Genomic DNA, 84,547 nt, shown 5'->3' with positions numbered 1-84,547 from the left:
ACTTCTGATCGCGCTCTTTTTGTGGGGGGATTACCCACTGATCGGCGTTTTGATATCCAGTTCGTCTCAGCCGAAAAAAGGAATGTTTTAATGCAATAAAAAATAATGCGGGATGGTATGATTTCGCAAATCACCATTGGGAGGGACGAGCCAGTCGGCTCGATCACCCCATGCATAAATCATTGGGCAGATGCGATAGTGGACAGCTTTTAGGCATTACAGGAGTATGCAAGTCTCTCAACATCAGCTCTCCCAATACGTATTTGTCGTGTTTGCAGACGATTGGGGCCGGCACCCATCAAGCTGCCAGCATTTGTTCAGCAGGATTATTCCTCAAGCCCAGGTCATCTGGGTGAACACGATCGGGGTGCGCACGCCTCGTTTCAGTCTGCACGATTTCAAACGGGCGATGCAGGTCATTCGGGCCTGGATTCGTCCCAAGACGGGGCTCAAGGCAAGAGCAGGGCTTGGATCCGTCGATGGTGCGGTAGCCACGGCTTCTGCACCGTCGTGGCAGGAAACAGTCTGCCCCCATATTATCAACCCGGTCATGTGGCCTTCTTTCAGAGGGACGACGTCCACCGCGCTCAATCAGCGGCTCCTCTCGCGGGCCGTGCATGAGGCGCTGCGACATGTGGCCCCTGACAAGCATCCGATCCTGGTGAGTACTTCGCCCATTGTCCCTGGTCTCTTTCGCGATCAGAAGTTCACGCGCAAGGTCTATTACTGTGTGGACGACTTTACGCATTGGCACGGCATCGACGGCCGGGCCATGCAGCGCCTGGAGCAGGAGACGCTGGATGCCTGCGATCTGATGATCGCCACGTCCACCTCGATTCTCGATTCACACGCCTCATTGGTGAACGCCTCTGCCCTGCTCACCCATGGCGTGGACCTGACGCACTTCTCTCGCGCCATCACCAATCCCGCCAGTCCCCTGGCTGCCTTGCCCCATCCGCTGGTAGGCATGGTCGGCGTCTTCGATCGGCGTGTCGATGTCCACGCTCTCCGGGCCGCTGCCCTCTTGTCGCCGCAGGCGACCTTCGTCATTCTCGGGCCGGTCATCGACCGCGATATAAAGGAATTTCGCGATGTGCCCAATCTGCGTTTTTTCGGCGCCGTGCCTTATGCCGACTTGCCTGGACACGTTTGCCACTTCGATCTCTGTATCCTTCCTTATGTAGTCGATGAATCCACCCGAAACATCAACCCGCTCAAGCTCAAGGAATACCTGGCCACCGGCAAGCCCGTCATCGCATCGCCACTTCCCGAAGCGATTCGACTCGCCGAATATCTCACCGTGGCTGATACGGACGAGTTTCCACACGCTGTAGCGTCGGCCCTGGCCACGATCGCCTCAGGCTCCCCTGCTAATCCAGTTCAACCCCGTACCGGACTCGAAAGCTTTCTCCAAAGTGAGAGCTGGGAGGCAAAAGCCAAGCGCTTTCTGTCAGATATCCTGGGGGGGCCATGAACGGACGCCTGCGAATCCTCAGCATCTCGACCATGTTTCCCAATCCGCGCATGCCGGTGCATGCCCAATTCGTGAAGCAGCGACTGGATGCGCTGTCGACGAAAGTCGATCTGATCGTGGTCTCGCCGATCCCCTGGTTTCCCGGCGAGCGATACTTCGCGCGTTACGCCAACCGGAGCCGGATTTCGTCGCACACCGACGCCAACGCGTATCCAACCTATTATCCGAAATTCTTTTCCGTCCCGGCGCTGCTCAAGCCGCTCGACGGGATGTTCCTGGCCTTCGCGGTCTGGAAGTTCATCGCATCGCATGGCCTCAAGGAACGAATAGATATACTCGATTGCCATTTGGGGTTTCCTGAAGGGTTTGCAGGCGCCTTGCTGTCGCGTGTCCTGCGCAAGCCCTGCGTCGTCACCTTGCGCGGCCACGATATCAACGATCTCCCCCGGTTTCCCGTACGGATTCGCCAAGTGCTGTTTGCCCTGCGCCATTGTGCGCGTTATTTCGGTGTCGCCAGAGCGCTGGTGGACGGCGCCGTCAGCTTGGGCGCGCCCCCTGAAAAGGGTTACGCCTCCACGAATGGCGTCGACACGGAGCGCTTTCGACCTACCCCGAAAGAGACGGCCCGCAGCGCGCTCGGTTTGCAGAGCGCCAGACGCTATATGCTGTCGGTTTCCCATCTGGTCCCGCGCAAGGGGGTTGACATCCTGCTGCGAGCCCTTGCCTTGCTGCGGGCGGAAGGCCATACGGATCTGTGCTTGATCGTCGTGGGGCAAGGAGGCGAAGAAGGCAATTGCGAAGACGAACTGCGCGCCCTTGCGACTGAACTTGGGATAGCCGGCGAAGTAGTCTGGGCCGGGGCGGTGCTCAATACCGACTTGCATACCTGGTATTCTGCTGCTGACGTTTTCTGCCTTGCCAGTGAGAAGGAAGGCTGGCCGAATGTCATCCTGGAGGCCATCGCGTGCGCCACCCCGGTAGTAGCCCACCGTACCTGGGGCGTGCCTGAAATAATTACCGCACCGGACCTGGGCATCCTGGTCGACACCAGGGAGCCCGGGCCATTTGCGCAGGCCATTGGTCTGGCATTGCAGCAGACATGGAACCCGGAGCGGCTGCGCAACTACGCGCTCGGACACACCTGGGATCATGTTGCGGATGGACTTGTGAACCATTTTCAGGAGGTCATGAAGTTCGGCCAGTCTTCCTAGGACGGCGTGGACCTCAGGCGGACGTGCGCCACTCGCCATCCGGCGCGTTCTCGTCGAGCGCGTAATCGCCCCGCGCCAGCGCAGCCAGTACGGTGTACGCCTGCCGCACATGCTCGGCGTCCACCAGCAGGCGCACGCCGCCCAGGGCCGGCGCCAGCAGCAGATCGGCCTGCATCAGATGCGCGTCGGCCAGCATCGCCGGGATGCCGGACGCTTCCAGGCAGCCCTGTGCCAGGTTGGCGTCGATCGGGATCATATAGCGCGCCACCACATACAGGTCGCGTTCGGGCACCCGTTCGACCTCGGGGTGGGCAGCCAGCCAATCGTTCAGTGCAAGCGTGTGCATGGTGGTTCCATTCAGGTCAGCCCCACAGTACGGGCAGATGCGACAGCAGATACAGGATCACGCCGATCATGCCGCCCACGATGGTGCCGTTGATGCGGATGTACTGCAGATCCTTGCCGATGTTCAGTTCGATCTGGGCCGACATCTCGCGGTCGTCCCACTGCTTGACGGTGTCGGCAATGTGGCGCGTGAGGAAGCCGGCGAATTCCGGCGCCACGCCGCGCGCCGCCGCTTCCAGGTTGTCGCTGAGCGACTGGCGCAACGCCGGGTCTTCGGCCAGCACCTTGCCGACCCAGGCGCCCATCGCCACGATGCGCCGGCGCAGAGTCGAATCCTCGCTGTGCAGGTCGCGCTTGATCCAGCCTTTCAGCTCGTCCCACAGCGATTTCAGGTAGTTGTTGAGCGTTTCGTCCTCGAGCAGGTAGCGCTTGATCTCGTCGGCCTTGGCGGTAAAGGCGGCGTCGCCCTTCAGGCGCTCGATGAAGCCGGCCACGTAGTCGTCGAAGCGATGGCGCAACGGATGTTCGGGATCGTTCGCCACCTTGTTCAGCACACCGGCCGCCAGGCGCACGGCGATGTCGGCGCCCTTGCGCCCGATCATGTCGGACGGCAGCATCTTTTCGATGAAGGCGTAGTCTTCCTTCAACCACTCGACGATGCCCTGGGCGATGTAGTCCTGGGTGTCGGCGTTGTCGAGCAGGTGCGCCAGCTGGCGGATGCCTTCGTCGAGCAGTTCCTGGTGACGGCGGCCGCGCGTCAGACTTTCCAGGATGGTGCCGGTCGACTTCGACAGGTCGACGCTGTTGACCATCGAGTGCACGCCGCGCCGGATGAAGTTCTGCACCGCCGCGTCCTCGATGAAGTCGAGGGTGAAGGCGGCGGCGCGCACCAGGTGGCCGCCCATCAGCTCGGTATTCGCGGGCTTGACCAGCCACTCGGCCACCTTCTGCACCGGATCGTGGCGCCGGATCAGGCCGACGATGGAATCGGTGTCGAGGAATTTCTCGCGCACGAACAGCGCCAGGTTGTCGGCGATCTTGTCCTTGTTGTTGGGGATGATGGCGGTATGGCGCTGTACCAGCGGGATCGGCACGCGCTTGAACAGCGCCACCACGGCGAACCAGTCGGCCAGCGCGCCGACCATCGCCGCCTCGGAAAACGCGCGCAGCAGGCCGGCCCCCCAGGTCTGCGGCAGCAGCAGACTGACGACGAACAGCACGGCCGCGCCCACGAAGAAGCCAAGGGCGATCAGTTTGGCGCGGCGCAGTTCGGTCTGCTTTTCCATCATCGGTTCGAGGCGTTGAGCTCGGCAGTTGGCAATGTGCCTATGCTATCCGAGTTCGGCCGGCGGCGACGCGCATCCGGCATGGATGAAAACGATGCGCGATGACGTCAGTTGGTGGGATATCGACGCCAATAATTGCCGTTAGGCTATATTTTTCCCATGGAGGGGAGTTCGCTCGCTTATACTCGGCGTCATACCAACCTGATAAGGAGTCCCCCACCGATGCATCACGAACTCAGCCTGATCACCACGATTGCCGCCGCGCTCGGCTTCGGCTTGCTATTCGGCATGCTGGCCGTACGCGTCAAACTGCCCGCCCTGGTCGGCTACCTGGCCGCCGGCGTCTTCATCGGACCGGCCACGCCGGGCTTCGTTGCGGACGTCGCCCTGGCGTCGCAACTGGCGGAAATCGGGGTCATGCTGCTGATGTTCGGCGTCGGCCTGCACTTCTCGCTGAAGGACCTGCTCGACGTGCGCCGCATCGCCCTGCCCGGCGCGCTGCTGCAGATCGGCGTGGCCACCGTGATGGGCATGGGCCTGGCCTGGTGGTGGGACTGGAGCCTGGGCGCCGGCATCGTGTTCGGCCTGGCCCTCTCCGTGGCCAGCACCGTGGTGCTGCTGCGCGCACTGGAAGCGCGCGGCGTGCTCGACTCGATGAACGGCCGCATCGCGGTCGGCTGGCTGGTGGTCGAGGACCTGGTGATGGTGCTGGTGCTGGTGATGTTGCCGGCGCTCTCCGGCCCGCTGGGCGGCAAGGGCGACGCCGGCGCCGAGCTGTGGCCGGCGCTGGGCAAGACGCTGTTGCAGGTCGGCGCCTTCATCGCCTTCATGCTGATCGTGGGCCGCAAGATCTTCCCGTGGTTCCTGTGGCGCGTGGCCAAGACCGCCTCGCGCGAGCTGTTCACGCTGTCGGTGATCGCGGCCGCGGTGGGCATCGCCTACGCCTCGTCGGAACTGTTCGGCGTCTCGTTCGCGCTGGGCGCCTTCTTCGCCGGCATGGTATTGCGCGAATCGGAACTGAGTCACCGCGCGGCCGAAGAATCGCTGCCGCTGCGCGATGCGTTCTCGGTGCTGTTCTTCGTGTCGGTCGGCATGCTGTTCGACCCGATGGTGCTGGTGAATAATCCGCTGCACGTGCTGGGCGTGGTCCTGGTGATCGTGTTCGGCAAGTCGCTGGCGGCTTTTGTCTTGGTGCTGGTGCTGCGCTATCCACTCAATACCGCGCTGACGGTGTCGGCCAGCCTGGCGCAGATCGGCGAATTCTCGTTCATCCTGGCGGCGCTGGGCATGAGCCTGGGCCTGCTGCCGCAGCTGGGCCAGAACCTGATCCTGGCCGGCGCCATCATCTCGATCGCGGTCAATCCGCTGTTGTTCACGGCGATCGAGCCGGTGCAGCGCTGGTTGCGCGCGCAATCGAGCCTGGCACGCAAGTTCGAGCGTCCGGACGATCCGCTGGCCGCGCTGCCGATGCAGACGCCGCACGAAAAACTGAGCGGCCAGGTGGTGCTGGTCGGTTTCGGCAGCGTCGGCCGGCGCATCGCGGCCGACCTGACCGCGCGCGGCGTGCACTTCGTGCTGGCCGAGCAGAATCGCGAACTGGTGGAAGCGGCGCGCGAGCGCGGCATCCCGGCGGTGGTCGGCAATGCGGCCGAGCCGGTGGTGCTGATCCAGGCCCACATCGCGCGCGCCGCGATGCTGGTGATCGCCACCCCGGACACCTTCGACGTGCGCAAGATGATCGAGACCGCCAAGGCGCTCAATCCATCGGTGCAGTGCGCGGTAAAAACCCACAATGCCGAAGAGGCCGAACTGCTGCGCAAGGAAACGGGCGGGCGCGTGTTCGTCGGCGAAGAGGAGCTGGCGGGCAGCATGACGCGCCACGTGCTCGATACGCTGCGCGCCAAGGTCACGCACTAAAAGAAAAAACCCGCCCGGCTTGACGCGGGGCGGGTTTCGGGAGACGCATGTCGCTTACGCGGCGACCGCCTCTTCGCACAGCTTCAGGTTAGCGACGTGATGGCCCTGCAACTGCGGCGTCAATAGTTCGCTGCGCTCTTCCAGCAGCGCGAACACTTCATCCTTCGACAGCACGTACTGGTCCAGCAGCGTGTCCTTGATCGACTCCATCATCAAGCGGTAGTCGCGGATCGCGTCCAGCGTGTAGCTGTACAGCGCGTCGGCCTTTTCTTCCACCAGGCGCACGGTGTGCTCGCCGCTGGCGTCCTGGCCCAGCTGCGAATAGTCGATCTTCGAGCGCGAGTACATCGACAGGCGGCTGACCATCAGGTTGAGCATCCTGGTGATCTTCTCGATGTCGTTCTGGCTGCCGACCGAGATGCCGCGGGCGCCGTAGAACATCTCTTCGGCCGCCACGCCGCCGTACAGGCCGATCACGTCGCGCTCCAGTTCTTCCAGGGTGCGCAGCGACATGTCTTCGCCCGACTGCAGCACGTAGCCCAGCGCGCCGATCTTCGACACCGCTTCGGTGCTGATCTTGAGCAGGTGCGACTTCTCTTTCACTTCGGCAATGCTCAGGCCTTGGCGCAGGTACGGGTCGATCTGCATGAAGAAGTGACCCAGTTCGTGCAGGGCGATGCGCTCGCGCTGCTTGTGCTTTTCTGCGGTGGTGGCGCGGTCGGTCAGGCCGATGGTGGCGCGTTCATAGGCGCGGAACATCAGCTTGGTGTCGATGATGAGCTTTTCCTGGATCGACAGCATGCTGGCGCGTTCGACCACGGTTTCCAGCAGCGCCGGGCTCAGGTTCTGGGTGATCTCGGCCACCTGGTCGAGGTCGAGGTCGTCCCAGTTGACCAGACCTTCCTTCTTGCGTGCCAGGAAGCTGCGCAGCAGTTCGCGGCGCTCGACCTTGTTCGGCAGGCGGAAGTTGATCTTGACCGAGAAGCGGCGCAGCATCGCTTCGTCCATCTCGGTGTTGTTGTCGTCGAAGTTCGAGGCGACGATCCAGATCACGTTGGCGCCCTTGTCGCTTTTCACGCCGTCCAGCAGGCCGAGCATGGTGTTGGCGGTATCGTCTTCCCATTTCTTGTCGCTGCGGCCGCGCGGCATGAACAGGCTTTGCGCTTCATCCAGGAAGATGATGCACTTGCCCTTGGCGCAAGCCTTGCGGTACAGGGCGTTCAGGGCCTTGGAGCCGCCGCCGACGTAGCCCGATTCCAGCGCCGAACCCGAGGCCGAGATCATCGGCATGTCGAGACGCTTGGCCAGGTAGCCGACCAGCTTGGTCTTGCCGGTGCCGGCAGGACCGGTCAGCATCACGTTGAACGGCTTGTCGATATTGTGCGACTGGTAGACCTCGCGGTTGCGGATCATGTCTTCCAGGTGCAGCACTTCCTGCTTGATGTCGTCCATGCCGATCAGGTCGTCCATGCTGCCTTTCAGCTTGTCCGGGGTGATGATCGAGGCGCTCATGCCCATGCCCGGCACGCCGAACTTGATCAGGTACAGCACCAGCAGCACGATGGCGATGTTGAAGCCGTACTGCTTGAAGAAGGTCGTGGTGCGATCCAGCGCGCTCTGGTCTTCTTCCATCACCGCCTTGTGGCTGGCCAGGTAGTCGTCCTTGGCGATCGAGTAAGGAATCGCGTTCTTGAGCAGCACTTCGCGCTCGAGCGACAGGTGCGAGGTGCTCGGCACCTTGACCACGTTCAGGGTCGCGGCATCCTTGAACTTGTAGATGTAGCGCGGCGCTTCCGACAGCGGCTTGGCGATCAGGAGGTATTCCAGGCGCGCCTTCTGCCCGGCCAGCCCGGTGATCTCGGCGATGTTCTGCGAGTGGACCACGGGACTGGCGTCCTGCGGCACGTCGGCCTTGAAGATCGCCAGCGCCACCAGCATGCCCAGCAGGATTGCGGACAGGATGCGGACGTAAACGTTCTTGAAAGCGATCTGGAGTCGGGCGAAATTGGGCATTCTCGGTACTCTAAGTGTGTGCTGAATGAGTGGTGCTGGGGATGCGTCGGACGACAGTGCTGCGGGTGCTGCGGTGGTGCTTCGTGAGCCGGAACCAAATACAGATTGTGCTCGTTTGGTAAGGCTTTAATGCCCGAAGGCAATGGGATAAAGAGGACTATACAGTCAAAAAAAAGCGTCGGGAATACCGCAAGAACAAAAAAATCCGTTATTTATGACATGTGAAAAAGCTGATAACGGATTTGATTATTCGACTGATAGCAAATGTTATGGATGTGCCAAAGAAAACCGGAATTGTTTATGCATTGACATTATCAAGCAGCATATTTCTGGGCTTTTGCTTACTGCTGAGCGCTGCATATTTTCCACAGTCAACTTTTGTTTGATTAACCTCAACGTGCGTGCATCTTACTCAAACGGATGACTTCATTACACAACTTCCCGCTTCAATCGGGCCTGTTCAGGAGCGCCTGATTTGCTATGCTGGTAAGGCTGCGTGATTGCATATGCAGGCCGGGCATTGGCATTCACCATGCCTGAATATCGCAAGCAAAAACATTCGGGCAAGATGTGCAATGCCGTGTTTGACGAGGAGCGATGATGAAACGATATGCTTGGATGGCGATGTTCGCGCTCTGCCTCGGCACGTCGGCGCAAGCCGCCGTCATCGATCTGGATGCTGCTGATTTTGCCCAGGCGTCCCCTGCTCCGGCCTCTGCATCCATTGGCGCGCCGGTGTCCGATCTGACCGTCACAAACCGCCATGGCATCGTGTTGCCGGCGCCGCCGATGTCCGAACTGCCGGAACCGGAAGTGTTCGCGATGATGTTGGTGGGATTGATCCTGATCGGCTACCGGGCAGGTCGGGACAAGAGCGACAAATTCAAGTAGGCGCCAGGACTGCGCCGCGATTCATGGCGCCGGTTCAGTCCAGCGCCACGGGCTGGACGCCGTCGCTGCACAAGCCGTGCAGCTTGGTCATCGTCTTCCAGTTGCGCGAGGTCGCGCCGTCGCCCAGTCCCTTGCCCAGCGCCGCGGCGGCGGCGCTGTCGAGCAGGCCTTCCGGACACCAGACATAGGCCGCGCGCCGCCCCAGGGCCAGCGCCTCGGGGCCCCACGCGCGCGCGCACAGGCAGGCCGCCACCTCGCGCTGCGCTTCGCCCGCCAGCATGAAGGCGAACAGGCGCGCATGGTCGTCGGCCAGGTCGAGCAAGGGATTGTCGTCGATGATGTCGGCCAGCGCGGCGCGATCGAGCACGAACACGCGCGCCGCCACGCCAAGGCGCAGCACCAGTGCTTCCTCGATCGCGGCAGCGGCGGCCGCGGTATCGGCGCCAGGGCCGGCGTCGAACACCACATTGCCGCTGTTGAGCAGGCTGCGCACGCCGGTAAAGCCGAGGCTTTCGACCAGCTTGCGCAGGTCGGCCATGGCAATCCGTTTCGCGCGGCCCACATTGATGCCGCGCAGCAGTGCGATATAGCGTTGGCTGGTCACGCGGCCATGGTAGCACGCAGGCGCTGGCCGATGATCAACCACGGCCCCTTACGCCAGGCCTTCCTTGCGCATGGCCTCGCGCACCGCCGGCAGGCTGCCGATGCGCTGCTGGTAAGCCTGCAGCGCCGGCCAGGCGTCCAGCGCGAAGCCGGCGAAGCCGACCCAGCCGAGTGTGGTGAACAGGTAGGCGTCGGCGATCGTGAAGCCTTCGCCGCAAACATAGTCGCGACCGTCGATGTGCGCCGCCACGTGGTTCAGCGGCGCGGCCAGCGCGGCCCAAGCCGCCGCCCGCGCCTCGTCGCTCGTACCGGGCGTGAACAGCGGCTGGAAGCGCTTCTGCACTTCGCTCGACAGGTAGGCCAGCCATTCCATCAGCTGGTAGCGCTCGAAGCTGCCGGCGGCCGGCGCCAGTCCGCTGCCGGGAACCTGGTCGGCCAGGTATTGCAGGATCACCTGGGTTTCGGTCAGCAGCCGGCCATCGTCCAGCTGCAGCGCCGGCACATAGCCCTTGGGATTGATAGCGCGGTAATCGTCGCCGCTCGTGGTCAGCTTGGTGCGCAGGTCGACGCGCTCGATGCTGCACTGCTGGCCACTGGCCAGCAAGACGATGTGGGGAGCGAGCGAGCAGGCGCCGGGGCTGAAATACAGTTTCATGGAATTCCTCAATGACAGTTGCCAGCCATACAGGAATGGGGCCGGCGCGCAGAGCCTACAACATTTCGAGGCAGTGAGGAGCAGCCGGATGAGGACGGCTTTCGGATCATTCGGGCAGCATGGACCCAAATGCCTGGAAAAAATAACGGCCATCCTCGAAAAAGGCGAGGCCGCGGAACGAAACGGGGAAAAGCGAAGAGACGGGGACGAACGAGAATCAGGAGTGGCGCCGCGCGTGGATGGCGGCGCCACAGCCGCTTGATACCGAAGGCATGACAGGTGCCGCTGTCATGCCCACGGCATCAGTGCGCATAGTTACCCGAGGATGGCTCGTTGTTCTGCTGCGATGGCTGTGCCGGCTGGGCTTGCTGCTGGGCAGCGGCTGCTGCGGCGGCTTGCGCGGCCTTCTCTTCTGGCTTCGGACGGCCCTGGGCATCCGACAGGCGGTACTTGGTGCGGCGGTCGCCCATCAGGTCGCGCAGGTCGCGGATGCTCATGCCGGTGACTTCGTGCATGCGGATCAGCAGCGAGGCGCCGACCGGCAGACGGTGGTGGCGGATCTTGCTGATGACGGGAGGAGCAACTTCGAGCATGCGCGACAGCGCAGCGTCGTTTTTCAGTTGCATTTTGCCGAGCAGGATGTCCAGCAGGTGGTTCGGGTTGTAGCTTTCCTGCGAAGACAGAGCATGATGCTGTTGTGCCATGATGTTTACCTCACGAGTTTGGTTAAAATAGTTCCCTTATGAACTTTTGTTAAAGACTACTTTTCTTCAACTTAAGTTCCCGGAACCTGTTCAAGGATTAAACAGACTGAGTCTGAGAGTTCCCTTAAGAATGTTCCGGATCACGTGTGCTCCACGTTCTTTCCACATGCGCACTTGTCTTTCAAACAAATTATCTGCCCCATGCACCCCGTTGTACCAGAGGGCGCGCATGTGACTCCTTGTCGGAAATCAAGCTATCGTGCGGAAAGCTTGTCACATAGGCATTTCAGCACATGGGGCTAGATTGTGGCGCACACAAGAGATTTCTTGGATAAATTTTGTAAATCGGAATCCTTACCGAAGCCTTTGATTTACAAGAGGAAATACTTGATAACCTGAAGATCATAAATCGTTGTAAATAAAGTTCGATTCCAACCGCATATTTAACAATCTGAGCAGATCGACAATTACTTTCAGTACAGAAATACTGCCGCTTCATACACCATCCTCTCAGCCTGCAGCCCTGCCCCCGCACCGCTGTCTTGTAGGGACAGTCGCCGAAGTACGGTAAACTGCCTCGTACCCTTGTCGACCGACCGCTCGCCCTCACATCAGCACTTCATGCAGAAAAAAGTATTCATTAAAACCTTCGGTTGCCAGATGAACGAGTACGACTCGGACAAGATGGTCGACGTCCTCGGCGCCTCGGATGGACTGGTGCGCACTGACAAACCCGAAGACGCGGATGTGATCCTGCTCAATACCTGCTCGATTCGCGAAAAGGCGCAGGAAAAAGTCTTTTCCGACCTCGGTCGCCTGAAAGAACTCAAGCGCAACAAGCCCGAACTGGTGATTGGCGTCGGCGGCTGCGTCGCGTCGCAAGAAGGCGACGCCATCGTCAAGCGCGCCCCGTTCGTCGATGTGGTGTTCGGCCCGCAGACCCTGCACCGCCTGCCGCAACTGATCGAAAAGCGCCGCAGGCAGGGCACGGCCCAGGTCGACATCGCCTTCCCCGAGATCGAGAAGTTCGACTTCTTGCCACCGGCCAAGGTCGAAGGCCCGGTGGCCTACGTGTCGATCATGGAAGGCTGCAGCAAGTATTGCAGCTACTGCGTCGTGCCCTACACCCGCGGCGAGGAAGTCTCGCGCCGTTTCGAGGACGTGCTGACCGAGGTCGCCGGCCTGGCCGCCCAGGGCGTCAAGGAAATCATGCTGCTGGGCCAGAACGTGAACGCCTTCCGCGGCGCGATGGAGAACGGCGACACCGCCGATTTCGCCCTGCTGCTGGAATACATTGCCGAGATCCCCGGCATCGAGCGCCTGCGCTTCGTCACCAGCCACCCGAAGGAATTCAGCCAGCGCCTGATCGACGCCTATGCGAAGATCCCGCAGCTGGTCAGCCACCTGTACCTGCCGGTGCAGCACGGCTCGGACCGCATCCTGAGCGCGATGAAGCGCGGCTATACCGGCCTCGAATACAAATCGATCATCCGCCGCCTGCGCGCGGTGCGCCCCGGCATCACGTTCTCGTCCGACTTCATCGTCGGCTTCCCGGGCGAGACCGAGGCCGATTTCGAGGCCATGATGAAGCTGGTGCAAGACGTCGGCTTCGACAACAGTTTCAGTTTCATCTTCAGCAAACGCCCGGGCACGCCGGCAGCCAACCTCGAGGACGACACCCCGCACGAGGTCAAGCTGGCGCGCCTGCAACGGCTGCAGGCCCTGATCGACGCCAACACGCGCAAGCACAGCGCGGCGATGGTCGGGACCGTGCAGCGGGTGCTGGTCGAAGGACCGGCCAAGAAGGATCCAACGCAGCTCCAGGGCCGCGCGGAAAACAATCGTGTCGTCCTGTTCCCACTGGACGATGCCGGCATGCTGCTCGTCGGCCAGTTGACCGATGTGCGCATCAGCGCCAGCCACGATTACACCCTGCGCGGCGAACTCGTCGTTAACTCAGATACGATTGCCCAAGCCAGTTGAAAACACAGCCTACCCTGCCCTCGTACTTCATTCCCGAGCCGCTCGACAACACGCGGCTCGCCCACCTGTGCGGCCCGCTCGATGAAAACCTGCGCCAGATCTCGGCCGCGCTCGACGTGACCATCTTCCGCCGCGGCGAGAAATTCATCGTCAGCGGCGCCAACGCCGAACGCGCGGTCGAACTGCTGGAACGCTTCTATGCGGTGGCCAACAAGGTCGTGCCGATCGAGGAAGTGCAGCTGGCGCTGGTCGAGCAGCGCGCCGGCCTCAAGCCGCGCCTTGACGCCGACGCTCCGGCGAAAAATGCCGCCGCCCCGGATGCCGACCAGGAAGAAGCCGTCGACGCCGAGCCGGCGCCCGACGCCGAAAGCCCGCTGCTGAAAACCCGCCGCAGCGATCTGCGCGGCCGCACGCCGCACCAGATCCAGTACCTGCACGCGGTGCTGAACCACGACATCAGCTTCGGCATCGGCCCGGCCGGCACCGGCAAGACCTACCTGGCCGTGGCCTGCGCGGTCGATGCGCTCGAGCGCGACGCCGTCAAGCGCATCATCCTGACCCGTCCGGCGGTGGAAGCGGGCGAGCGCCTGGGCTTCCTGCCGGGCGACCTGGCGCAGAAGGTCGATCCTTACCTGCGTCCGCTGTACGACGCGCTGTACGACCTGCTCGGCTTCGACCGCACCCAGAAACTGTTCGAGAAGCAGGTGATCGAGATCGCCCCGCTGGCGTATATGCGCGGGCGTACGCTGAACCACGCCTTTGTGATCCTGGACGAAGCCCAGAACACGACGGTCGAGCAGATGAAGATGTTCCTGACCCGGATCGGCTTCGGCAGCAAGGCCGTGGTCACCGGCGACGTCACCCAGGTCGACCTGCACAAGACCCAGCGCAGCGGCCTGGTGGACGCCATGCACGTGCTGAAGGACGTGCGCGGCATCGCCTTCACCCAGTTCTCGAGCGCCGACGTGGTGCGCCACCCGCTGGTGGCGCGCATCATCGACGCCTACGACAAGGATACGTCGGTGCAGGAACTGGCCAATCTCCCCAAACCGACCCCGGTGAAACATGCAAGAAAAAAAACATCCACTTGATCTCGAGATCCAGTTCGCCGACACCCGGCTGCAGGACGTCATCAGCGAAGCCGACCTGCGCAAGTGGGTCGAGGCCGCCCTGCTCGGCCCGGCCGAGCTGACCATCCGCATCGTCGACGCCGAAGAGGGGCAAGCCCTGAACAAGGCCTATCGCGGCAAGGACTACGCCACCAACGTCCTGACCTTCGCCTACAACGAAGAGGAAGAACTGGGCGAGGACGACCCGACCCAGGCCGACATCGTGCTGTGCACCGACGTGCTGCAGCGCGAAGCCGAGGAGCAGAAGAAGACGGTCGAGGAACACGCGGCGCACCTGGTGGTGCACGGCGTGCTGCACGCCCAGGGCTGGGACCACGAGAACGACGACGACGCCGAAGAGATGGAGCAGTTCGAGCGCGACATCATGGAGGTGCTCGGGTATCCGGATCCGTACGCCGAATAAGCCACGCTCGCATTGGCGGAAGGATGGCTGAAACGCCGCGCTTGCATCGTCGAATGATGGCTGGCACGTAGGGTTGGCGGCTCTGCCGCTAACCCTACGTGGGTCGAACGCCTGCATTCATCGCGTATATTCCCTGCAAATGCATGCATCACAGCAATACGCACCACAAAAACCCCGGCGCGCACGCCTGCGTAAATATCAGGCCCATCCCCTTTTGGTGTATCCTATAACCATTGCAACAACGGCTTCCCGCCAACTATGCCCGAGTATCCCAGTGACGTCCGCCAGGACGCCAAACCCCATCGGTCGCTGTTCGAACGGCTGACCGCCCTCATCTCCCCCGAGCCCGAAAATCGTGCCGAGCTGCTCGAAGTCCTGCACGAAGCCCATGAACGCAAGCTGATCGACGCCGATGCGCTGTCGATGATCGAAGGCGTATTCCAGGTTTCCGACCTGTCGGTGCGCGACATCATGGTTCCCCGCTCGCAGATGGACGTGATCGACATCACCGATCCGATCGAGGAGTGGCTGCCGATCGTGCTGGAAACCCAGCACTCGCGCTTCCCTGCCATCGAAGGCGAACGCGACAAGGTGGTCGGCATCCTGCTCGCCAAGGACCTGCTGCGCTACTACGCCGAGGAATCGTTCGACGTGCGCGCCATGCTGCGCCCGGCGATCTTCATTCCCGAATCGAAACGCCTGAACGTGCTGCTGCGCGACTTCCGCGCCAACCACAACCACATGGCGATCGTGGTCGACGAGTATTCCGGCGTGGCCGGCCTGATCACGATCGAGGACGTGCTGGAACAGATCGTCGGCGACATCGAGGACGAATACGACTTCGACGAGGAAGAAGACAACATCCTGTCGATCCGCGAAGGCCAGCTGGGTCCGCGCTGGCGCGTCAAAGCGCTGACCGAGATCGAACAGTTCAACGAAGAAATCGGTGCCGACCTGCCCGAAGACGACGTCGACACCATCGGCGGCCTGGTGGCCAGCCACCTGGGACGCATGCCGCACAAGGGCGAAGTGGTCGACCTGCACAACCTGCGTTTCGAAATCCTGCGCGCCGACGCGCGCCAGATCCACGTGCTGCTGGTCGAGAAACTGCCGCTGGCTGAAGACGACCACGACTGATGCTGCGCCGCCGTACCGAGCCCGGGTCGACCTCCAACCCGGCTTCTGACCCTGTTTCTGCCCCGACCTTGCGCGGTACGCGGCCTTCATTGTTATTGCTGGCCGTCGCCGTCCTGGCAGGCGGCGCCTCCCTGCTCTCGTTCCAGCCGATCGGCTGGTGGCCGGTGCAATTCCTGTCGCTGGCCTGGCTGTTCTACCAGGTCGGCATGGGGACATCGGTCAAGCGCGCCACCCTGGTCGGCTGGGCCTTCGGCTTCGGCTGGTCGGTGGCCGGCATGCACTGGCTGTACATCTTCATGACCCGCTTCGCCCACCTGCCGGTGATCCTGGCGACGGTCGGCGTGATCCTGCTCGGCCTGTACATGGGCCTGTTCGGCGCGTTCGCCGCCGGCGTCGCCGCATGGATCCGCAAGCGCTGGTCGCTCCCCGTCGCCGCGTTCGTCCTGCTGGTATTACCCGTGACCTGGGGCGTATCGGAATGGATGCGCGGCTGGGTGTTCACCGGTTTCCCCTGGGCTTCGTCGGGCTACGCGCACGACACCGCGCCGCTGGCCGGTTACGCGCCGCTGATCGGCGTGTACGGCATGGGTATCCTGGTCGGCGTCATCGCCGGTTGCCTGGTGATGCTGACCCAGCGCGCGCGCTGGCAATCGGTCGGCTTGCTGGTGGCCGTGCTGGCGCTTGGCGCCGGCCTGCGCACGGTCGAATGGACGCAGCTGACCGGGCAGCCGATCACGGTGCGTCTGCTGCAAGGGAATATCCCGCAAGATCAAAAGTTCGATGAAGTGTTCCTGGCCAATATCCTGGAGCGCTATCACGGCTTGATCACCGCCGCGCCGGCCGACCTGGTGGCCACGCCGGAAACGGCGATTCCGCGCTTCCCGCAGAACCTGCCGCCAGACTACCTGGAAAGCCTGCAGCGCTTTTCGACCTCGACCGGCAGCACGCTGGCGATCGGCATGCCGCTGCTCGACGGTCCAAACCAGTATGCCAACAGCCTGGTTGCGATCAGCCCCGAGCCGAAGCCTTATCGCTACGACAAGGCGCACTTGGTGCCGTTCGGCGAATTCATTCCGCCAGGTTTCCGCTGGTTCACCGACATGATGAACATCCCGCTCAGCGACGCTACCCGTGGCGCCGCGCTGCAGGCGCCGTTCGCGGTCAAGGATCAATTGGTGCTGCCGAACATCTGCTATGAAGACGTGTTTGGCGAAGAAATCGCCTACCAGCTGCGCAATGCGCCGCGACCGGCGACCATGCTGCTGAACGTGTCGAACCTGTCGTGGTACGGGCAGACTGTGGCGATTCCGCAGCACCTGCAGATCTCGCGCCTGCGCACGCTTGAGACCGGGCGTCCGATGCTGCGTTCGACCAACGACGGCGCCACCGCCGTGATCGACCATCGCGGCAATATCACGCAGGTGCTGCCGTTCTATACCGACGGCGTCTTGACCGCGACCGTGCGCGGCGCCACCGGGATGACCCCGTTCATCCGCCTCGGCAGCGCCGCGTTCCTGCTGCTGGGCGCCCTCATGCTGCTCGGCGCCTGGCTCACCGGGCGCCGCTACCGCAATAACAAGGCCAAATCGAATAGCTGAGTCAAATCGCCCCCCAGCGGGGCGGGAAATTTCAGTAGAATTGGTCATTTGGCAAACATACCGTGTTCGCGGCAACATGTCCGCGTCCCATCAGAGATGCTCACATTCCAACAAATCATCCTCACCCTGCAAACCTACTGGGACAAGCAGGGCTGCGCACTGCTCCAGCCCTATGACATGGAAGTCGGCGCCGGCACCTTCCACACCGGCACCTTCCTGCGCGCGATCGGCCCGGAGCCATGGCGCGCCGCCTACGTGCAGCCGTCGCGCCGCCCGAAGGATGGCCGCTATGGCGAGAACCCGAACCGCCTGCAGCACTACTACCAGTACCAGGTGGTCCTCAAGCCCGCTCCCGAAAACATCCTCGACCTGTACCTCGGTTCGCTCGAAGCCCTTGGACTGGACCTGAAGAAGAACGACGTGCGCTTTGTCGAGGACGACTGGGAAAGCCCGACCCTGGGCGCCTGGGGCCTGGGCTGGGAAGTCTGGCTGAACGGCATGGAAGTCACCCAGTTCACCTATTTCCAGCAAGTCGGCGGCCTGGATTGCAAGCCGGTACTGGGCGAGATCACCTACGGCATCGAGCGCCTGGCGATGTACCTGCAGGGCGTCGAGAACGTGTACGACCTGGTGTGGACCGAGTGGGAAGAGAACGGCGTTCGCAAGTCGCTCAGCTACGGCGACGTCTTCCACCAGAACGAAGTCGAACAGTCGACCTACAACTTCGAGCACTCGAACACCGAGCTGCTGTTCCAGGCCTTCAACAACCACGAATCCGAAGCCAAGCGCCTGATCGAGCTGGAACTGACCCTGCCGGCCTACGAGCAGATCATGAAGGCCTCGCACAGCTTCAACCTGCTGGACGCGCGCGGAGCGATCTCGGTGACCGAGCGCGCCGCCTACATCGGCCGCGTGCGCACGCTGTCGCGCCTGGTGGCGCAAGCCTATTACGACTCGCGCGAGAAGCTCGGCTTCCCGATGGCGCCTAAAGCGGAACAAGCCGCAGCTTGATAAGAACAGAACAGACCATGAATCAAACACTCCTCGTCGAACTGCAGACCGAAGAACTGCCGCCGAAGGCGCTCGTCAAGCTGGGCGCGGCCTTTGCCGCCGGCATCACGAATGGCCTGAAGGCGCGCGACTTCCTGGAAGCCGACAGCGTCGCCACCACCTACGCCACCCCGCGCCGCCTGGCGGTGTCGATCACCAACGTCCGTGCCACCTCGCCCGACAAGTCGATCCGCGAAAAAGTGCTGCCGGTGTCGGTCGCCCTGGACAAGGACGGCAACCCGAGCGCACCGCTGGCCAAAAAGCTGGCCGCGCTGGGCTTCCCCGGCCTGAAAATTGAAGACCTGGAGCGCACCCAGGACGGCAAGGCCGAAAGCTTCTTCTACACCTACACCGCGGCCGGCAGCGCATTGGCCGGCGCCCTGCAGGACGTGCTGGCGGACACCGTCACCAAGCTGCCGATCCCGAAGGTCATGAGCTACCAGCGCCCCGACGGCGCCACCGTGCAGTTCGTGCGCCCGGTGCACCGCCTGCTGGCGCTGCACGGCGACGCCGTGCTGCCGCTGTCGCTGCTGGGTCTCGCTGCCGGCCGCCAGACCATCGGCCACCGCTTCCTGTCGCACGGTGAGGCATTCGACATCGACCACGCCGACAACTACGCGCGCGTGCTGGAAAGCGAAGGCAAGGTCATGTCGTCGGCCGAAGCGCGCAAGGACAGCATCCGCAAGCAGCTGCTCGAGAGAGCCGGCGCCGACCAGGTCCTGATGCCCGAATCGCTGCTGGACGAAGTGGCCGCGCTGGTCGAATGGCCGGTGGTCTACGAATGCCGCTTCGAGGACGAATTCCTGGCCGTGCCGCAGGAATGCCTGATCCTGACCATGCAAACGAACCAGAAATACTTCGCGCTGACCGACAGCGAAGGCAAGCTGCGTTCGCGCTTCCTGATCGTGTCGAACATCGCGACCGATGATCCGTCCGCGATCGTCGGCGGCAACGAGCGCGTGGTGCGCCCGCGCCTGTCGGACGCCAAGTTCTTCTTCGAGCAGGACAAGAAGAAGACGCTGGAGTCGCGCCTGCCGCAACTGTCCAGCGTGGTGTACCACAACAAGCTCGGCTCGCAGGCCGAACGCAGCGACCGCGTGACCAAGCTGGCCACCTGCATCGCCACCCGCCTCGGCTTCGATGCATCGCTGGCGCAACGCGGCGCGCGCCTGTCCAAGGCCGACCTGCTGACCGACATGGTCGGCGAGTTCCCCGAGCTGCAAGGCATCATGGGCACCTACTACGCCCGTCACGACGGCGAGCACGACGAAGTCGCGCGCGCGGCCTCGGAGCACTACCAGCCGCGCTTCGCCGGCGACGCCCTGCCGTCGACCGACACCGGCTTGGCCGTGGCGCTGGCCGACAAGCTGGAAACCCTGGTCGGCATCTGGGCCATCGGCCTGCAGCCGACCGGCGAAAAGGATCCGTTCGCGCTGCGCCGCCACGCGCTGGGCGTGATGCGCATGCTGGTCGAGAAGCGCCTGCCGCTGGCGCTGTCGGAACTGCTGGGCGACGCCGTCACCACGTTCGAAGGCCAGGCCGCCTTCAAGGACCCACGCGAGGAAGTCACCGCCTTCATGCTGGATCGCCTGCGCGGCATGCTGCGCGAACGCGGCTTCTCGCCGAACGAAGTCGAAGCCGTGCTGGCCCAGAACCCGGACCGGGTCGACGACGTGGTGCAGCGCCTGGAAGCGGTGCAGGCGTTTGCCGCACTGCCGGAAGCCGCGTCGCTGGCCGCCGCCAACAAGCGCATCACCAACATCCTCAAGAAGAACGAGGAAGCGTTGGCGCAAGCCGGCGAGGTCAATCCAGCCCTGCTGCAGGACGAGGCCGAGAAGAAGCTGGCCGCCGCCGTCACCCGCGTGCAGCCGGAAGTCGATGCGGCCTTCGCCGCTGGCGACTTCACCGGCACGCTCAAGACCCTGGCCCAGCTGCGCGACGACGTCGACGCCTTCTTCAACGACGTGATGGTGATGGCCGAGGATGTCGCCCTGCGCAACAACCGCCTGGCCCTGCTGCGCTCGCTGCACGGCATGATGAACCGCGTGGCCGACATCTCCAAGCTGGCGGCCTAAGAGCACACCATGAAACTCATCATCCTCGACCGGGACGGCGTCATCAACCACGACTCGCCCGACTTCATCAAGTCGCCGGCGGAGTGGACGCCGATCCCCGGTTCGCTGGAAGCGATCGCCCGCCTGAATCAGGCGGGCTACCGCGTGGTGGTCGCGACCAACCAGTCGGGCATCGCGCGCGAACTGTTCGACATCGCGACCCTCAACGCCATCCACGCCAAGATGCACGCGGCCGCCCAATTGGTGGGCGCGGACATCGACGCCATCTTCTTCTGCCCGCACGCGGCCATCGACGGCTGCGACTGCCGCAAGCCCAAGAACGGCATGTTCGAAGAGATCGGCAAGCGCTTCAAGATGAACCTGAAGGGCGTGCCGACGGTGGGCGATTCGCTGCGCGACCTGCAGGCCGGCTACAACAGCGGCTGCGTGCCGTTCCTGGTCCTGACCGGGAAAGGCGAGAAGACCCAGCTCACCGGCGGCCTGCCGCCCGGCACCCAGGTCTTCCCCGACCTGGCGGCGATGGTGAGCGCCTTCCTGAAACCCTCCGTGCAAGCCACGCAGGTGGCGCAAGCCATACCCGCCGTACAGACCAACAATTAAAAGTCGTACCTGTCCTGAACCAGATCGTTTTGTCCGGAGCCCCTTTGCGTAACCCTGTCCTGTTCCTGCGTTCCCTGCTCTTCACGATCGTGATGGTCGTGGCCACCGTGATCTGGGCCTGCCTGTGCTTCCTGGCGGCGCCGCTGCCCTACAACCAGCGCTTCTGGTTCACCTCGCGCTGGAACGTCTTCATCATCTGGTGCGCGCGCGTCATCTGCGGCATCCGCTACCAGTTCAAGGGCTACGAGAACCTGCCGGACGCGCCGGCGATCGTGCTCTCCAAGCACCAGTCGGCGTGGGAGACCATCTTCCTGCTGCCGAACCTGACCCGCCCCCTGGTCTTCGTCTTCAAGAAGGAAATCCTGTACATCCCCTTCTTCGGCTGGGCGATGGGATTGCTGCGCATGATCCCGATCGACCGCAAGCAGGGCAAGAACGCGTTCGCGCAGGTGGTCAAGCGCGGAAGGCATCGCCTGGCGGACGGCCAATGGATTATCATGTTCCCGGAAGGGACGCGAATCCCCGTCGGCCAGAAGGGCAAGTACAAGAGCGGCGGCACGCGCCTGGCTGTGGAAACACAGTCCGTGGTGGTGCCGATCGCGCACAATTCGGGCGAATGCTGGCCGAAGAACTCCTTCATCAAGCGCCCGGGCCTGATCACCGTCTCGATCGGCAAACCGATATCGCCGCAAGGCCATACCCCTGACAGTCTGATGCAAGAGGTAGAAAATTGGATAGAGTCGGAAATGCGCGTCATTTCGCCCCACGCCTACAAAGGTGGTTGAGCGAAGTAGAAACCCGGATCAGGAATTCGAAACCCCAGCACGCCATGGCATCTTCCAAGATGGACAGCCACCAGCTGGAACTGTTTGCACAAGAGTTTTTCGCGGCGCTCAAGCCTTCCACCAGGCCGGCGCCGCCCGCGCAGCCGCTGTTCAAGGCGCCCCCGGCGCCGCCCCGCATCAACCTTCCCGCGCCGCCGGTCGGCGCCAACGATCCCCCTTTGAAACGCATCGTGCTCGGCCACCACGTGGTCGACTACGCGCTGCGCCGCTCGTCGCGCCGTTCGATCGGTTTCACCATCGACGACGAGGGCCTGCGCGTGACGGCGCCGCGCCGTGTGACCCAGATCGACATCGACAACGCGCTGCGCGCCAAGGGCCGCTGGATCGTCACCAAGCTGCTCGAACGCGGCGAGCGGCGCGAACAGCGCCAGCAGCGCGCGCCGGTGGAATGGAAGGATGGCGCGCGCCTGCCCTACCTGGGCGGCGAGATCGTGCTGCGGCTGGAAGAAGCGGAGCGCAGCCACTGCCAGTTCGACGCGGCCAACGGAGAGCTGTGGATCGGCGTGGTGCCGGGGCTGTCGGAGTGGCAGCTCAAGGAGCGCGTCAAGCTGTGGTTCCAGGCCGAGGCCAAGCGGCTGTTCAGGGAGCGCCTGGATCACTTCGCGCCGCTGTTGAACGTCACGTACCGCGCATTCGCGCTGTCGTCGGCCGGCTCGCGCTGGGGCTCGTGCACGGTCGGCGGCAGCATCCGCCTCAACTGGCGGCTGATTCATTATCCGCCGGCGCTGATCGACTACGTGGTGGCGCACGAACTGGCGCACCTGCGCGAGATGAACCATAGTCCTGCGTTCTGGGCCACGGTGGGCGAAGTGTATCCGGATTACGATGGCGCGCGGCTGGCGTTGCGCAAGCGCTCGCACGAGATGCCGGTGCTGTTCGAGGAGTGACCGCTACCCGACAGCGCGGTCATTCAGGCGGTGACGATCAGCGCACACTCAACTCGTGACGCGCCGCCACCAGATCGCGCATCGCCGTCATCTGCCCCTCCGACAAGCAGCGGAACGGAATCGGCAAGGTGCCGCGCTTGAGCACCATCATGAACCCGCGCGAATAGGTGCGCACCGCGCTCACGTCTTCCCAGTCGATCAGCGTCACGCCGCCGCTGGTGCGCACGATGCCGTGTTCGTCGATCGTGAATTCATAGGTGCGCCGTCCGCGCCCCAGCAGCACGAAATTGAGCGCGGCGCTGAAAGTGCTTTTCAGGCGCAGGAAGAAGCTGGCGGGCCAGCGCACGCGGCGGCGGCGAATCAGGAAGCCGCCGTGCTGCCACATGAAGCTGGTATACTCGCGCAGCGTATAACGCACGAAGAAGTGCAGCGCGTCGAGCGGGAGCACGCCGCTGCCGGCGTCAAGGCGGGGCGGGGTCGAAACCTTGTCGGGCGATCCAACAGTCATCATCGTCTCCAGCGCCTGAGCCGCTTGCTCCTGCACCAGAACAGCGACTGGCTTTCCACTACCGACCGGCCTCGGGTGATTGAACGACAACATGTGCATCCCCTTATAGTTTTGTACCGTGCAGATCGGAATGGTATCAAAACCTAGCGAATAACTCGTTGCAGGAGTTCAACAGTGCGCAGGGTCGCGCCGCGATGACGGCGGGCGAACGCGAGGGCCCTGGCGCCCATCTCCATGCGCGCCGCATGGTCGCGCAGCAGACGCGCCGCCTCGTTCGCGAGCGCATCGGCATCCTTCACGCGCAGCGCGGCGCCGTCGCCCACCGCCTCGATCGTGGCGTCGAGAAAGTTGAAGGTGTGCTCGCCCACCAGCACCGGCTTGCCCAGCGCGCAGGCTTCGATCAGGTTCTGGCCCCCCAACGGCAGCAGGCTGCCGCCGATGTAGGCGCAATCGCAGGCGGCGTAATAGGCGAACATCTCGCCCATCGAGTCGCCCAGCAGCACGTCGGCGCCGTCGATGGCATGGTCAAGATCGAGCTGCGAGCGGCGCGCCAGCCGCATGCCGCGCGCCGTGACCAGATCGGCCACTTCGTCGAAGCGCTGCGGATGGCGCGGCACCAGCAATAGCAGGCTGCCTGCGGGCTTGTCCGCCAGGCGCTGCCAGGCGTCGAGGATCAAGACTTCTTCGCCTTCGCGCGTGCTGGCGCACAGGAACACGGGACGTTCCGGGCCGCCGGCGCGGATGTGGCTGCGCAGCCAGTCGCCCTTTTCCAGCGCGCTGGCGGGTGGCGTGACGTCGAACTTGACGCTGCCGGTGACTTCCACGTTGGACGCGCCCAGCGAGCGGATACGGGCCGCATCGAGCTCGGTCTGGGCCGCCACCAGGGTAAATGCGCGCGCCGCTTCCTGCATCACGGCGCCGGCCTTCTGGCCGCGCCTGAGCGAGCGCTCGGACAGGCGCGCGTTGGCCAGCACCACCGGCACGTCCATGCGCGCGCAGGCGTGGAGCAGGTTGGGCCAGACCTCGGTTTCCATCAGGATCACCGCGCGCGGCCGGTGGCGACGCAGGAAGCGTCTGGTCATGCTGCCGGTGTCGTACGGCAGATAAGCCTGCACCACCCGCTCGCCATGGTGCGCGAACAGCTGGCGCCCGGTGGCACGCCCGGTCGGGGTCATGTGGGTGAGCAGGATGCGGCAGTCGGGATAGGCCTTCAGCAGCGCATCGACCACCGGTTCGGCGGCGCGCGTCTCGCCGACCGAGACCGCATGCAGCACGATGGTGGCCTGGCCTTCGGCCGGGCCGCCCAGCGCCAGCCGTTCGCCCCAATGCTCACGGTAGCCCGGCTCCTTGCGGCCGCGCCACCACAGTCGTCCGAGGACGGCCGGCAGCGCCAGCCACCACAGGCCGGAATACAGGGTGCGGTTCATGCGCGCGCCAACAGTTCGCGCGCCGCCGCGATCACCTCGTTGGCGGACGGCGGCGCACCCAGGTCGCCCAGGTTGACGATGCGATCGGACCAGTTGCCCTCGGTTTTCCACCTGGGCGAGTCGGCATAGATCTCGATCGTCGGCCGGACAAAAGCAGCGGCGATGTGGGTCAGGCCCGTGTCGACGCCAACCGCCAGCGCCGCGTTCTGCGCCACCTGGACCGCGTCCATCATCGACAGCCTGGGCAGCACGCGCGCGTTCGGCATGGCGGCCGCCAATGCTTCCGCATCGGCGCGTTCGCTTGGTGAGCCCCAGGGCAGCAGCACCGGCATCGGCGCCAGCGCGGCGGCCAGCGCGATCCAGTTGGCGTCGGACCACTTCTTGGCCGCGCGCGCGGTGCCGTGGAAGAACACGGCGTAATCTTCGCGCGGCAGGAAATCGGGACGCGTATCGGCAGCTTGCGGCGCCGGCAGGCCGAAGTCGGGCGCCGTGTCGACCGGGTAGCCGAGCGCATTGCCCGCCACCAGGCGTCCGCGCGCCACTGCGTGGGTACGCGGGTCGAGCGGGATGCTTTGCGTGTGGAAGATGCGCGAGATGCCTTCGTAGCCCGAGCCTTCGCTGCCGTTGGCCAGGCCGACCTTCCTGCCACCCTTCTTGATGCGCGCGGCGCCCATGATGATGCCGGTCTTGAGCAGGCCCTGGGTGTCGAACACAACGTCGTATTCTTCTTCGCGCAGGTTGGCGAAGAAGGCGCGGATCTCGGCGCGCGTCTCCTTCCTGCCCAGGCCCTTGCGCCAGCGCCGCAGCGACCACGGAATGATCTTGCGCACGTGGGGATTCAGGCGCACCAGGCTGACGTAGCCCTCTTCCACCACCCAGTCAATCGTGGCGCCGGGATGGCGCCGCAGCAGGTCGGCCACCATCGGCAGGTTGTGCAGGACGTCGCCCAGCGACGACACGCGCACCAGCAGGATCTTCAAGCGTCTACCCTCAGAACGGCAAATCGGCGTCCGGCTTGGCGGCCAGGATCACGCTCTTGAACTCGGACTGAATACGCGCGAGAGCTTCCGGGTTCTCGCCCTCGAAACGCAGCACCACCACCGGCGTCGTGTTCGACGAGCGCGCCAGGCCGAAGCCGTCCGCGTACTCGACGCGCAGGCCGTCGATGTCGTTGATCTTTTCCGAGGTCGGGAATGTGGCCTCGGTACGCAGCTTGTCGATCAGCGCGAAGTTCTCGCCTTCCTGCAGGTGCAGGTGCAGTTCCGGGGTGCTGCTGGCGATCGGCAGGCCGTTCAGCAGCGCCGACGGATCCGCTTCCTTGGTCAGGATCTCGAGCATGCGCGCGCCCGAGTACAGGCCGTCGTCGAAACCGTACCAGCGGTCCTTGAAGAAGATATGGCCGCTCATCTCGCCGCCCAGCGGGGCGCCGGTTTCCTTCAGCTTGGCCTTGACCAGCGAGTGACCGGTCTTCCACATCAGCGGCTTGCCGCCGTGCTGTTCGATGTACGGCGCCAGGTGGCGCGTGCACTTGACGTCGTACAGGATCTCGCCGCCCGGATTGCGCGACAGGACATCGGCCGCGAACAGCATCATCTGGCGGTCCGGGAAGATGATCTGGCCATCCTTGGTGACCAGGCCCAGGCGGTCGCCGTCGCCGTCGAAGGCCAGGCCGATCTCGGCGTCGGTCTCCTGCAGCGCCTTGATGACGTCCTGCAGGTTTTCCGGGTGCGCCGGGTCCGGGTGGTGGTTCGGGAAGTGGCCGTCCACCTCGCAGAACAGTTCGATGACCTCGGCGCCCATGCCGCGGAACAGGTCGCCCGCGAAGGCGCCGGCCACGCCGTTGCCGCAGTCGACCACGATCTTGATCGGGCGCGCCAGCTTGACGTCGCCAATGATGCGCTCGAGGTAGGCGGCGCGGATGTCGTGGGTGCCGTAGGCGCCGCGCTGCTCGGCGATGGCGCCGTCGTAGGCGGCGATGCTGTCATGCAGGCCGGTGATCGCGTCGCCGTAAATGGCTTCGCCCACCATCACCATCTTGAAGCCGTTGTAGTCCGGCGGATTGTGGCTGCCGGTGACCATGATGCCCGAGCGGGTGTCGAGCACATTGGTGGCGAAATAGACCATGGGCGTGGCGACCATGCCGAGGTCGATCACGTCGACGCCGGCGTCGCGCAGGCCTTCGGCCAGGGCGCCGGCCAGTTCCGGGCCCGACAGGCGTCCGTCGCGGCCGATCACGACCTTGCGCTCTCCCTTGGCCAGCGCGGCGGCGCCGAAGGCACGGCCGATGTGGCGCGCGATGCCGGCATCCAGCGTCTTGTCGATGATGCCGCGGATGTCATAGGCCTTGAAGATCGTTTTCGAGAGAGCAACCATTTTCTTCCTTGGAGTACGTGGGCAAAGCGACTGCGGCGCCATCGGTGGCGGCATCGTTGCGGGTGTTGGAGGAATGACAAAATTGCTTGCTATTGTACCGGCAAGCGCTGACGCGTGGGAGTGGCGCGGATCGGTGGTGACGCTCGGTGAAACTTCAGGGACGGATTGGTGACATCTGGAGACGATGCCGGGACAGGTCCGGTGTGCCGGCCAGGCAATGCGCAGCAGGAAAATGTGACGACGATGGCAGCAGGCTGCCGGCGCCGGCGTCGCGATGACGCCGGCGCGATTGCCGGCTTGCCGCAGCGCGTTGCTACGGCCCGGCATGCCGCTCCGGCTGGCGGAGCGGCATTGGCATCAAACGCGCAGGTCGTCGATCGACTTGCCGCCTTCGACCCATTCCTTGACCCACTTTGGCTGACGGCCGCGGCCGGTCCATTGCTGGTTGTTGTCTTCCGGGTGGCGATAACGCACGGCGACCGATGCGCCCTTCGAACCGCGGCCGCTGGCGGCGATCAGGTCTTTCAGCGGCATGCCGACGCTTTGTGCGATTGCCAGGATTTGCTCGCGCGCTTTTTGCACTTCCTGGACTTCGCGTTTTTTCATTTCCTGCTTGATTTGTTCCTGCAGGTTGCGCAAATCGCCTACGGACATATTCGACAGATCCATCATCGTTCCTCGTTCGTTAAAAATGAATACAGATTCAGCAATTGCTCGCTGTGGGAATTCTCACCAATTGTCGCAATATACTAACATCAATATTACACCATTAGTCCTTTCTGTTTAAAAAAAGCCAGCGTGGGGACTTGAATCGAACAATACGTCCGTACAACCAGAGGTAACTGATTATGAACAACAAACAGAAAAAGATCAGCACTCCCGTGTTTTTCCAGAACACCGTCGCGGGTATCACCGCAGTGAGTGAAAACAACCATAAATAAGGTGAGGTACGCGCATTGCGTTTCATCAGTGCGCGTGCTTCGCGCGGGCCCACCGTCCATTGGACAATACGCCTGAAAATCAAACTGTGCAGGTGAATCCCGTCCGGCATCGCCGGTGACTTGCCGCGTACAAACATACGGCGATAAGCCGAAAAGACGGTTTCGAATGCAGGATAAATCAGCAGCAGCGCGGCATACCAGGTCGATACACCGGGATTGCGCATTACCAGCAGCAGCGCCAGTTCTCCCAGCAGGAATCCGAGAAAATAAGCGCCGCCGTCGCCGAGGAAAATCAGGCCCACCGGATAGTTCCAGATCAGGAAGCCGGCAGTGGCGCCGGCCACGATCAGCGCCGCCACCAGCACGAACATGTCGCCCACCTGCAGCGCCACGTAGGCCAGCGACAGCAGCATGAAGATGCAGACCACGCTGGCCAGGCCATTGAAACCGTCGATGATGTTGACCGCGTTGGCGATGCCGGCCACCGCCAGCAGCGTCAACGGCAGCACCAGCCAGCCGGCCTGCAGCGCCAATACCCCCCAGGGCAGGTCGATGCGCATCACGCGCGCATCGAGCAGCCAATATCCGAACCCGGCCGCAATCAGTGTCAATAGCAGGCGCCGCCCCGGCGACACCTTTCCCGTATAGTCCTCGACAATGCCGCCGGCCAGCGCAATCGCGCCGCATCCAATCAAGGTCATCAGCCATGGCGCGATTGCCGGCTGGCGTAAAACGGAAATTCCGGAAGCGACGATCACGGCCAAAAAAATCGGAATGCCGCCGATGCGCGCCACTGCATGCGTGTGCACTTTCTGCACTCCGGCAAAATCGCCATCGAGTGCGAACCCGTTTTTGCGCGTGCTCTTAATGACCAGCAGTGTCAGCAATGCACATGCCAGGAAACTCACGAAAAAGGAGAACATTATTGTTTTCTTTCGGCGCCTTTCGCGGCGTCTCTCCATGGAGCGGCTGCTGGGAAATAGCACAGCCACAGCTCCGGTAATTCAGGCAGGGCCGTGTCTCTAATCGGCCATGCATTCACGTGCACCAATGCGCATTAATCCCAACCATGCTGCATTGATTGTACCGGAATGAAACGGCAAGTCCGGGCGCACGGTTTTATCGTGCTCGCCGTGTTGGAAATGAGTCAAACGATGGTCGTGCGCCTGTGGACGGCGCACGCGAATGGTGTAGTAAAGGTGACGCAGGCGCTATGCGCGCAGGCACAGCGCCAGCGCATCGCGCCAGTCGGGCAGGCGGCAGAAACGGTGGGTCAGCTTGGCGGTGTTCAGGCGCGAATTGTGCGGGCGGCGCGCGGCTTGCGGATAATCGACACTGGCGATCGGCGTCACGCGGCAATCGCTGCCCGTTTCTTCCATGATCGCCTGCGCGAAACCGGCCCAGCTGGTTTCGCCGCCGGCCGCCAGGTGATAGATGCCGCGCGACTCGCGCCACCAGCGCGGCCCGCCCACCTGCGCCTGGGCCAGGATGTGGGCCGTGGTCTGGGCCACGGTGCGGCTCCAGGTCGGCGCGCCGATCTGATCCATCACCACCCGCACGGCATCCTGGCTGTCGGCCAGGCGCAGCATCGTGCGCAGGAAGTTATGGCCATGCATGCCGTACACCCAGCTGGTGCGCAGGATCAGGTAGGGAATGCCGGACGAGACGATCGCCTGCTCGCCCAGCATCTTGGTTTCGCCGTACACGTTCAGCGGCGCCGTGCGGTCGCCTTCGACATACGGCGCGTCCTTGGCGCCGTCGAACACGTAGTCGGTCGAGAAGTGCACCAGCGCTGCGCCCACCTCGCGCCCCACCAGCGCCATCACGCCGGGGGCCTGGGCGTTCACGCGCAGGGCCAGTTCCGGTTCGCTCTCGGCGCGGTCGACGGCGGTGTAGGCGGCGGCATTCACGATCAGGTCGGGCGCCAGGTGGCGCACGCAGTCGCGCACCTGGTCCAGATTGGCCAGGTCGAGCCGGTCGCGCCCGCAGGCGACGATCTCGCCCAGGCCCTGCAGGCAGCGCAGCAGCTCGTAGCCGACCTGGCCGTCGACGCCGGTAAGGAGGATTTTCATGCGAACACCTCGGCTTGCGCCAGCGGTGTGCCGGCCAGGTCCCTGGCGGACAGGATCGGCGCGCACGGCAGCGGCCAGTCGATCGCCAGCGCCGGATCGTTCCACAACAGCGTGCGTTCGTGCGCAGGCGACCAGTAGCCGGCGGTCTTGTACAGGCACTCGGCGTGCTCGCTCAGGGTCACGAAGCCGTGCGCGAAGCCGGGCGGCACCCACAACTGGCGCCGGTTCTCGCCCGAGAGCTCGGCGCCGATCCACTGGCCGAACGTCGGCGAGCTGCGGCGCAGGTCGACCACCACGTCGTACACGCTGCCGGCGATCACGCGCACCAGCTTGCCCTGCGGGTCGCCTACCTGGTAATGCAGGCCGCGCACCACGCCGCGGCGCGAGCGCGAATGGTTGTCCTGCACGAAGTCCGGGGCCAGGCCGCTGGCATCGGCAAAGCGCTGCGCGTTGTAGCTCTCGTAGAAGAAGCCGCGCTCGTCCTCGAACACCTGCGGCTCGAGCAACAGCACCCCATCGAGCGCGGTGCGGCTGCACTTCATCGCGGCACCCGGTCGCCCAGCACGCGCAGCAGGTATTGGCCGTAGCTGCTGTTGCCGACCGAATGCGCGATTCGCTCGAGCGCCTCGGCGCCGATATAGCCGCGCCGGTAGGCGACTTCCTCGGGCACGCCGATCTTGAGGCCCTGGCGGTGCTCGATGGTGGAAATGAACTGCGACGCGTCCAGCAGCGAATCGCAGGTGCCGGCGTCGAGCCAGGCGAAGCCGCGCCCCATCATCTCGACGTGCAGCTTGCCGGCTTCGAGGTAGGCGCGATTGACGTCGGTGATTTCGAGCTCGCCGCGCGCGGACGGCGCGATCGAGGCCGCGATGTCGGCCACCTGGCCGTCGTAGAAATACAGGCCGGTGACGGCGTAGCTCGATTTGGGCTGGGCCGGCTTCTCGTCGATCGACAGCGCCTTGAAGCGCTCGTCGAATTCGACCACCCCGTAGCGCTGCGGATCGAGCACGTGATACGCGAATACGGTGGCGCCCTGGTCGCGCGCGCCGGCGGCCAGCATGCGCGGTTCGAGACCGTCGCCGTAATACAGGTTGTCGCCCAGGATCAGGGCCGACGGCTTGCCGTCGATGAAATGGCGGCCGATCAGGTAGGCTTGCGCCAATCCTTCGGGTTGCGGCTGCACCGCGTACTGCAGGTTCAGGCCCCACTGGCTGCCGTCGCCCAGCAATTGCTCGAAGCGTGGCTGGTCGTGCGGGGTGCAGATCACCAGGATGTCGCGGATCCCGGCCAGCATCAGCGTCGTCAGCGGGTAATAGATCATCGGCTTGTCGTACACCGGCAGCAGTTGCTTGGACACGGCCACCGTCATCGGATACAGGCGCGTGCCGGAACCGCCGGCCAGGATGATGCCCTTGCGGCCCTGAACTTGTGTTTGAGTCTGCCCGATCATGCCTGCCCCCGCGTTCCGTAGTTGCGTTCGACCCATTCCTGGTAGGCGCCGCTCTGGATCCGCGCCACCCAGTCCTGGCGCGCGAGGTACCAGCGCACCGTGTGCTCCAGGCCGGACGTGACGTCGTGCGCCGGCTGCCAGCCGAGTTCGCGCCGGATCTTGCCGGCGTCGATCGCGTAGCGGCGGTCGTGGCCGGGACGGTCGGCGACGAACGCGATCTGTCCGCGCCGGCTGCGCTCCGCTGGCACGAGCCGGTCGAGGATATCGCACAGCGCATGGACCACGTTGAGGTTGGTCATTTCGTTCGAGCCGCCGATGTTGTACATCTGGCCCGGCCTGCCGTCCTCCAGCACGCGCCGGATCGCGGCGCAGTGGTCACCCACGTACAGCCAGTCGCGCACCTGCCGGCCGTCTCCATACACCGGCAAGGGCTTGCCGGCCAGGGCATTGGCAATCATCAGCGGGATCAGCTTTTCGGGGAACTGGAACGGGCCGTAGTTGTTCGAACAGTTGGTGGTCAGCGTTGCCAGGCCATACGTATGGTGCCAGGCGCGCACCAGGTGGTCCGAGGCCGCCTTCGACGCCGCGTACGGGCTGTTGGGCGCGTATGGCGTGGTCTCGCTGAACGGCGGATCGTGCGGGGCCAGCGTGCCGAACACTTCGTCAGTCGACACGTGCAGGAAACGGAACGCCGCGCGTTCCGATTCGTTCAGCTCGGCCACATAAGCGCGCGCCGCTTCCAGCAAGGCGTAGGTGCCCTGCACATTGGTCTGCACGAAGTCGCCCGGCGCGTGGATCGAGCGGTCGACATGGCTTTCCGCCGCGAAGTGCAGGATCGCGCGCGGCCGGTGCTGGCGCAGCAGCGCCGCGACCAGTGCGCTGTCCCTGACGTCGCCGCGCACGAACAGGTGGCGCGGGTCATTCTCCAGGCTGGACAGGTTCTCCAGATTGCCCGCATACGTGAGCTTGTCCAGGTTCACGACCGGCTCGTTTGACGCGGCCAGCCAGTCGAGAATGAAGTTGGATCCGATAAAACCAGCACCGCCAGTGACCAAAATCATTTAGTATCATCCGCCAAAGCAATAAGTTCGCCAAGCATTCTACGTGAACTGATCTTTTCCATCGACATGGCGGCAGGGCCTCAAGGTCCTGTCACAACAAGAACATGAAAACATACGCCATTGGCGACCTCCAAGGCTGCGCGCACGAAGCGCAGCTACTGCTGGACCGCATCTTCGATGCGGGCGGCAGCGACGCGCGCATTCTTTTTGTGGGCGACCTGATCAACCGCGGCCCGGATTCGCTGGGCGCGCTGCGCCGCATGAAGGCGCTGTCCGAATCGAGCGGCGGGCGCGTCGAAGCCCTGCTCGGCAACCACGACCTGCACCTGATCGCGGTGGCGGTCGGCGCCCAGCGCATGAGCCGTTCCGACACCCTCGACGAAATCCTCGCGGCGCCCGACCGCGACGAACTGATCGCATGGCTGCGCCAGCGGCCGCTGGCGATGTTCGTCGACAATCACCTGCTGGTGCATGCCGGCGTGGCGCCGCAGTGGGATGCGGCGCAGACCATGGCGCTGGCCGGCGAAGTCGAAACCATGTTGCGCAGCGACGGCTATATCGGTTTCCTCGGTGCGATGTACGGCAACGATCCGGATCGCTGGGACGACAATCTGGAAGGCATGGCGCGCCTGCGCTGCATCGTCAACGCGCTCACGCGCATGCGGCTGTGCACTGAAGATGGCAGCATGGACTTCAAGCACAAGGAAAGCGAATCGGGGCCGGTGGGTTCCGGGCTGCTGCCGTGGTTCGACCTGCCGGGACGCCGCACGCAGGACGTGACGGTGGTGTTCGGGCACTGGTCGGCGCTGGGGCTGATCCAGCGGCCGGACCTGATCGGGCTCGATAGCGGCTGCGTGTGGGGCGGGAAGCTGACCGCGGTGTGCCTGGATGACCGGTCGTTGTTGCAGGTGGATTGTCCGGAGTATCGCGAGCACAGTGGCAAGCGGTAGCCATCACACCTGACCGGCTTATGAGATAGCGGTGCTGGTGCTTGCCGTCAGCTCCACGGCTTCCTGCACTGCCAGCTGCGCCGCCGCCGCCAGTTCGCGCCGATGCGCCCCCTTCCCCTCCAGCGGCGCCAGGCATGCCAGGCGCGCCGTCACCGGCGGTCCCTGCAAGATACGCAGCAGGCTGTCGACAAACGTCGTCTCGCCCACGTACTCGATCGATGGATGATAGCCCCCGTCCGCGCCGACGTACATCAGCGCATAAGGTTGCACCGCTACCCCGGCATCGACCGCCGCCTCGAACAGGTTGGCATGGAACGGCAGCACCTGGCCCTGCAGCGAGGTCGTCCCTTCGGGGAACAGCGCCACCCGCTCGCCCGCCTGCAGCACCTCGACCAGCCCCTTGAACACGTGCCGCAATTCGCGCCGGTTGCCGCGCGCGATGAACACGGTGCCGGCGCCCGCCGCCAGCCAGCCCATGACGGGCCACGAGCGGATCTCGGCCTTGGCCACGAAGCGGCAAGGGTTCAGGGCATTGATGACGAAGATGTCGAGCCACGACACGTGGTTGGCCACCACCAGCGCGTGCTCCAGCGCCGGCGAACCGGCGGCTTGCTCGACGCGCACCCGGCACAGGCCGAGCAACCGGCGCGACCAGCCGCGCGTCATGCGCTGGCGCAGACCGTGCGAGGCCCACGGGAACACCAGCGCGCACGTCGCCAGTCCTTCGCACAGGTGGACGATGACGCGCGCAAGGCGCCAGGCAAGGCGGATCTTCAAGATGGTAGAGGACGATGGCCCGGCGCCCCGATCGGAGCGCCGGGCGGATGGATCAACGTTGCCCGGTGCGCGAATACGCCACGCGGCCGCGCACGATGGTGGCCTGCACCTGCCCGGCCAGTTCGTAGCCGAGGAACGGCGTGTGCTTGCCCTGGCTGGCCAGCGCGCGGCTCTCGACGGTCCAGCGCGCGTCCGGGTCGAACAGCACCACGTCGGCCGCCGCGCCCACGGTCAGCGTGCCGGCCGGCAGGCCGGCGATGCGCGCCGCCTCGAACGTGACCTTGGCGATCGCCTGCGACAGCGTCTGCGGGCCGCCCTGCTGCTCCTGCGCCCACTTGAGGGTCAGGGCCAGCAGCAGTTCGAGGCCGGTGGCGCCGGGCGAGGCTTCGCCGAACGGCAGCAGCTTTTCGTCGTCGTCGACCGGGGTATGGTCCGAGCACACCGCGTCCACCGTGCCGTCGACCAGCGCGGCGCGGATCGCGTCGCGGTCGCGCGCGGAGCGCAATGGCGGCGTCAGGCGCGCATTGGAATCGAAGAAGCCGATGTCGGCGTCGGTCATGTGCAGGTGGTGCACGCCGACGTCGGCGCTCACCGGCAGGCCTTCCTTCTTGGCCGCGCGGATCAGCTCCAGGCCGGCGGCGGACGAAATGCGGCACAGGTGCACGCGCGCGCCGGTGGCGCGCATCAGTTCGAAGATGGTGTGCAGGGCGATGGTCTCGGACATCACCGGCACGCCCGACAGGCCCAGGCGCGAGGCCAGCGGACCGCTGTGGGCCACGCCGCCGCGGCCGATGTGCGGATCCTGCGGGCGCAGCCACACCGTGTAGCCGAAGGTCTTGGCGTACTGCATCGCGCGCTGCAGGACGGTGGTGTCGAGGATCGGTTCCTCGGCCTGGGCGAAGCCGATGCAGCCGGCTTCGGTCAGTTCGGCCATCTCGGTCAGCGCCTGGCCTTTCAGGCCCACGGTCAGCGCGCCCAGCGGGTGCACGTTGGCCCCGTCGACGATGCGCGCGCGGTGCTTGAGCATCTCGACCAGGCCCGGTTCGTCCAGCACCGGATCGGTGTCGGGCGGGCACACCAGCGAGGTGACGCCGCCCTGCATCGCGGCCCGCAGCTCGGATTCGAGCGTGGCCTTGTATTCGTAGCCCGGCTCGCGCAGGCGCGCCGACAGGTCGACCAGGCCCGGCGCCACCACCAGTCCGTTGGCGTCGATGACCTGGTCGGCCTGGAAGCCGGCGCCGCCGGCGGCGATCTTGCCGTCGGCGATGAAGAGGTCCTGCACGGCGTCGACGCCGTTCGCCGGGTCGATCACTCGCCCGTTCTTGATCTGAATGTTCATGCGTGGGTTCCTGCCAAAATGCTCATCACCGCCATCCGTACCGCGATCCCGAAGGTCACCTGCGGCAGGATCACCGCCTGCGCGCCGTCCGCCACCGCCGAGTCGATCTCGACGCCGCGGTTCATCGGGCCCGGGTGCATCACGATCGCGTCCGGTTTCGCCAGCGCCAGGCGCTCGGGCGTCAGGCCGTAGCTCTTGAAGTATTCCTGCGCCGACGGCAGCAGCGCGCCGCTCATGCGCTCGTTCTGCAGGCGCAGCATGATGATGACGTCGACGTCCTTCAGGCCCTCGTCCATGTTCGTGAACGTGCGCACGCCCATCTGTTCCAGGCCGCCCGGCAGCAGCGTGTGCGGGCCGATGGCGCGCACTTCCGGCACGCCGAGCGTGGTCAGCGCATGGATGTCCGAGCGCGCCACGCGGCTGTGCAGGATGTCGCCGACGATGGCCACGCGCAGATTGGTAAAGTCCTTCTTGTAGTGGCGGATCGTGTACATATCCAGCAAGCCCTGGGTCGGGTGCGCGTGGCGGCCGTCGCCGGCGTTCACCACGTGCACGTCGGAACGGGTGCGGTTCAGGTGCTGGGCGATCATGTACGGCGCGCCCGACTGCGAATGGCGCACCACGAACATGTCGGCGTGCATCGCCGCCAGGTTGTCGATGGTGTCCAGCAGCGACTCGCCCTTGGTGGTCGACGAAGCCTGGATGTTCAGGTTGATGACGTCGGCCGACAGGCGCTTGGAGGCGATCTCGAAGGTGGTGCGGGTGCGGGTCGAGTTCTCGAAGAAGAGGTTGAACACGCTCTTGCCGCGCATCAGCGGCACCTTCTTGACCTCGCGGTCCGAGATGCCGACGAAGCTCGAGGCGGTATCGAGGATGTGGTCGATGTGCGCTTTTTTGAGCCCCTCGATGGTGAGCAGGTGCTGCAGTTCGCCGTGTTTGTTCAGTTGCGGATTATTGTTCAGGATCGCCATTGTCTTGTTCGATGGTGAGCGAAAGTTGGCCGGACTCGAGACGCTGCAGGGACAGCGACTGGCCCGCTTCCAGGGTGGTGCGGATGCCGACATAGTCGGGGGCCACCGGCAGCTCGCGCCCGCCGCGGTCGGCCAGCGCCGCCAGGCGGATGCAGCTCGGACGGCCGTAGTCGAACAGCACGTTGATCGCGGCGCGCACGGTGCGGCCGGTCTGCAGCACGTCGTCGACCAGCACCACGGTGGCGCCGTCGACCGGGAAGCGGATGTGGGTCGGCTTCACGTCCGGGTGCAGGCCCTTGCGCGCGTAGTCGTCGCGGTAGAACGAGACGTCGATCGAGCCCAGGCGCGGCGTCAGGTCGAGGTCGCGCGCCAGGCGTTCGGCCAGCCAGGCGCCGCCGGAATGGATGCCGACGATGGCGGCGTCCGGCACGCCTTCCAGGCCCGCGCGGACCTGGCCCAGCAGCTCGCGATAGAGCGCCTCGGCGTCGAGGTCGAGATCAGTAGTTGTTGGCATGAGCGTCAAAGTATTGTTGCAAAATGATGGCGGCCGCCTTGTCGTCGATCTTCTCGCCGCGCCGGGCCTGCAGCACCGCGGACGAATAGCGCTCGTCGACCAGTTCGACGGGCAGGTTGAAGCGGCCGTGCAGCTGGTTGGCGAAGCGGCGGCTGCGCAGGGTCATGTCGTGCTCGGCGCCATCGGGATGGCGCGGCTCGCCCACCACCAGGCGCGCCGGCTGCCATTCGGCGATCAGCTCCTCGATGATCCTGAAGCGGGTCGCGTTGTCGACGGCCGCGATGATGCGCAGGGGCTGGGCCTGTCCGGTGAGGGTGTTGCCCATCGCGATGCCGATCCGCTTGATGCCGAAGTCGAAGCCTAAAACGATATCAACCATTTAATGCGCAACCATTTAATGCGCAACCATGCAGCAGTTCAGGTCACGCATGGCCGGCTTCGGTGGCGAGCATCAGCGGGTCGATTCCCAGCAGTTTGATGGCGGCGTTGTAGCGCTCCTCGATCGGCAGGTCGAACAGCACGCGCGCATCGGCGCCCACCGTCAGCCAGCCGTTGCGCGAAATTTCTTCTTCCAGCTGCCCCGGGCTCCAGCCGGCATAGCCGATCGAGACCAGCATGCGCGCCGGTCCGCCGCCGCTGGCGACGGCTTCGAGCACGTCGATCGAGGTGGTGAAGGCCACGTCGTCGGTAACGTTCAGCGACGACGAATAGCGCCCGCCCGGCGAATGCAGCACGAAGCCGCGGTCGTCCTGGACCGGGCCGCCGAACATGATCGGTTCGTCCACCACGGTGGCGCGCAGGCCTTCGGCCAGCTTCAGGTCGACGCGGTCGAACAGGGTTTCCATGGTCATGTCGGTCGGCTTGTTGATGACCACGCCGAGCACGCCCTTGTCGTTGTGCTCGCAGACGTAGACGACGGTGCCGCCGAAGACCGGATCCTGGATCGACGGCATCGCGATCAGGAAGTGGTTGGCCAGGTTCAGCCCCGAGGCTGCAGGGCCGGCCTGGGCGAGCGGATCGTCCTGTTCGCGGGGCATGCCGGGCATCGGTAGAGTTTTGCCAACTTTGCTTTTTTTCATACGCGTACTCTCAAAAAGGCGCACTCCCGTTAATACGTAAGCAACTGCAAAGCCAACCATGAAGTCAACTATCCAGACGACAAGATTGAGCTTTTCATTAGTTTACACCCATTTGACCCGCCGACTATCGGAAGCATCGCCTTGCGCGCCTCCCACGGCCCATCATGGACAGTAAAATCTGGTCCCGCCTTGACCTCGCACACACTGATGAACACAAGCAATTCCCTGGTCTGGTTCCGGCGCGACCTGCGCGCCTTCGACCACGCCGCGCTGTACCAGGCCCTGTCCACGTCGCGCGCGGTGCATTGCGTGTTCGTGTACGACACCGACATCCTGCGCGGCCTGCCGCGCGACGACCGCCGGCTGCGCTTCATCCACGCGAGCCTGGCCAGCCTGGACGCCGGTCTGCGTCAGCTTGGAGGCTACCTCATCGTGCGCCACGGCAGCGCGCCCGAGGAGATCGTGGCGCTGGCCGAAGAACTCGGCGTGACTGACGTACATACGTGCACCGATTATGAACCGGCGGCGATCGCGCGCGATGCGCAGGTCGCCGAACGCCTGCAGGCTGTCGGGCGCGCCTTCCACAGCCACAAGGACCAGGTGATCTTCGAGAAGGACGAAGTGCTGACGCTGGCCGGCGGGCCGTTCTCGGTGTTCACGCCGTACAAGAATGCCTGGCTCAAGCGGCTGGCGGCGCGGCCGGATACATTGGCCGCGTATCCGGTCGACAGCGTGGCGCATGCGTTCGCGCCGCCGCCCGCTTCCGGCCCGGCCCTGCCGGCGCTGGAAGGCATTGGCTTCGATTCGGGCGAGCCGCCGTTGCCGGCCGGGATGGAAGGCGCGCAGGAATTGTTCGAGGCCTTCGTCGACGACATCGCCGACTACGGCCGCGCGCGCGACTTCCCGGCCGAGGATGGCACCTCGCGCCTGTCGGCCCACCTGCGCTTCGGCACCACCTCCGTGCGGCACCTGGTGCGCACGGCGCAGCAGTTGATGCTGTCCGGTGCGGGCGGCACGGGCGCCTCGGTCTGGCTGTCGGAACTGATCTGGCGCGACTTCTATGCGATGGTGCTGTACCGCCATCCGCACGTCGTCGAGCGGTCGTTCAAGCCGGCCTTCGACGCGGTGGCGTGGGATGGCGATGCCGATGCGGACGGGTTGTTCGCGGCCTGGTGCGAAGGGCGTACCGGGTATCCGCTGGTGGATGCGGCGATGCGGCAGTTGAACGAGACGGGGTTCATGCACAATCGCTTGCGCATGGTGACGGCGAGCTTCCTGACCAAGGACCTCGGTGTCGACTGGCGCCGTGGCGAGCGCTATTTCGCGCTCAAGCTGAATGACTACGACATGGCGTCGAACAACGGCGGCTGGCAGTGGGCGGCGTCGACCGGGTGCGATGCGCAGCCGTGGTTCAGGATCTTCAATCCGGTGACGCAGTCGCAAAGATTCGATGCGCGCGGAGAGTTCATCCGGCGCTATCTGCCGCAGTTGAAGGGGCTCGATGCGAAGCAGATCCATGCGCCGTGGCTGGTGAACGCGGAGGCGCTGGCCGAGCGTGGGGTGGTGCTGGGGGCGGATTATCCCTTGCCGGTGGTGGACCACGACAAGGCGCGCAAACGCACGCTGGAGCGGTTTGCGGTGGTGAAGAAAGAGGTCGCTGTCGTTGGCGATGGAGACGAGTAGGGTTGGCGGCTCCGCCGCCGACGCGGTGATAGTCAGCAGCAAGATCATCCGGCACGACAACTAAGCCGCTACCTATCGCCGCGTCGGCGGCAGACCCGCCAACCCTACTTGAGCAGCTCTTCGATCGCCGCCAGCAGCACCGGCTCCTGATACGGCTTGCCGAAGTAGGCATTCACGCCCAGGCCCAGCGCCACGTTGCGGTGCTTGTCGGCGGTGCGCGAGGTGATCATGATGATCGGAATATCGCGCGTCGCCTCATTGCCGCGCACCTGGCGCGTCAGGTCGAACCCGTCCATCCGCGGCATCTCGATATCGACCAGCATCAGGTCCGGCGCCCCGCCCTCGAACAGTTCGAGCGCCTCGACGCCATCCTTGGCCAGCTTGACCCGGTATCCTTCGCGCTCCAGCAGGCGCTGGGTCACGCGCCGCACCGTCAGCGAATCGTCGACCACCATCACGGTCGGCCGCCGCGCCGCGCGTGGCAGCTCGGCCTTGACGCGTGTAGCAGCATCGATCGGCTGCTGCGACAACACCACCGGATCCAGGATCAGCACGATCTCGCCCGAACCCAGCACCGTGGCGCCGACGATGCCCGGCACCCGCGACAGCTGCGGGCCGATGTTCTTGACCACCACTTCGCGGTTGCCCTGCACCTCGTCCACGCGCAGCGCGATACGCCCGCTACCGCCTTGCAGCACCAGCACCGGGGTCGAACGTCCGCCGGCCGCCGACGATTCCTCGTCGAACTCGCCCAGCAGGTCGGGCAGCGCATGCAGCGCCAGCGACTGGCCGCCGAGCGCGAAGCTGCCCGTTTGAATCGCCGCCGCCAGGTCGGCTTCGCGCACCTGCTGCACCTGCGCCACCAGGGTCGACGGCACCGCGTGGGTGCGCCCGCCGCTGCTGACCAGCACCACCTGCGCCACGGCCAGCGTCAGCGGCAGGTGGATGGTGAAGCGCGCGCCCTGCCCCGGCGTCGAGTCGACCGCGACGCGCCCGCCCAGCGTGCGCGCTTCGGAGCGCACCACGTCCATGCCGACGCCGCGGCCGGCCAGCTCGGTCAGGGTATCGGCGGTCGAGAAGCCCGGCTCGAAAATCAGTTCGGCCACTTCCTGGTCGGAGGCGTCGCCATCGGCCAGCAGGCCGCTTTCCAGCGCCTTGGCGCGGATGCGTTCGAGATCCAGGCCGGCGCCGTCGTCGCCGAACACGATCACGACTTCGTTGCCGTGCTGGCTGACCTGCACCAGCAGTTCCCCGGTCTCCGGCTTGCCGGCCGTCTGGCGCCCGGCGCGCGGCTCGATGCCGTGCACGATGGCGTTGCGCAGCAGGTGTTCGAACGGCGCCGCCATCTGTTCCAGCACGCCGCGGTCGATCTCCACCGCGCCGCCGCGGATGTCGAGGTTGACGCGCTTGTCGGTTTCCTTGGCGGTCTGGCGCGCGACCCGGAACAGGCGTTCCGAGAGGCTCGCGAACGGCACCATGCGCACCCGCATCAGGTCGCGCTGCAGATCGCGCGTCATGCGCGCCTGCGACGACAGTTCGTCGAGCGTGCCGTCGACCGTGCGCGCCAGGCTTTCCTGGAACGAGGCGACGTCGTCGACGCTCTCGGCCAGCATGCGCGTCAGTTCCTGCAATCGCGTGAAGCGGTCGAATTCGAGCGGGTCGAATTCGCGCTCGCCCGAGATCGACAGGCGCGAGGCAATCTGCGACTCGGCCTGCATCTCGATCTCGCGCAGCTGACGGCGCAGGCGCGTCACGTTGTCGGAGAAGTCGCCGAGCGAACCTTTCAGGGTGCCGATGCGGTTTTCCAGGCGCGAGCGCGTGATCGAGACTTCGCCGGCGCCGTTGACCACGCGGTCGAGGATGTCGGCGCGCACCCGCACCAGCGGCGCGCGCGCGGCGGCCTGTTCGGCCGGTGCAACGGGCGCGGTTGGCGCGGCGTCGGGCGCCGGCTGTGCGACATCCTGCGGCTGCTGCAGCTGCTCGAACAGCAGCATCGCGCCATCGTAGTTGGCCAGCAGCTCGTCGAACGCGGTCGGCGGCAACGCCTTGGTGCCGGCGTGGACCATGTTCTCGATCTGGGTTTCCAGCTCGTGCGCGTGCTGGCCGAGGCGCATCGCGCCGGCCATGCGCGCGCTGCCCTTGACCGTGTGCAGGGCGCGCTGCATGCCCTGCGCGATCGCGGTATTGCCCGGATCCTGCTGCCACTGGCGCAGGTCGTGGCCGATCTGCGGCAACAGGTCGGACGCCTCTTCCAGGAACACGGGCAGCAGGTCGGGGTCGATCTCGTCGGCGTAGATGCCGGCGCCGGTCAGTTCGGTGTCGGCCTCTTCGTCGGCTTGCGCTTCGAACTCCGGTTCCGGAACCGGTTCGGATTCAGGCTCAGGCTCGGCCAGCACCGCTTCGTCCGGCGTCACCGGCACGAACGGCTGCGGCTCCTGCGTTGAAGGCGCGTCGAACGGGTCGTCGATGAAGCTGTCGAACAGATCGTCGATGTCGTCCGACACCGGCTGCTTCGGCGCCGCGTCAAGCGGCGCCTGGCGCGCCTCGAACGCCGGCGGCTGCGCCAGCAGGTCGTGGTAGGCGGCGGCGAACAGGTCGTCGAGCTTGTGCGCCAGCTCCGGATCGGCGTTGCCGTACAGGGCGGCCGCCTGCTGGCTCGACAGGCGATCGCGCAGCGCGGCCAGGCTCTCGACCAGGTCGGGCTGGCCAGGGGCCAGTTCGCCCAGTGTGAACACCTGCAGCATGGTGCGCATGCGCGATAGCGTGGCATCGAACAGGTCGAGCTGCTCGTCGTCCAGCTTCGCGCCCGTGGCGACCAGCTTGTCGAGCGTGGTTTCCAGCGCGTGCGCCAGGTCGCGCAGCGCCACGTAGCCGACCGTGGCCGAGGTGCCGCACAGCGTGTGGGCGGCGGTGACGGCGTCCGGTGACAGGCCCGCTTCCGGGTGCAGGCGCAGCGCGGCCAGGTCCCGCTCCAGCGCCGCGCACAGTTCCTCGGCTTCGCCCAGGTAGACGTCGTGCAGCGCCTGCGGGATCGCCAGCTCGCCCACGTGACGCACGCCGTCGTGTGCCGGCAACTCGAGCGGCACATCGAGCAGCGGAATGTCGTCCGGTTCGAGCGGGTTGGCCGCGGCTTCCGGTTCCGCTTCAATCTCGGGTTCGGGTTCGGCTTGCACTTCGGGCGCGATCGCTTCCTCGAACGGCCCGCCCTCCTGCACCCGCGTGGCAGCGGCGATCAGCGCCGCGCCGTCGCGCTCCGGCGCGCGGCCGTCGGCCAGGTCGGCCACCCACGCATCCAGCTCGGCATACGCGTGCGCCAGCAGCGCCAGCAAATCGGCGGTGGCGGCGCGGCCGTCGGCCAGCCACACGTTCATCACGCGCTCGATAGCGGCGGCGGTGGCGCCGAATTCTTCCAGCTCCACCATGCGGCTGCTGCCCTTGAGCGTGTGGAAGGAGCGCCGCAGCTGGGTCAGGATTTCCTGGCTGGCCGGCTCGTCGGCCGCGCGCGGCAGCGTCTGGACCACGAAGGCCAGCACTTCCTGCGCCTCGGCGATGAAGATGTCGAGCAGCTCGGCGTCGACTTCGGATGCTTCCTGTTCCGGTTCAGCCGCGGCTTCCCCGGCTTCAGGCGTCGGCGTCTCGACGAACTCGAACGGCAGTTCGCGCAGCAGCTGCTTGTCGACGTCGAAGGTGAAGCGCCCCTTGGCCGCCTCGCTGTCCTGCGCCAGCAGGTCGGCGAAGAAGCCGAGCGCGCCGATGTTCTGGGCGATGTTGTGCAGCGAAGCGTGCTGGCTGGTCACGTCGCCTTCGCTTGCCGCCAGCGCGCGCACCGCCGCTTCCACGTGGCGCGTGGCCAGCACCGCCTGCTCCTGGTCGAGGATGGCGAAGGCGCCGTGCAACTGGTGCAGCACCGGCGTGGCTTGCTCGAGCACCGCGCGTTTCGACGGGTCGTCGTAGTAGTCGTCGAGCAGCTTCTCGATCTGGCGCAGCCCGGCCTTGATCTCGTTCGCCAGCACCGCCACGGTCTGGCCCTGCTGGATCTGGCGCGCCAGCTCGCCCTGCCATTGCGGGGCGTCGGGCGGGGTTTCGCCGGCGGCCAGCGCCAGCAGGCGCGCGCCGACCGCTTCGGCGTTCTCGGCGAAATCGTCGGGCAGCTGGCGCAGCTGGTCCAGGCCGTTCTCGACGAACAGCATGGCGGCCGCCATCTCGAGCCCGAACTGGTCGTCGCGGCCCGACTGCACCGAGTCGTGCGCGGCGCGCCCCAGTTCGCGCAGCAGCTGGGCCAGCGCGGGCGCGCCCAGCTTTTCGCTGGCGCCGGCCAGGCGCGCCAGCGCGTCGTCGAAGTCGTTCTCGACTGCCTTATCAAGCTGGCCTTCGCCGGCGATGCGGTCCCAGTCCGACTTGGTGCGCGCCAGCGCGTCGCGCGCTTCCTGCAGCGCCGCCGGATCGAGCTTGCCGTAGCGGCGCTCGGCGTAGTCAGGCGGCACCAGGCCATCCAACCCCAAAGCCTGGCGCAAGGCCTGCGCGTCAGGGCCCGGCTCGCGCGCGGCGGCGACGAAGAACAGCGCGTCGCGCAGCATCGCTTCCGGCGCATCGACCTCGCCCTTGGCCAGACGGCGCAGCTGCAGGTTGATCTGGCCGAACAGCTGCTTGATGTACAGATCGCTCTCGACCTGGCCGTCGGCGACCACGCCGGCAAACGCATGCATCGCCTGCCAGAACATGCGCGCGCGCGGCTCGTGCTGGCCGCCCGCGATCGGCGCGATGGCGTCGCGCAGTTCGGCCGCCTGCAGGCGCCGGCCGTCTTCGACGGCGGCTTTCAGATAGGGCAGCAGCGCTTTCTCGAAACGGCTGCGGCAGGCGGCAATGTCCGCCTCGGCGCCATCATCCGCCACGGGTAATTCGGGCAGCGCCGACAGGTCCAGCGGCAGCAGGTCGGACGGGTGCACCTTGCTGTCACCCTGGCGCTCGACCATGTCGCGGTAGTACGGGAACAGGCGCGCCGGCTGCTGCGCGGCGCCGTTCAGCAATTCTTCGAGGTACTCGCACAGCGCCTGGAAGGCGTCCAGCACCACCTGCGCATGCTCCGGCGTGCACGGCAGCTGCCCGTCCTTGAAGCGGTCCAGCACCGCCTCGGCGGCGCCGGTATAAGTGCCGACACCGTCGACATCGACCAGCTGCAGCGCGCCATGGGCCTGGTGCAGGTGGCTCTTCGCATGCAGCAGCAGGGTCGGCTGCGCTTGCGGCGCGCGGCCGGCGGCGTCGCGCAAGGCGCTGCCGGAACGCGCCAGCGCGTCACGGATTTCGGCGATGACCCACGACAGGGGGCCGGTATCGAAACTGCTGTTGCGCATCGAGGTCGGGGGCGTCATTAGGGGCTGGTCAGGATACCACGCGGAAGCGCGACACCGAATCCTTCAGTTCCTGGGCCAGGGTGGCCAGTTCGTGGATCGACCGGGCGGTCTGGCGCGTGCCTTGCTGGGTGTGCTCGGTCACGGCCAGGATCTGCTGCATCTTCTGCGCCACGCCGCCGGCCTTGGTGGCCTGGCGCTCGGTGGCGGTGGACATGTCGTGGATCAGTTCACCGAGGCGGTTCGACACGCGCGAAATGTCGGCCAGCGCCGCGCCGGCGGCGTCCGACAGGCGCGCGCCTTCCACCACGCCCTGGGTCGACTTTTCCATTGCCGCCACCGCGTCGTGGGTGTCGGTCTGGATGGTGCGCACCAGCGCGCCGATCTGCTTGGCGGCGTCGCCCGAGCGTTCCGCCAGCCGCTGCACTTCTTCGGCCACCACCGAGAAGCCGCGCCCCGCCTCGCCGGCCGATGCGGCCTGGATCGCGGCGTTCAGCGCCAGCACGTTGGTCTGCTCGGTAATGTCCGAAATCAGCTCGGTGATCTCGCCGATCTCCTGCGACGATTCGCCCAGGCGCTTGATGCGCTTCGAGGTTTCCTGGATCTGCTCGCGGATCTCCTGCATGCCGCGGATCGCGTTCTGCACCGCATGCGCGCCCTGCTCGGCCGCCGCCACCGACTGGCGCGCCACGTCGGCCGATTCGCTGGCCGAGCGCGACACCTCGGTAATCAATCCCGCCAGGCGCAGCGTGGTGGTCGAAGCGTCCTCGATCTCGCGCGACTGCTGCTCGGCCGCGCCCAAGAGCTCGGTCGAGACCTGCTGCGCGCCGCCGGAGGCGCGCGCGACCTGCTCGGACGTTCGAATGACGCGCACCACCAGTTCGCGCAGTTCTTCCACCGTGTAGTTGACCGAGTCGGCGATGGCGCCGGTGATGTCTTCCGACACCGTGGCCTGCACCGTCAGGTCGCCGTCCGCGACTTCCTGCAATTCGTTCATCAGGCGCAAAATTGCGGCCTGGTTCTGGTCGTTGGTGGCCTTGGCCTGTTCTTCCTTCGACTGCGCCAGCTGGCGCATCGCTTCCGCTTCGCGGCGGCGCTCGTCGGCGCTGCGCGCGCGTTCGCGCGAATCCTGCAGCATCGAACGCGAGATGCCCAGCGCCGCCAGCAGCGTGAACACGGCCGCGCCGATGGCCAGCCACAGCCAGCCGCTGGTCTCGCGCTGGTCGGCCTGGTAGCCGCGGTGCAGGTCGGCCAGCATCACGCGCAGCGCTTCGTTGTCGCGCCAGATCACGCGCTCGGCGGCGCGCGCGCGCGCGTAGCTGGTCAGGTTGCCCAGCAGCGGGGTGACGGTATTCGCGTACTGCTGGAAGCCTTCGCGCACCCGCGTCAGGCGCATGCGCTGTTCGAGATCGGTCAAGGGCGCGAGGCCCAGCTTCGCGCTGCCGTTCAGCAGGCCGTCGATGATCTCGTTGAGCGACTCGATGTCGCCCAGGATGGTCACCACCGCATTCTGGGCCGAGCCCGGGGTGGTGAAGGTCTGGGTGCCGGCCGACAGGCGCTGGGTCAGCGACATCATGCTCAGCGCCGCCACTTCGCGGCGCGATTCCGCTCCCCCTGCGATGCCCTCTTTTTGCAGGCGGTCGGCAATGCCCATCAGTTCCGGCGCCACTTCCTCGAACTGGCGCAGGCTGACGCCGAAGGCCAGCAGGTTGCTCTTGAAGCCGATGATGGTGCCGGCCGCCTTGCTCGAGGCGTTCCAGGTGGCGATCGCCTGCGACAGCTTGTCGGCGCGTTCGCCGCTGGCGGCCGGGATGCGGCCGGTGGGCGACTGGCCGCCGCGTGCCAGCAGGTCCAGTTCGCGCCCCAGTTCGGCGCGGCTTTCTTCCAGCTGGGCGAAGGCCGGCGCGTCGCCGCGCAGCGCGTTCGGGGCCGCCTTGCCGACCCGCTGCGAGTGCATCACGGCGTCGCCGGCCACCTGGCTCTGGCCGGCCGAGCGGGCATCGCTGGCGGCGTTCTGCCACATGCCCAGCAGCGTGGCGAGCACGCCGGCCGCGAAGGCGCCCAGCAGCACGCGCTGGCGATTCGGCTGGAACTGGGTACCGAAGGGATTGGCGCGCAGGTCGGCGCCGCCCTCGGGCGCATCGGGTTCCTTGCGCAGGCGCCCCAGGCGGCGCGCCGCCGCCGAGGCCGAGCCGCTGGCCTGGGTGTCTGCTGCATCCTGCGCGCCGGCGGCGTCGGCTTCGCCCTTCGACAAGAGGTTCATGTTCAGTTTCGAGGCGAATCCCATTGCGGCTCCCTGTGCTGCTGATTGGTATTGTGGTGTTGGTATGCGGTTGCGCTTAGCGCGCGACGTGCAGGAAGCGCTCTTCCTGCACCAGCGCCGCCAGCGACAGCGGCGTCCAGGCGTTGCCGTCGGCGTCGCGCAAGCTGTCGCCGTCGCGCTCCATGGCGCCGGCCTGGCGCAGGCCGAACACCTGGTTCGCCAGCAGCGCGCAGTTGACACCGAGTTTGGGGGCGAACAGCGCCAGGCGTGGCGCGCCGCCGCTGTCGTCCGCGGCTGCGGGCAGTCCGAGATAGGCGGCCAGGTCGATCACGCCCAGCAGGTTGCCGCGCACGTTGGCCAGGCCCAGGTACCAGGGCTGGGTCAGCGGCACGGCGGTCAGTGGCGGCGGCGCGACGATCTCGCCCACCTCGGCCAGGTCGACCAGATAGCGCGCGGCGCCGATGCCCAGTCCGAGCTGGGCGACGCTGGCGCCGGCGCCGTTCTTGGCCGCCTGCATTTTTTCGAGCAGCTGTTCCTGGTAGGCGCGCAGGCGGCTGCGCCGGCTGGCCGAAGCGCCGCCCGCGTCGGCGGTCATGCGCTCACGCGCGCCGGCTGGCCGGCTGCCGGCGCCGATGCCAGGGCGGCGATGCTGGCCAGCAGCTGGCTTGGGTCGACCGGCTTGACCAGGTAGTCCCTGGCGCCCTGGCGCATGCCCCAGATGCGGTCGGTTTCCTGGTTTTTGCTGCTGCAGATGATCACCGGCATCCCGGCCAGCTCGGGATCCCTGGCGATCGCGCGCGTCACCTGGAAGCCGTTGGTGCCGGGCATGACGACGTCCATCAGCACCAGGTCCGGGCGCTCGGCGCGGATACGCTCGATCACGCCGTCGGCGCTTTCTGCGGTGCTGACGGTATAGCCGTGCTTGACCAGGATGTCGGTCAGGTACAGGCGTTCGGTGGGGGAATCGTCGACGATCAGGATCTTGTTAATGGCCACTTGTGGCTCCGGTCAATCTAGTAAATGAGCAGGTAGTTCGGATGATCAAGGTTGGCCCAGGCTGGCGTGCTCGCGCACGGCGGCCAGCAGGCTGTCCTTGGTGAACGGTTTCGTGAGATAGGCGCTGGCGCCGACCATCGCGCCGCGCGCGCGGTCGAACAGGCCGTCCTTGGACGACAGCATCAGCACCGGGGTGGCATGGAAGCGCGCGCTCTTCTTGATCAGGGCGCAGGTCTGGTAGCCGTCCAGGCGCGGCATCAGGATGTCGCAGAAAATCAGCGCCGGATGGTGGTCGTTGATCTTGGCGAGGGCGTCGAAACCATCATCGGCCAGCACTACCCCGTAGCCAGCCTGGGTCAGGAAGATTTCTGCGGAGCGGCGGATCGTGCTGCTGTCGTCGATCACCATGATGGTCAGCCCCGTGGATTGCGGCGATGTCGTCATTGTCGTATCACTTCGGCGGGAAAGCCTTGGAGTGTCACGATAGCACAGCACATCTTTCTTGTGCGCAAAGTGTTGCTGAGAGTCAACCACTTTGTGACGCGGCATCCCGCAGGGCGCGAAATGCCGTTATCGAACCGTCTACAGAGTAGACGTTCTTATATTGCCGTCATTTCAAAGTCGTCCTTGCGCGCGCCGCATTCCGGGCAAGTCCAGTTCATCGGCACGTCGGCCCAGCGGGTGCCGGGAGCGATGCCGTCGTCCGGCGCGCCGGCTTCCTCGTCGTAGACCCAACCGCAAATCAGGCACATCCAGGTCTGGTAAGGCGCCGTCGATTCAGTACTCACAGTATTGATCCTTGTATCTAGTAAAATGGTGAATCAGGTATCTTAATCTACCCGTCGTGCAAAACCAAACGTTCCCTCTCATCCTGAGTTTCGGCGTCTGCGATCCGGTCGGCGCGCTGGGCGTGCAAGCCGACGTGGCCGCCTTCGCCGCGCTCGGCTGCCATGGCCTGTCGGCGATCTCCGGCATGATGGTGGCCGACAGCGCGCGCGTCGAGCACGTCTATGAGCTCGACAGCGACTGGATGGCCGAACAGGCGCGCGCCCTGCTCGAAGACATGCCGATCGCCGCGTTCAAGGTGGGCGCGGTCGGCAGCGCGCTGCACCTGGCGGCGATTGCCGAGATCGTCTCGGACTACCCCGATGCGCCCCTGATCCTCGACCCCTTCATGTCGGCTCTGCCGGACGCCGGCCTGGGCGACGAAGAGATGCTGTCGGCGCTGCGCTCGATCCTGGCGCCGCAAGCCACCGTGCTGATGCTGTCGCAGCCCGAGCTGGGCCGCATGGCCGAGCTATGGCGCGACGGCGACGGCCATGGCGACGACGTGTTGCTGGAAGACGTGGCCGAACTGACTTCGTCCGGGCTGCAATACGTCTTGGTGACCGGCGCGCGCGACCCGGACGGCGCCTGCTCCAACCGCCTGTTCGATGCCGACGGCGAAGTCGCCCGTGTCGACTGGCAACACCTGCCGGGCCCGTTCGTTGGCGCCGGCAATACCTATTCCGCCGCGTTCACCGCCCTGATGGCGCTCGGCATGGACGCCGCCAGCGCCCTGGCCGTGGCCCAGGAATACACCAACGGCGCACTCGAACATGCCCAGCGCTTTGGCATGGGCAAGTTCATTCCGAATAAATTTTTCCGGCCGTAAGCGCCCCGGCTCGGCGGCGCCGGTTCACTCATCACACAGCAAACATGACTACAGAACAAGCCAGCTCCAGCTCCCAGAACGACATCCTGTTCACCCGCGCCCAGCAGACCACGCCCGGCGGCGTGAACTCGCCGGTGCGCGCCTTCCGCTCGGTGGGCGGCACGCCGCGCTTCATCACGCGTGCCCAGGGTCCGTACTTCTGGGATGCCGACGGCAAGCGCTACATCGACTACATCGGCTCGTGGGGCCCGGCCATCCTCGGCCACGCCCGTCCCGAAGTGGTGAAGGCAGTGCAGGAAGCGGCCGCCAATGGCCTTTCGTTCGGCGCGCCGACCGAAGGCGAGATCGAGATCGCCGAAGAGATCTGCCGCCTGCTCCCGTCGATCGAACAGGTGCGCCTGGTCTCGTCCGGCACCGAAGCGACCATGAGCGCGCTGCGCCTGGCGCGCGGCGCTACCGGGCGCGACAAGATCGTCAAGTTCGAAGGCTGCTACCACGGCCACGCCGATTCGCTCTTGGTGAAGGCCGGCAGCGGGCTGCTGACCTTCGGCAACCCGACCTCGGCCGGCGTGCCGGAAGATTTCGTCAAGCACACCCTGGTGCTGGACTACAACAACATCCCGCAGCTGGAAGACGCGTTCGCCTCGATGGGCGACACCATCGCCTGCGTGATCGTGGAGCCGGTGGCCGGCAACATGAACCTGATCCGCGCCACGCCGGAATTTCTGCAGCGCATGCGCGAACTATGCACGGAACACGGCGCGGTGCTGATCTTCGATGAGGTGATGTGCGGCTTCCGCGTGGGCCTCGAAGGCGCCCAGGGCATGTACGGCATCACGCCCGACCTGACCGCGCTGGGCAAGGTGATCGGCGGCGGCATGCCGGTGGCGGCGTTCGGCGGCCGTGCCGAGCTGATGCAGAAGATGGCGCCGATCGGGCCGGTGTACCAGGCCGGCACGCTGTCGGGCAATCCGGTGGCGGTGGCGGCGGGGATGACCACGCTGAAGCTGATCCAGGAAGAAGGCTTTTATGAAAAGCTGTCGGCGCAGGCGGGCAAGCTGGTCAAGGGGCTGACCGAGGCGGCGCGCGAAGCCGGCATCGCCTTCTGCGGCGACGCGGTGGGCGGGATGTTCGGGATGTATTTCTCGGAGACGGTGCCGGCGAGCTATGGCCAGATGATGGCGGGCGACAAGGAGCGCTTCAACCGCTTCTTCCACGGCATGCTGGAAGAAGGCGTGTATTTCGCGCCGGCCATGTTTGAAGCCGGGTTCGTGTCGATCCAGCACGACGATGCCGTGATCGCCGAGACCGTCGAAGCGGCGCGCCGCGTCTTCAAACGCATCGGATAACACGTAGGGTGGACGGCTCTGCCGTCCACCCTACCTGCCAGTCCGATGCAACGGCCGGTTATTTAAGCCAGCCGCGCCGGCGGAAATACCACAACGGCGCCACCCCGCACGCAATCATCAGGGTAATCGCAAACGGATACCCGAACGTCCAGTTCAGCTCCGGCAGCACCTTGAAGTTCATCCCGTAGACGCTGGCGATCAGCGTCGGCGGCAGGAAGGCGACCGATGCCACCGAGAAGATCTTGATGATCTTGTTCTGGTTGATGTTGATGAAGCCGACCGTCGCATCCATCAGGAAGTTCACCTTGTCGAACAGGAACGAGGTGTGTCCGTCGAGCGATTCGATGTCGCGCAAGATCTGGCGCGCTTCCTCGAACTGATCCGAATTCAACAAGCGCCCGCGCATCAGGAAGCTGACCGCGCGCCGCGTGTCCATCATGTTGCGGCGGATGCGGCCGTTCAAGTCTTCCTCGTGCGCGATCGCGTTCAGCGCGGCGGCCGCGTCCTGGTCGGTGAATTCCTTCTGCAGCACGCGGGTCGAGACTTCTTCCAGGCTTTCGTAGATGCCTTCCAGCGCGTCCGCCGAATACTCGGCGTCGGTCGCGTACAGGTCGAGCAGCACGTCCATGTAGTCTTCGATCGAGCCGGGACGCGAACGGGCGCGCATGCGCACCAGGCGGAACACCGGCAAGTCGTCGGTGTGCACCGAGAACAGTTTTTTGCCGGACAGGATGAACGCCACCGTCACCACCCGCGCCGGGCCGTCGTCTTCTTCCAGCAGGAAGTCGGTGCGCAGGTGCAGGTCGCCGTTTTCCGCTTCGTAGTAGCGCGCCGACGCTTCGATATCCGACACTTCGTCCTCGCCCGGCAGCGTGACGCCGTAGGCGGTCTTGACCCAGGTGCGCTCGTCTTCGGTCGGATCGGTGAGGTCGACCCAGACCGGGGCGACGTTCTCGAGGTCCTCGCGCGACGCGATCGTTACCTGGTTGAGACGGCCATTTTGAAGGACAAATACATTGATCATGCGCGGGGTTCTCGTTCTTGCGTGCTAGCTACGTGCCATTGCTCGGCCGGAATATAAAAAGTAGCGCAAGTGTAACCGTTTCGCCCGGAAAGCGGCCACCCGTCACGAGAATTTTGCAGCAATCGCCCGCGATTATCCGGGCACCTCGGCAAAACGCATCTGGCGCGCGATGGCGTTGGTGCGGCGCTGCAGGTAGTTGGTGCTGCGGTGCTTGTCGTAGTAGCGCGGATTGGGCAGCATCACCGCCAGCCGCGCCGCCTCGGTCTGGCCCAGCTTGGCCGCCGGCTTCTTGTAGTAGTAGCGCGCCGCCGCTTCGGCGCCGAACACGCCGCGCCCGAACTCGGCCACGTTCAGGTAGAGCTCGAGGATGCGCCGCTTGCTCATCACCGTCTCGAGCATGAAGGCGATCACCATTTCCTGGCCCTTGCGCAGGTAGCTGCGCGAGCCGGACAGGAACAGGTTCTTGGCCAGCTGCTGGGTGATGGTCGAGCCGCCGCCGACCACCTTGCTGCGCCGGTTGTTGCGCTCGTAGGCGCGCTCCAGCGCTTCCCAGTCGACGCCGCCATGCTCGTTGAAGTTGGCGTCTTCCGAGGCCACCACCGCGCGTTTCAGGTGCAGCGAGATGCGCTCGTACGGCACCCACTCGTGCTTGAGCGTTGCGTCGGGTTTCTTGTCGCGCAGTTCGGACAATTGCTGGCGCATGAAGCTGGTCGAGCCCGGATCGAATGTCGAATACCAGCACACCATGGCAAAGAAATACAGCTGGACCAGCAGCACCAGCAGCAGCGGGCCGAGGAAGATCCATTTGATCCAGCGGCGTCCGCCTGTCGTGGCGGCGCCCTTGCGCGATTTACTTGCCATGCCTTCGTCTTATTGTTGTGGTTGCCGCATTGCCGCCAGCACCGGCGCCGTGTCGGGCCGTACGCCGCGCCACAGGGCGAAGGCTTCGGCGGCCTGTTCTACCAGCATGCCCAGGCCGTCGCGCACGGCGGCGCCGTGGCTGGCTGCGAAATCCATGAACACGGTCGGTTTATTTCCGTACATCATATCCAAAGCGAGCGTGCCTGGGTGAAACACCGAGGTTGGGATCGGCGGCACGTCGGCGGCCAGGCTGCTGGACGTGGCATTGATGACGACGTCGAAGCCGCCCTCGATGTCGGCAAAACCGCTGACCGCCAGCTTGGTCGCATGTGCGGCGAAGTCCCGCACCAGCTTCTCGGCCGTGGCCAGGGTGCGGTTGGCGATCACGATCTGGCGCGGATTCTGCAGCAGCAACGGCAGCAGCGCACCGCGCGCGGCGCCGCCGGCGCCCAGCAGCAGGATGCGTTTGTCTTGCAGCGCCACGCCGGCGTTGCGCACGATGTCGGCCACCAGGCCGGGGCCGTCGGTGTTGTCGCCGACGATCTCGCCATCGGCGAAGATCAGGGTGTTGACGGCGCCGGCAGCTTGCGCGCGCGGCGCCAAACGCGTGGCAAGACGCGCCGCTTCCAGCTTGAACGGCACCGTGACGTTGGCGCCCCGGTAGCCCTGGTCGATCAGGCCGCGCATGGTGGCTTCGAAGCCGTCGAGCGGGGCCAGGCAACGATCATACTGCAGGGCTTGCCCGGTGGCGGCGGCGAAAGCGGCGTGGATCAGGGGCGATTTACTGTGGGCGATCGGGTTGCCGATGACGCAGTAGCGGTCGGCTCGGTTCATGGGGCGCCTTCGCCCAGGGTTGCCTGCATCTTGTCCTCGCGGGTAAAGCTGAAACGGGTGAACACTTCCCACAGGTCATCCTTGCCTTTCGAGCGCATGTTCGCCGGGAAGGCGCCGAACGGCGCCGAGCGCCGGACGATCTCGAGCGCGGCCTTGTCCAGCGCCGGGTTGCCCGAGCTGCGCTCGATGCGCGGGCCGCCATCGTTCAGGTACAGCGTGCCGTCCTGGAACACCGGGATATAGACCACCAAGTCGCCGTACAGCTTGCGCCCGGCCTGCTGCGGGAAGTTCAGGGTGCCGACTTCCTCGATGCGCTTCTGCATCGCCTTGTAGTACAGCGCGTAGCCGACCTGGCGCGTGCTCGGCGTGATCTGGGTGCGCTTGGGGCGGCGGTTTTCTTCTTCGATGCGCTGGAAGATCTCGGCCGCGCTGCGCGAAATGGCGCGCGTGCTGTCGAGGTTGTCGTTGCCGGTGCGGGCCGGGTCGGGCTTTTCCTTTTCGGCGTTCGGCGGCGCGGTGAACTGCGAGCGGCGCGCCTTGGTCAGCACGTCCTGTTGCTGCTGTTCCAGCTCCGCGATGCGGCGCTGCAGCGCCTTGATGCTGTCGCCGTCCTCGACCTTGCGCAGGTCGGGCAGCGGTGATTTGGCGCGGCCCTTCTCGGCGCTGCCGCCGCCATCCAGGTTGGCCTGGGCCAGGGCGTCGGCCTTGGCCGGGGCTTTCTGGTGTTTGGCGTTGACCAGCACCACTTCCAGGCCGGGATCGGCCGGCTGCTGGCGGAAGGCGTCCGGCGCGGCGAAACGGATCGCCAACAGCAATGCATGCGCGGCCACCGATACGGCCAGGGCGATCATCATGGGACGGTTTTGTCGGGAATACTTCACGCGCTGCGGGTGGCCGGGGGGCTGCTGGAATCTAAGTGAATCTGGGCATTCTAACCCGGCGGGAACGGATGAGGGAGCTTGGCTGCACGGGTGCAACAGAACGTGGTGTGTTCGATAAGAGGTGTTGTTGGAGTGATCTTATGAAGTACGCGGTTGCGACTTCGGAGGGGAACTTGGGTCCCCGCCTTCGCGGGGATGACGTGCTGAGGGTAGCGGAATCAAAGTTGGCTCTACCATTTGCTACCGACCTCAAGACCGTCATCCCCGCGCAGGCGGGGACCCAAGTTTTGTGCTTCTATCTATTCCCGCACAGCGGGAATCTATTGCGCCGACGCCGGCGCCGGCTGCGGCGCATCGCCCGTATCGACCGCAGCCACGGCGCCTTCCGCCTCGACCACTTCGGCCACGGCCGCTTCGCCCGTGTCCGCCTCTTCTTCATAATCGAGCGACGCATCCGGCTCCACCGCCGCCACTTCGAGCAGGCGCGCTTCCAGCGTCAGGTCGATCTCGTCCCAACGCACGATGTCGAGCTTGACCTGCGCCCCGCGCGCCACCGATTGCATGCCCGGCAGACGCACCACCAGCGGAATATCCGCCAGGCGCACGATCTCGTCCTTCAGCACCACGGCCTCGACCTGCTTGACCCGTTCCTGCCCCAGCCAGCGCAGGCACCAGTAACGCTCCATGTTCTGCTGGAAGTCGTTATAGGCCGAGTACGCCGCGTCGAAGCTGGAGACGATCGCGAACAGCGTCGCATCGCGATGCTTGAACGGCGCCACCAGCGGCGCGGTCACGCCGTGCGAGGCCGCGGCCAGGATCTGCCACTGGTTGACCAAATCGGTGTAGCGGCGCAGCGGCGAGGTGCTCCACGCATATTGATCGACACCGAGGCCCTGGTGCGGCGCCGCGTGCGTGACCATGCGCACCTGCATCTTGGCGGCCCAGCCGCCGGCGCCCGGGCCTTGCGAACGATAAATACCCGGCACGCCCGAGTCGTGCAGCAGCTTGCCCCAGGTGCTGTTGGCGAAGATCATCAGCTCGGCGACGATCTTGTCCAGCGGCGCGCCGCGCTTGCGGCGCACGATGCTGACCACGTCGTCGTCGACATAGAAGTTGAAGTCGACGCGATTCGCTTGCTCGGGCTTGAGGCCGAACGCCTCGCGCTTCTTCATGCGGCCCGCTTCCAGCTGCAGCGCCCACTGCCACAGCAGGCCCAGCTCTTCCTTGTGCGGATAGTCGCCCACGCCGCTGGCCAGGGTTTCTTCGTTGACCAGGTCGTCCAGGTCGTTGTGGCGCAGGTTGTTCTTCACCGGCACGCGCTCGGCGCGGGTGACCGTGGAAATGACGCTCCAGTCGGCCGGATTGAGCACCGCGTACAGCGACAGCGCCGGGCAATCGTTGCCCTCGGCCAGCGTGAAGGCATTGACGACGTCGTCCGGCAGCATGGTGATCTTGTCGCCCGGCATATACACGGTGGACATGCGCGCGCGCGCGATCTTGTCGATGGCGTCGTCGGGACGGATGCCCAGGCCCGGCGCCGCGATGTGGATGCCGACGCGCACGGTGCCGTCGTCCAGTTTCACGACCGAGAACGCATCGTCGATCTCGGTGGTGGTGACGTCGTCGATCGAGAACGCGGCGACCTCGGCCAGCGGCAAGTCGGCGGGCGCCTGCGGGATCTCGACCGGCGCGAAACCGGCGCCGCGCGGGAAGTGCTCGAACAGGAAGCGGCTCATGTGCAGCTCTTTCGGCGAGGCCAGCCCGCCGACGTTCAGCATCAGGCGCGGCGCGGTGGTCTGCAGCTCGTCGGCCGCCGCTTCCAGCGCCTTGTATTCGATGGTGTTCTTGTCCGGCTTGAACAGCAGCTGCTGCACGATCGCGCTCATCGCCTGCGGCAGCTTGCCGTTCTTCAGCTCGTCGACATAGCCGGCCTGGATGATGGCCTGCTGCTTTTTCTTTTCGATGCCGGCCATCGCCGCTTTCAGCGACTGTTCTGGCGCCGCCTTGTAGCGGCCACGGCCCTTCTTGTAGAAATAGATCGGGGAACCGTGCAGGGACAGCACCAGACCGGCAGCCTCGTGCGGCAGCGGCGCGTGGCCGAAGTATTCGGCGCCCAGTTCGGCGAAGCCGAATTCTTCCTGGCCGGCGACTTCCCACAGGAAGTCGAGATCGACGTCCGCGGCGATGGCCTTGGCCGCGTCCAGCAGCGCCTGCGGCTCGGGCTTGTCGAACTGCAGCAGCACGTCGCGCGTCTTGACCTTGGTGCGCTTACCGCTCGGCATCTCCACCTGGTAGGCTTCACCGGCCTGCGACAGCACCACGCCGACCTTGAAGTCGCCCGATTCCTCAAAAAATACGTTCATATTATGTTGTGTTCTTCATGGTTGCGGCCGTCTCCAGGCCCAGCACCGCAGGCAAGAATACCTCGGTGACCAGGAGCAGGCCTTGACGGCGGCGATAGACACAGCGCCGCGCGTAATAAATGGGTTCGTTCGCACCCGTGAGCGCGCGCACGCGCCGCGCCAGTGGATGTTCCGGGCCCAGGCGCGCGAATTCAAGCTGACCGCGCCGTACCAGCGGATCGTAGAACAGCGTGCTGCCCAGCGAGCGTTCGCCCAGCGCCGAGAACAGCGGCCAATCACTGGCGGTGGCACTTAGCGGCACCACGGTGTGGCCGAACACTGCCGGCTTGCCGTCGCACATGAGCAGCACTTCGCGCTCCCAGACCCGCTGCGGCCGCGCCAGGCCGATCGCCGCCGCTTCGTCCGCCAGGCACGGGGCGCCGCGCTGGTGCACCCGGCGCACGCGGAACTGTTCGCTGCTCGCCACCAGGCGCGCCGTCAGCGAACCGGGCGTGACCAGCCAGTCGTGCATCCGCGCCGGCGCGCGCACCGCGCGCGCGTGCGGCTGCCATGCGGCCATGCGCAGCGACGCGTTGCGGGTTGCCACTGCCGCGCCGGTCACCGCTGGAATCCGCAAAACGCCAGCACCTGGTCCACATACTGCGGGAATTCGGAGATCGCATGGTCGCTGCCGTCGATCACGTGCTGGCGCGCGCCATCGTAATGGGCCACCATGTCGCGATAATCCAGCACTTCGTCGCCGGTCGCCGCCAACAGGAAATAGCGCTCGGGACGCGTGATGCGCGCCACCTTCAACGCTTCCAGCTCGCCGATGTATTCCTGGCGGAATTCGAACGGTTCGTCCGAGTGCCAGTTGGTGGTCACGCCGACGTGCTGGTCCAGCTTGGCGGTCGGGTCGACCGCGGGATTGACCAGCACCGCGCGCACGCCGAGGCGTTCGGCCAGCCAGGTGGCATAAAAGCCGCCCAGCGACGAACCCACGATGGCGAGATTGCCGGGGGCATGGTGTTCGGCCAGGTCCAACGCCAGTGCGATCGCCGCCTTGGGCGAGGCCGGCAGCTGCGGGCAGATCAGTCGTCCGCCCTGCCCCGCCCGCTCCAGCCAGTCCTGCACCACGCGCGCCTTGAACGAAGACGGCGACGAACGAAAGCCGTGCAGATACAACAGATACGGACTTGCCGTCATTGCGCCAGCGCGTCCAGCAGTTTCTGGTGCACGCCGCCAAAGCCGCCATTGCTCATCACCAGGATGTGGTCACCCGGCTGGGCCTGCTGCACGATGGCCTGCACCATATAGTCGATCTGGTCGAAGCTGTGGGCGATGGCGCCCATCGGCTTGAAGGCGTCGGCCAGCGACCAGCCCAGCGCCTGCTGGCTGCCGAAGCCGAACACCAGGTCGGCATCCTTGAGGCTGCCCGGCAGCGCATCCTTCATCGCGCCCAGCTTCATGGTGTTCGAACGCGGTTCGAGCACGGCCAGGATGCGGCCCGGGCCAGTGCCGATCTTCTGGCGCAGGCCGCCGACGGTGGTGGCGATCGCGGTCGGATGGTGGGCGAAGTCGTCGTACACGGTGATGCCGTTGACGCTGCCGCGCACTTCCATGCGCCGCTTGACGTTCTGGAAGCGTCCCAGCGATTCGATCGCCTGGGCCACCGGCACGCCGACGTGGCGCGCGGCGGCGATCGCGGCCAGCGCGTTCGAGCGGTTGTGCTTGCCGGTCAGTTCCCAGTGCACGGTGCCCTGGACTTCATGATTGAACACCACGTCGAAGGCGCTGCCGCCAGGATGCTCGACCATGGCCCAGTCCACGCCCTCGGCCGAGCCAAACGACTCCTTCTCGCTCCAGCAGCCGCGCTTGAGCACGCGCCCCAAAGAGGCTTCGTCGCCATTCACCACCAGGCGGCCGACGCCCGGCACGGTGCGCACCAGGTGGTGGAACTGGGTCTCGATGGCGCCGATGTCCGGGAAGATGTCGGCGTGGTCGTATTCCAGGTTGTTCAGCACCGCGGTCTTGGCGTGGTAGTGCACGAACTTGCTGCGCTTGTCAAAAAAGGCGGTGTCGTACTCGTCCGCTTCGATGACGAAGAAGTCCGATTCCTGGTCGCCATGCAGGCGCGCCGAGACGCCGAAGTTCATCGGCACGCCGCCGATCAGGAAGCCGGGCGAATAACCCGCGTCTTCCAGGATCCAGGCCAGCATCGAGGTGGTTGTGGTCTTGCCGTGCGTGCCGGCCACGGCCAGCACCCATTTATTACGCAAAATATGTTCACCGATCCACTGCGGCCCCGACACGTACGGCAAGCCGCGGTTCAGGATCTCTTCGATCAGCGGATTCCCGCGCGTCATGACATTGCCGACCACATATAAATCCGGGTTCAGCGCTACCTGCTCCGGGCCGTAGCCCTGGATCAGCTCGATTCCCTGGGCTTCCAGCTGGGTGCTCATCGGAGGATAGACGTTGGCGTCGCAACCGGTCACGCGGTGGCCGGCTTCCTTGGCCAGGACCGCCAGGCCGCCCATGAAGGTGCCGCAGATGCCGAGAATATGGATGTGCATGGGATGAACGAATACTAGTAAAGAGGAAATGTCAGTGCGTCATGTAAACGCGCGAATACGCGATTTTACCCGAGCCGCCGGCTTTTTCCGTTCAGAGTATGATCACGGCATGATGATGCCGAACCAGAACAACGATCTCCTCCAGTTGCGCGCCGAGATCGCTCTCGTCGCTGCGCGCATGATCGCCCAGGACGGCGCCGACTACGGCACCGCCCGCCGCAAGGCGGCCCGCCAGGTGCTGGGCGTCGATCAACCGAAACCGAACATGATGCCGGACGACGTCCAGATCGAGGACGAGGTGCGCAAGTACCAGGCCCTGTTCGGCGGCGCCGCCCATGCCGAGCGGCTGCTGCACCTGCGCGAGACCGCGCTGGCGGTGATGGAAGCGCTGTCGGACTTCAATCCCTACATCACCGGCGCCGTGCTGAACGGCACCGCGGGCGAGCACGACGACATCCACCTGCAGCTGTTCGCCGACAGCGCCAAGGAAGTCCAGATCTATTTATTGAACCGCAATGTTAATATCGACATCTCGGAAACCCCGCATTTCAAGGGCGGTCGCCATGCGCCGGTCGAGACGGTGAGCTTTCCGTGGATGAAAGAGATGGTGCATGCGGAACTGTATGAATACCAGGACCTGCGCGGCGCCCTGAAACCGCGCGCCGACGGCCGCCCGCAGCGCCTCGACGCCGCCGGCCTGCGCGCCCTGATCGCCGCCGAGGCGGCGCAAGACCAATAACAAGCTTCTGTTAACAACATGAACAAGAAACACCTGGCCGCCTACGTGGCGGTTGCCGCCCTGTTCGGCGTGATGGGCGGGATCGTCGCCATCAACAAGAAGGAACCGGCCCCGGTCACCACCACCATGGCCGATACCGGCGGCGCGGCGCACAGCGCGGTCGACAAGTTCTACGCCCAGTCGCTCAATGACCTGAAGGGCCAGCCGCAAGCGCTGGCCCAGTGGAAAGGCAAGCCGCTGCTGGTCAACTTCTGGGCCACCTGGTGCACGCCGTGCGTGCAGGAGATGCCGGAGCTGTCGCACCTGGCCGATGAAGAAGCCGGCCGCCAAGGCGAAAAGCGCTTCAATGTGATCGGCATCGGCATCGATTCGCCGACTAATCTGTCCGAATTCGCCGAGAAGCTGAAGATCGCCTACCCGCTGTACGTGGGCGGCATGGGCGGCACCGAGCTGTCGCGCGAGCTGGGCAATAAACAAGGCGGCTTGCCGTTCACGGTATTGATCGGGGCCGACGGCCAGGTGATCAAGACCTATCTCGGCAAGCTCAAGTTCGACGAACTGCGCGCCGACCTGGCCCAATTGAAGGGCTGACGGCATGCCGGATGCAGCACCGCGCGCGGGTGAAAAGAACGACCGTACGATTGTAACTGCGGTCATCGTGCGCTTATCGACCAGTCATTTTACTGCTTGCCAACAGCCGAGCTAGGCGGCACAATGCCTGACTTTCGGGCAACCAGACTCCTCACCATGGCGAAAAAGCTACTGCTGCTCAACGGCCCCAACCTCAATTTACTGGGGACGCGCGAGCCGGCGGTGTACGGCACCACGACGCTGGCCGACATCGAGCACGCAGCAGTTGCACAAGCCCAGGCAGCCGGCGCCACGCTGGCCTGCTTCCAGAGTAACCATGAGGGAGCCCTGATCGACCGTATCCACGCCGCTCGCGAAGAAGGCGTGGATTTCATCGTCATCAATCCTGGCGGCCTGACCCATACCAGCGTAGCGCTGCGCGATGCATTCACCTCGGTGGCCATCCCGTTCGTGGAAGTGCATATCTCGAATATCCATGCCCGCGAATCCTTCCGGCATCACTCCTTTTTATCCGGCATCGCGCAAGGCGTGATCTGCGGACTGGGGCCGGATGGATATCGGATTGCCATCGACTTTGCACTTAAATAGCGTTAATCTACGTCAACTTCATGTAACAGCGGCCGTGCGGCATTTCCATCGCCGGCCTGCTCTCTAAAACGAATAATTCCAAGGGGTTTCACATGGATCTACGAAAACTCAAGACCTTGATCGACCTGGTCGCTGAATCGGACATCGCCGAACTCGAAGTGACCGAGGGCGAAAGCAAGGTTCGCATCGTCAAGTCGTCCGCAATCCCGCAGAATCAGATGGTCATGCTGCCGCAGCAAGGCGTGCAGCAATTCGCCGCGCCGGCCCCGGCCGCCGCACCTGCCCCTGCCGCTGCTGCAGCCCCGGCCGTCGCCGCCGAGCCGACCGGCCACGTGGTCAAGTCGCCGATGGTCGGCACCTTCTACCGTTCGTCGGCGCCGGGCGCTCCGGCCTTCGTGGATGTCGGCGCCAATATCAAGGAAGGCGACACCCTGTGCATCATCGAAGCGATGAAGCTCCTGAATGAAATCGACGCCGACGTCTCCGGCGTTGTCACCAAGATCCTCGTGGAAAACGGCCAGCCGGTCGAATTCGGCCAGCCGCTGTTCGTGATCGGCTGATCAGCTTTTCCAGCATGGCGGCGCTCGCCGCCGCTTGCTCATCCATGACGTGTCCGGCGCCGCTTTTTTCGAGCCGCGCCGGTTTTCACTGAAACATCGGACCTACCATGTTTGAAAAAATCCTCATCGCCAACCGTGGTGAAATCGCGCTGCGTATCCAGCGCGCTTGCCGCGAGCTGGGCATCAAGACGGTCGTCGTGCACTCCGAGGCCGACAAGGACGCCAAGTACGTGAAGCTGGCCGACGAATCGGTCTGCATCGGCCCGGCAGCCTCTAGCCTCAGCTACCTGAACATGCCGGCCATCATCAGCGCGGCCGAAGTGACCGACGCCGAGGCGATCCACCCGGGCTACGGCTTCCTGTCCGAGAACGCCGACTTCGCCGAACGCGTCGAGAAATCGGGCTTCGTGTTCATCGGCCCGCGTTCGGACTCGATCCGCCTGATGGGCGACAAGGTCTCGGCCAAGCAGGCCATGATCAAGGCCGGCGTGCCCTGCGTGCCGGGTTCGGACGGCGCCCTGCCGGACGATCCGAAGGAAATCGTGCAGACCGCGCGCCGCGTCGGCTACCCGGTCATCATCAAGGCCGCCGGCGGCGGCGGTGGCCGCGGCATGCGCGTGGTGCATACCGAAGCGGCCCTGCTCAATGCCGTGCAGATGACCAAGACCGAAGCCGGCACCGCCTTCGGCAATCCGGAAGTCTACATGGAGAAGTACCTGGAAAATCCGCGCCACGTGGAAATCCAGGTGCTGGCCGACGAACACAAGCAAGCCGTCTGGCTGGGCGAGCGCGACTGCTCGATGCAGCGCCGCCACCAGAAAGTGATCGAAGAAGCACCGGCGCCGGGCATCCCGCGCAAACTGATCGAGAAGATCGGCGACCGCTGCGCCGAAGCCTGCCGCAAGATCGGCTACCGCGGCGCCGGCACCTTCGAATTCCTGTACGAAAACGGCGAGTTCTATTTCATCGAGATGAACACCCGCGTCCAGGTCGAACACCCGGTTACCGAAATGATCACCGGCATCGACATCGTGCAGGAACAGATCCGCATCGCCTGCGGCGAGAAGCTGCGTTTCCGCCAGCGCGACATCATGCTGTCGGGCCACGCGATCGAGTGCCGCATCAACGCCGAGGATCCGTTCAAGTTCACGCCGTCGCCGGGCCGCATCACCAGCTGGCATCCGCCGGGCGGCCCTGGCATCCGTGTCGACTCGCACTCGTACGCGGGTTACTATGTGCCACCGCATTATGACTCGATGATCGGCAAGGTAATTTCGTACGGCGCCACCCGCGAGCAGGCAATCCGCCGCATGCAGATCGCGCTGTCCGAGATGGTGGTCGAGGGTATTTCGACCAACATCGCGCTGCATCGCGAACTGATGGTCGACGCCCGCTTCATCGAAGGCGGCACCAACATCCACTACCTGGAGCAGAAGCTGGCCGCCAAGCCGGACCTGCCGAAGGAAACGGCGCTCAGCGCCAAATCGGAAGCCAAGGCACAAGAATGAGCTGGACTGAAGTCGTCATCGAGATCGCGCGCGACCACGCGGAAGCGCTGTCCGACGCCCTGATGGAAGCCGGCGCGCTGTCGGTGTCCGTGGAAGACGCCGACGAAGGCACCGAAGACGAAAAGCCGATCTTCGGCGAGCCGGGCATGGAACCGGAACAGGCGGCGTGGGACCACAGCCGCGTGGTCGCCCTCACGGATTCGGACGCCGACCAGATGGCCATCGTCACCGAAGCCGCCAACGCGATCAAGCTGCCGGTGATCCCGTCGTTCACCACCCGCAAGGTGGAAGACGCCGACTGGGTGCGCCTGACCCAGTCGCAGTTCGAGCCGATCCACATCGGCAAGAACATCTGGGTGGTGCCGAGCTGGCACACCGCGCCCGATCCGAACGGCCTGATCCTGGAACTCGATCCCGGCCTGGCGTTCGGCACCGGCAGCCATCCGACCACCCGCCTGTGCATGGAGTGGCTGGAAGCGCATCCGGCGCCCGGCAAATCGGTGCTGGACTACGGCTGCGGCTCGGGCATCCTGGCGATGGTGGCCAAGAAGCTGGGCGCGCAGGACGTGGCCGGGGTCGACATCGACCCGCAGGCGATCGAATCGGCGCGCGCCAACGCCGAACGCAACAACGTGGAGATCGACTACTACCTGCCGGACACCTTCGCTGTCGCTCCCAACGAGCGTCACGCCAAGGGCCAGTTCGACATCGTGGTGGCCAACATCCTGTCGAGCCCATTGAAGCTGATGGCGCCGATGTTGTCGGGCCGCGTGGCGCCCGGCGGCAGCTTGATTCTGTCCGGCGTGCTGGCACGCCAGGCGGAAGAAGTGGCCGCGGCCTACGCACCTTTCATCAAGCTGGGCGTCTGGGCCGAGCAGGACGGCTGGGTTGCCCTTCACGGCACGCTCGGCCAGGACACCGCCCCCGAGCCGCGCACCACCGCCGGCTAAGGGCATGGCGCTCGCCACCCAATGCCCCCACTGCGGCACGGTGTTCCGTGTCGCCGCCGACCAGCTCAAGCTGCGTGGGGGCATTGTGCGTTGCGGCGCCTGCCAGTTGATTTTCGACGGGAATGCGGGGCTGGTCGATCTGGACAAAGCCTCGCAGCCTTCCCCTGTTCCTGCTGCAGCGCCCGAGGCGCCTGCTGCAACCGCTCCCCATGCTGCTTCCGAGCCGCCTGTCGTGCAAGACGACGTGCCTGCGCAGCCGCTCGACGCGGACGCCGCGTCTGCCGGCGCAGACCAGCAGCCGGTCTACACCCTCGAACTCGATCGCACCTTCTCGCCGCATGGCATCCTGCCGCAGGCCGCGCCCGCCGATGAAGCTGCCGAAGCCGAGAGCGCCGGCACGGCGCTGCTGGAGCATCCGGTCGAGCAAGCGCCTGAAGCCGCGCCTGCGCCATCCGTCGAGCGCCAGGACGAACCTGAACCTGAAGCCGCACCCGAGCCGGCCCCGGCGCGCGCCGACGACGCCCCGCCGCTGCTGCTGCGCGAATCGGCCGGCGGCTCGCCGCCGATCGTCGCCCCGGCTCCGCCGGTCACCCCGCGCGCCCGCGCCGCCGAGGCCCGCGCACGCCGCTCCAAGCTGACCCCGACCCGCATCGAAGAGCCGCCCAAGCTGCGCGTGCCCGACAGCGACGAACCCGAGTTCGTGCGCCGCGGGCGCCAGCGCGAGCAATCCGGCAAAGCGCGGCGCATCGCGCTGGCGCTGGGCAGCCTGGTGCTGCTGCTGGCACTGGGCGCGCAGGCCGTGGTCAGCTTCCGTGACGTGCTGGCGGCGCGCTATCCGGCGCTGCGCCCGGCGCTGGTCTCGAGCTGCGCCCTGCTCGGCTGCAGCGTCAGGCTGCCGACGCGTCCCGATCAATTGGTGATCGAGACCGGCGAACTGATCACGCTGGGCGGCAACGCCTACACCTTCAGCACGCTGCTGCGCAACCAGGGCGACATGGCGCTGGCCTGGCCCAGCATCGAACTGACCCTGAACGACGCCGACGACAAGCCGCTGGTGCGGCGCGTGTTCGGCCCGCGCGACTACGTCGGCGCGGCGGCAAGTTCGCCGACCGGCTTCGGCGCGCGCGCCGAGCAGCCTGTCAAGATCCATTTCAGGCTGGAGGGACTCGAACCCTCCGGCTACCATATCGCCGTTTTCTATCCCTGAAGGCTACCCCATGACCAAAACCGCCCTGATCTGCGGCTCGCTCGCGTTCGACAAGATCATGCAATACCACGGCCGCTTCGCCGAGACCCTGCTGGCCGACCAGCTGCACCGCGTGAACGTCTCGTTCCTGGTGCCGACCATGCGCACCGAATACGGCGGCTGCGCCGCCAACATCGCCTACAACCTCAAGATGCTGGGCGGCGAACCGCTGATGATGGGCACCCTGGGCCAGGACGGCGGCGACTACCTGAAACGCTTCGCCCAGCTGGGCCTGGAAACGCGCGGCATCACCACCATCGACGACGCCTACACCGCGCAGTGCTTCGTCACCGCCGACGAAGACAACAACCAGATCAACGCCTTCCACCCGGGCGCGATGCAGTTCTCGCACCAGAACAACGTGGCCGACCAGGGCGCGCTGCGCGTGGCGATCATCTCGCCGGACGGCCGCGACGGCATGATCAAGCACGCGCGCGACTGCGCCGAGCAGAAGGTGCCGTTCATGTTCGATCCGGGCCAGCAGCTGCCGATGTTCTCGGGCGAAGAGCTGATCACCTTCATCAAGCAGGCCACCTACCTGGCCGCCAACGACTATGAATTCGAAGTGATCATGGACCGCACCGGCTTGAGCCTGGAAGACATCGCCGCGCGCCTGGACGCGCTGATCGTGACCCGCGGCGCGGCCGGTTCCGACATCTACGCCGGCGGCGAGCACATTCGCATCCCGGCGGTGGAAGCGGCCAACGTGGTCGACCCGACCGGCTGCGGCGACGCCTACCGCGCCGGCCTGCTGTACGGGATCACCAATGGCCTGGAATGGGCCACCAGCGGGCGCATCGCCAGCCTGCTCGGCTCGATCAAGATCGCCAGCCAAGGTGGCCAGAACCACGCGTTCACGCCCGAGGAGTTCGACCAGAAGTTCGAAGCGGCGTTCGGGTTCAAGTTCCGCTGATCGGTTAAGAAATGAAAAAGGGGCGCCGTGCGAACGGCGCCCCTTTTGTTTGTACTGATGCCGTCTTACACGTAACCGAACACCTGCCCCAGCACGAACAGCAGGATCTGGATCAGCACCAGCGCCACCAGCACCGACAGGTCGATGCCCCCGATCGGCGGCACCACACGCCGGATCGGGCGCAGCAGCGGCTGATTCAGCGCATGGACGAACGGCGCCAGCGGCGCATTCGGGTTCACCCAGCTGAACACCGCTTCGATGATCAGGAGCGCCATGAAGCCATACAGGATCCAGTTCAGGAAGCGGTGCAGCGCATACAGCAGCACCACTTCGCCGCTTGCGCCCTGCAGCAGCAGCAGCGCGCTGGCCAGCAGCACCACCAGGAAGGCGCCGATCAGGCTCGCCCAGTCATAGCCGCGGGTGCCCGGCACCACGCGCCGCAGCGGCAGCACCAGCCAGTCGGTGATGGTGTGCACGAACTGGCGGATCTGGTCGGGAAGACGCACGCGGATGGCATTCGTCCAGAAGCGCAGCAACAGCACCCCGCCCAGCAGGCCTGCGACGATATTCACGATAAACTGAAGAATGGACAGCACGGACTCTCCTCAAAAAAAAACCGCTGTGCGAACGATCACACAGCGGCATTGTGCCTGAACGATGTCCGACTTGCCACGTGCACATCACGTGGCAGGCGCGGAACGGCGTTGGATATTACGGACGGCTGCTGGTCGGGAACGGCCATGCGGCTGGCGCCAGCACGGTCTTCGCGGCCGGAGCGGCTGCAGGAGCGCTTGGCGCTGCCGCCTTGTCCGACGATGCGGCAGACTTGGCGGCCGGCTTCTTGGCGGCTGCCTTCTTCGCTGCCGGCTTGGTCTCGGCCTTGGCTTCCACCTTGGCGTCCGTCTTGCTGTCGGCTTTCGCTTCCGGCTTGGTCTCGACTTTCGACTCGGTGGCGGTATCGGCTTTCACTTCCGGCTTGCTGTCGGCCTTCGCTTCGACCTTCACTTCCGGCTTGGCGGCGGCAGGTTTGGCTGCAGGCTTGGCTGCGGTGGTGGCCGACGTGGTCTTGGTCGCTGCGGTCTTGGTGGCAGCGGTCTTGGTCGCAGCAGTCTTGGTGGCAGCGGTCTTGACCGGAGCGGCAGCCTTGGTGGCAGCGGTTTTTGCCGGAGCAGCAGCTTTCTTGGCAGCAGGAGCAGCCGATTTAGCGGCGGTCGAAGCGGCTTTGGTCGCTACCGGCTTGGCAGCGGTTTTGGTCGCGGTCGATTTTTTCGCTGCAGGCTTTGCAGCCGATTTAGCGGCGGTTTTAGTCGCGGTCGCTTTCTTGGCTGCCGGCTTGGCAGCGGTTTTGCTTGCGGCCGCTTTTTTAGCTACCGGCTTGGCTGCCGATTTGGTTGCCGATTTAGCGGTCGATTTGGTTGCGGTCGCTTTTTTGGCGGCTGGTTTAGCAGCGGACTTGGCGGTCGATTTAGCGGCTGCCTTTTTCGCTGCCGGCTTGGCTGCCGGTTTTGCGGCGGCTTTCTTTGCCGCTGGTTTAGCTGCCGGTTTAGCAGCGGCTTTCTTTGCCGCCGGTTTTGCAGCAGCTTTCTTTGCGGCTGGCTTCGCTGCCGGTTTAGCGGCGGCTTTCTTGGCTGCCGGCTTGGCTGCCGGTTTAGCAGCGGCTTTCTTGGCTGCCGGCTTGGTTGCCGATTTAGCGGTCGACTTGGTCGCCGACTTGGTTGCCGGCTTTGCAGCGGCTTTCTTGGCTGCCGGCTTGGCGGCCGGCTTGGCGGCCGATTTAGCGGTCGACTTGGTTGCCGATTTAGTTGCCGGCTTGGTTGCCGACTTGGCTGCCGGCTTCGCCGCCGATTTAGCGGTCGACTTCGCTGCCGGTTTTGCCGTCGATTTAGCGGCGGCTTTCTTCACTGCTGGCTTGGCGGCCGGCTTGGCGGCCGATTTCGCAGTGGTCTTGGTCGCGGTCGACTTAGCGGCGGTGGTCTTGGTCGCAGCGGTCTTGGCCGCGGTTGCTTTCTTTGCTGCAGGTTTTGCTGCGGTCTTCGCTGCCAGCTTGCTCACGGCCTTGGCTGCCGGCTTGGCTACCGCCTTGGCGGTTGCCTTGGTGGCGGTCTTGCTGGCGGTCTTGCTGGCGGTGGTCTTGGTAGCGGCGGCTTTCTTTGCCACTGGTTTCTCTGCTGCAGTCTTTGCGGTGGACTTCGTCGACGACGAAGGCGCGCTCTTTGCTGCTGCCTTTGCTGCTGGTTTCTTAGCGGTTGCCATTTTTGTTCTCCTTCATCTGCGATGAGAAATACACACTAGGTTTAAAACGCGCCAGGCATTACTGCCTGGCGAGTTATTCATCGGCCCACACCGCAATTGCGATCTGGGCCAATGAATCCGGCACCGGCTGAACTGCTGCAACTCCTCACAGTTGCAGCGCTTCAGCCAACGTCGACAGGTCACCGATGCCACGTGTTTTCACATCGCTACCCTTACGGGTGCGAAAAGAAAAAGCCGCCTTGCCTGAGCAATTGGTCAGACAAGGCGGCTTGTTCTTTTCGCTTCGCTTGCGTGCATACTGGTTGGATCAGCGTCCTATTATTCGATCGATTTTGCCCGGGTTGCCCGCGACAATATCACATCTTCTCGTTTTGACAAATTCAATCATGTAAAGTACGCGCCTTGTTTGCGATTTCTTTGTGAGCGCGCAACCGTAAATCCCGATATTCGATGCCATTTTCCGACGCTTGAATGCGCGACGTGCGCGCCAATCGGCGCCGATTCGGACTCGGCATGCGGCGGCATTCATCCGATCGCCAATTGCCGTTCCCGCCTTTCAAATCTAGCGTTCCGTAATGCGCAGCAGGTCCATCTTGCACAGCCACGCCAGGCCGCGCAGCAACGTCGGCCGGTCGCACGGCCCCAGCGTATCGCTCAGTTCTTCCACCTGCATCGGACGCGGACCGATGGCCCCAAAGATAACGCCGAATTCTTCCAGCGTCGGCATCGACGCAGCCGCGAAACGGTTGATGCCGAGCTCCCGATACTGGCGCACCAGCGCCAGCGAGGCCTCGGGTTTGAGTTCGACCAGCGATGACGGCCCGAGTGCCCGTGTGGCGTAGCTGGCGAACAGGCGGAACGGATCGAGGCGATCCGGCGCATGCTGCGGCAGCGGCGGATTCAATGACGGATCGGCGCGGCGGCGCTCGGCCAGTTCCTCGAACAGCGTGCGGTAGCGCGCCAGCACCGCGCGCCAGTCGAACTCCTGGCGCGCGCGCAGGCGCGCGTTGTCGCCCATCGTGCGCCGCAGGTGCGGGTCGCGAATCAGGCTGCCGTAGGCTTGCGCCAGTCCCGCCCCATCGAGCGCCACCGCCTGGCTGGCGTGGCCGCAGTACATCTCGAAGCTGTCGACGCCATCTTCATAACGCTGCGCCAGGTCCTGTCCCGCGCCGGGAGCCGGCATCACGGTGGCGATGCGGTAGCCGTCGACGCCGTCGCGCACCGTGTCGCGATAGCCGTTCCAGTCCGACACCACGCACGGCAGGCCGGCCGCCATCGCCTCCAGCGGCGTGAGGCCGAAGGTCTCCTGCAGGTTGTCGGCCAGCGAGGTGAAGATGTCGGCACAGGCCCAGGCATCGCGCTTGTGCTGCGCGTCGCGCCCATCGAGCACGATCAGGTTCACCGAAGGACACAGCGCCGCCGCCGCTTCGTGGAAGGCGGTCTCGATCGCCTCGCCGGCGAACCAGCCGCACAGCACCAGGTGCACCCGCCGCCCGCCCTTCTCGGCGCGCTCGAGCGCGGCGAACAGCTGCTGCGGATGCGACTTGGCGTGCACCGACAGGCGGCCCAGCGACAGCACGGCGACATCATCGAGCCCGATGCCGAGGCGTGCGCGCGCATCGAAACGCTCCTGGTCCGAAAAGCGCAGCTCGTCGCAATGCACGCCGAGCGGGATCATCGGCAGCTGCGGCAGCTCGAAGCGGGTCGCGCCCAGTCGCGTGCGCAGGTAGGCGGCCTGCTGCTCGAGCAGCAGGCGCATGCTGTCGCGCACCACGCGCGAGGTGCAGACGATGGCGTCCCAGCCGCGCACCGGCGCCGTCAGCAGGCCGGTGACGGTGTTCATCATTTCGTGGTTGGCGACGCTGTGGACGACGCCGCACAGGCTGTAGTCGCGGTCGTCCAGGCGCAGGCGCTGCCACGCCAGGCGCTCGATGTCGGCGCCGGGGTGATACAGGCAGCCAAAACGCTTCAGGTCTTGCGGGCGCGATGACGCCACCCACGCCAGCTCGCCCGCGTAGCCATCGTCGCGCAGCGCCGCCAGGCAGGCGTCGGCGTGGCGGCGGTCGGCGGTGAAGCATCCGAGTTCGCCCTGCGTCCCTTCCTGCGCCAGCGCGCGCAGCAGGCCGACGCCGGCCGACTGCCGCCCCAGCAGCTTCTGGCCCGCGATGTTGAACGCTTCCGGATCGTAGTGCAGGGCAAAGCGGTCGTGCATGGACATTCCTGTGACGGCGGCGATGGCCCGATCATAGCGCCGACACGGATGCGGCGGCGCGAGACTGCGCCGCCGCATCGGGAGTGCGATCGAGGATCGCGTTCAGCGCTTGGGCGCCACGCGCCAGACTACGCCGCCTGCATCGTCCACCACCAGCAGCGCGCCGTCCTGCGCCACCTCGACGCCGGACGGACGGCCCCAGACATCGCGGTCGCTCAGCACCATGCCGGTCATGAAGTCCTGGTACTGGCCGGTCGGCACGCCGTTCTTCATGAACACGCGCACCACCTTGTAGCCGGTGCGCACGCCGCGGTTCCAGGAACCGTGCAGCGCCACGAACACGTCGCCCTCATACTCTTTCGGGAACGCGTTCTTCGCCCCTTGCGGCGCGTGGTACACCGCCATCCCCAGCGGCGCCGAGTGCGCCTGCAGCAGCACGTCCGGGGCGATGGTCTTGCCCTTCAGGTCGGGACGCACGCCCTTCTGGCGCGGATCTTCGTTGTCGCCCAGGTAGTACCACGGCCAGCCATAGAACCCACCCTGCTTCACGCGCGTGAGGTAGTCCGGCGGCAGGTTGTCGCCCAGGCCGTCGCGCTCGTTCACGTTGCACATCACGTCGCCGGTGGCGGGATAGACCAGCATGCCGACGCAGTTGCGCAGGCCGGTGGCATAGGTACGGCGGTTGTTGCCGTCCGGGTCGAACGCCATGACGGTGGCCCGGTCGGTCTCGACGCCCCAGGCGGCGCCGACACCGTGCGCCTTTTCCCATTGCGCGATCGGCTGCGGCGGCTTGTTGCCGATGTCGCTGGCGACGTTGGTGGCCGAGCCGATCGACAGCAGCATCGTTCTACCGTCTTTCGAGAACGCCAGCGTGCGCGTGGTGTGGCCGCCGCTGGTCTCGGACAGTTCGGGCACGATCGTCTCGGCCGCGCCGCGCGCCTTCAGGTCGCCGTTGCGGTAGGGGATGCGCACCACCGAGTTGACGTTGGCGACGACCAGGTATTGCGGATTGGCGCCGGAGGGCCAGAACGCCATGCCGTAGGGGCGCGACAAGCCGGTTGCGAATACCGCGGCGCTGTTGGCCTTGACGCCGTCTTTCGAGCGCAGCACCTTGATCTCGCCGTTCGAGGTCGACGCCAGGAAGATGTCGCCGTTCGGCGCGCGCAGCGGCAGGCGCGGCTTGTCGTCGTCGCGCGCGTAGATGCCAACCTCGAAGCCTGGCACTACCTGCGGAATCGAGCCATTCGGGCGGGCCTGCACGCGCGGGCCGTTGCCGGCGCTTGGCGTAGCGAATGGGGCCGGCAGGTCGGCGAACTTCAGGTGGTGCAGCTTGCCGGGCTGGTGTTCTTCCCACGAGCCGGCGCGGTCGCCGGAGGCGGCCGGTGCGGCGGCTTGCGCGGTGGCTGCGGGTCCCTTGAGCGTGGCCAGGTAGTCGATCAGCGCAGCGCGCGTCTTCTGGTCCGGCACGCCGACCGGCATGGTGGTGCCGGGCACGCGCCTGGCCGGGTCGAGCAGGAACACGTCGAGCTCATTGCGGGTCCAGGTGGCGCCGGCGGCGCCGGCTTTATTCAGCGCGGCCGAGTAATTGAAACCGGGGACCGCCGCCGCCTTGCGCCCGACGACGCCGAACAGGCCGGGGCCGGCCAACGGCGACAGCTTATCGTCGACCGTGTGGCAGCTGGCGCAGTTATTTTGAAAAATGGTGCGGCCGTTCAGGGCGGCCGGCGCGGCGTGGGCGCTCAGCGCCATGGTCAGGCTGGCGAACGTCAAGGCATGCAGCGTCAAGGATTTGGCGTGCAACGGTGTCTCCCGGTTGTCTTCAATGAACGCCATCATAGGTCAACTCGGTCCTGCGTTGTCGCTTTCGTCATCGGCCCGCCTAGCGTCCCGGCGCTGCGGTCACATGCGTGCCCGGTAGTCGCGCAGCAGTGCCGCGCGGCGCGGCCGGAAGCTGTCGCCGGTGGGCGCGGCCGCGGCGATGCGCTCGGCGCGGAACATGCGAAAGTCGTCGCGCAGGCAGCAGCGCGCCAGCACCACCAGCATGTTGTCGAGGTAGACGATGGCCAGCGGCCAGATGGTCCGGCGGCTGGCCACGCCGTTGCGGTCGACGTAGTCGATGGCCAGCGCTTCCTCGCGCCAGCAGCAGGCGCGGATCAGATCCATGTCCGGCAGCCTGGCATACCTCTGGCCGAAGTGGTGGACCTGGGATACCGCGTGCAGCAGGTGCTGCTGGCCCAGCGACGGCAGGGTCGCCGCGACCTTGTCCAGCACCGACTGCGCCGCGCCGCTCAATGCCGGGTCGCCCATGTGGCGCACCTCGGACAAGCCCAGGATCAGCGCTTCGAGTTCGATGCGGCTGAATGTCTGCGGCGGCAGCGCGCCGTCCTCGACCAGCGTGTAGCCGAAACCCCGTTCGCCGTCGATACGCGCGCCGCCGGCGCGCAGGCTGTCGATGTCGCGGTAGATCGAGCGCGGCGAGACGCCGGTGTGCGCCGCCAGCTGCGCCGCCGTGGCCGGGGAAGGCAGGCGGCGCAAGGCGGCCAGGAGCGTGAACAGGCGTTCGGAGCGGGACATCGGCAGCTGACGGAAAGTGACAGTAGGGCTGGCTATAGTAGCACCCGCTGGCCAGCACCTTTTTTCCACTTTCACGCAGGAGTCACCATGTCGGTCCAGGCAGTCACGCACATCAATTTCAATGGCCAGGCGCGCGCCGCGCTCAGCTTCTATCACGCCGTGTTCGGCGGCCGGATCATGCTGGTGACTTACCAGGATTTCGGCGTGGAGTCGGACGGAACGCCGTGGGACGCGATCATCTGGGGGCAGGTGGTGGCCGAGAGTGGGATGCGCATCATGGCGTATGACGTGCAGAAGGACAAGGCATGGCATCCGGGTGAGAATGCGTTCTATGTGTCGCTGCGCGGGGATTCAGCTGAAGAGATCGCGGCACTGTGGGAGCGACTGGTCGAGGGCGGCAACATTGTGCATCCGCTGGCGCCGGCGAAGTGGTCGCTGCTGTATGGAATGCTCAAGGACCGGTTTGGCGTCACGTGGGTGCTCGATGTGGCGCCCGACGCTGCCCGTTGACGCCCGGTTGGGTGATTCGCAAGCGGCGCTGGAATACACGGCATGACGTCTGCAAGCCGCTTGACCGGGTCGCCCAAAAGAAAAACCCCGCTACTGCGGGGTTTCCTTTATGACGCCTGGGCGAATCAGTCCCAGCTCAGCGTACCGCCAGTCTGGTACTCGGTCACGCGCGTCTCGAAGAAGTTACGCTCCTTCTTCAGATCGATCATCTCGCTCATCCACGGGAACGGATTCTCTTCATTCGGGAACAACGCATCCAGACCAATCTGCACCGCACGGCGGTTGGCGATGAAGCGCAGGTAGCCCTTGAACATCGGCGCGTTCAGACCCAGCACGCCGCGTGGCATGGTGTCTTCGGCGTAGCGGTACTCCAGATCAACCGCTTCCAGGAACAGCGCCTTGATCTCTTCGCGGAATTCCGGGGTCCACAGCTGCGGGTTTTCCATCTTGATCGTGTTGATCAGGTCGATGCCGAAGTTCACGTGCATCGACTCGTCGCGCAGGATGTACTGGTATTGCTCGGCGGCGCCGGTCATCTTGTTCTGGCGGCCGAGCGCCAGGATCTGGGTGAAGCCGACGTAGAAGAACAGGCCTTCCATCAGGCAGGCGAAGACGATGATCGACTTGAGCAGCTTCTGGTCGTTTTCGACGGTGCCGGTCTTGAAGTCAGGGTTGGTCAGGACGTCGATGAACGGGATCAGGAACTGGTCCTTGTCGTGGATCGATTCGATCTCGTTGTAGGCGTTGAAGATCTCGCCTTCGTCCAGGCCGAGCGACTCGACGATGTACTGGTAGGCGTGGGTGTGGATCGCCTCTTCGAAGGCCTGGCGCAGCAGGTACTGGCGGCATTCCGGCGCGGTGATGTGGCGGTAGGTGCCCAGCACGATGTTGTTGGCGGCCAGCGAGTCGGCGGTGACGAAGAAGCCCAGGTTGCGCTTGACCAGGCGGCGCTCGTCTTCGGACAGGCCGTTCGGGTTCTTCCACAGCTCGATGTCGCGCTGCATGTTCACTTCCTGCGGCATCCAGTGGTTGGCGCAGCCGGCCAGGTATTTGTCCCAGGCCCACTTGTACTTGAACGGCACCAGCTGGTTGACGTCGGTTTCGCCGTTGATGATGCGCTTGTCGTCGGCGTTGACGCGCTTGGCCACTTCGGCGGCGGGGGCGCCTTCGGGGTTGTTGATGTGCGGGGTGGCCGCGGCGCTGGTTGGTTCGTCGTCCCAGTTGAGCATGGTGGTTTCCTTCTGTGGTGAGTCCTGATGCGCAGTTGCGGCGCAGGTCACGCGTGTTTGATATGTGTCGGTCGCGGGGGGAACCTCTGGCGCTTGCGGTGTGCGGGCAAACTTGGGTTCCCGCCTTCGCGGGAATGACGGTTTTAAATGTGGTGGTACTGATTACGGTGCTGATGTCCCAGCGGTGCTGCTGTACTGATGTTCGGCGATGCCGCCGTCACTGGTGTCAGCGATGCGAGCCGACATTTACGTCGGCTCGCATCATTGCCAGATTACTGGCAGGCTTCGCACTCGTCGAAACCGGCGTCGCCAGGACGCAGGTAGCAGGCGGCGCCTTCCTGGATTTCGGCGGTCGCGGCCGGAGCCGAGGCGGCTGCCACCGGCGCGGCTGCTGCCGGCGCGGCGTGGCCAGCCTGCAGACCGCCCGAGACCGGCACGGCGTTCAGGGCGCCGGTACGGGTGGTCGACTTCTCCAGGTGGGTCGCGGCGATGGTGCGCAGGTAGTAGGTGGTCTTCAGGCCGCGCAGCCATGCCAGTTTGTAGGTCTCGTCCAGTTTCTTGCCCGAGGCGCCGGCCATGTAGATGTTCAGCGACTGGGCCTGGTCGATCCACTTCTGGCGACGCGACGCCGCTTCCACCAGCCACTTCGGCTCGACTTCGAACGCGGTAGCGTAGATGTCGCGCAGGTCTTGCGGCACGCGATCGATCTTGCTCAGCGAACCGTCGAAGTACTTCAGGTCGGCGATCATGACTTCGTCCCACAGGTCGCGCGCCTTCAGGTCGCGCACCAGGTACGAGTTGATCTCGGTGAATTCGCCCGACAGGTTCGACTTCACGTACAGGTTCTGGAAGGTCGGTTCGATGCAGGCCGACACGCCGATGATGTTCGAGATGGTCGCGGTCGGGGCGATCGCCACGCAGTTCGAGTTACGCATGCCGAACTGCTTGATGCGCTCGCGCACCGGGGTCCAGTCCATCGAGGCGCTGGTGTCCTGCTCCAGGTAGCCGCCGCGTTCTTCCGCCAGCAGCTTGATCGAGTCCTGCGGCAGGATGCCGCGGTCCCACAGCGAACCGGTGTAGGTTTCATAACGGCCGCGCTCTTCGGCCAGCTCGGTCGAGGCCAGGTAGGCGTAGTAGCAGACCGCTTCCATCGAGGTGTCGGCGAACTTGACGGCTTGCTCCGACGCGAACGGGATGCGCATCATGTGCAGGCAGTCCTGGTGACCCATGACGCCCATGCCCACCGGACGGTGACGCAGGTTCGAGTTGCGCGCCTTTTCCACGGCGTAGTAGTTGATGTCGATGACGTTGTCGAGCATGCGCATCGCGGTGCGGATGGTCTTCTGCAGCTTGACGTGGTCCAGGCCATCGCCCTTCATGTGCTGCGGCAGGTTCACCGAGCCCAGGTTGCAGACCGCGATTTCGTCGGCGCTGGTGTTCAGGGTGATCTCGGTGCACAGGTTCGACGAGTGCACCACGCCCACGTGCTGCTGCGGCGAGCGGATGTTGCATGGGTCCTTGAAGGTGATCCATGGGTGGCCGGTCTCGAACAGCATCGACAGCATCTTGCGCCACAGGTCCATGGCTTCGATCTTCTTGAAGACCGCCATTTCGCCGTTTGCCGCTTTGGCTTCATAGGCCAGGTAGGCTTTCTCGAAGGCCTTGCCGGTCAGGTCGTGCAGGTCCGGCGTCTCGGACGGCGAGAACAGGGTCCAGGCGCCCTTTTCCATCACGCGCTTCATGAACAGGTCGGGAATCCAGTTCGCGGTGTTCATGTCGTGGGTGCGGCGGCGGTCGTCGCCGGTGTTCTTGCGCAGGTCCAGGAATTCTTCGATGTCCAGGTGCCAGGTTTCCAGGTAGGCGCAGACCGCGCCCTTGCGCTTGCCGCCCTGGTTCACCGCCACGGCGGTGTCGTTGACCACTTTCAGGAACGGCACCACGCCTTGCGAACGGCCGTTGGTGCCCTTGATGCGCGAACCCAGCGCGCGCACCGGGGTCCAGTCGTTGCCCAGGCCGCCGGCGAACTTCGACAGCAGCGCGTTCTCCTTGATGGCGTCGTAGATGCCTTCCAGGTCGTCGCCGACGGTGGTCAGGTAGCACGACGACAGCTGCGAGCGGCGGGTGCCCGAGTTGAACAGGGTCGGGGTCGAGCTCATGAAGTCGAACGACGACAGCAGGTTGTAGAACTCGATCGCGCGCGCTTCGCGGTCGTCTTCACGCAGGGCCAGGCCCATCGCGACGCGCATGTAGAACGCCTGCGGCATTTCGATGCGGGTGTCGCGGATGTGCAGGAAGTAGCGGTCGTACAGGGTCTGCAGGCCGATGTAGCCGAACTGCAGGTCGCGGTCGGCGACGATGGCTTTGGCCAGGCGCTCGAGGTCGTACTTGCCCAGTTCTTCGTCCAGCAGTTCGGCCTGGATGCCCTTGGCCACGTACTGCGGGAAGTAGGTGATGTATTCGGCGGCGGCCGCGGCTTGCGCGACTTCGTGGCCGAAGACTTCCTTGCGGATGGTGTGCAGCAGGATGCGCGCGGTCACCTGGCTGTAGGCCGGGTCTTTTTCCATCAGCGCGCGCGCGGCCAGGATGGCCGACTTGTGCAGCTCTTCGACCGGCACGCCGTCGTACAGGTTCTTCAGGGTCTCGGCGACGATGGCGTCGGCGTCGACGTGCTTTTCCAGGCCCGAGCAGGCCGCGCCCACCAGGGCGTGCACGTCGTTGACGTCCAGCGGACGGCGCTCGCCGCCGTCGACCACGTTGATCTGCGGCGCGGCGACCGGGGCGCCGCCAGCGGCTTCCTTGGCGGCGCGGCGTTCTTCCATGCGCTTGGCGCGATACAGCACGTATTCGCGCGCGACGTCGTGTTCGCCCGAACGCATCAGCGACAGCTCGACCTGATCCTGCACGTCTTCGATGTGGAAGGTGCCGCCGTTCGGCTGGCGACGCACCAGGGCGGCAACCACGTTGCCGGTCATCTGTTCCACCAGCTCGCGGATGCGGGCCGAGACGGCGCCCTGCCCGCCGGCGACGGCGAGGAAGGCCTTGGTCATCGCGACCGAGATCTTGTTCGGTTCGAACGCGACCACGGCGCCGTTGCGGCGGATGACGCGGTAGTCACCGCGCGCGACGATCTCGGCCGGGGTCTGGCCGTTCGACGTCGCTCCTGGGGTGACGTGCGGGTTGATCGAGATGTTTTGTGCTGTTTGCAATTGAGCCTCCAGGATCAGCGGGCGGGCCGCCGTTGTTTACACGGGGACCCTCGTGCGCTTGCGCAACCCGGTCCGTCCAACAAATTAAAGAAAAACGAAAAACCCGCCAGCCGGTAACCGATGCCGGCAAACCAGAAAGCAGGTAAAAATGCGTTAAATAAAGCGTGTCAGCAAGCGTCTGTTGAACAAATTTGTGGGCAACTTGTGGACAACCAGCGGACAACTCTGTACAGCTCAGGAATCTAGTGCTATCGGTCCACTACCACTACATCTAGTGTCCAGCTTTGATATGAGACTAATTGTAGTACCTCGTTTGCGCGAAGGGCAAGTGAATAAATTCCCAATTTTTGCGCGCGCGCCCTTGACATTCGCGTTTCTCGGCATTGTGGGGAGTGCGGCGTGAGCGAGCACTAACGTCACGAAAAGCTGCCGGGTTTCGGCTGCCTCATGAAGAATCAGGATGGGGCGGCATTGCTTCGCGATGGAGCATTATGCACCGGAATAATTACCGCAAAGTAACATCGAGGTGCGACTGGATGTAGGGGCTAACCGCTTGCCGCCGCCCCTACATGCCGAGCTTGTGCATCTGGTAGCGCAGTTGTCGTTCGCTGATGCCGAGGGCGGCGGCAGCCTGGAGACGGTCGGCGCCAGCCTCTTGCAAGGCGCGTCGGATCGCCTCTCGTTCGACCCCGTCGAGATAGGAGGAGAGGCCGGCCGCTGCGGCCGGTGCGGCGGGCTGCGGCGCCGGCGCCGGCACGTCGACCGGCGCTCTAGCCGACGCATCGGCGGGGGCGGCGACAACGGCCGGCGCTACCGGCTCGGGCGCAACCGCCGGCGCGACCAGCTCACGCGCACCCGCCTCCGGCGGCCGCGCCGCCTTCAGCGACAGGTCGCCGACCTCGATCACGCCATCGTTGGCAAACGCCAGCGCCCGTTCCAGCACGTTCTCCAGCTCGCGCACATTGCCCGGGAACGAATACGCCTTCAGCGCCTCGAGCACGCCCGGCCCCAGTGACGCCTGGCCCGGCCCGGCCAGCCGATTCAGGATGCCCTCGGCCAGCATCGCCAGGTCGTCCAGCCGCTCGCGCAGCGGCGGCAGCGCCAGTTCGATCACGTTCAGGCGATAAAACAGGTCTTGCCTGAACTTGCCCGTCTCGACGCAGTGCGCCAGGTCCTGGTGGGTGGCGCTGATGATGCGCACGTCGACCGGCTCCTCATTGGTCGCGCCAATCTTGCGCACGCGCCGTTCCTGGATCGCGCGCAGCAGTTTCACCTGCATCGCCAGCGGCAGGTCGGCCACTTCGTCCAGCATCAGGGTGCCGCCGTTGGCCGCGGCGAAGAAGCCGTCGCGTTCTTCGGCGGCGCCGGTGAAGGCGCCCTTGCGGTAGCCGAAGAACTCGGCCTCCATCAGCGTTTCGGGAATCGCGCCGCAGTTCACCGCCACGAACGGCTTGTTCGCGCGTGAACTCTGGGCGTGGATTTCGCGCGCGGCCAGTTCCTTGCCGCTGCCCGATTCGCCGGTGATCGAGATCGGCGCCATCGAACGCGCCAGGCGCGCAATCTGCGCACGCAGCGACTGCATCGCCGGCGAATTGCCGATCAGGCGCGAGGTCGCCCCCGCGCCCTGCCCGGCGCCGTCGCCGGGTTCGGACAGTTTCAGCGCCGAGCGCACCATCACGCGCAGCGCGTCCAGCGCCACCGGCTTGGCGATGTAATCAAAAGCGCCGGCTTTCAACGCCACCACCGCGTTGTCGGCGCTGCCGTAGGCGGTGATCACGGCCACCGGCGTGCCCTTGCCGGAGGCGCCGATCTCGCGCAACAGTTCCAGCCCCAGGCCGTCGGGCAGGCGCATGTCGGTCAGCACCAGCGCGTACTCGTGTTCCTCGAACAGGGCGCGCGCCTGGCGCAGCGTGGCGGCGCTGTCGACGTCCAGCCCCATCTTGATCAGGGTGATCTCGAGCAGCTCGCGCAGGTCGGCTTCGTCGTCCAGCACCAGCACCCGTGGGGTGCGCGGCGGCGTCATGCGCGTGCTCCGGCGTCAGGCCGGATCGGCGAAGGTGATGACGAAGCGGCCACTGGCCTTGCGCGGTCCCATCGCGGATGGGTCGAATCGGGTTTCATAATCGAGTTTCGCATCGTTGTTCAGGCACAGTTCGCGCGCCAGGTACAGTCCCAGCCCGGTTCCCTTGCTCGACGTGGTGTAGAACGGCTCGAACAGGTGGGCGCGCACTTCGGGCGTGATGCCGGGACCGTCGTCCTGCACGTGCAGCTCGCTGCGCCCGGTGGCGTCGCGCATCGGGAAGATGCGGATGCTGGCCGGCTGGCGGCTGGCGTAGCGCACCGCGTTGTTGAGCAGATTGAGCAGGACCTCGTGCAGGTGCAGCGGGTCGAAACGCACCGACATGCCGTCCGCATCACCGAGGTGCACTATATCACCCGCCAGGCCGTGGATTTCGCAGAACTCGGCTTTCAGCCCCTCCAGGAAGTCCCTGAGTGCGATCGGCTCGCCGTTCGGCTGCGCCTTGCGCGACAGCTGCAGGATGTCTTCCACCATGCGGTTCACGCGCGCCACGTTGTCGCCCACGATCTTCAGCAGACGCACTTCGGCCGGGCCTTGCAGGTCTTCGGCCAGCAGCGCGGTGGCGTGGCCGATCGCCGACAGCGGGTTGCGCACCTCGTGCGCGATGCTGGCGGTGAGGCGCCCCATCGAGGCCAGCTTGAGTTGCTGCGCCTGGTTTTCGATGGCGCTCACGTCCTGCATGAAGATCACGCTGCGGCCCTCGGCTGGTTCGGTATCAACGCGCGCGAAGCGCAGTTTCAGGTGCACCGGCTGGTCGCGCCGGCCGTACACCGCGCCTTCGTCGGCATGCCAGGGTTTGAGGGTGACGAAGGCGGCGCCATCGTCCGGCGTCGCCAGCCAGCTCTGGAACGCTTCGGCCACCGGCGCGAAGGCCGGCGCGGCCTGCAGCAGGAAGCCGGATGCTTCGCCGTCCAGCCCCAGCATGCGGCGCGCCGCCGGGTTGCCGGTGAAGACGGAGCCGTCGTCGCCCACCACCAGGATGCCGTCGCCGACGTCGGCCACCACGATGGCGTTGATCGCCTGCTGGATGGCCAGGTCGGCGCCGCGCCGCGCCGCCAGCTCTTCCTGTTTCAGAAGGCGCGCGGCCAGCCGGTTCACCATCAGCACGCCGGCGAAGAAGGCGGCGCCATACAGGCCGGCCTGCATCAGCGCCGGGTCGCGCTCGTCGAGCAGGATCTGCCACACGCTTTGCGCCAGCAGGAACAGGGTCGCCAGCGCGGCCGAGAACAGCGCCAGCACCAGCGGCGCCAGGATCGCGGCGCCGGCCAGCGGGAACAGGTACAGGATGCCCAGGCCCCCGCGCATGCCGCCGGCGCCCAGGTACAGGATCGAGATCACCGCCAGATCGACGCCGATCTGGACCGCCAGCTGGATCAGGAAGCGGCGCCGCCAGCGCGCCGCCAGCGCCAGGCCGACCGCCACGCCAAGATAGGCGATGCAGGTCTCGGCGTTGGCCGGGTCGCCGTGCAGGCTGCCCCCCTCGAAATCCACGCCCAGGTACAGCAGCAGCACCAGGGCGATGACGATGCGGGTGATCGTGAACGTCTGCAGCGAGCGCCACAAGGTGGCGCGCACTTGCTGCGACGGCGCCCGGCGCGGCGGCTTCAAGACTTCGGCGGCGGCAGGCGCACGTGGCCCGGCGAGCAGTAATCGAGGCCGTCGGCGCGCACCGACTCGGAGGCCGGGAAATACATGCCGCAGTGGGCGCACTGGGCCATGGCCTCGATCTCGCGGCTAGAGGACTGGGCCTTGGCGCTCATGTCGCGCTGCGCGTCATGGCGTTTGGCGATGGCGCGCAGCTTGCTGCGCACGGCGAACACCACCAGGGCGATCAGGGCAATCCAGAATAAAACACGCATCAAACGACTCCACGGTGCAGCACCACTTCGAGCACGAAGCGGCTGCCGACATAGGCCAGCGCCAGGGTGGCGAAACCGGCCAGGGTAAAACGCAGCGCGGTCTTGCCGCGCCAGCCCTGCCACCTGCGGCCGGCCAGCAGCGCGGCGAACAGCGCCCACGACAGCAGCGCGAACACGCTCTTGTGGTCGAGCAGCAGCGGCCGGCCGAATACCTGTTCTGAGAACACGAAGCCCGACAGCACGGTCAGGCTGAGCAGGATAAAGCCGATCCAGATCACCCGGAACAGCAGCTTTTCCATGGTCAGCAGCGCCGGCAGCTGGTCCAGCGCGCTGCCCAGCCAGCCGCCGGCGGCGCTGCGGGTATGCAGGCGCGCTTCCTGCAGCGCCATCAGCACGGCGTGGAAGGCGGCGATGGTGAGCGTGCTGTAGGCCAGCACCGCCACCGCGATGTGCCAGCCGAAGGCCGGCGACTGGCCGGCCAGCTGCATCACGCTGCCCGGGAACAGCGCCGGCAGCAGCGCCGCGGCGCAGGCGAACGGCATCACCAGGCGGCGCATGCCGTCGAGGGCGAAATTGCGGTTTTCCAGCCAGTAGGCGGCGACCGAGACCCACAGCGCGCTCGAGAGCATGACGGCGAAGCCGACCCGCAGCCGGCCGGGCATGATCACGTCCAGACCGAGCCCTGCGCCATGCACCAGCCAGGCGCCGGCGGTGACCGCCGAAATGACGGCGCCCCGCCGCGTCGGCAGCAGGGCGCATACCGCGTACAGGAAAGCCGCGGCAAGGAAGAGGGAATTCTGCATAACGGCAGTCTACACCATTGGCCGCGGGCGGTGGCAAGGGGCCTGCGGCCGGCCGGCGCTCTGCCCTAATCGACCGCCGCCATGCGCAATTCGTCGTGGTGATGCCGTTGTTGTTCTTCCATCACCAGCTGGCCCAGCTCGCGCTTGAGCAGGTTGAAAGCCGGGTCGGCCGGGTCGCGCGGGCGCGGCAGTTCGACGATCAGGTCGCGCTTGACCGTCCCGGGGCGGTAGGTCATTACCACGATGCGGTCGGCCAGGTAGATCGCTTCCTCGATGCTGTGGGTGACGAACAGGATCGTCTTCTTCATCTCGCCCCACAGGCGCAGCAGTTCGTCCTGCAGGTTGCGCCGGGTGAGCGCATCCAGCGCGCCGAACGGTTCGTCCATCAGCAGGATCGGCGAATCGAGCGCCAGCACGCGCGCGATCGCCACCCGCTGGCGCATGCCGCCGGACAGGTCTTTCGGATAGCGCGCGCGAAAGTCCGCCAGCGACAGCAGTTTCAACAGATCGTCCACCCGCTGCGTGATGACGGCCGCCGGCACGCGCTTGATCTCGAGCCCGAAACGGATGTTCTGCTCCACCGTCATCCACGGAAACAGCGCATATTCCTGGAACACCATGCCGCGCTCGGGGCCGGGCGCGGTCA

The 84,547-nt window shown here is 65.4% G+C and carries 75 protein-coding genes (1 of these 75 only partly in view); 27 read left to right on the top strand and 48 right to left on the bottom strand.

What is annotated here, in order from left to right:
- The first annotated feature begins 226 nt into the window (after positions 1–226).
- Positions 227–1,474 (top strand): glycosyltransferase, encoded by a 1,248-nt coding sequence (locus QPK27_RS08055; protein ID WP_290417692.1) that lies wholly within the window; start codon positions 227–229, stop codon positions 1,472–1,474.
- Positions 1,471–2,685 (top strand): glycosyltransferase, encoded by a 1,215-nt coding sequence (locus QPK27_RS08050; RefSeq protein WP_290417691.1) that lies wholly within the window; start codon positions 1,471–1,473, stop codon positions 2,683–2,685. Before QPK27_RS08055 ends, QPK27_RS08050 begins: the two co-directional genes overlap by 4 nt.
- A gap of 13 nt (positions 2,686–2,698) precedes the next feature.
- Here QPK27_RS08050 and QPK27_RS08045 read toward each other — a convergent pair whose 3' ends face one another.
- Both QPK27_RS08045 and QPK27_RS08040 read right to left on the bottom strand, forming a co-directional pair.
- A complete protein-coding gene (locus tag QPK27_RS08045; protein ID WP_290417690.1) occupies positions 2,699–3,031 on the bottom strand; it encodes a putative signal transducing protein in 333 nt (110 codons plus the stop codon).
- Positions 3,032–3,047: 16 nt separating this feature from the next.
- On the bottom strand, positions 3,048–4,316 hold the full coding sequence (locus tag QPK27_RS08040) for a DUF445 domain-containing protein (protein WP_290417689.1): 1,269 nt from the start codon (positions 4,314–4,316) through the stop codon (positions 3,048–3,050).
- Between the two features lie 222 nt (positions 4,317–4,538).
- Here QPK27_RS08040 and ybaL point away from each other — a divergent pair, with 222 nt between their 5' ends.
- A complete protein-coding gene (gene ybaL / locus QPK27_RS08035; RefSeq protein WP_290417688.1) occupies positions 4,539–6,233 on the top strand; it encodes a YbaL family putative K(+) efflux transporter in 1,695 nt (564 codons plus the stop codon).
- A 54-nt stretch (positions 6,234–6,287) separates the two neighbouring features.
- Here ybaL and QPK27_RS08030 read toward each other — a convergent pair whose 3' ends face one another.
- Positions 6,288–8,246: an AAA family ATPase gene (locus QPK27_RS08030; protein ID WP_290417687.1), complete on the bottom strand. Its 1,959-nt coding sequence runs from the start codon at positions 8,244–8,246 to the stop codon at positions 6,288–6,290.
- A gap of 618 nt (positions 8,247–8,864) precedes the next feature.
- Between QPK27_RS08030 and QPK27_RS08025 the strand changes: the two genes are divergently transcribed.
- Entirely contained in the window at positions 8,865–9,137 is a 273-nt protein-coding gene (locus QPK27_RS08025; protein ID WP_290417686.1) for a hypothetical protein, read from the top strand.
- A gap of 34 nt (positions 9,138–9,171) precedes the next feature.
- Here the strand turns inward: QPK27_RS08025 and QPK27_RS08020 are convergent, their stop codons facing one another.
- The 3 genes from QPK27_RS08020 to QPK27_RS08010 all read right to left on the bottom strand — a co-directional run bounded on the left by QPK27_RS08020 (position 9,172) and on the right by QPK27_RS08010 (position 11,099).
- Positions 9,172–9,741: a DUF1697 domain-containing protein gene (locus QPK27_RS08020; RefSeq protein ID WP_290417685.1), complete on the bottom strand. Its 570-nt coding sequence runs from the start codon at positions 9,739–9,741 to the stop codon at positions 9,172–9,174.
- A 48-nt stretch (positions 9,742–9,789) separates the two neighbouring features.
- Complete coding sequence (gstA, locus tag QPK27_RS08015; protein ID WP_290417684.1) at positions 9,790–10,395, bottom strand: glutathione transferase GstA; 606 nt, start codon at positions 10,393–10,395, stop codon at positions 9,790–9,792.
- 302 nt (positions 10,396–10,697) lie between these two features.
- Positions 10,698–11,099 (bottom strand): hypothetical protein, encoded by a 402-nt coding sequence (locus QPK27_RS08010; RefSeq protein ID WP_290417683.1) that lies wholly within the window; start codon positions 11,097–11,099, stop codon positions 10,698–10,700.
- 621 nt (positions 11,100–11,720) lie between these two features.
- Between QPK27_RS08010 and miaB the strand changes: the two genes are divergently transcribed.
- From miaB to QPK27_RS07960, 10 genes are all read left to right on the top strand, one after another.
- The gene (miaB, locus tag QPK27_RS08005) at positions 11,721–13,082 is read left to right on the top strand and encodes a tRNA (N6-isopentenyl adenosine(37)-C2)-methylthiotransferase MiaB (protein WP_290417682.1); all 1,362 of its coding nucleotides are present in this window, start codon (positions 11,721–11,723) and stop codon (positions 13,080–13,082) included.
- Positions 13,079–14,173: a PhoH family protein gene (locus tag QPK27_RS08000; RefSeq protein WP_290417681.1), complete on the top strand. Its 1,095-nt coding sequence runs from the start codon at positions 13,079–13,081 to the stop codon at positions 14,171–14,173. Before miaB ends, QPK27_RS08000 begins: the two co-directional genes overlap by 4 nt.
- Complete coding sequence (ybeY, locus tag QPK27_RS07995; RefSeq protein WP_290417680.1) at positions 14,148–14,615, top strand: rRNA maturation RNase YbeY; 468 nt, start codon at positions 14,148–14,150, stop codon at positions 14,613–14,615. The genes QPK27_RS08000 and ybeY overlap by 26 nt, the downstream gene beginning before the upstream one ends.
- 258 nt (positions 14,616–14,873) lie before the next feature.
- The gene (locus QPK27_RS07990; protein WP_290417679.1) at positions 14,874–15,752 is read left to right on the top strand and encodes an HlyC/CorC family transporter; all 879 of its coding nucleotides are present in this window, start codon (positions 14,874–14,876) and stop codon (positions 15,750–15,752) included.
- Entirely contained in the window at positions 15,752–17,350 is a 1,599-nt protein-coding gene (gene lnt / locus QPK27_RS07985) for an apolipoprotein N-acyltransferase (RefSeq protein ID WP_374047029.1), read from the top strand. Before QPK27_RS07990 ends, lnt begins: the two co-directional genes overlap by 1 nt.
- 96 nt (positions 17,351–17,446) lie before the next feature.
- Complete coding sequence (glyQ, locus tag QPK27_RS07980; RefSeq protein WP_290417677.1) at positions 17,447–18,361, top strand: glycine--tRNA ligase subunit alpha; 915 nt, start codon at positions 17,447–17,449, stop codon at positions 18,359–18,361.
- 17 nt (positions 18,362–18,378) lie between these two features.
- Entirely contained in the window at positions 18,379–20,475 is a 2,097-nt protein-coding gene (glyS, locus tag QPK27_RS07975; RefSeq protein ID WP_290417676.1) for a glycine--tRNA ligase subunit beta, read from the top strand.
- Positions 20,476–20,484: 9 nt separating this feature from the next.
- Positions 20,485–21,075 (top strand): D-glycero-beta-D-manno-heptose 1,7-bisphosphate 7-phosphatase, encoded by a 591-nt coding sequence (gene gmhB, locus QPK27_RS07970; RefSeq protein ID WP_290417675.1) that lies wholly within the window; start codon positions 20,485–20,487, stop codon positions 21,073–21,075.
- Between the two features lie 44 nt (positions 21,076–21,119).
- The gene (locus tag QPK27_RS07965; protein WP_290417674.1) at positions 21,120–21,860 is read left to right on the top strand and encodes a 1-acyl-sn-glycerol-3-phosphate acyltransferase; all 741 of its coding nucleotides are present in this window, start codon (positions 21,120–21,122) and stop codon (positions 21,858–21,860) included.
- Between the two features lie 44 nt (positions 21,861–21,904).
- Positions 21,905–22,807: a M48 family metallopeptidase gene (locus tag QPK27_RS07960; RefSeq protein ID WP_290417673.1), complete on the top strand. Its 903-nt coding sequence runs from the start codon at positions 21,905–21,907 to the stop codon at positions 22,805–22,807.
- Between the two features lie 37 nt (positions 22,808–22,844).
- On the opposite strand, the gene QPK27_RS07955 is transcribed toward QPK27_RS07960, so the two are convergent.
- The 10 genes from QPK27_RS07955 to rfbB all read right to left on the bottom strand — a co-directional run bounded on the left by QPK27_RS07955 (position 22,845) and on the right by rfbB (position 32,639).
- Positions 22,845–23,318: a YcxB family protein gene (locus tag QPK27_RS07955; protein ID WP_290417672.1), complete on the bottom strand. Its 474-nt coding sequence runs from the start codon at positions 23,316–23,318 to the stop codon at positions 22,845–22,847.
- A 140-nt stretch (positions 23,319–23,458) separates the two neighbouring features.
- A complete protein-coding gene (gene waaA / locus QPK27_RS07950; protein ID WP_290417671.1) occupies positions 23,459–24,742 on the bottom strand; it encodes a lipid IV(A) 3-deoxy-D-manno-octulosonic acid transferase in 1,284 nt (427 codons plus the stop codon).
- Complete coding sequence (waaC, locus tag QPK27_RS07945) at positions 24,739–25,722, bottom strand: lipopolysaccharide heptosyltransferase I (RefSeq protein WP_290417670.1); 984 nt, start codon at positions 25,720–25,722, stop codon at positions 24,739–24,741. Before waaC ends, waaA begins: the two co-directional genes overlap by 4 nt.
- 10 nt (positions 25,723–25,732) lie before the next feature.
- On the bottom strand, positions 25,733–27,115 hold the full coding sequence (locus QPK27_RS07940; protein ID WP_290417669.1) for a phosphomannomutase/phosphoglucomutase: 1,383 nt from the start codon (positions 27,113–27,115) through the stop codon (positions 25,733–25,735).
- A 357-nt stretch (positions 27,116–27,472) separates the two neighbouring features.
- Entirely contained in the window at positions 27,473–27,784 is a 312-nt protein-coding gene (locus QPK27_RS07935; protein WP_290417703.1) for an H-NS histone family protein, read from the bottom strand.
- A 100-nt stretch (positions 27,785–27,884) separates the two neighbouring features.
- Entirely contained in the window at positions 27,885–28,979 is a 1,095-nt protein-coding gene (locus QPK27_RS07930) for a glycosyltransferase (RefSeq protein WP_290417668.1), read from the bottom strand.
- Positions 28,980–29,267: 288 nt separating this feature from the next.
- A complete protein-coding gene (gene rfbD / locus QPK27_RS07925) occupies positions 29,268–30,128 on the bottom strand; it encodes a dTDP-4-dehydrorhamnose reductase (protein ID WP_290417667.1) in 861 nt (286 codons plus the stop codon).
- Positions 30,125–30,670, bottom strand: a complete 546-nt coding sequence (gene rfbC, locus QPK27_RS07920; RefSeq protein WP_290417666.1) for a dTDP-4-dehydrorhamnose 3,5-epimerase — start codon at positions 30,668–30,670, stop codon at positions 30,125–30,127. Before rfbC ends, rfbD begins: the two co-directional genes overlap by 4 nt.
- Positions 30,667–31,578, bottom strand: a complete 912-nt coding sequence (gene rfbA, locus QPK27_RS07915; RefSeq protein WP_290417665.1) for a glucose-1-phosphate thymidylyltransferase RfbA — start codon at positions 31,576–31,578, stop codon at positions 30,667–30,669. The genes rfbC and rfbA overlap by 4 nt, the downstream gene beginning before the upstream one ends.
- Positions 31,575–32,639: a dTDP-glucose 4,6-dehydratase gene (rfbB, locus tag QPK27_RS07910; protein WP_290417664.1), complete on the bottom strand. Its 1,065-nt coding sequence runs from the start codon at positions 32,637–32,639 to the stop codon at positions 31,575–31,577. The genes rfbA and rfbB overlap by 4 nt, the downstream gene beginning before the upstream one ends.
- A 104-nt stretch (positions 32,640–32,743) precedes the next feature.
- Here rfbB and QPK27_RS07905 point away from each other — a divergent pair, with 104 nt between their 5' ends.
- The gene (locus tag QPK27_RS07905) at positions 32,744–33,589 is read left to right on the top strand and encodes a symmetrical bis(5'-nucleosyl)-tetraphosphatase (RefSeq protein WP_290417663.1); all 846 of its coding nucleotides are present in this window, start codon (positions 32,744–32,746) and stop codon (positions 33,587–33,589) included.
- An 18-nt stretch (positions 33,590–33,607) separates the two neighbouring features.
- Here QPK27_RS07905 and QPK27_RS07900 read toward each other — a convergent pair whose 3' ends face one another.
- From QPK27_RS07900 to QPK27_RS07875, 6 genes are read right to left on the bottom strand one after another with little or no spacing between them, the layout of a single operon-like run.
- Positions 33,608–34,366 (bottom strand): 1-acyl-sn-glycerol-3-phosphate acyltransferase, encoded by a 759-nt coding sequence (locus QPK27_RS07900; protein WP_290417662.1) that lies wholly within the window; start codon positions 34,364–34,366, stop codon positions 33,608–33,610.
- 52 nt (positions 34,367–34,418) lie between these two features.
- The gene (locus QPK27_RS07895; protein ID WP_290417661.1) at positions 34,419–35,705 is read right to left on the bottom strand and encodes a dihydroorotase; all 1,287 of its coding nucleotides are present in this window, start codon (positions 35,703–35,705) and stop codon (positions 34,419–34,421) included.
- On the bottom strand, positions 35,702–36,676 hold the full coding sequence (locus QPK27_RS07890) for an aspartate carbamoyltransferase catalytic subunit (RefSeq protein ID WP_290417660.1): 975 nt from the start codon (positions 36,674–36,676) through the stop codon (positions 35,702–35,704). The genes QPK27_RS07895 and QPK27_RS07890 overlap by 4 nt, the downstream gene beginning before the upstream one ends.
- A complete protein-coding gene (gene pyrR / locus QPK27_RS07885) occupies positions 36,657–37,190 on the bottom strand; it encodes a bifunctional pyr operon transcriptional regulator/uracil phosphoribosyltransferase PyrR (protein ID WP_290417659.1) in 534 nt (177 codons plus the stop codon). Before pyrR ends, QPK27_RS07890 begins: the two co-directional genes overlap by 20 nt.
- Positions 37,174–37,569 (bottom strand): Holliday junction resolvase RuvX, encoded by a 396-nt coding sequence (ruvX, locus tag QPK27_RS07880; protein ID WP_290417658.1) that lies wholly within the window; start codon positions 37,567–37,569, stop codon positions 37,174–37,176. Before ruvX ends, pyrR begins: the two co-directional genes overlap by 17 nt.
- Before the next feature lie 43 nt (positions 37,570–37,612).
- Positions 37,613–38,227, bottom strand: a complete 615-nt coding sequence (locus QPK27_RS07875; RefSeq protein ID WP_290417657.1) for a YqgE/AlgH family protein — start codon at positions 38,225–38,227, stop codon at positions 37,613–37,615.
- 249 nt (positions 38,228–38,476) lie between these two features.
- On the opposite strand from QPK27_RS07875, the gene QPK27_RS07870 reads away from it, so the two are divergent.
- A complete protein-coding gene (locus tag QPK27_RS07870) occupies positions 38,477–39,952 on the top strand; it encodes a deoxyribodipyrimidine photo-lyase (RefSeq protein WP_290417656.1) in 1,476 nt (491 codons plus the stop codon).
- A 104-nt stretch (positions 39,953–40,056) separates the two neighbouring features.
- On the opposite strand, the gene QPK27_RS07865 is transcribed toward QPK27_RS07870, so the two are convergent.
- From QPK27_RS07865 to QPK27_RS07840, 6 genes are all read right to left on the bottom strand, one after another.
- Positions 40,057–45,321 carry an Hpt domain-containing protein gene (locus QPK27_RS07865; protein WP_290417655.1) on the bottom strand — a complete coding sequence of 1,755 codons (5,265 nt, stop codon included), beginning with the start codon at positions 45,319–45,321 and terminating at the stop codon, positions 40,057–40,059.
- Between the two features lie 10 nt (positions 45,322–45,331).
- Positions 45,332–47,587 carry a methyl-accepting chemotaxis protein gene (locus QPK27_RS07860; RefSeq protein ID WP_290417654.1) on the bottom strand — a complete coding sequence of 752 codons (2,256 nt, stop codon included), beginning with the start codon at positions 47,585–47,587 and terminating at the stop codon, positions 45,332–45,334.
- Between the two features lie 52 nt (positions 47,588–47,639).
- The gene (locus QPK27_RS07855; RefSeq protein WP_290417653.1) at positions 47,640–48,158 is read right to left on the bottom strand and encodes a chemotaxis protein CheW; all 519 of its coding nucleotides are present in this window, start codon (positions 48,156–48,158) and stop codon (positions 47,640–47,642) included.
- A complete protein-coding gene (locus QPK27_RS07850; protein WP_290417652.1) occupies positions 48,155–48,559 on the bottom strand; it encodes a response regulator in 405 nt (134 codons plus the stop codon). Before QPK27_RS07850 ends, QPK27_RS07855 begins: the two co-directional genes overlap by 4 nt.
- Before the next feature lie 45 nt (positions 48,560–48,604).
- Positions 48,605–49,003 carry a PleD family two-component system response regulator gene (locus QPK27_RS07845; RefSeq protein ID WP_290417651.1) on the bottom strand — a complete coding sequence of 133 codons (399 nt, stop codon included), beginning with the start codon at positions 49,001–49,003 and terminating at the stop codon, positions 48,605–48,607.
- A 155-nt stretch (positions 49,004–49,158) separates the two neighbouring features.
- Positions 49,159–49,311: a rubredoxin gene (locus QPK27_RS07840; RefSeq protein WP_136221333.1), complete on the bottom strand. Its 153-nt coding sequence runs from the start codon at positions 49,309–49,311 to the stop codon at positions 49,159–49,161.
- 92 nt (positions 49,312–49,403) lie between these two features.
- On the opposite strand from QPK27_RS07840, the gene QPK27_RS07835 reads away from it, so the two are divergent.
- Entirely contained in the window at positions 49,404–50,213 is an 810-nt protein-coding gene (locus tag QPK27_RS07835; protein WP_290417650.1) for a hydroxymethylpyrimidine/phosphomethylpyrimidine kinase, read from the top strand.
- Between the two features lie 44 nt (positions 50,214–50,257).
- Positions 50,258–51,562, top strand: a complete 1,305-nt coding sequence (gene hemL, locus QPK27_RS07830; protein ID WP_290417649.1) for a glutamate-1-semialdehyde 2,1-aminomutase — start codon at positions 50,258–50,260, stop codon at positions 51,560–51,562.
- 58 nt (positions 51,563–51,620) lie between these two features.
- On the opposite strand, the gene corA is transcribed toward hemL, so the two are convergent.
- From corA to mpl, 8 genes are all read right to left on the bottom strand, one after another.
- Complete coding sequence (gene corA, locus QPK27_RS07825; protein WP_290417648.1) at positions 51,621–52,586, bottom strand: magnesium/cobalt transporter CorA; 966 nt, start codon at positions 52,584–52,586, stop codon at positions 51,621–51,623.
- Positions 52,587–52,718: 132 nt separating this feature from the next.
- On the bottom strand, positions 52,719–53,447 hold the full coding sequence (gene mtgA, locus QPK27_RS07820; RefSeq protein WP_290417647.1) for a monofunctional biosynthetic peptidoglycan transglycosylase: 729 nt from the start codon (positions 53,445–53,447) through the stop codon (positions 52,719–52,721).
- Positions 53,448–53,456: 9 nt separating this feature from the next.
- Positions 53,457–54,281 (bottom strand): shikimate dehydrogenase, encoded by an 825-nt coding sequence (aroE, locus tag QPK27_RS07815; RefSeq protein WP_290417646.1) that lies wholly within the window; start codon positions 54,279–54,281, stop codon positions 53,457–53,459.
- Positions 54,278–55,132: a TonB C-terminal domain-containing protein gene (locus QPK27_RS07810; RefSeq protein ID WP_290417702.1), complete on the bottom strand. Its 855-nt coding sequence runs from the start codon at positions 55,130–55,132 to the stop codon at positions 54,278–54,280. Before QPK27_RS07810 ends, aroE begins: the two co-directional genes overlap by 4 nt.
- Before the next feature lie 350 nt (positions 55,133–55,482).
- Positions 55,483–57,525 (bottom strand): ribonuclease catalytic domain-containing protein, encoded by a 2,043-nt coding sequence (locus tag QPK27_RS07805; RefSeq protein ID WP_290417645.1) that lies wholly within the window; start codon positions 57,523–57,525, stop codon positions 55,483–55,485.
- A gap of 1 nt (position 57,526) precedes the next feature.
- Positions 57,527–58,084 carry a chorismate lyase gene (locus QPK27_RS07800; RefSeq protein WP_290417701.1) on the bottom strand — a complete coding sequence of 186 codons (558 nt, stop codon included), beginning with the start codon at positions 58,082–58,084 and terminating at the stop codon, positions 57,527–57,529.
- Between the two features lie 38 nt (positions 58,085–58,122).
- Complete coding sequence (locus QPK27_RS07795; RefSeq protein ID WP_290417644.1) at positions 58,123–58,710, bottom strand: YqiA/YcfP family alpha/beta fold hydrolase; 588 nt, start codon at positions 58,708–58,710, stop codon at positions 58,123–58,125.
- Positions 58,707–60,080 (bottom strand): UDP-N-acetylmuramate:L-alanyl-gamma-D-glutamyl-meso-diaminopimelate ligase, encoded by a 1,374-nt coding sequence (gene mpl / locus QPK27_RS07790; protein ID WP_290417643.1) that lies wholly within the window; start codon positions 60,078–60,080, stop codon positions 58,707–58,709. Before mpl ends, QPK27_RS07795 begins: the two co-directional genes overlap by 4 nt.
- A gap of 112 nt (positions 60,081–60,192) precedes the next feature.
- Between mpl and QPK27_RS07785 the strand changes: the two genes are divergently transcribed.
- The 8 genes from QPK27_RS07785 to QPK27_RS07750 all read left to right on the top strand — a co-directional run bounded on the left by QPK27_RS07785 (position 60,193) and on the right by QPK27_RS07750 (position 67,175).
- Positions 60,193–60,819 (top strand): hypothetical protein, encoded by a 627-nt coding sequence (locus QPK27_RS07785; protein WP_290417700.1) that lies wholly within the window; start codon positions 60,193–60,195, stop codon positions 60,817–60,819.
- 18 nt (positions 60,820–60,837) lie between these two features.
- On the top strand, positions 60,838–61,410 hold the full coding sequence (locus tag QPK27_RS07780; RefSeq protein WP_290417642.1) for a TlpA disulfide reductase family protein: 573 nt from the start codon (positions 60,838–60,840) through the stop codon (positions 61,408–61,410).
- Positions 61,411–61,566: 156 nt separating this feature from the next.
- Positions 61,567–61,998: a type II 3-dehydroquinate dehydratase gene (gene aroQ, locus QPK27_RS07775; RefSeq protein ID WP_290417641.1), complete on the top strand. Its 432-nt coding sequence runs from the start codon at positions 61,567–61,569 to the stop codon at positions 61,996–61,998.
- Positions 61,999–62,090: 92 nt separating this feature from the next.
- A complete protein-coding gene (accB, locus tag QPK27_RS07770; RefSeq protein WP_290417640.1) occupies positions 62,091–62,558 on the top strand; it encodes an acetyl-CoA carboxylase biotin carboxyl carrier protein in 468 nt (155 codons plus the stop codon).
- Between the two features lie 107 nt (positions 62,559–62,665).
- Positions 62,666–64,066 carry an acetyl-CoA carboxylase biotin carboxylase subunit gene (accC, locus tag QPK27_RS07765; protein WP_290417639.1) on the top strand — a complete coding sequence of 467 codons (1,401 nt, stop codon included), beginning with the start codon at positions 62,666–62,668 and terminating at the stop codon, positions 64,064–64,066.
- Positions 64,063–65,016, top strand: a complete 954-nt coding sequence (gene prmA / locus QPK27_RS07760) for a 50S ribosomal protein L11 methyltransferase (protein WP_290417638.1) — start codon at positions 64,063–64,065, stop codon at positions 65,014–65,016. The genes accC and prmA overlap by 4 nt, the downstream gene beginning before the upstream one ends.
- A 4-nt stretch (positions 65,017–65,020) precedes the next feature.
- The gene (locus tag QPK27_RS07755; RefSeq protein ID WP_290417637.1) at positions 65,021–66,223 is read left to right on the top strand and encodes a DUF3426 domain-containing protein; all 1,203 of its coding nucleotides are present in this window, start codon (positions 65,021–65,023) and stop codon (positions 66,221–66,223) included.
- Between the two features lie 10 nt (positions 66,224–66,233).
- Entirely contained in the window at positions 66,234–67,175 is a 942-nt protein-coding gene (locus QPK27_RS07750; protein ID WP_290417636.1) for a carbohydrate kinase family protein, read from the top strand.
- Between the two features lie 65 nt (positions 67,176–67,240).
- Here QPK27_RS07750 and QPK27_RS07745 read toward each other — a convergent pair whose 3' ends face one another.
- From QPK27_RS07745 to QPK27_RS07725, 5 genes are all read right to left on the bottom strand, one after another.
- Positions 67,241–67,771, bottom strand: coding sequence for a YggT family protein (locus QPK27_RS07745; protein WP_374047028.1), 531 nt, complete (start codon positions 67,769–67,771; stop codon positions 67,241–67,243).
- A 115-nt stretch (positions 67,772–67,886) separates the two neighbouring features.
- On the bottom strand, positions 67,887–69,428 hold the full coding sequence (locus tag QPK27_RS07740) for a hypothetical protein (protein ID WP_290417635.1): 1,542 nt from the start codon (positions 69,426–69,428) through the stop codon (positions 67,887–67,889).
- Between the two features lie 562 nt (positions 69,429–69,990).
- A complete protein-coding gene (locus QPK27_RS07735; protein ID WP_290417634.1) occupies positions 69,991–71,640 on the bottom strand; it encodes a glycosyltransferase family 4 protein in 1,650 nt (549 codons plus the stop codon).
- A 102-nt stretch (positions 71,641–71,742) separates the two neighbouring features.
- Positions 71,743–73,440 (bottom strand): PQQ-dependent sugar dehydrogenase, encoded by a 1,698-nt coding sequence (locus tag QPK27_RS07730; protein ID WP_290417633.1) that lies wholly within the window; start codon positions 73,438–73,440, stop codon positions 71,743–71,745.
- Between the two features lie 99 nt (positions 73,441–73,539).
- A complete protein-coding gene (locus tag QPK27_RS07725) occupies positions 73,540–74,214 on the bottom strand; it encodes a YafY family protein (RefSeq protein ID WP_290417632.1) in 675 nt (224 codons plus the stop codon).
- An 87-nt stretch (positions 74,215–74,301) separates the two neighbouring features.
- On the opposite strand from QPK27_RS07725, the gene QPK27_RS07720 reads away from it, so the two are divergent.
- Positions 74,302–74,724: a VOC family protein gene (locus QPK27_RS07720; protein WP_290417631.1), complete on the top strand. Its 423-nt coding sequence runs from the start codon at positions 74,302–74,304 to the stop codon at positions 74,722–74,724.
- 125 nt (positions 74,725–74,849) lie between these two features.
- Here the strand turns inward: QPK27_RS07720 and QPK27_RS07715 are convergent, their stop codons facing one another.
- The 7 genes from QPK27_RS07715 to QPK27_RS07685 form a co-directional block, all read right to left on the bottom strand.
- Entirely contained in the window at positions 74,850–75,953 is a 1,104-nt protein-coding gene (locus tag QPK27_RS07715; RefSeq protein ID WP_290417630.1) for a ribonucleotide-diphosphate reductase subunit beta, read from the bottom strand.
- Positions 75,954–76,225: 272 nt separating this feature from the next.
- Positions 76,226–79,159, bottom strand: a complete 2,934-nt coding sequence (locus QPK27_RS07710; RefSeq protein ID WP_290417629.1) for a ribonucleoside-diphosphate reductase subunit alpha — start codon at positions 79,157–79,159, stop codon at positions 76,226–76,228.
- A gap of 565 nt (positions 79,160–79,724) precedes the next feature.
- Positions 79,725–81,182: a sigma-54 dependent transcriptional regulator gene (locus tag QPK27_RS07705; protein ID WP_290417628.1), complete on the bottom strand. Its 1,458-nt coding sequence runs from the start codon at positions 81,180–81,182 to the stop codon at positions 79,725–79,727.
- Positions 81,183–81,197: 15 nt separating this feature from the next.
- Positions 81,198–82,847, bottom strand: coding sequence for a nitrogen regulation protein NR(II) (locus tag QPK27_RS07700; protein ID WP_290417627.1), 1,650 nt, complete (start codon positions 82,845–82,847; stop codon positions 81,198–81,200).
- Positions 82,844–83,098, bottom strand: coding sequence for a PP0621 family protein (locus QPK27_RS07695; protein WP_290417626.1), 255 nt, complete (start codon positions 83,096–83,098; stop codon positions 82,844–82,846). The genes QPK27_RS07700 and QPK27_RS07695 overlap by 4 nt, the downstream gene beginning before the upstream one ends.
- Complete coding sequence (locus QPK27_RS07690; RefSeq protein WP_290417625.1) at positions 83,098–83,901, bottom strand: inner membrane protein YpjD; 804 nt, start codon at positions 83,899–83,901, stop codon at positions 83,098–83,100. Before QPK27_RS07690 ends, QPK27_RS07695 begins: the two co-directional genes overlap by 1 nt.
- A gap of 65 nt (positions 83,902–83,966) precedes the next feature.
- Positions 83,967–84,547, bottom strand: partial view of an ABC transporter ATP-binding protein gene (locus tag QPK27_RS07685; RefSeq protein WP_290417624.1) — the 3' portion only. 217 nt of this gene lie beyond the right edge of the window; the window shows 581 of its 798 coding nt (coding positions 218–798); its start codon lies beyond the right edge, outside the window; the stop codon is at positions 83,967–83,969.

It is taken from the genome of Massilia sp. YIM B02443 (assembly GCF_030411955.1).
In the GTDB taxonomy this organism is placed as follows: Bacteria; Pseudomonadota; Gammaproteobacteria; order Burkholderiales; family Burkholderiaceae_D; genus Telluria.
This window is presented reverse-complemented; position numbering and strand designations above follow the sequence as displayed.

Excerpts from the sequence above, each read along its gene's own strand:
- QPK27_RS07855 (WP_290417653.1), bottom strand. The coding sequence starts at position 48,158 with ATGACCGCCGACGCGGGCGGCGCTTCGGCCAGCCGGCGCAGCCGCCTG.
- QPK27_RS07940 (WP_290417669.1), bottom strand. The coding sequence starts at position 27,115 with ATGGTTGCTCTCTCGAAAACGATCTTCAAGGCCTATGACATCCGCGGC.
- ybaL (WP_290417688.1), top strand. The coding sequence starts at position 4,539 with ATGCATCACGAACTCAGCCTGATCACCACGATTGCCGCCGCGCTCGGC.
- QPK27_RS08045 (WP_290417690.1), bottom strand. The coding sequence starts at position 3,031 with ATGCACACGCTTGCACTGAACGATTGGCTGGCTGCCCACCCCGAGGTC.
- QPK27_RS07955 (WP_290417672.1), bottom strand. The coding sequence starts at position 23,318 with ATGATGACTGTTGGATCGCCCGACAAGGTTTCGACCCCGCCCCGCCTT.
- rfbD (WP_290417667.1), bottom strand. The coding sequence starts at position 30,128 with ATGAAAATCCTCCTTACCGGCGTCGACGGCCAGGTCGGCTACGAGCTG.
- QPK27_RS07990 (WP_290417679.1), top strand. The coding sequence starts at position 14,874 with ATGCCCGAGTATCCCAGTGACGTCCGCCAGGACGCCAAACCCCATCGG.
- QPK27_RS07800 (WP_290417701.1), bottom strand. The coding sequence starts at position 58,084 with ATGGCCGCATGGCAGCCGCACGCGCGCGCGGTGCGCGCGCCGGCGCGG.
- QPK27_RS07695 (WP_290417626.1), bottom strand. The coding sequence starts at position 83,098 with ATGCGTGTTTTATTCTGGATTGCCCTGATCGCCCTGGTGGTGTTCGCC.
- miaB (WP_290417682.1), top strand. The coding sequence starts at position 11,721 with ATGCAGAAAAAAGTATTCATTAAAACCTTCGGTTGCCAGATGAACGAG.
- QPK27_RS07895 (WP_290417661.1), bottom strand. The coding sequence starts at position 35,705 with ATGAACATTCAGATCAAGAACGGGCGAGTGATCGACCCGGCGAACGGC.
- aroQ (WP_290417641.1), top strand. The coding sequence starts at position 61,567 with ATGGCGAAAAAGCTACTGCTGCTCAACGGCCCCAACCTCAATTTACTG.
- QPK27_RS07845 (WP_290417651.1), bottom strand. The coding sequence starts at position 49,003 with ATGACGACATCGCCGCAATCCACGGGGCTGACCATCATGGTGATCGAC.
- QPK27_RS07735 (WP_290417634.1), bottom strand. The coding sequence starts at position 71,640 with ATGCACGACCGCTTTGCCCTGCACTACGATCCGGAAGCGTTCAACATC.
- aroE (WP_290417646.1), bottom strand. The coding sequence starts at position 54,281 with ATGAACCGAGCCGACCGCTACTGCGTCATCGGCAACCCGATCGCCCAC.
- QPK27_RS07725 (WP_290417632.1), bottom strand. The coding sequence starts at position 74,214 with ATGTCCCGCTCCGAACGCCTGTTCACGCTCCTGGCCGCCTTGCGCCGC.
- QPK27_RS07890 (WP_290417660.1), bottom strand. The coding sequence starts at position 36,676 with ATGGCGATCCTGAACAATAATCCGCAACTGAACAAACACGGCGAACTG.
- QPK27_RS07780 (WP_290417642.1), top strand. The coding sequence starts at position 60,838 with ATGAACAAGAAACACCTGGCCGCCTACGTGGCGGTTGCCGCCCTGTTC.
- rfbC (WP_290417666.1), bottom strand. The coding sequence starts at position 30,670 with ATGAAGTGCAGCCGCACCGCGCTCGATGGGGTGCTGTTGCTCGAGCCG.
- QPK27_RS07740 (WP_290417635.1), bottom strand. The coding sequence starts at position 69,428 with ATGGCAACCGCTAAGAAACCAGCAGCAAAGGCAGCAGCAAAGAGCGCG.
- QPK27_RS07840 (WP_136221333.1), bottom strand. The coding sequence starts at position 49,311 with ATGTGCCTGATTTGCGGTTGGGTCTACGACGAGGAAGCCGGCGCGCCG.
- QPK27_RS08040 (WP_290417689.1), bottom strand. The coding sequence starts at position 4,316 with ATGGAAAAGCAGACCGAACTGCGCCGCGCCAAACTGATCGCCCTTGGC.
- ybeY (WP_290417680.1), top strand. The coding sequence starts at position 14,148 with ATGCAAGAAAAAAAACATCCACTTGATCTCGAGATCCAGTTCGCCGAC.
- accC (WP_290417639.1), top strand. The coding sequence starts at position 62,666 with ATGTTTGAAAAAATCCTCATCGCCAACCGTGGTGAAATCGCGCTGCGT.
- QPK27_RS08030 (WP_290417687.1), bottom strand. The coding sequence starts at position 8,246 with ATGCCCAATTTCGCCCGACTCCAGATCGCTTTCAAGAACGTTTACGTC.
- QPK27_RS07690 (WP_290417625.1), bottom strand. The coding sequence starts at position 83,901 with ATGCAGAATTCCCTCTTCCTTGCCGCGGCTTTCCTGTACGCGGTATGC.
- rfbB (WP_290417664.1), bottom strand. The coding sequence starts at position 32,639 with ATGATTTTGGTCACTGGCGGTGCTGGTTTTATCGGATCCAACTTCATT.
- glyS (WP_290417676.1), top strand. The coding sequence starts at position 18,379 with ATGAATCAAACACTCCTCGTCGAACTGCAGACCGAAGAACTGCCGCCG.
- QPK27_RS07860 (WP_290417654.1), bottom strand. The coding sequence starts at position 47,587 with ATGGGATTCGCCTCGAAACTGAACATGAACCTCTTGTCGAAGGGCGAA.
- QPK27_RS07875 (WP_290417657.1), bottom strand. The coding sequence starts at position 38,227 with ATGCCCCGCGAACAGGACGATCCGCTCGCCCAGGCCGGCCCTGCAGCC.
- QPK27_RS07715 (WP_290417630.1), bottom strand. The coding sequence starts at position 75,953 with ATGCTCAACTGGGACGACGAACCAACCAGCGCCGCGGCCACCCCGCAC.
- hemL (WP_290417649.1), top strand. The coding sequence starts at position 50,258 with ATGACTACAGAACAAGCCAGCTCCAGCTCCCAGAACGACATCCTGTTC.
- QPK27_RS07905 (WP_290417663.1), top strand. The coding sequence starts at position 32,744 with ATGAAAACATACGCCATTGGCGACCTCCAAGGCTGCGCGCACGAAGCG.
- gmhB (WP_290417675.1), top strand. The coding sequence starts at position 20,485 with ATGAAACTCATCATCCTCGACCGGGACGGCGTCATCAACCACGACTCG.
- QPK27_RS07750 (WP_290417636.1), top strand. The coding sequence starts at position 66,234 with ATGACCAAAACCGCCCTGATCTGCGGCTCGCTCGCGTTCGACAAGATC.
- pyrR (WP_290417659.1), bottom strand. The coding sequence starts at position 37,190 with ATGCCAACAACTACTGATCTCGACCTCGACGCCGAGGCGCTCTATCGC.
- QPK27_RS07960 (WP_290417673.1), top strand. The coding sequence starts at position 21,905 with ATGGCATCTTCCAAGATGGACAGCCACCAGCTGGAACTGTTTGCACAA.
- rfbA (WP_290417665.1), bottom strand. The coding sequence starts at position 31,578 with ATGATCGGGCAGACTCAAACACAAGTTCAGGGCCGCAAGGGCATCATC.
- QPK27_RS08055 (WP_290417692.1), top strand. The coding sequence starts at position 227 with ATGCAAGTCTCTCAACATCAGCTCTCCCAATACGTATTTGTCGTGTTT.
- waaA (WP_290417671.1), bottom strand. The coding sequence starts at position 24,742 with ATGAACCGCACCCTGTATTCCGGCCTGTGGTGGCTGGCGCTGCCGGCC.
- mpl (WP_290417643.1), bottom strand. The coding sequence starts at position 60,080 with ATGCACATCCATATTCTCGGCATCTGCGGCACCTTCATGGGCGGCCTG.
- QPK27_RS08025 (WP_290417686.1), top strand. The coding sequence starts at position 8,865 with ATGGCGATGTTCGCGCTCTGCCTCGGCACGTCGGCGCAAGCCGCCGTC.
- glyQ (WP_290417677.1), top strand. The coding sequence starts at position 17,447 with ATGCTCACATTCCAACAAATCATCCTCACCCTGCAAACCTACTGGGAC.
- corA (WP_290417648.1), bottom strand. The coding sequence starts at position 52,586 with ATGATCAATGTATTTGTCCTTCAAAATGGCCGTCTCAACCAGGTAACG.
- mtgA (WP_290417647.1), bottom strand. The coding sequence starts at position 53,447 with ATGGCAAGTAAATCGCGCAAGGGCGCCGCCACGACAGGCGGACGCCGC.
- QPK27_RS07720 (WP_290417631.1), top strand. The coding sequence starts at position 74,302 with ATGTCGGTCCAGGCAGTCACGCACATCAATTTCAATGGCCAGGCGCGC.
- ruvX (WP_290417658.1), bottom strand. The coding sequence starts at position 37,569 with ATGGTTGATATCGTTTTAGGCTTCGACTTCGGCATCAAGCGGATCGGC.
- lnt (WP_374047029.1), top strand. The coding sequence starts at position 15,752 with ATGCTGCGCCGCCGTACCGAGCCCGGGTCGACCTCCAACCCGGCTTCT.
- QPK27_RS07930 (WP_290417668.1), bottom strand. The coding sequence starts at position 28,979 with ATGTTCTCCTTTTTCGTGAGTTTCCTGGCATGTGCATTGCTGACACTG.
- QPK27_RS08010 (WP_290417683.1), bottom strand. The coding sequence starts at position 11,099 with ATGGCACAACAGCATCATGCTCTGTCTTCGCAGGAAAGCTACAACCCG.
- QPK27_RS07805 (WP_290417645.1), bottom strand. The coding sequence starts at position 57,525 with ATGAACGTATTTTTTGAGGAATCGGGCGACTTCAAGGTCGGCGTGGTG.
- QPK27_RS07795 (WP_290417644.1), bottom strand. The coding sequence starts at position 58,710 with ATGACGGCAAGTCCGTATCTGTTGTATCTGCACGGCTTTCGTTCGTCG.
- gstA (WP_290417684.1), bottom strand. The coding sequence starts at position 10,395 with ATGAAACTGTATTTCAGCCCCGGCGCCTGCTCGCTCGCTCCCCACATC.
- QPK27_RS07935 (WP_290417703.1), bottom strand. The coding sequence starts at position 27,784 with ATGGATCTGTCGAATATGTCCGTAGGCGATTTGCGCAACCTGCAGGAA.
- accB (WP_290417640.1), top strand. The coding sequence starts at position 62,091 with ATGGATCTACGAAAACTCAAGACCTTGATCGACCTGGTCGCTGAATCG.
- QPK27_RS07785 (WP_290417700.1), top strand. The coding sequence starts at position 60,193 with ATGATGCCGAACCAGAACAACGATCTCCTCCAGTTGCGCGCCGAGATC.
- QPK27_RS08050 (WP_290417691.1), top strand. The coding sequence starts at position 1,471 with ATGAACGGACGCCTGCGAATCCTCAGCATCTCGACCATGTTTCCCAAT.
- QPK27_RS07705 (WP_290417628.1), bottom strand. The coding sequence starts at position 81,182 with ATGACGCCGCCGCGCACCCCACGGGTGCTGGTGCTGGACGACGAAGCC.
- QPK27_RS07865 (WP_290417655.1), bottom strand. The coding sequence starts at position 45,321 with ATGACGCCCCCGACCTCGATGCGCAACAGCAGTTTCGATACCGGCCCC.
- prmA (WP_290417638.1), top strand. The coding sequence starts at position 64,063 with ATGAGCTGGACTGAAGTCGTCATCGAGATCGCGCGCGACCACGCGGAA.
- QPK27_RS07810 (WP_290417702.1), bottom strand. The coding sequence starts at position 55,132 with ATGATCGCCCTGGCCGTATCGGTGGCCGCGCATGCATTGCTGTTGGCG.
- QPK27_RS07870 (WP_290417656.1), top strand. The coding sequence starts at position 38,477 with ATGAACACAAGCAATTCCCTGGTCTGGTTCCGGCGCGACCTGCGCGCC.
- QPK27_RS07755 (WP_290417637.1), top strand. The coding sequence starts at position 65,021 with ATGGCGCTCGCCACCCAATGCCCCCACTGCGGCACGGTGTTCCGTGTC.